At 42.5% G+C, this 115,343-nt stretch carries 109 protein-coding genes and 1 pseudogene (1 of these 110 running past the window's edge); 58 read left to right on the forward strand and 52 right to left on the reverse strand.

The features are described 5' to 3' along the window. Both V7L01_RS04120 and V7L01_RS04125 read right to left on the reverse strand, forming a co-directional pair. On the reverse strand, positions 1–503 hold a 503-nt coding region (locus tag V7L01_RS04120; protein WP_335032195.1), incomplete at its 3' end, for a hypothetical protein. A 151-nt stretch (positions 504–654) separates the two neighbouring features. Then, positions 655–924: a hypothetical protein gene (locus V7L01_RS04125; protein ID WP_335032198.1), complete on the reverse strand. Its 270-nt coding sequence runs from the start codon at positions 922–924 to the stop codon at positions 655–657. Between the two features lie 150 nt (positions 925–1,074). Between V7L01_RS04125 and V7L01_RS04130 the strand changes: the two genes are divergently transcribed. The 5 genes from V7L01_RS04130 (at position 1,075) to V7L01_RS04150 (ending at position 8,837) form a co-directional block, all read left to right on the forward strand. Beyond that, positions 1,075–1,758 (forward strand): response regulator transcription factor, encoded by a 684-nt coding sequence (locus V7L01_RS04130; RefSeq protein WP_335033144.1) that lies wholly within the window; start codon positions 1,075–1,077, stop codon positions 1,756–1,758. Continuing rightward, entirely contained in the window at positions 1,755–3,272 is a 1,518-nt protein-coding gene (locus V7L01_RS04135; protein WP_335032200.1) for an ATP-binding protein, read from the forward strand. Before V7L01_RS04130 ends, V7L01_RS04135 begins: the two co-directional genes overlap by 4 nt. A gap of 357 nt (positions 3,273–3,629) precedes the next feature. After that, positions 3,630–4,100: an N-glycosidase gene (locus V7L01_RS04140; protein WP_335032201.1), complete on the forward strand. Its 471-nt coding sequence runs from the start codon at positions 3,630–3,632 to the stop codon at positions 4,098–4,100. A gap of 559 nt (positions 4,101–4,659) precedes the next feature. Further along, positions 4,660–7,413, forward strand: coding sequence for a GAF domain-containing sensor histidine kinase (locus V7L01_RS04145; protein WP_335032203.1), 2,754 nt, complete (start codon positions 4,660–4,662; stop codon positions 7,411–7,413). Positions 7,414–8,066: 653 nt separating this feature from the next. Further along, on the forward strand, positions 8,067–8,837 hold the full coding sequence (locus V7L01_RS04150) for a hypothetical protein (protein ID WP_335032205.1): 771 nt from the start codon (positions 8,067–8,069) through the stop codon (positions 8,835–8,837). Positions 8,838–9,106: 269 nt separating this feature from the next. Here V7L01_RS04150 and V7L01_RS04155 read toward each other — a convergent pair whose 3' ends face one another. Next, positions 9,107–9,961, reverse strand: a complete 855-nt coding sequence (locus V7L01_RS04155) for a phosphate/phosphite/phosphonate ABC transporter substrate-binding protein (protein ID WP_335032207.1) — start codon at positions 9,959–9,961, stop codon at positions 9,107–9,109. A gap of 181 nt (positions 9,962–10,142) precedes the next feature. Here V7L01_RS04155 and V7L01_RS04160 point away from each other — a divergent pair, with 181 nt between their 5' ends. Then, the gene (locus V7L01_RS04160) at positions 10,143–11,057 is read left to right on the forward strand and encodes a Tll0287-like domain-containing protein (protein ID WP_335032209.1); all 915 of its coding nucleotides are present in this window, start codon (positions 10,143–10,145) and stop codon (positions 11,055–11,057) included. A gap of 12 nt (positions 11,058–11,069) precedes the next feature. Here V7L01_RS04160 and V7L01_RS04165 read toward each other — a convergent pair whose 3' ends face one another. Continuing rightward, on the reverse strand, positions 11,070–12,449 hold the full coding sequence (locus V7L01_RS04165; RefSeq protein WP_335032211.1) for a serine/threonine-protein kinase: 1,380 nt from the start codon (positions 12,447–12,449) through the stop codon (positions 11,070–11,072). A gap of 432 nt (positions 12,450–12,881) precedes the next feature. Here V7L01_RS04165 and V7L01_RS04170 point away from each other — a divergent pair, with 432 nt between their 5' ends. Both V7L01_RS04170 and mltA read left to right on the forward strand, forming a co-directional pair. Further along, positions 12,882–13,136 (forward strand): hypothetical protein, encoded by a 255-nt coding sequence (locus V7L01_RS04170; RefSeq protein WP_190728057.1) that lies wholly within the window; start codon positions 12,882–12,884, stop codon positions 13,134–13,136. Between the two features lie 3 nt (positions 13,137–13,139). Next, positions 13,140–14,399 (forward strand): murein transglycosylase A, encoded by a 1,260-nt coding sequence (mltA, locus tag V7L01_RS04175; protein ID WP_335033146.1) that lies wholly within the window; start codon positions 13,140–13,142, stop codon positions 14,397–14,399. Between the two features lie 108 nt (positions 14,400–14,507). On the opposite strand, the gene V7L01_RS04180 is transcribed toward mltA, so the two are convergent. The 3 genes from V7L01_RS04180 to V7L01_RS04190 all read right to left on the reverse strand — a co-directional run bounded on the left by V7L01_RS04180 (position 14,508) and on the right by V7L01_RS04190 (position 17,095). Next, on the reverse strand, positions 14,508–15,377 hold the full coding sequence (locus tag V7L01_RS04180) for a DUF5895 domain-containing protein (RefSeq protein WP_335032213.1): 870 nt from the start codon (positions 15,375–15,377) through the stop codon (positions 14,508–14,510). A gap of 442 nt (positions 15,378–15,819) precedes the next feature. Further along, positions 15,820–16,338 (reverse strand): 2'-5' RNA ligase family protein, encoded by a 519-nt coding sequence (locus tag V7L01_RS04185; RefSeq protein ID WP_335032215.1) that lies wholly within the window; start codon positions 16,336–16,338, stop codon positions 15,820–15,822. Positions 16,339–16,399: 61 nt separating this feature from the next. Beyond that, on the reverse strand, positions 16,400–17,095 hold the full coding sequence (locus V7L01_RS04190) for a haloacid dehalogenase type II (RefSeq protein ID WP_335032217.1): 696 nt from the start codon (positions 17,093–17,095) through the stop codon (positions 16,400–16,402). A gap of 376 nt (positions 17,096–17,471) precedes the next feature. Here V7L01_RS04190 and V7L01_RS04195 point away from each other — a divergent pair, with 376 nt between their 5' ends. From V7L01_RS04195 to V7L01_RS04205, 3 genes are read left to right on the forward strand one after another with little or no spacing between them, the layout of a single operon-like run. Next, complete coding sequence (locus V7L01_RS04195) at positions 17,472–19,229, forward strand: ScyA-related TPP-binding enzyme (protein WP_335032219.1); 1,758 nt, start codon at positions 17,472–17,474, stop codon at positions 19,227–19,229. 16 nt (positions 19,230–19,245) lie between these two features. Then, positions 19,246–20,382: a 3-oxoacyl-ACP synthase III family protein gene (locus tag V7L01_RS04200; protein ID WP_335032221.1), complete on the forward strand. Its 1,137-nt coding sequence runs from the start codon at positions 19,246–19,248 to the stop codon at positions 20,380–20,382. A 40-nt stretch (positions 20,383–20,422) separates the two neighbouring features. Then, a complete protein-coding gene (locus V7L01_RS04205; protein ID WP_335032223.1) occupies positions 20,423–21,391 on the forward strand; it encodes an SGNH/GDSL hydrolase family protein in 969 nt (322 codons plus the stop codon). A gap of 58 nt (positions 21,392–21,449) precedes the next feature. Here the strand turns inward: V7L01_RS04205 and V7L01_RS04210 are convergent, their stop codons facing one another. Together V7L01_RS04210 and V7L01_RS04215 are read right to left on the reverse strand one after the other, a co-directional pair. Continuing rightward, on the reverse strand, positions 21,450–24,992 hold the full coding sequence (locus V7L01_RS04210; protein WP_335032225.1) for an NB-ARC domain-containing protein: 3,543 nt from the start codon (positions 24,990–24,992) through the stop codon (positions 21,450–21,452). 33 nt (positions 24,993–25,025) lie between these two features. Then, positions 25,026–25,148, reverse strand: a complete 123-nt coding sequence (locus V7L01_RS04215) for a hypothetical protein (protein WP_335032227.1) — start codon at positions 25,146–25,148, stop codon at positions 25,026–25,028. Positions 25,149–25,433: 285 nt separating this feature from the next. Here V7L01_RS04215 and V7L01_RS04220 point away from each other — a divergent pair, with 285 nt between their 5' ends. Then, a complete protein-coding gene (locus tag V7L01_RS04220; RefSeq protein ID WP_335032229.1) occupies positions 25,434–25,613 on the forward strand; it encodes a CopG family transcriptional regulator in 180 nt (59 codons plus the stop codon). A gap of 495 nt (positions 25,614–26,108) precedes the next feature. On the opposite strand, the gene V7L01_RS04225 is transcribed toward V7L01_RS04220, so the two are convergent. Next, on the reverse strand, positions 26,109–26,255 hold the full coding sequence (locus tag V7L01_RS04225) for a CopG family transcriptional regulator (protein ID WP_322695793.1): 147 nt from the start codon (positions 26,253–26,255) through the stop codon (positions 26,109–26,111). Between the two features lie 1,020 nt (positions 26,256–27,275). On the opposite strand from V7L01_RS04225, the gene V7L01_RS04230 reads away from it, so the two are divergent. From V7L01_RS04230 to V7L01_RS04250, 5 genes are all read left to right on the forward strand, one after another. Continuing rightward, complete coding sequence (locus tag V7L01_RS04230; protein WP_335032231.1) at positions 27,276–27,776, forward strand: fatty acid hydroxylase; 501 nt, start codon at positions 27,276–27,278, stop codon at positions 27,774–27,776. A 402-nt stretch (positions 27,777–28,178) separates the two neighbouring features. Next, complete coding sequence (locus tag V7L01_RS04235) at positions 28,179–28,343, forward strand: hypothetical protein (protein ID WP_335032233.1); 165 nt, start codon at positions 28,179–28,181, stop codon at positions 28,341–28,343. Next, positions 28,330–30,291 (forward strand): ATP-binding protein, encoded by a 1,962-nt coding sequence (locus V7L01_RS04240; RefSeq protein ID WP_335032235.1) that lies wholly within the window; start codon positions 28,330–28,332, stop codon positions 30,289–30,291. Before V7L01_RS04235 ends, V7L01_RS04240 begins: the two co-directional genes overlap by 14 nt. 13 nt (positions 30,292–30,304) lie before the next feature. Continuing rightward, positions 30,305–34,435 carry a PAS domain S-box protein gene (locus V7L01_RS04245; RefSeq protein WP_335032237.1) on the forward strand — a complete coding sequence of 1,377 codons (4,131 nt, stop codon included), beginning with the start codon at positions 30,305–30,307 and terminating at the stop codon, positions 34,433–34,435. Positions 34,436–34,576: 141 nt separating this feature from the next. Then, on the forward strand, positions 34,577–34,966 hold the full coding sequence (locus V7L01_RS04250; RefSeq protein WP_335032239.1) for a response regulator transcription factor: 390 nt from the start codon (positions 34,577–34,579) through the stop codon (positions 34,964–34,966). On the opposite strand, the pseudogene V7L01_RS04255 reads toward V7L01_RS04250, so the two are convergent. Beyond that, a pseudogene (locus V7L01_RS04255) lies at positions 34,952–35,077 on the reverse strand (hypothetical protein); the annotation flags it as partial. The gene V7L01_RS04250 and the pseudogene V7L01_RS04255 sit on opposite strands and share 15 nt — an antisense overlap. An 81-nt stretch (positions 35,078–35,158) precedes the next feature. Next, a complete protein-coding gene (locus V7L01_RS04260; protein WP_335032241.1) occupies positions 35,159–35,764 on the reverse strand; it encodes a flavin reductase family protein in 606 nt (201 codons plus the stop codon). Between the two features lie 345 nt (positions 35,765–36,109). Here V7L01_RS04260 and V7L01_RS04265 point away from each other — a divergent pair, with 345 nt between their 5' ends. From V7L01_RS04265 to V7L01_RS04275, 3 genes are all read left to right on the forward strand, one after another. Then, on the forward strand, positions 36,110–37,165 hold the full coding sequence (locus V7L01_RS04265; protein WP_335032243.1) for an LLM class flavin-dependent oxidoreductase: 1,056 nt from the start codon (positions 36,110–36,112) through the stop codon (positions 37,163–37,165). 228 nt (positions 37,166–37,393) lie between these two features. After that, entirely contained in the window at positions 37,394–37,519 is a 126-nt protein-coding gene (locus tag V7L01_RS04270) for a hypothetical protein (protein ID WP_335032245.1), read from the forward strand. A gap of 91 nt (positions 37,520–37,610) precedes the next feature. After that, positions 37,611–38,705 (forward strand): phosphotransacetylase family protein, encoded by a 1,095-nt coding sequence (locus tag V7L01_RS04275; RefSeq protein WP_335032247.1) that lies wholly within the window; start codon positions 37,611–37,613, stop codon positions 38,703–38,705. Positions 38,706–38,746: 41 nt separating this feature from the next. Here V7L01_RS04275 and V7L01_RS04280 read toward each other — a convergent pair whose 3' ends face one another. Then, positions 38,747–39,265: a DUF4188 domain-containing protein gene (locus V7L01_RS04280; protein WP_335032248.1), complete on the reverse strand. Its 519-nt coding sequence runs from the start codon at positions 39,263–39,265 to the stop codon at positions 38,747–38,749. Between the two features lie 95 nt (positions 39,266–39,360). Here V7L01_RS04280 and V7L01_RS04285 point away from each other — a divergent pair, with 95 nt between their 5' ends. From V7L01_RS04285 to V7L01_RS04300, 4 genes are all read left to right on the forward strand, one after another. Continuing rightward, the gene (locus V7L01_RS04285) at positions 39,361–39,906 is read left to right on the forward strand and encodes a PadR family transcriptional regulator (RefSeq protein ID WP_335032250.1); all 546 of its coding nucleotides are present in this window, start codon (positions 39,361–39,363) and stop codon (positions 39,904–39,906) included. Between the two features lie 84 nt (positions 39,907–39,990). Continuing rightward, complete coding sequence (locus V7L01_RS04290; RefSeq protein ID WP_100902618.1) at positions 39,991–40,494, forward strand: DNA recombination-mediator protein A; 504 nt, start codon at positions 39,991–39,993, stop codon at positions 40,492–40,494. Positions 40,495–40,637: 143 nt separating this feature from the next. Next, a complete protein-coding gene (locus V7L01_RS04295; RefSeq protein WP_335032251.1) occupies positions 40,638–41,036 on the forward strand; it encodes an MAPEG family protein in 399 nt (132 codons plus the stop codon). Positions 41,037–41,118: 82 nt separating this feature from the next. After that, positions 41,119–41,610: a YajQ family cyclic di-GMP-binding protein gene (locus V7L01_RS04300; protein ID WP_012411046.1), complete on the forward strand. Its 492-nt coding sequence runs from the start codon at positions 41,119–41,121 to the stop codon at positions 41,608–41,610. Between the two features lie 249 nt (positions 41,611–41,859). Here V7L01_RS04300 and V7L01_RS04305 read toward each other — a convergent pair whose 3' ends face one another. Beyond that, positions 41,860–42,417: a glutathione S-transferase family protein gene (locus V7L01_RS04305; protein ID WP_335032253.1), complete on the reverse strand. Its 558-nt coding sequence runs from the start codon at positions 42,415–42,417 to the stop codon at positions 41,860–41,862. Between the two features lie 6 nt (positions 42,418–42,423). Next, complete coding sequence (locus tag V7L01_RS04310; protein WP_335032255.1) at positions 42,424–42,888, reverse strand: hypothetical protein; 465 nt, start codon at positions 42,886–42,888, stop codon at positions 42,424–42,426. Positions 42,889–43,319: 431 nt separating this feature from the next. Between V7L01_RS04310 and V7L01_RS04315 the strand changes: the two genes are divergently transcribed. Then, the gene (locus V7L01_RS04315; RefSeq protein WP_335032257.1) at positions 43,320–44,030 is read left to right on the forward strand and encodes a tetratricopeptide repeat protein; all 711 of its coding nucleotides are present in this window, start codon (positions 43,320–43,322) and stop codon (positions 44,028–44,030) included. A gap of 226 nt (positions 44,031–44,256) precedes the next feature. On the opposite strand, the gene V7L01_RS04320 is transcribed toward V7L01_RS04315, so the two are convergent. Both V7L01_RS04320 and psaM read right to left on the reverse strand, forming a co-directional pair. Then, on the reverse strand, positions 44,257–44,667 hold the full coding sequence (locus V7L01_RS04320) for a hypothetical protein (protein WP_335032259.1): 411 nt from the start codon (positions 44,665–44,667) through the stop codon (positions 44,257–44,259). A 252-nt stretch (positions 44,668–44,919) separates the two neighbouring features. Next, positions 44,920–45,009, reverse strand: a complete 90-nt coding sequence (gene psaM, locus V7L01_RS04325) for a photosystem I reaction center subunit XII (RefSeq protein WP_040630342.1) — start codon at positions 45,007–45,009, stop codon at positions 44,920–44,922. 199 nt (positions 45,010–45,208) lie between these two features. Here psaM and V7L01_RS04330 point away from each other — a divergent pair, with 199 nt between their 5' ends. Then, entirely contained in the window at positions 45,209–46,477 is a 1,269-nt protein-coding gene (locus V7L01_RS04330; protein ID WP_335032261.1) for an FGGY-family carbohydrate kinase, read from the forward strand. Between the two features lie 182 nt (positions 46,478–46,659). On the opposite strand, the gene V7L01_RS04335 is transcribed toward V7L01_RS04330, so the two are convergent. From V7L01_RS04335 to V7L01_RS04345, 3 genes are read right to left on the reverse strand one after another with little or no spacing between them, the layout of a single operon-like run. Continuing rightward, the gene (locus tag V7L01_RS04335) at positions 46,660–47,877 is read right to left on the reverse strand and encodes an McrC family protein (protein ID WP_335032263.1); all 1,218 of its coding nucleotides are present in this window, start codon (positions 47,875–47,877) and stop codon (positions 46,660–46,662) included. Between the two features lie 47 nt (positions 47,878–47,924). Beyond that, on the reverse strand, positions 47,925–48,839 hold the full coding sequence (locus V7L01_RS04340) for an McrB family protein (RefSeq protein ID WP_335032265.1): 915 nt from the start codon (positions 48,837–48,839) through the stop codon (positions 47,925–47,927). Beyond that, positions 48,818–49,312, reverse strand: coding sequence for a hypothetical protein (locus V7L01_RS04345; protein WP_335032267.1), 495 nt, complete (start codon positions 49,310–49,312; stop codon positions 48,818–48,820). The genes V7L01_RS04340 and V7L01_RS04345 overlap by 22 nt, the downstream gene beginning before the upstream one ends. A 123-nt stretch (positions 49,313–49,435) precedes the next feature. Between V7L01_RS04345 and V7L01_RS04350 the strand changes: the two genes are divergently transcribed. Beyond that, positions 49,436–49,603: a hypothetical protein gene (locus V7L01_RS04350; protein WP_335032269.1), complete on the forward strand. Its 168-nt coding sequence runs from the start codon at positions 49,436–49,438 to the stop codon at positions 49,601–49,603. Beyond that, positions 49,573–50,313 (forward strand): dienelactone hydrolase family protein, encoded by a 741-nt coding sequence (locus V7L01_RS04355; RefSeq protein WP_335032271.1) that lies wholly within the window; start codon positions 49,573–49,575, stop codon positions 50,311–50,313. The genes V7L01_RS04350 and V7L01_RS04355 overlap by 31 nt, the downstream gene beginning before the upstream one ends. A 26-nt stretch (positions 50,314–50,339) precedes the next feature. On the opposite strand, the gene V7L01_RS04360 is transcribed toward V7L01_RS04355, so the two are convergent. Genes V7L01_RS04360 through V7L01_RS04370 form a run of 3 tightly spaced genes read right to left on the reverse strand, consistent with a single transcriptional unit; the run spans position 50,340 to position 53,045 of the window. Continuing rightward, positions 50,340–51,296 (reverse strand): N-acetylglucosamine kinase, encoded by a 957-nt coding sequence (locus tag V7L01_RS04360; protein ID WP_335032273.1) that lies wholly within the window; start codon positions 51,294–51,296, stop codon positions 50,340–50,342. A 14-nt stretch (positions 51,297–51,310) separates the two neighbouring features. Continuing rightward, positions 51,311–52,576, reverse strand: coding sequence for an AmpG family muropeptide MFS transporter (locus tag V7L01_RS04365; RefSeq protein WP_335032275.1), 1,266 nt, complete (start codon positions 52,574–52,576; stop codon positions 51,311–51,313). A gap of 46 nt (positions 52,577–52,622) precedes the next feature. After that, entirely contained in the window at positions 52,623–53,045 is a 423-nt protein-coding gene (locus tag V7L01_RS04370) for a GxxExxY protein (RefSeq protein WP_335032276.1), read from the reverse strand. A 57-nt stretch (positions 53,046–53,102) separates the two neighbouring features. Between V7L01_RS04370 and V7L01_RS04375 the strand changes: the two genes are divergently transcribed. Both V7L01_RS04375 and V7L01_RS04380 read left to right on the forward strand, forming a co-directional pair. Further along, on the forward strand, positions 53,103–56,087 hold the full coding sequence (locus V7L01_RS04375; protein ID WP_335032277.1) for a valine--tRNA ligase: 2,985 nt from the start codon (positions 53,103–53,105) through the stop codon (positions 56,085–56,087). A gap of 159 nt (positions 56,088–56,246) precedes the next feature. Then, complete coding sequence (locus V7L01_RS04380; protein WP_322680011.1) at positions 56,247–56,681, forward strand: hypothetical protein; 435 nt, start codon at positions 56,247–56,249, stop codon at positions 56,679–56,681. A 94-nt stretch (positions 56,682–56,775) separates the two neighbouring features. Here V7L01_RS04380 and V7L01_RS04385 read toward each other — a convergent pair whose 3' ends face one another. Further along, entirely contained in the window at positions 56,776–61,503 is a 4,728-nt protein-coding gene (locus tag V7L01_RS04385) for a beta strand repeat-containing protein (protein WP_335032279.1), read from the reverse strand. Between the two features lie 63 nt (positions 61,504–61,566). Then, complete coding sequence (locus V7L01_RS04390) at positions 61,567–62,670, reverse strand: TIGR03032 family protein (protein ID WP_335032280.1); 1,104 nt, start codon at positions 62,668–62,670, stop codon at positions 61,567–61,569. An 848-nt stretch (positions 62,671–63,518) separates the two neighbouring features. Between V7L01_RS04390 and cysC the strand changes: the two genes are divergently transcribed. Further along, positions 63,519–64,073 carry an adenylyl-sulfate kinase gene (cysC, locus tag V7L01_RS04395; RefSeq protein ID WP_335032282.1) on the forward strand — a complete coding sequence of 185 codons (555 nt, stop codon included), beginning with the start codon at positions 63,519–63,521 and terminating at the stop codon, positions 64,071–64,073. 31 nt (positions 64,074–64,104) lie between these two features. Here cysC and V7L01_RS04400 read toward each other — a convergent pair whose 3' ends face one another. Beyond that, positions 64,105–66,078 carry an ABC1 kinase family protein gene (locus V7L01_RS04400; RefSeq protein WP_335032284.1) on the reverse strand — a complete coding sequence of 658 codons (1,974 nt, stop codon included), beginning with the start codon at positions 66,076–66,078 and terminating at the stop codon, positions 64,105–64,107. Positions 66,079–66,348: 270 nt separating this feature from the next. On the opposite strand from V7L01_RS04400, the gene recN reads away from it, so the two are divergent. Beyond that, on the forward strand, positions 66,349–68,097 hold the full coding sequence (recN, locus tag V7L01_RS04405) for a DNA repair protein RecN (protein ID WP_335032286.1): 1,749 nt from the start codon (positions 66,349–66,351) through the stop codon (positions 68,095–68,097). A gap of 103 nt (positions 68,098–68,200) precedes the next feature. Here the strand turns inward: recN and V7L01_RS04410 are convergent, their stop codons facing one another. The 5 genes from V7L01_RS04410 to efeU form a co-directional block, all read right to left on the reverse strand. After that, positions 68,201–68,818, reverse strand: coding sequence for a hypothetical protein (locus V7L01_RS04410; protein WP_335032288.1), 618 nt, complete (start codon positions 68,816–68,818; stop codon positions 68,201–68,203). Between the two features lie 294 nt (positions 68,819–69,112). Then, on the reverse strand, positions 69,113–70,363 hold the full coding sequence (locus V7L01_RS04415) for an adenylate/guanylate cyclase domain-containing protein (protein ID WP_335032290.1): 1,251 nt from the start codon (positions 70,361–70,363) through the stop codon (positions 69,113–69,115). A gap of 50 nt (positions 70,364–70,413) precedes the next feature. After that, complete coding sequence (gene efeB, locus V7L01_RS04420; RefSeq protein ID WP_335032292.1) at positions 70,414–71,670, reverse strand: iron uptake transporter deferrochelatase/peroxidase subunit; 1,257 nt, start codon at positions 71,668–71,670, stop codon at positions 70,414–70,416. 106 nt (positions 71,671–71,776) lie between these two features. Then, entirely contained in the window at positions 71,777–72,967 is a 1,191-nt protein-coding gene (gene efeO, locus V7L01_RS04425; RefSeq protein ID WP_335032294.1) for an iron uptake system protein EfeO, read from the reverse strand. 31 nt (positions 72,968–72,998) lie between these two features. Continuing rightward, complete coding sequence (gene efeU / locus V7L01_RS04430) at positions 72,999–73,829, reverse strand: iron uptake transporter permease EfeU (protein WP_335032296.1); 831 nt, start codon at positions 73,827–73,829, stop codon at positions 72,999–73,001. An 803-nt stretch (positions 73,830–74,632) separates the two neighbouring features. Here efeU and V7L01_RS04435 point away from each other — a divergent pair. Further along, on the forward strand, positions 74,633–74,983 hold the full coding sequence (locus tag V7L01_RS04435; protein WP_335032298.1) for a hypothetical protein: 351 nt from the start codon (positions 74,633–74,635) through the stop codon (positions 74,981–74,983). Positions 74,984–75,155: 172 nt separating this feature from the next. On the opposite strand, the gene V7L01_RS04440 is transcribed toward V7L01_RS04435, so the two are convergent. From V7L01_RS04440 to V7L01_RS04455, 4 genes are read right to left on the reverse strand one after another with little or no spacing between them, the layout of a single operon-like run. After that, positions 75,156–76,427: an MFS transporter gene (locus tag V7L01_RS04440; RefSeq protein ID WP_335032300.1), complete on the reverse strand. Its 1,272-nt coding sequence runs from the start codon at positions 76,425–76,427 to the stop codon at positions 75,156–75,158. Next, positions 76,393–76,866 carry a MarR family winged helix-turn-helix transcriptional regulator gene (locus V7L01_RS04445; RefSeq protein ID WP_012410989.1) on the reverse strand — a complete coding sequence of 158 codons (474 nt, stop codon included), beginning with the start codon at positions 76,864–76,866 and terminating at the stop codon, positions 76,393–76,395. The genes V7L01_RS04440 and V7L01_RS04445 overlap by 35 nt, the downstream gene beginning before the upstream one ends. Positions 76,867–76,885: 19 nt before the next feature. Continuing rightward, positions 76,886–77,740: an ABC transporter permease gene (locus V7L01_RS04450; protein WP_335032302.1), complete on the reverse strand. Its 855-nt coding sequence runs from the start codon at positions 77,738–77,740 to the stop codon at positions 76,886–76,888. After that, a complete protein-coding gene (locus V7L01_RS04455; RefSeq protein ID WP_335032304.1) occupies positions 77,697–78,548 on the reverse strand; it encodes an ABC transporter ATP-binding protein in 852 nt (283 codons plus the stop codon). The genes V7L01_RS04450 and V7L01_RS04455 overlap by 44 nt, the downstream gene beginning before the upstream one ends. Positions 78,549–78,756: 208 nt before the next feature. On the opposite strand from V7L01_RS04455, the gene V7L01_RS35315 reads away from it, so the two are divergent. Genes V7L01_RS35315 through V7L01_RS04460 form a run of 3 tightly spaced genes read left to right on the forward strand, consistent with a single transcriptional unit; the run spans position 78,757 to position 79,190 of the window. Further along, the gene (locus V7L01_RS35315; RefSeq protein WP_442936934.1) at positions 78,757–78,852 is read left to right on the forward strand and encodes a DUF6888 family protein; all 96 of its coding nucleotides are present in this window, start codon (positions 78,757–78,759) and stop codon (positions 78,850–78,852) included. A 16-nt stretch (positions 78,853–78,868) separates the two neighbouring features. Further along, the gene (locus V7L01_RS35320; protein ID WP_442936942.1) at positions 78,869–78,949 is read left to right on the forward strand and encodes a hypothetical protein; all 81 of its coding nucleotides are present in this window, start codon (positions 78,869–78,871) and stop codon (positions 78,947–78,949) included. After that, positions 78,936–79,190, forward strand: a complete 255-nt coding sequence (locus tag V7L01_RS04460) for a DUF6887 family protein (protein ID WP_335032306.1) — start codon at positions 78,936–78,938, stop codon at positions 79,188–79,190. Before V7L01_RS35320 ends, V7L01_RS04460 begins: the two co-directional genes overlap by 14 nt. 39 nt (positions 79,191–79,229) lie before the next feature. On the opposite strand, the gene V7L01_RS04465 is transcribed toward V7L01_RS04460, so the two are convergent. Genes V7L01_RS04465 through V7L01_RS04475 form a run of 3 tightly spaced genes read right to left on the reverse strand, consistent with a single transcriptional unit; the run spans position 79,230 to position 79,960 of the window. After that, complete coding sequence (locus V7L01_RS04465; RefSeq protein WP_335032308.1) at positions 79,230–79,517, reverse strand: DUF3368 domain-containing protein; 288 nt, start codon at positions 79,515–79,517, stop codon at positions 79,230–79,232. Positions 79,518–79,547: 30 nt separating this feature from the next. Beyond that, on the reverse strand, positions 79,548–79,718 hold the full coding sequence (locus V7L01_RS04470) for a hypothetical protein (protein WP_335032310.1): 171 nt from the start codon (positions 79,716–79,718) through the stop codon (positions 79,548–79,550). Further along, positions 79,715–79,960 carry a UPF0175 family protein gene (locus tag V7L01_RS04475; RefSeq protein ID WP_335032312.1) on the reverse strand — a complete coding sequence of 82 codons (246 nt, stop codon included), beginning with the start codon at positions 79,958–79,960 and terminating at the stop codon, positions 79,715–79,717. Before V7L01_RS04475 ends, V7L01_RS04470 begins: the two co-directional genes overlap by 4 nt. 442 nt (positions 79,961–80,402) lie before the next feature. Between V7L01_RS04475 and V7L01_RS04480 the strand changes: the two genes are divergently transcribed. The 3 genes from V7L01_RS04480 to V7L01_RS04490 all read left to right on the forward strand — a co-directional run bounded on the left by V7L01_RS04480 (position 80,403) and on the right by V7L01_RS04490 (position 81,845). Then, the gene (locus V7L01_RS04480; protein ID WP_335032314.1) at positions 80,403–81,044 is read left to right on the forward strand and encodes a hypothetical protein; all 642 of its coding nucleotides are present in this window, start codon (positions 80,403–80,405) and stop codon (positions 81,042–81,044) included. Further along, on the forward strand, positions 81,041–81,493 hold the full coding sequence (locus V7L01_RS04485) for a hypothetical protein (RefSeq protein WP_335032316.1): 453 nt from the start codon (positions 81,041–81,043) through the stop codon (positions 81,491–81,493). Before V7L01_RS04480 ends, V7L01_RS04485 begins: the two co-directional genes overlap by 4 nt. A 103-nt stretch (positions 81,494–81,596) precedes the next feature. Beyond that, a complete protein-coding gene (locus tag V7L01_RS04490; protein WP_335032318.1) occupies positions 81,597–81,845 on the forward strand; it encodes a DUF4926 domain-containing protein in 249 nt (82 codons plus the stop codon). A 79-nt stretch (positions 81,846–81,924) separates the two neighbouring features. Here V7L01_RS04490 and V7L01_RS04495 read toward each other — a convergent pair whose 3' ends face one another. Beyond that, positions 81,925–83,595 (reverse strand): ABC transporter ATP-binding protein, encoded by a 1,671-nt coding sequence (locus tag V7L01_RS04495; protein WP_335032320.1) that lies wholly within the window; start codon positions 83,593–83,595, stop codon positions 81,925–81,927. A 311-nt stretch (positions 83,596–83,906) separates the two neighbouring features. After that, complete coding sequence (locus V7L01_RS04500; RefSeq protein ID WP_335032322.1) at positions 83,907–84,194, reverse strand: hypothetical protein; 288 nt, start codon at positions 84,192–84,194, stop codon at positions 83,907–83,909. Between the two features lie 567 nt (positions 84,195–84,761). On the opposite strand from V7L01_RS04500, the gene V7L01_RS04505 reads away from it, so the two are divergent. Next, complete coding sequence (locus V7L01_RS04505) at positions 84,762–85,070, forward strand: hypothetical protein (protein ID WP_335032324.1); 309 nt, start codon at positions 84,762–84,764, stop codon at positions 85,068–85,070. A 315-nt stretch (positions 85,071–85,385) separates the two neighbouring features. On the opposite strand, the gene V7L01_RS04510 is transcribed toward V7L01_RS04505, so the two are convergent. Continuing rightward, positions 85,386–85,595 carry a hypothetical protein gene (locus tag V7L01_RS04510; RefSeq protein ID WP_335032326.1) on the reverse strand — a complete coding sequence of 70 codons (210 nt, stop codon included), beginning with the start codon at positions 85,593–85,595 and terminating at the stop codon, positions 85,386–85,388. A 442-nt stretch (positions 85,596–86,037) separates the two neighbouring features. Here V7L01_RS04510 and V7L01_RS04515 point away from each other — a divergent pair, with 442 nt between their 5' ends. Beyond that, the gene (locus V7L01_RS04515; protein WP_335032328.1) at positions 86,038–86,349 is read left to right on the forward strand and encodes a hypothetical protein; all 312 of its coding nucleotides are present in this window, start codon (positions 86,038–86,040) and stop codon (positions 86,347–86,349) included. Between the two features lie 330 nt (positions 86,350–86,679). Here the strand turns inward: V7L01_RS04515 and V7L01_RS04520 are convergent, their stop codons facing one another. Further along, positions 86,680–87,801, reverse strand: a complete 1,122-nt coding sequence (locus V7L01_RS04520) for a hypothetical protein (protein WP_335032330.1) — start codon at positions 87,799–87,801, stop codon at positions 86,680–86,682. Between the two features lie 550 nt (positions 87,802–88,351). On the opposite strand from V7L01_RS04520, the gene trxA reads away from it, so the two are divergent. Then, the gene (gene trxA / locus V7L01_RS04525) at positions 88,352–88,705 is read left to right on the forward strand and encodes a thioredoxin (protein ID WP_335032332.1); all 354 of its coding nucleotides are present in this window, start codon (positions 88,352–88,354) and stop codon (positions 88,703–88,705) included. Positions 88,706–88,848: 143 nt separating this feature from the next. On the opposite strand, the gene V7L01_RS04530 is transcribed toward trxA, so the two are convergent. The 4 genes from V7L01_RS04530 to V7L01_RS04545 all read right to left on the reverse strand — a co-directional run bounded on the left by V7L01_RS04530 (position 88,849) and on the right by V7L01_RS04545 (position 93,599). After that, entirely contained in the window at positions 88,849–89,382 is a 534-nt protein-coding gene (locus tag V7L01_RS04530; protein ID WP_335032334.1) for a dihydrofolate reductase family protein, read from the reverse strand. Between the two features lie 247 nt (positions 89,383–89,629). Next, on the reverse strand, positions 89,630–89,884 hold the full coding sequence (locus tag V7L01_RS04535; protein WP_335032336.1) for a TIGR03643 family protein: 255 nt from the start codon (positions 89,882–89,884) through the stop codon (positions 89,630–89,632). A gap of 35 nt (positions 89,885–89,919) precedes the next feature. Further along, positions 89,920–91,722, reverse strand: coding sequence for an ABC transporter ATP-binding protein (locus tag V7L01_RS04540; RefSeq protein ID WP_335032338.1), 1,803 nt, complete (start codon positions 91,720–91,722; stop codon positions 89,920–89,922). Between the two features lie 83 nt (positions 91,723–91,805). Beyond that, a complete protein-coding gene (locus V7L01_RS04545) occupies positions 91,806–93,599 on the reverse strand; it encodes an ABC transporter ATP-binding protein (protein WP_335032340.1) in 1,794 nt (597 codons plus the stop codon). A 395-nt stretch (positions 93,600–93,994) separates the two neighbouring features. Between V7L01_RS04545 and V7L01_RS04550 the strand changes: the two genes are divergently transcribed. After that, on the forward strand, positions 93,995–95,056 hold the full coding sequence (locus tag V7L01_RS04550; protein ID WP_335032342.1) for an L-histidine N(alpha)-methyltransferase: 1,062 nt from the start codon (positions 93,995–93,997) through the stop codon (positions 95,054–95,056). A gap of 319 nt (positions 95,057–95,375) precedes the next feature. Here the strand turns inward: V7L01_RS04550 and V7L01_RS04555 are convergent, their stop codons facing one another. Beyond that, positions 95,376–95,585 carry a type II toxin-antitoxin system HicB family antitoxin gene (locus tag V7L01_RS04555; RefSeq protein WP_442936935.1) on the reverse strand — a complete coding sequence of 70 codons (210 nt, stop codon included), beginning with the start codon at positions 95,583–95,585 and terminating at the stop codon, positions 95,376–95,378. After that, positions 95,572–95,838: a type II toxin-antitoxin system HicA family toxin gene (locus V7L01_RS04560; protein ID WP_335032344.1), complete on the reverse strand. Its 267-nt coding sequence runs from the start codon at positions 95,836–95,838 to the stop codon at positions 95,572–95,574. The genes V7L01_RS04555 and V7L01_RS04560 overlap by 14 nt, the downstream gene beginning before the upstream one ends. 143 nt (positions 95,839–95,981) lie before the next feature. Between V7L01_RS04560 and V7L01_RS04565 the strand changes: the two genes are divergently transcribed. The 6 genes from V7L01_RS04565 (at position 95,982) to V7L01_RS04590 (ending at position 103,310) form a co-directional block, all read left to right on the forward strand. Continuing rightward, positions 95,982–96,608 (forward strand): rhodanese-like domain-containing protein, encoded by a 627-nt coding sequence (locus V7L01_RS04565; RefSeq protein WP_335032346.1) that lies wholly within the window; start codon positions 95,982–95,984, stop codon positions 96,606–96,608. 189 nt (positions 96,609–96,797) lie between these two features. Then, complete coding sequence (locus V7L01_RS04570; protein WP_335032348.1) at positions 96,798–97,553, forward strand: TIGR04283 family arsenosugar biosynthesis glycosyltransferase; 756 nt, start codon at positions 96,798–96,800, stop codon at positions 97,551–97,553. 420 nt (positions 97,554–97,973) lie between these two features. Next, positions 97,974–99,362: a 3' terminal RNA ribose 2'-O-methyltransferase Hen1 gene (locus tag V7L01_RS04575; protein WP_335032350.1), complete on the forward strand. Its 1,389-nt coding sequence runs from the start codon at positions 97,974–97,976 to the stop codon at positions 99,360–99,362. Between the two features lie 11 nt (positions 99,363–99,373). Further along, positions 99,374–99,823, forward strand: a complete 450-nt coding sequence (locus tag V7L01_RS04580; protein ID WP_335032351.1) for an AAA family ATPase — start codon at positions 99,374–99,376, stop codon at positions 99,821–99,823. Next, a complete protein-coding gene (locus V7L01_RS04585; protein ID WP_335032353.1) occupies positions 99,813–100,580 on the forward strand; it encodes a tRNA(His) guanylyltransferase Thg1 family protein in 768 nt (255 codons plus the stop codon). The genes V7L01_RS04580 and V7L01_RS04585 overlap by 11 nt, the downstream gene beginning before the upstream one ends. A 99-nt stretch (positions 100,581–100,679) precedes the next feature. Next, on the forward strand, positions 100,680–103,310 hold the full coding sequence (locus V7L01_RS04590; protein ID WP_335032355.1) for a polynucleotide kinase-phosphatase: 2,631 nt from the start codon (positions 100,680–100,682) through the stop codon (positions 103,308–103,310). A gap of 80 nt (positions 103,311–103,390) precedes the next feature. Here the strand turns inward: V7L01_RS04590 and V7L01_RS04595 are convergent, their stop codons facing one another. Both V7L01_RS04595 and V7L01_RS04600 read right to left on the reverse strand, forming a co-directional pair. Then, positions 103,391–103,549, reverse strand: coding sequence for a hypothetical protein (locus tag V7L01_RS04595; RefSeq protein WP_335032357.1), 159 nt, complete (start codon positions 103,547–103,549; stop codon positions 103,391–103,393). Between the two features lie 42 nt (positions 103,550–103,591). Beyond that, positions 103,592–104,800 (reverse strand): NupC/NupG family nucleoside CNT transporter, encoded by a 1,209-nt coding sequence (locus V7L01_RS04600; protein WP_335032358.1) that lies wholly within the window; start codon positions 104,798–104,800, stop codon positions 103,592–103,594. 18 nt (positions 104,801–104,818) lie between these two features. On the opposite strand from V7L01_RS04600, the gene V7L01_RS04605 reads away from it, so the two are divergent. Next, a complete protein-coding gene (locus tag V7L01_RS04605) occupies positions 104,819–105,022 on the forward strand; it encodes a hypothetical protein (protein WP_335032359.1) in 204 nt (67 codons plus the stop codon). Positions 105,023–105,153: 131 nt separating this feature from the next. Here the strand turns inward: V7L01_RS04605 and V7L01_RS04610 are convergent, their stop codons facing one another. Then, on the reverse strand, positions 105,154–106,359 hold the full coding sequence (locus tag V7L01_RS04610) for a DUF4336 domain-containing protein (RefSeq protein WP_442936943.1): 1,206 nt from the start codon (positions 106,357–106,359) through the stop codon (positions 105,154–105,156). A gap of 266 nt (positions 106,360–106,625) precedes the next feature. Between V7L01_RS04610 and V7L01_RS04615 the strand changes: the two genes are divergently transcribed. The 5 genes from V7L01_RS04615 to V7L01_RS04635 all read left to right on the forward strand — a co-directional run bounded on the left by V7L01_RS04615 (position 106,626) and on the right by V7L01_RS04635 (position 110,851). Further along, positions 106,626–107,036: a hypothetical protein gene (locus tag V7L01_RS04615; protein WP_335032361.1), complete on the forward strand. Its 411-nt coding sequence runs from the start codon at positions 106,626–106,628 to the stop codon at positions 107,034–107,036. 619 nt (positions 107,037–107,655) lie between these two features. Further along, entirely contained in the window at positions 107,656–108,255 is a 600-nt protein-coding gene (locus V7L01_RS04620) for a hypothetical protein (RefSeq protein ID WP_335032363.1), read from the forward strand. 11 nt (positions 108,256–108,266) lie between these two features. Next, positions 108,267–109,646, forward strand: coding sequence for a glucose-6-phosphate dehydrogenase (zwf, locus tag V7L01_RS04625; protein WP_335032365.1), 1,380 nt, complete (start codon positions 108,267–108,269; stop codon positions 109,644–109,646). Between the two features lie 432 nt (positions 109,647–110,078). Then, positions 110,079–110,558, forward strand: a complete 480-nt coding sequence (locus V7L01_RS04630; protein ID WP_335032366.1) for a hypothetical protein — start codon at positions 110,079–110,081, stop codon at positions 110,556–110,558. A 134-nt stretch (positions 110,559–110,692) separates the two neighbouring features. Further along, positions 110,693–110,851: a hypothetical protein gene (locus V7L01_RS04635; RefSeq protein ID WP_335032367.1), complete on the forward strand. Its 159-nt coding sequence runs from the start codon at positions 110,693–110,695 to the stop codon at positions 110,849–110,851. A gap of 230 nt (positions 110,852–111,081) precedes the next feature. Here V7L01_RS04635 and V7L01_RS04640 read toward each other — a convergent pair whose 3' ends face one another. Then, on the reverse strand, positions 111,082–112,290 hold the full coding sequence (locus V7L01_RS04640) for an SDR family NAD(P)-dependent oxidoreductase (RefSeq protein ID WP_335032368.1): 1,209 nt from the start codon (positions 112,288–112,290) through the stop codon (positions 111,082–111,084). A 618-nt stretch (positions 112,291–112,908) separates the two neighbouring features. Here V7L01_RS04640 and V7L01_RS04645 point away from each other — a divergent pair. The 3 genes from V7L01_RS04645 to V7L01_RS04655 form a co-directional block, all read left to right on the forward strand. Further along, entirely contained in the window at positions 112,909–113,136 is a 228-nt protein-coding gene (locus V7L01_RS04645) for a hypothetical protein (RefSeq protein ID WP_335032370.1), read from the forward strand. 588 nt (positions 113,137–113,724) lie between these two features. Then, positions 113,725–114,321: a glycosyltransferase gene (locus V7L01_RS04650; protein WP_335032372.1), complete on the forward strand. Its 597-nt coding sequence runs from the start codon at positions 113,725–113,727 to the stop codon at positions 114,319–114,321. 727 nt (positions 114,322–115,048) lie between these two features. After that, positions 115,049–115,343, forward strand: the 5' portion of a protein-coding gene (locus V7L01_RS04655) for a DUF1392 domain-containing protein (protein WP_335032374.1). The gene runs 158 nt beyond the window's last position; only the first 295 of its 453 coding nucleotides appear in the window; it begins with the start codon at positions 115,049–115,051; the stop codon falls past the right edge of the window.

Raw genomic sequence — 115,343 nt, forward strand, 5'->3', positions numbered from 1 at the left:
TCGCCTGGATTGGGAGGATTGGCAGGAACTCCCAACGCATTCTTTAACTGTGCTTCTGTAACTCCTAATTTTGCCGCCGCCGCTTTAAAATCAGGGCGAGGTGGGCGCTGATTGCGATCGCCTGGATTGGGAGGATTGGCAGGAACTCCCAACGCATTCTTTAACTGTGCTTCTGTAACTCCTAATTTTGCCGCCGCCGCTTTAAAATCAGGTCTGGGTGGACGCTGATTGCGATCGCCTGGATTGGGAGGATTGGGAGGATTGGCAGGAACTCCCAACGCATTCTTTAACTGTGCTTCTGTAACTCCTAATTTTGACGCTGCGGCTGCAAAATCAGGACGAGGTGGACGGCGTTGCCCATCCGGTGGTTGGTTGGGTGGTAGTTCCGCCTGTGCAATTTGAGAAAATTTATTAGCCGCATTTGCCTGATTGAGCGAAATAAAACCAAATGTGCCAACCAGAACAGGAATCGCTGTTACAACTAGTAATCGACGAATATTCATGATCGTTCTCCAAAAGATAGATCGTTTACATTTCTAATTCAACCGAACCAAAATTACAGTTTGCCCTGCTTGGAAATTACAATTTTGTAATTTGAGGAAAGAATGTTGCGATCGCAAACTTACAACGAGGCAAAATGCCAGGGGGCTGTAATTAACGGTTATTGCGTTCTAGGCGATTTTGTTCTGCGCCCTGATTCTGATTTTGGGGATGTTGGGGAGGACGCTTTTGATTATTTTGACGGGGTTTGGAATGTCTAACCTGGGGTTTTCGCTCGGATATTTGTGGTCTTTGAGACTGTTGTGAAATCTGTGCGTTCCGATTAGATGGATTAGCCGCATTTGCCTGATTGGGTGTAACAAAACCGAATGTACCAATCAAAAAAGGAATTGCTGCTACGGCTAACACTCGACGAATATTCATGTAAATCAACCTTCAAAAGGTGGGGTGTTCATATTTCTGATTAAGCCACCTCAAAATTACAGTCCACCTATTGTCTAAATTACAGTTTTGTAATTTAAGCAAAAAGGTAATGAATCTAGAATGGAGCAATATATGAACTAATAAATGCTTGTGAACGTTTTGTTTGTCGAAGATGAAGCGAAAATTGCTAACTTTGTCCGGGCTGGACTGAAGGAGCAGGGATTTGTTGTAGACTACTGCGATAACGGTGATGAAGGATATCTGCGGGCATTAGAAAATGAATATGATGTTCTCGTACTCGACATTATGGTGCCGGGAAAGGATGGATTATCGATTCTGAAACTCTTGCGGCGGCAAGGTAGGAATGCTCCAGTCATTTTATTGACGGCTCGGAATGAACTAGACGATCGCTTAGAAGGGCTAAATTTGGGAGCCGATGATTATATAGCTAAACCGTTTTTTGTGGAAGAGTTAGCGGCTCGAATTCATGCCGTTGTTCGCCGGAGTGTGAGCGATCGCCAAAATCTGCTTTGTGTTGGCCCCATCAAACTCGATCGCATCACCAGAGAAGTCACTTGCGATCGCCAGGCGATAGAACTCACTAGTCGGGAGTTTAATCTTCTGGAGTATCTCATGCGCTCTCCTGGAAGAGTTTTCACCCGTACCCAAATTCTGGAACACGTTTGGGGCTACGACTTTAACCCCAACACCAACGTTGTAGATGTTTGTATCCAGCGAATTCGTAAAAAGATTGACCCGATTGATGAAACAGTCTGGATTGAAAGCATTCGAGGGGTTGGATATCGGTTTCGCAAACCAGAGTCTAGCTCATGAAACTCTCTTCGTTTCGTCTCCGAATTGCCCTGTTATCTGCGGCTCTAGCTGGAACCACATTAGTAGGGTTTGGTGCAGTCTCCTGGTTTCAGATTTACAATGCTAAGATTAGCCGTCTTGATGCAGAACTGTTAAATCACTTGATGCGGGCAACTCCGAACTTGCCACCACGGGGGGAACCTCCGGAATTTCTGAGCAAAAGAAGCGGACTCTCACCCGATCGCTCGCGATGGCAGTTTTACGAAGACTCATTATCCTATGCCTTCGGCACCAATACAAAAACCCCCATTGCCTTACTGGTGCTTGATGCAAACAACAATATACTTTATCAATCCAACACCCTACCTGCCGACGTTGAAGTGAATCGTCTGCTGGTTAGCCGTCTTCAGTTGTCACCTCTGCCACCGCCTCCGAAGAGAGAACCACCGCCACCCTCCAATACAAACCCATCCGTTCAGCCACCGCCCTTTCTTCGTCCCCGCCCAACTCAATTTGTGACTGAGCAGACAAAAATAGCAGCTTGGCGGATTGGGGCAGCTAAATTTCCCAATGTTCAGGTTGCCATTGCCGTTAATCTGCAAGCCGTCGATCGAGAGATGGCTAGCATTCGCAATATCTTCCTAGTTTCAATTCCAGGAGCGCTACTGCTGGTTGCGATCGGAGCCTGGTTAGTTTCTGGTAGTGCTTTGCGTCCCATTGGGCAATTAACGAGCGTCATTCAACAGGTGACTGTCAAAGGACTAGATCAACGGATTCCCATTGGGACAACTGATATTGAATTTGTCGAACTGATTCAGGTGTTTAACCAAATGCTGGAACGCTTGGAACGCAGTTTTACCCAGGCTTCCCGCTTTAGTGGTGACGCGGCTCATGAACTAAAAACTCCACTGACTATTTTACAAGGCGAACTGGAACGAACCCTGCAACAGGTCGATCCTGGAAGTGAAGTGCAACAGCGCTTAAGCAATCTGTTAGATGAGGTGCGCCGCCTGAGTGGAATTATGCGAAAACTCTTGCTGCTATCTCTAGCAGATGCAGGAAAAATGAGTTTGTATTTGGTTGAGGTGGATATGTCTGAGTTGCTGATGGAGATGTTAGAAGATGTGGAAATGCTAGCTCCCCATTTGACTGTGCAAACTGAGTTTATTGATGGGCTACGTTTACAAGGCGATCGCGATCTTCTAATTCAAGTTTTGCAAAACCTGTTCAGTAATGCCATCAAATACAATCTCGCTGAGGGTTGGATACAGGTTCGCACTCATCAAACTCAAACAACTCTCCACGTCACTATTGCCAATGCATCCAAAGATATTCCTCTAAGCGAACGCGATCGCATTTTTGACCGCTTTTATCGCGGCGATCCGGCTCGAACTCGCAAGATAGAAGGCATCGGGCTGGGACTGGGCCTAGCCCGTGAAATTGCCAGGGCCCATCATGGCGACCTTACCCTTGACTCAACATCTTTTGGTCAAATAGCATTTACTCTCACCTTACCAATGAAGTTACAGAATTGAAGAAGAGGCAAGGGAGCAGGGAGCAGGGGGGATGGAAAAGAATGGGGATTCGACCCAATCAATTCGAGAACCACTTAGTAGAAGTGGGGGACTCATATCATGTCCGGTTGATTAGTTATAATTTCCGCATCTGTGCAAAAACCTGAAAACCCTTTCTCCCCCTGCTCCCTGCCCCCTTCCCCCTGCTTCTTCGTTGAGCGATCGCTCGGTAGAAGTTTGAGAATCTTTATTAAGTCGTTGGGAAGAATCCTTAGTGATATGAACCGAGAGAAAATCTGTTTGATAAGCTCGATTTTGGGTTACGAGTGCGATCTTTCAGCTACCCTGAAATTGAATATATAAAAGAGCAATTTTCAAATGACCATTTACTTTTATAAGGTTTGGCAGCCTTATGGCTGTTTTTCTAACTTCTCTCCCCACGGAATCCACATTCAGGATACTTACTGGCCAACCGTTGAGCATTATTATCAAGCGCAAAAGTTTGTAAGCAGTACAGATGCGGCAATTATACCCCTCATCCATGCCGCCGCCACCCCAGAAGAAGCTGCCGCTTTAGGAAGATGCGGCACTCGCCAACTCCGTCGAGACTGGGATTTGGTTAAGACTGAAATTATGCGAGAAGCTGTACTCAAAAAGTTTCTCACCCATACTGATATTAGAGAAGTTCTGCTGAGGACAGGCGATGAAATTTTGGTTGAAAACTCCCCAACCGATTCTTTTTGGGGCTGTGGCGCTAATAAATGCGGTCAAAATCATCTCGGTAAAACTCTCATGAGTGTGCGTGAAGAAATCCGTAAATTACTATCTTTAACAGTAATTTACGAATAATTTAATCAAAATAGTTACATTCAACATAAAATCAGCAATTAAACGGGGAATAGTAAAATTCCCCAGTCAAAACTTTTTGAAAAAGTTGCCAATAATTTAGTTATTTCTTTGAAAAAATGTTAATTAATTGAATTAATGGGCAAAAATGGTAAAAAATATTTTTAAGTTAAGGCAATTATTAAGAGTTGGTTTTGTAAGTAAATTTACTCAAATATTTTACTGAGTGAGAATATAAAATTAAGAAGTGTCAACAATTACATTTATATTAACTTTAGGCTTGACAGGATGTTTGGCAAGTCTTTAATGATATGCCAAGCGGTTTGATATCTCTCTAAATCAGCTTTAGAAGGGCTACGGAGATTAAGCAAAATATTGGAATATTTGCCAAATATCCTCCGATCCATTTCCAAAAATATTTCGCAAAAAATGTATGCCCCTAGCAATGCATTTCTAGCAAAGATTTCTGGAAATAGGATAAAAATCAAAGCATTGTAAGTTGAGAACTCCGCTCGGTGACAATTATAAAAAAAATATACTTCAGTCATGGTGTATAGAGGAAATGACATTTACCGATAAACCAAACGAGTTGCAGCAAAGCTTAGACCAAGAAACTTTACTGCACCGGATGATAAAACAGATCAGGCGATCGCTCGACCTCCAAGAGATATTAACGACTACCGTTAACCAAGTGCGTTTATTTTTGGGTGCAGATCGGGTAAAGGTGTATCGCTTTGATGCTGATGGTAGTGGTGAAGTCATTGCTGAATCTATTCATCAGCAAACTCTGCCATCCTTGTTGGGGTTACGCTTCCCAGTTCATGATATTCCACAAGAAGCTAGAGAGATGTTTCTGTTAGCGCAGCAACGTTCGATTGTGGATGTGGCAAACGGCAAAATTGGGCTATCGCCTCTACAGTCAAAAGAAACTGGCAAACGTCTACAAACTAATATCTACTATCGGCAAGTAGACCCGTGCCATATTCAATATCTAAAGGCAATGGGCGTGCAGTCTTCCTTAGTACTGCCAATTTTACATTCCGACCTACAAGAACAATCGGCAAAGCCGAAATTATGGGGATTGTTGGTAGCTCACCACACGAAACCGCGAAAAATTTTGAAGCGGGAACTAAAACTATTGCAGCAAGTTGCTGACCAGGTAGCGATCGCGATCGCTCAAAGTAATCTCCTCACCACAGCCGGCATCAAGCAAGAGCGAGAAGCTACCATAAATCGAGTCACCACATTACTGCATAAACTACCGACAATCCAATTACAAGGAGCGGTAGAAGAAGTTATTAGTGCCTTGAATGGAGTAGGTGGCAGGCTTTACATTGAACAGAGTCGGGAACTATACACCTGGGGCGAACAACCAACACTTCCCTATGAGTTAGATAACAATATTATCGAACAGCATCCCATGTGGCAAAACTGGATGGCTGAGTGTAAACAAGGTAATATTTGGGCAACTGCTGACCTCTATAAAGAACCACATTTGCGAGTTTTGGCTTTAGCATTCCGTTCGACTCAAATTCGCGGACTGATGGTGATTCCCCTGCATTATCGCGAAAAATTTATTGGTGTATTAAGTATTTTTCGCTCTGAATTTGAAACGGAAATCTTGTGGGCAGGACGATGCGAACAAAATCGGCGACAACTGTTACCCCAACTTTCCTTTGAGGTTTGGCAAGAGCAAAAAAAGGGGCAAGCACCTGAGTGGAAGCCGGAAGATATATTATTGGCGCAAGCCTTATACGAGCATTTCTCAATGGCAATTCAGCAGCAGCAAATGTATAAACAGGTACAAACCCTGAATGCCAACCTAGAATTGCGGGTGCAAGAGCAAACTGCTGAACTCGAAAAATCATTACTGTTTACCAAAATACTCAAGCAAGTTACAGAACAGATTCGCCGCACGTTGGAATTGCAGACAACCCTGCAAACTATCGTTCGGGAAGTCCGTCCTCTGCTAAATTCAGACCGAGTGCTGATTTTCCAACTGAAGAGTAAATCGGTGATTGTGGAAGAGATTAATGGTAATTGGCAGTCAGTTTTGGGAGTGAATGCACCAGAGGAATGCTTTCCTGATGAGCATACCCGTCTATACTGTCAGGGCAGAGTCCGGGCAATTAACAACGTTTCAACAGCTTCTTTAAGTGATTGTCATCGAGAGTATTTGCAGAGTCTGCAAGTGCAAGCAAATTTAATAGTTCCGATTAATATAGGTATGGAGCTATGGGGGTTACTAATTGCCCATGAGTGTGAGGCTCCCAGAAATTGGCAGAATGCAGAAATTGATTTATTGCAACAGCTAGGAGATCAAGCTGCGATCGCCATTCAACAAGCACAACTCTACGAACAAACCTGTGATGCCGAAATTGAAGCCAGAAATCAAGCTGCACAGTTAGAGCATACCCTACATCAACTCCAAGAAACACAGACAAGATTGATTCACACCGAAAAAATGTCCGGGTTAGGACAGTTGGTGGCGGGTGTCGCCCACGAAATCAACAACCCCGTTAACTTTATCTACGGTAACCTGTGCCACGCCAGTGACTATACCGAACAATTGCTAGAAATTTTACGTCTCTACCAGCTACACTATCCCCACCCTCATAGTGAAATTAAGGCCGCGATCGAAGCGGTCGATTTTGAATTTTTGGTAGAAGACCTCCCAAAAATTATGACCTCAATGCAAGTAGGAACCGATCGCATCCGCTCAATAGTGCTGTCATTACGCAATTTTTCTCGCTTGGATGAGGCTGAAAACAAGCGCGTTGACCTGCATGAAGGCATTGACAACACCTTATTAATTTTGCAACATCGGCTCAAAGGAAATGCTGAATTTCCACGCATTGAGGTAATCAAAGACTATGGCAACATACCAGAGGTGGAATGCTATGCCGGCCAAATGAATCAGGTATTTATGAATATTTTCAGCAATGCCATAGATGCCCTGCTAATGCAGGCTGAGGGCTGGGAAATGGGAACTGGGGATAAGAGGGACAAGAAGAATAATGCAGGACTAATACCCACTATCCACATTTCCACTAAAGCCTCAGCAGACAACTCTTATCTGTTGATTCGTATTAGTGACAATGGGCCCGGAATGCCTGAAGAGGTGAAAAAGCGAATTTTTGACCCGTTTTACACTACCAAACCTGTTGGGAAAGGTACAGGGCTGGGACTGGCAATCAGCTATCAAATTATTGTCGAAAAACATAGTGGAATAATGGAGTGCATTTCAGAACCTGGCAAAGGTACAGAGTTCTGGATTGAGATTCCCATCAAGTCTCCAGAGAAAATAGTTAACTAAAGTTAAAGGAGTAGGGGGAGCAGGGGGAGAAAAACAAATGAACAATGCCCAAATCAACCACTGGAAGCAAGATTTTAGAATATTACAAAATGTTAGTTTCAAAACTTAAATCTAACTTAGCAATTACTCAATTCATCCAAAAGGTTGATGATAAAATTTTAACAATAGATTAAATAAAAAATTAGAAGCTATCGAGAGCGACCAGTATATTGATTTAGTTTAAAAATACTTCAAAAGTAAAGTTTAATTGCAAAAAAAAATCCTTTCATTCAGAAGTGATAATTTAATAACTGAAGCTACTAAATAGGCTTCCCTGGCAGATATAAGAGCTGCATTTGAGTTGGAATGTAGTAAGAGGTAAAAGACGCTGTTTAACTTACATCTGTCTCGTGAAAAGACAACAACACCCAACGTGAAAACTGCTATTTCCTCAAATATGGAAGATTAGGGGGCACTGTAACTGATTTTCATTACTTGTTTACAGAAGCAATGAAAGTTTGTACATCCCTGGCTAGGATAAACAAGGAGAGGAGATAGTTCAGCGAGTAGAAGTTTGGGTGTTGTTGTGTTTAGAGAGAAGTCTGAAATAAAAACTCTTCTGGGTGTAAGATTATACGAGGTTGAATAGCGAGAAACATTTGAAATAGCGTCTTATGTCAATTATTGCGCTCAGAGCGTGGTATCTACAGGATTACGAGCCGATTCCAGAACTGGAAAAACGTCCGCCAGACATTCGCTTAAGCAAAAAAAGCCTGCTGAGATCGGCATTGCGAGCAGACTTTTTGGAAGAAAGCGACGAAGTTAAGAAATCAACTTGGTTTGGACGCTATCTGGAAGGGGAAAATATTGAATTTTATATTGAAGGTAGTGGTGGCTATTGCGTCGCTAACATTGACTTAATTAGTCATGAAATTTATTTCACCAAGCAGGCGCTGTTGGCTCAGTTAGAACCAACGATTTTTTTATCCTACCAAACTGAGTATGCCGCAGCGACTAATGTTCTCAGAGAAGAACTGCGAAAAAGTTTGGACAGTTTAAACTTGCGATCGCGCCTTCCTCTAACATTAGTAGAAGCTTCTCGCCCCACTGGTGCTACTGTACGAATTAACCGCACGATCCTGCGAAAAATCCGTAGGAGTTTGTTATTTATCGCTGACACCACCCCCATTGCTAGTATTGATGGTAAAGAAACCTCCCAATTAATTCCCAGCCCAAATGTCTGTATTGAGATTGGCTATGCCATCCAAAGTAAGCGGTCTGAACAGATTATATTAGCGCAAATGCAACGCCCAGACTTTGAAGGGCAATTTGCTTTCGACTTACCGACACAGCAAATTTTGCAATTTCAAGATACCACAGAACTGAATAAAATCCTGACAGCAACTATTCAAAACCAGTTAGCACGATTCAAATTGTTTTTTTGAGCAAGATTATAGGGGAGAAAAACCTTCTTAAAGTCCTCCTTTTTAAGGAGGATTTAGGAGGATCTAAAGCTTTTGATACATCAGCCACTACTTTTCAAACATCCTCTTAAGGTTTTTGTTAAAACTAGGTAATACCAATTCAATTAATGATTGCAACACATCCTTGGGTAAAGACGCGATGAATCGCGTCTCTACAAAAAATGGTCTATTTGTTCCATTCTTTTTTCAAATTAGTATAAACTTCTGTCACAGTAAATTAGGGACTAGCCTTAAAATAAACGAACAGGCTTTTTTTGCAGTTGAGAAGTAATAGAACTCACTCGATCGACCACAGAAATCATGTATTTGTAATCTGGTACTTGTCCATTTGGTACATACCCGACTTCTTCAGCTAAACCTGAAGGCGAATCACTCATCACTTTACGGATAAACTCTTGACGGTTACGTTCTACATCAGGCCCAATCAAGACCACACCTAATGGTACATAGTGAGGGTCTTTAAATAGTATGCGGAATTCGGTTGGGGCCAACTGTGAACTGTAGAGAGCCAATTCAGCCTCCGAAACTGCACAGGCGATCGCTTTTCCTTGTGCGACCAATTCCAGCGCGGCTTTGGGCGTGGGTGCAAACAGTATGTCAGCTAGTGTTGTACCATAAAGATTGTAAAGTGGAAAATAATATCCTGTTGCTGAACCTAACTGTCCTAAAGCCAGCGTTTGACCTTGTAGCTGTTTCAAGTCGGTTCTCGGATTGTCTTTGCGAACAACGAAGATTGAACGCAAATTACTAATACCTATTAAAGGAAACAGGGGAACATATTGGTAGTGTGCGATCGCGATCGCTGCTAAACCTGGTGGAGCAAATACCAATGACCAAGCACGAGCCTTAAGGCGCTCAACCGCTTTATTTTCATTAAAAGCAGGCTCTAGCTGAATATATGCATTTGTCTTCTCGCCCAAGTAACTATTAAATTTAGCATATTGGTTAATTATCTGTTCGCCTCCACCATAGTTGATAACACCAATAGTTAATGTGCCCTCAAACCCCCGCGATCGTTGGCAGGCGGCAAATGTCAAACCTAGCAGATTAAACAGAAATAAACGACGGGTAAATCGCAAAGACATCACTAATTATGGTTAAGGAAGTAACTTGGCTTTCAGAATTAATTTAGATAAGTTTGAATGCTGCTTAAATAGGTTAAATTTCAGCCAAAAATTAATATTTATTTAAATATTGTTGAGATGGTTACTAACAAGTATAAATAAATATTAGACAAACTCAAATCTCACCTTCATTGCTTAGGTTATGTTAAACAACATTACGTTAAAAAACTTAAAAATAGGTGCTAAATTTAACTTACTTTTAATATTAGTTTTCATAGTCAGTATTGTGGGGAGTGGTGTTGCCTTATCCAGTGTACTTCAGGGAAGGGCGCAAAATGAAGTGACTTCCCAAGCGCAGATTCTCATCCAAATGGTGAACGCAGTTAGAAACTATACACAAAGTCGTATAGTTCCCCTATTGGAACCTCAAGTAGATACTAACCCAACGTTCCTGGCTGAAGTAGTACCAACTTTTTCTTCTAAAGAGGTTTTTGAAAATTTCCGCAAAAAGCCGGAATATAAAAACTTTTTTCATAAAGATGCAACACTTAATCCAACGAATTTAGCAGATAAAGCCGATAGTTTTGAAACTCAACTTGTAGAGCGTTTTCGCAACGAACCCAAAACTCTAGAAATTACCGGCTTTCGCACCTTGTCAGAAGGCGAAGTATTTTACATTGCACAACCACTCAAGATTACACAACAGCAATGTCTGCGATGTCATACTACACCAGATCAGGCCCCTAAGAGTCAGTTGGCAACTTATGGTTCGGAAAATGGTTTTGGCTGGCAACTCAATCAGATTGTTTCTGCCCAAATAGTCTCTGTTCCTTCTCAAGAGATTTTCGCCAATGCCCATCGGACTTGGATATTGATCATGGGGCTTTTAATTGCGATCTTTGCGATCGTAGTTTTCTTAATTAACTTCTTAATCAAAAAATATGTGATTCAGCGCATCAGAAGAATAGAAAAAATAGCCCAAAAAGTTAGCATTGGTGATATGAGCGCTGATTTTGAAGAAAGCTCTAATGATGAAATTGGCGGGCTAGCAGAAGCATTTAATCGAATGAAAGCTAGCTTAAAAATAGCTATGGATATGCTCAATAGCCAAGGCTAAACAATTCCAAATTCAAGAAAGTAGGCGCTGCTGAAATTGCAAAGCTTTTTGAGGTTCGGGAATTTGTGATGCTAACAGTTTTACAAATTCTGCACGAGAAACTTGCCCGGAAGACTTAACAGCTTTTTGGACTAAAAACGTAGCTATTGGGCCAATAAAAACAGCTAACTCCCGCTCACACTGATGTACAAAGCTCTCGCTGATTACTTCAGATTCTTGACTTGGTAAATGATTTGACTTAGTTTCAGATTTAACAGTAAATTCCTGTAGGAAAGTAGGTTTCTCAAATAGAAACATTGTTTTCTTCTTAAAATCAATTTGTTGATTTCCTCGAAGATGAACAGCCAATTGACTAATTAATTCTTCGCAGTTGGGCGCTGATGCTGCAACTTGTCGTAGTAATCTTGAGGCAACGGGGCCAACAAATTCTAAAAGAATTGTTTCCAGCCGACTGTAATTTTCTGGTGACAGGATAGAAGCAGGCGGATACCCAATTGAGTTTTGTTGAGAAAGTGAAGCTTGAGGCGGTTGTGTAGAAGATAGTGGTTGAAGTGATTGCGCTTCTACTTTAGTACCCAGATGCTTAAGCACCTGTAGAACTTCAGCCGCAGACTGATAGCGCTGTTTAAAGTGGTGTAGCACCATTTTAGATAGTACAGATGCCAACTTAGAACTAACGTTAGCTTGATGCTGCCAAGAAATTTCTCCTGTATCTGGATCTTCCTCAAAATTTATAGGATGTAACCCCGTCAGCGATTGAATAGCAATAATCCCCAAGGAATAAATATCGCTGTTGGGGCGGGGTTTACCTTGCCCCTGTTCTGTAGACATATATCCTGGGGTGCCAATGATAATAGTAGCCCCCGTGTGCCCTAGAACTGTAAGTAGTTGAGTTTGAACTTGTTTGACTGCGCCAAAGTCAATCAGCACTAACTTCCCGTCTTGTTGCCGCCTGATTATATTGTCCGGCTTGATATCTCGATGGATAACGTTGTGGCTGTGAATAAATTGCAGAATACCTAATACCTGTTGGAGCAGTTGAATTACTTTCTCTTCTGTCCAAGGTTGATTGGGGAATAGTTCCGCTTTCAGAGTATGTCCTTCAATGAATTCTTGCACCAAGAAGAACTCTTGGTTATCTTCAAAATAGGCTAAGAGCCGAGGAATCTGGTCATGGTTACCCAGTTGTTCTAGTGTTTCTGCCTCACTGGTAAATAACCGTCTGGCAGTTTCGAGAAATTCAGGGCTACGAATGACGGGCTTAAGGTGTTTGACAACGCATTTTGGGAAACCTGGGCGATGGGTATCTTGGGCTATGTAGGTTTGACCGAATCCACCTCCACCTAATACCTGGAGGACTTGGTAACGTCCGTCTAATAACTGTCCTAACATTGTGTCACAAGCCTTAAGTCCTCAAATTAATCTTGGCACAACTACTAGCTTTGGCAAGGTTTGTTGAGAAAGAAAGTAGGTAGATAGTGCTGAAATTTTAGGGTTTTTTGGGGATTATTGTAGTACAACTTCACGACTCTCTAAAGTAAACTTACATTTTTTAAGGAACTGCTTAAAAAATTAGCCGTCTAGAGTGAAGAGTCATTGGCATTGGAGAGCCACTATGTTGCCTCTTTTGCCCCAGTTGTACCCCTACGGGGAAGCAAGCTACGCGCAGCGACGATCGCAGGAGAAGCAAGTGGCATTTTATTGATGTTCACCCTTGCCCCCTACGCCTCTGCTCCCCTACTTGCGTGTCCCGTATGCTTACCCTTTTCATTCGGGGGTTACGTGGTTAACAATAGGTTGATGTTTTTCAAATAATCCAACCTTATGGCTAGAACTGCAAATGAATATGCCGTATACCTCCTACTGGAAAGCGGCCACCGGGAAGAAGTACGTTTTCCTACTATTCAAGAGTTTCAAAAATGGTATAGTGGCGAACTTGTGCCAAAGTCTGCTTCTAATGACTTTATTAGCGTGCCGATCAAAAATATTCAAGGAGAATATATGGTAGTACGCCCTTCTCGGATCGTGGCAATCCGGGTAGAACCAATTTTTAGTTCCAGTGTTGAAAGATTCAACTAAATGATGAGAAAAACCCTTGCTTTGCTTTCCTTGAGTCTGGGAATTGCCCTTGTAAACCCTCTCTGGTCGGCTGTTGCTCAGGTTCCTAATTTACTGCCGTTGCCAGTACCCACCGCTCCCGATCTCCCGCCTCTACCAATACCAACCATTCCTGAGGTAACGCCACCGCTAAAACCAATAACTATAGGAAGCAATTGTACGCTCCGGCAGAGTTGCTTGGGTTGGGATGACCAAATTTGGGGACAAAGGGGCAAAGCAGGCGATCGCAACGCGCTGTTGACTTCCATTGATAACAGTCTGCTTTACCTAACAAAGGGTGAGGCGATCGCAGCGTATCAAAATTATCCAGTTAAGGAAATCACCCTCGATCGCGTCCGCCGGAGTTTGCTACGTTTCCGCCAACTGGTTGTCAGTTCTAAATCAGCAGACCAATTACAAGCCGCTGTTAGCCGAGAGTTTGTCTTATACCAGTCTGTGGGCAACGATGGCAAGGGTACTGTTAAGTTCACTGCTTACTACGAACCTGTTTACACCGCTAGCCGTGTCAGGACTGCAATATACAAGTATCCTCTTTATCGGCTACCACCTAATTTCAGCCAATGGGCGAAACCCCACCCAAAACGAATTGATTTGGAAGGGAAGGATGGTTTAAAAGGGAATAAGAGCAAGTTGCGCGGTTTAGAACTGCTTTGGTTCCGCGATCGCTTTGACGCATACATGGTACATATCCAAGGTTCTGCCCAAATTAAATTAACTAATGGCAAAACAACATCAGTTGGCTATGCAGGTGGAACTGATTACCCTTGGACTAGTATCGGCAAAGAACTAGCGAAAGATGGCAAACTGCCACTGTCAGGATTGACTATGCCACGGATGATTAGTTACTTCCGAGGAAAGCCGCAGGAGTTGAACAATTATCTGCCGCGCTGGGAACGATTTATTTTCTTCCAAGAAACAGGTGGTGCAGGAGCTAGAGGCAGTATTCATGTGCCAGTGACAGCAGAGCGTTCCATTGCTACAGATAAGTCTCTCATGCCACCGGGAGCGCTAGCGCTGATTTACAATTCATTTCCCTATCCTGCTGGTGGTGGCAAACTAGAGAATCGTACAGTCAGCCGCTTTGTGCTTGACCAAGATACAGGAAGCGCCATCAAAGGCCCGGGGCGGGTGGATTATTTTATGGGGTCTGGGAAATTAGCAGGCGATCGCGCTGGCATCACAGGCGGTAATGGTTCACTATATTATTTGCTGCTCAAAGAATAGAGTATGGGGCATTGAAAAGAGGCAGAGGGGCAGGGAGCAGAGGGGAAAGAGGTAATTTTATTATTCTCCCCCTTGCCCCCTGCTCCCCTGCTTCTTCCCCACTCTTATCTAATACGGCGGATAAGCAAAATCATCTTCATCAGCATAAACATAAGAGTTTGAAACTCCTGCCATTGCCAATTTTGGCGTTTCTGATTTCACAGGTTCCTTGCCAAAATCTTTGTATTCTTCAAAAGTCTTACAAATCATTGCAGACTCAAGAGAATCGGAAGCAATTAAGTATTGCGTTAAAGTCCCTACCGTGGGATGTTTATAGTCCACAGTTGAAGCTACCAAAACTGTATTTGGTTCAATACCTCTTTCTTCACACTCAATTATCGGGCAGAAAATCCCGTGAGCGTGGAACAACGGCCCTTTTGGTGTCAAAGGTAGTTTGCGATAAACAGCATAAGCTTTTTCTAGTTCAGCAACGAATCCACTAACTACTTTACCTTGTTGATATTCGCAGTAGGTTTTGCTAAAACTTGCTCCGGCGGCACCATTAAGAGTTAGTTGTAGCGGTGATTCATGCAAAAACTTTTTATTCTCGCCCACGATAAAAATTAGATAGCGAGTAAAGGTTTTAAATTTAAGTTTGTCGGCTAAGAAAGCATCATAATTCTCTTTGAGCGTACCCAGTTTTATACCACTTTCCCGGTCTTTGACAGACAATGGCCCTCGACGCACTAAAACCAAGCGTGGAGTAGCGGTGATAAAGACTGTTTCTACTCCAGAGCTAAATTCATGCTCCACTTGCTGCCAATTCTCATCTGGCACAAAACCGACAGCATTGGCATTATCTAGCTTAATTGCCAAACCGTGGGATTGTATGCCATCTGTGCCATACCGAGGATTAATCATCTGACACCAGGGAAGGACTTGAGAAGGCGGTGCATTGAATTTATCGTCTTCAAAGTCAAAATTAGCAGATGCTTTCATCGTTTTAGGCTATCAAAGTGTTTTATTGAACAATTTTATCCGCAGGGAGCCGATCCTGGGGAGCCAGTTATGTGCTGTGGTTCGCAAATAGGAACTTAAACTGGCGTAGTAGTTTTTCCAGAGTAAGACAGAATCAATCTATCTTGCAATCCTTGTTTCGTTTTTTAACAACAGATTCTTACTTTGGCATCTCCCTATTTCTCTGCAATTTTCTGCTATTTTCGGGCGATAATCCCATAAAATCACTCAATTAAGACTTACGCAAAAATTACTAAAAAGCTTAATTTCTCGTAGGCACGTAGTAGTTTGTCCTAGTCTAGCGTCAAGTCGAGCCAGTGCCGTGCGTATTTTTTCCCATTGAAAAATCACTGCGCTAACTCCCCTTCAAAAAGGCTTGCTCTAAATTCTTTCCTGAAAAAGCAGGGTTAGGGAAGATCGAGTCTTAGCCTAAGCGGATTAATATATATTCTTGGCTCCAAACTATTTGTTTGTTCGCATCATTAATCTTCAACAAATTTAATTTGTCCACTATACAACGATAATCTAAATCTAACTGCTGCGCTTCTTCCAAGGCTTGTGAGTATTGAATTTTATTTTTACTAAACACTCCTAACGTTAGATGTGGAACAAAGGGTATATATTCTCTGCAATATTCAGCTAATATACCCGTATATAGTTGATTATGTAATTTTATCACATCTTCCTTTCCTTCCTGAACCATCAAAAACAGATATTCATCCCATGATTTTTGTAATCCCTTTAGATGGATAGGAAATGGTTTCCATGTACTCAGGATGTTTTTAATATGGAGAGTAAGACTATCTCGATCGATAGATTCCAGTAGGGGAAACACCAGAGTTATATGCGGTTCGATTAAATCAACTTGCGGATCGTATTTCTCCCTAAATTTATCGATCCCTTCTACCTTGATATTTAAGTAATATACGAGCGCGTAAGCCATGCTTATGAATAGTTTTTGGATGCTACTTTTTTCCTCCCGCGATTAAATTAGGATCGGCAAATTACTTTGAACTTAAAGCAGCGAGAGTCTTCAAATCAGGTACTTCTAAATCAGGTTGACTGACTGCTGGGAAGTTAGCGCTAACCCCTTCTTGTTCTGCTCCACGGTTTACCCAGACTGTTGATAGTCCCAGAGATTTGGCTGTAACGATATCGTGATATACACTAGCTGCAACGTGTAATATCTGCTCTAACGGTAAATCAATTCTTTGAATAGCCACTCTGAAGTTGTTTAAGGAGGGTTTATAGCTTTTTACCTGTTCTGCTGTGATTATTTGGTCAAATTCCACTTCCAAGTGCTTTGCCGAGAAAGCAAAAAGATCGTCATCTACATTTGAGATAATTACCAGCTTAAATTTTTGCTTGAGGGTTTTAAGTGACTCAACTGTATCGGCGAAAGGCAGCCAATGCTGAATCGAATCAGCAAGTGAATTTAGTTCATCAGCAGTTGGTTCAAAGCCAAATCGTCCACCAAATTTCTGGACTACTCTCTTCAAAACTTCTCGATATTTGATATAATCCCCACTTTCCAGTTCTGCTTCAAATTCAGCAAAAAGTTCCAGAATTTGCCCGTCATCCAAATTAGTGTTATGTGCCAGGAGAAGTGGCTTTAGGGCCCCTAAGATGCCGTTTTCCCAATCGATTAGGGTTCCGTAACAATCGAAAGTTAAAGCTTTGTACTGATTTAATTCAATCACTTCTTATACTCCAGAGCTTGATTGGTAGTGTTCAGTTTTCATAAACCAAAAGACGGGTGAACCCATCTGCGTTGGCGCAGCCCGCCGCAGGCATCGCCACTTTTACTGCTCTTAAACTCTTTTAACATCTCTTTTATAAAAGCAGAGTTTAAGTAGGTAGACAAGAAAAGACCAAACTGTGTGAAGATAAGCAAGTAGATTGGTACAAAAAACTAAACTATATTAATAAATATAAAGTAGGGTAAAACTCTCCTACTTATTGTCTTCAGCATAGCTGCTTGCGACCTTATTTAAACGACAAATATTGACGCCGCTCTACTTGGGTGTGGGATAATATTATCCCACAGAGGAAAATTTTCCTAAGATATTTATTTGTATGGATGCTAAATTTCAGGATATAAAAGCAAATACCAATAAAAAATTAAACTCAACTGAACAGCAATCTCATAGCAAGCCATCCAAACCTTTTTCGGTAGCGGAGGCAGTGGTAAAAATCCTGGAAAATATGGGAGTGCAGTATGCCTTTGGTGTTTCGGGAGGTGCGATCGCCCCAGTATGGGCTGCATTACATCAAAGTTCCATCCAGGTGCTGCACTTTCGCCACGAAGCCGGAGCAGCTTTTGCAGCTATTGAGGCGCACTTTGCTAGCGATCGCCCGGTTGTGGTATTCGCTACTACAGGGCCAGGAATCGCTAACGCTTTGACAGGGTTGTTAGCCGCCCGTTGGGAGGGGGCTAAGGTGATTCTGGTATCAGCTTCAACCTCGACACTACAGCGGGGACGTTGGGCTATCCAGGAAACTAGCACGTATACCATGCCCAGCACAGGTATTTTTACTTCCGGGCAAATATTCCATTACGCCACTACTCTCGAATGTAGCGATGAACTCACAGAGGTTTCTCGAAGGCTTGCCCTCGGACTGGCACAACCAGGAGGATTCGTCGCGCATCTAAGCATCCCTACAAATATCCAGACAAGTTCGCTAAAAACTCCATTGCCACGAGTAACTCTATCTCATAGTGTGGCAACAGCAAGTGAGGAGACAATCGCAGAATGTGTCCGGTTATTATCTGAAGGGCCCTTTGCCATATGGGTGGGCTTCGGAGCACGGGGTGCTGCAAAAGAGATTCGCCAGCTTGCCGAGAGGACAGGGGCTGCCGTAATCTGTTCGCCACGGGGTAAGGGCATTTTTCCTGAAGATCGTCCTCAGTTTGTAGGCGTTACCGGCTTCGGTGGACATGAATCGGTTTTAACGTACATGAGAGAGCAACGTCCAAGGCGTATACTGGTTCTGGGAACACGCCTTGGTGAGTTTACCTCCTTTTGGAATCCTGCGATGATTCCCTTGCAGGGCTTTTTACATGTTGACATCGACGCAAATGTGCCAGGAACTGCATATCCATCCACCGAGACTTTTGCCATCCAGTCCGACGTGAAAATATTCGTGAAGAACCTGCTGAAGAACTTCCCAGAGAGTAATGGTTGCTCAAGGAAAATAGCGCTGCCTCGATCTGAACGCGATATCATCAAGCCACGCACGACCGGTCTAGTCCGACCAGAAATATTAATGAATGTGATTCAACAAGTGATTGTTGATGGAAGCGATGCAGTAGTAATGGCAGAGTCAGGTAACTCATTTGCTTGGGTAATTCATCTGCTGCGGTTTAACATACCAAGTCGTTACCGCATCGGTAACGGATTTGGTTCTATGGGGCATTTTGTTACAGGCGTAGTGGGTGCTGCTTTGGCGCGGAATGGCAAGGCTGTTGCCATTGTTGGAGATGGTGCCATGCTGATGAACAGCGAAGTAAACACGGCAGTAAAATATCAAGTTCCTGCCGTTTGGATTGTACTCAATGATGGGCGCTACAATATATGCGAACAGGGAATGGCGTATCTAGGGTTCAATGACGCGGATGCAACGATTCCGCAGGCAGATTTTGTCAAGATTGCTCATGGGATGGGAGCAGAAGGTATTCGGGTTGAAAGGGAGTCTGAGGTTCAGGCAGCATTAGAAAAAGCGATCGCAGCAAACGGCCCATTTGTGGTTGATGTAATCATCGACCACACCCAGATCCCACCATCTGAGAGTCGCAATCAGAGTTTGATTTCACAAGGCTCTACAAATTATTAAAAGCTAATTATTATATATGGTTTCTTCTCCAGTAGGTATTCGCTCACTTGCTTTAAGTCTTCCGAGTATCAGACGCACAAATGACTATTACATAGAAAAATACCCCGATCTAGTCACTTTAGGTGAACAAAAAAGCTTTACAAAATTGTTTTCCCTCACTGAGTCTACTCCCAGTAACGACTTCGATCGGGAGATGTTGCCCTACCTGTCAGATCCCTTTCGCGGCACTGTTGAGCGATGGGTGCTTGGGCCTGGCGAGTCTTCCCTGACACTAGAGTATCAGGCTGCAATAGATGCCCTGAATGCGGCAAAGCTTTCTCTTGAAGACGTTGAACTCATGATTGTTGCCTCAGTTTGGCCGGAACAAATTGGATTTGGCAATGCCGCCTTCCTTGCCCGCCAACTAGGTTTTCAGGGTGCTGCCTGGAATATAGATGCAACCTGTGGAAGTACTCAGGTTGCTCTTCAAACTGCCTGTGCTTTGGTAAAAGCAGGAGAATATCGCAATGTGCTGGTAGTGATTTCCTGTACCTACTCTCGCTTTTTCGATGACGATGATACATTCCGGTTATTTACCAGCGACGGTGCTGGGGCTTTTGTCGTTGGTGCATTAGAGCCTAACCAGGGTATCCTTGGCACAAAGACAGTTCATACCGGTGCATTGTGTGAAGTTCTCTTTGCTGAACTCACAACAGACGAGCAAAAAAATCCGCGAGTCCGTATGCAAATGGGCAAGGGTGCGAAAGCTTTAGGTCAAACGGCTGCGGAGTTTCTTCGTAAATGTTGTGAGGGTGCTGTTGCTGCTGCTGGTGTAACCCTTGAACAAATAGACTTTTTTCTTTTTAATACACCTACAGCTTGGGTAGCAAGCTTCTGCACGCGCGTACTGGGTATTGACCCAAAGCGTACAATCAACATTTACCCTCAATATGCAAATATTGGGCCAGTACTGACTGTGGCAAATTTGTATCATGCTGCACAGTTGGGCAAGATTCATGAAAACGATCTGGTTCTCGTTTATGGTTCTGGGGCAGTGGGTGTTGCTTCTGCAAATGTAATGCGTTGGGGAAATGTAGCGCTTGGTTCTGACCCCTTCAACAAAAATGACTCGACAGTGCAAGGTGCTAAAAACAGGAGCTTCCTTTCTTGTTAAGATTCTCTATAAAGATAAAAAGCATCTTTAAAAGTGAATAATGCAAAAACAAATTTTAGCAACAGGAATTTTTTTATCTATCTTGTTTCCATTCAAAGTCTCGGCACAAAATTATAACGAGATTTATGTTTTCGGGGATAGCTTTTCTGACACAGGCAATGTCTTCAATGCCACAAACGGAGTTAGTCCGACAAACCCACCCTACTTTAATGGACGTTTTTCCAACGGTCCAGTCTGGGTGGAATATCTCGCATCCGATCTAGGATTAAGTTTCAATCCAAAAACTAACTTTGCCTTTGGTGGTGCAACTACGGGATTTCAAAACATTGGACTAGCTAGTTTGCCTGGATTACAACAACAGATCGATAGCTTTACGGCAGCAAATCAGTTTGCCAACCCCAATGCCCTTTACATCATCTGGGCCGGTACTAATGATTATATTAATTACTTTTTCGGTACGATTCCTAACCCTACCCAGGCAGTTACAAATATATCAGCGGCAGTAAAATCGCTAGCTACCGTGGGCGCTAGAGATATTATGGTGGTTAATTTACCAAACTTAGAAAATTTTCCAGTCACAGGTGGCAATAGTCAAATCTCCAGCTTACTGAGCAGTTTTACATCTGCACACAACTCCAGCTTGACCGCCAACCTTAACTTTTTAAACCAGCAATTAAGCCCTGATATAAACATTATTCCTTTTGATGTTAATTCCCTATTCAGTAGAGCCATTGCCCATCCAGGAGAATTCGGATTCACGAATGTGATTGACTCTTGTGTCGGAGATTTGTCGGTGATACCGATAAATATTTCCACGCAGCCAGTCACCTGTACTCCAGATCGGTTTTTATTCTGGGATCAAATTCATCCAACGACTACTACTCATAAGCTAATTGGAGAATTAGCATTTTCAGTACTAAATAAATCGTTTGTACCTGAACCTTCTCTACTATTTGGGTTATTGGCATTAGGCGCTTCAAGTACAGTTTCGTTACTAAAACAGAAATAGAAATTCAGAAAACACAAGATAATAACCTCGACATTTCAGACTGCTACTTCATTTTTATTCATAACTCAACTGCTCCTAAAATTCTCAGCGTTGATTTCTGAGCTTCAGTCAAACCGAATACGCCAGTGATATTCATACCCTCATAGGGACCTTCGCTTTTCAGAGTTTTCAAGCACTCAGCCGTTTTTATATCCCAAAGCTTAATTGTCTCATCTTCACTGCAACTAGCTAGTATCTGACCATTATAATTAGAAACAACCGACCAGACCCACCTAGTATGTCCCAACAAGGTTCTTAGGCATTTTCCTGTGCTGACATCCCACAGCTTTACTGTTTGATCGCCACTACTACTAGCAAGCATTCCCCCATCAGGACTAAAGGCAACTGAGTATATGCAATTGGTATGTCCCTGTAAAGTTCTAAGACACTCACCGTTGTTAACATCCCATAGCCTCACTGTTTGGTCACCACTACCACTAGCAACTATGCGACCATTTGGACTGAAAGCAACTGCCCAAACCCAGTCAGCATGACCCTCAAAAGTTTTGAGGCATTGACCAGTGCTGGTATCCCATAACTTCACTGTTTGGTCATGACAACCACTGGCTAAGATATCACTGTTAGGACTAAAAGAAATTGACCATATTCTACCACTATGACCTTGTAGAGTTTTGAGGCATTGGCCAGTGCTGGTATCCCATAACTTTACTGTTTGGTCATCACTGCCAGTGGCAAGAACATGACCATCGGAACTGAAGGTAACTGATGTGATTCTGTTACTATGCTCTTGCAAAATTTTGAAACATTTACCAGTATTCGCATCCCATAATCTAACTGTTTGATCCTCACTGCCACTACTAAGGATGTGACTATCAGGACTGAAAGCAACTGACGTAACCCGATTACTATGTCCTCGCAAAGTTTTGAGACACTGACCAGTAGTAGTATCCCATAGCTTTACTGTTCGGTCATTACTGCCACTAACAAGAGTGTTACCGTCCAGATTGAAAGCGACTGACCACACCCCATTGTTATAACCCTGCAAAGTTTTAATGCAACGACCACTGTGAATATCCCACAGCTTGACCGTGTGGTCATCGCTGCAACTAGCAAGAATGTTACCATCTGGACTAAAGCTTACTGACCATACCCGATTACTATGTCCCCGTAGAGTCTTAAGGCAACGATTAGTGCTACTATCCCACAGCTTTATCGTGCGATCGTCACTGCCACTAGCAAACATTTGACCATCTGAACTAAAGGCAACTGAGTTTATTAAGTTAGTATGCTCTTGCAATGTTTGAAGGCATTTGCCAGTGCTAACATCCCACACCTTTATCGTTTGGTCATGACAACCACTAATTATGATATGACTATTAGGGCTGAAAGCAATTGAATATACCCGACGGGTATGTTCTTGCAATGTTTGAAGGCATTTGCCAGTGCTAACATCCCACACCTTTATCGTTTGGTCATCGCTGCTAGAAGCAAGCAACTGACTATCTACGCTAAAGGCAACTGACTGGATTCCACCACTATGACCTTCCAGTGTCCGAAGGCAGCTTTGAGTGCTGACATCCCATAACTTCACTATTTGGTCTTCACTGCCACTTACTAATATTTGACTATCCCTACTAAAGGCGACCGATCTAACTCCAGCATTATGACCCTGCAAAGTTTTAAGACACTGACCAGTGCTGGTATCCCACAGCTTTACTGTTTGGTCATTGCTACCACTGGCAAGAACACGACCATCGTGACTAAAAGCAACTGACCAAACCCAACCAGTATGTCCTTCACAAGTGAGAAGTTGTTGACCATCTACAACATGGTACAAGCGAATTTCTCCATTGGTATCACCCGTAGCGAAAAGCTTTCCATTGGGGCTAAAAGTTACTGAAAAAACACCGCCGAAGGTTTCCACAAAAATAGACTTAGCTAAATTTGCGTGTCTAAAATTTACATTGTGCAAATTTACATTCCGCATGTCTGCTTGTGAAACAGTCAAATTAGAAAAATCATAGCTACTTAGATCGGTTTCCATTTGACAAAGTAGATTGAAAATATTGCCACCCGTATATCCTGGTTCGAGTGGTGATGTTTCTCTTAAAGTTCTTATAATTTGAGTTAAGTGATTTTCGATGTTTCTTTTGCTTCTTAAAACAGTGAGTAGCCCATCTATAAGCGGTTTGATGATGAGGCGAACTTGAGCTTCTTTAACATAGTCTTTGGTAGTCGCCTTCATTAGAGCATGACGCCTGAATAAATCAATATTCTGAGTCACAATCTCTTCACAAGCATGTTCTATCAAGCTACTAGTTACATACTCCATAACCACAGGCTGGAGGGTAAAAAACGATCCACTTTTGTTAATGAGCGTAGGCGTAGCCTTCTCGATTAGCGATCGCCTTCCTAAAGATTCTACAGCCTCTAGTAACTTTGCTTGTGGTATTGGTGATATAATGTCATCTCGCAATTCTGAGAGTGTAATCGGCTCACGATTAATCGCTAGCCAGTACATGATGTTCTTTTCTAAATCTGACAAGCGCTCAAACTGCTGCTCTAAAATATCGCGAATGTCGCCAAAAACAGAGGTATCTTGTTGCAAAAACTCAGTCACATTACCATCAAAGATATCTTGAACGGTTGTGGCAACTATCTTTAAGGCTAATGGATTGCCTGCATAACGTTCAATCATCACTTTCCATTCATCCTGTGCTGCTGATAGCCCTTTGAGTTTCAAGATTTCTTGCCCTTCCACCATCTTCAAACCACTCAGTAGTAATGAGCGAACAGGTAGTGCTTGTCCTTCCAGCAATGCCACTTCCTTCGGTTTTTCACGACTAGTCAGCACTAAGCAGCTTTCGTGAGTTGCTTCTCCCACGCGTTTTAAAAGCTCACCATATTCCTCATATCCTTCTCGATAAAGTCCGGCGCGGCTACCACTGCGGAGAATTGACTCTGCATTATCAAGGATCAGCAAACAGCGATGATTTTGTAAATAATAGAGTAGCCGCGATACCCTCTCGCTAAAGCTTTCTGGTAAGTTACCTTCTGTTTCTTGTTCGTCAGATAGAAATTGGATTAGATTACCTAGAATAACTTTAACAGGCGGAGCTTCTCGTAGCGATCGCCAGATCGCATACTCAAAGTTCTCCTGAATCTGTTGAGCAAGCTTTACAGAGAGCGTCGTTTTACCAATACCTCCTATTCCCAATAGTGCCACCAATTGGCAGTGCTCATTGAGAATCCATTGCTCTAGGGTAGTAAGTTCTTCTGTACGTCCATAAAAAACTGAGTTAAAGATAGCTTCTCCCCAATCTAGACGAGTATTTGAACTTAAATAGTCACTTTTATCTATTTTTAACTTAAAAGCTGAAAAAAGCTTCTCAATAGTCTGTTTGTCAACTCCCCCTTCCCGATTCAATACTTTAGAGATGGTAGCGGAATATAACCCAGAGCGTGCACTCATTTCTTCGAGAGTGTACCTGTTTCCAAAATTTTCCTTTGCTTCTGACTGATGCTTTGCGTCCTTAATTTTTTGTAACCCCTTGGTTGTAAGTGCAACACCACGCTTGCGTCTCCAATTATGTAAAGTCATGTATTAACTCACTGTTCGTGTAATCACCTTTGACTAAAAGGAATTATCTGCTAGGTTGCTATAGTTATGAGGCGATCGCCATAACAAACGACTAATCTCCTGGTGCAGAGGATTTAAAACAGGTATATTACCAAAATATTCACTGATAAAAACCACCTTTGGCAATCCACTCGTCTCGGTAAGTCAACATCGCTTGCTCAACAGACAATTTGGTCTGTGGGACATTGCTGACATCATCTCTTCAGTTGAAAACTTCTTGCACTTGGGTAATGGCAGATTCATTACGTGTGGTGCTAGTTGTTTAATACCTTGACTTTTCAGTAATATGTTTGGGGCGTAAAGCTTAAGTTCAATCTCAAAATCTCGATTTTCACTGGTAAAAACAGTTTTGAATTGGCAATCTTGATAAAGAAAGTTTGTATATATCTAGCCTATCAATCAATGAATAAAACTGCTGCACTTAAATTTCCCCGTTTGGCAACCTCCAGTAAAAAAAGGGCGCTTAAGCGAATTACTTTAAACTTGACATCAGATGAAGCCCAGAACCTTGAAAAGTATTGCGAACAGACAGGAAAACCTGCAATGGATGTGATTCGGGAACTTATTCAAGCCTTACCTTGACTTTTCACGCCAAGTCTGAAAAGCCCTAGTCGAGAAGACTCATCGCTGAAGTGGAAGGTGTTGTAGATTTGAACAAAAGTTTTCAACTTTACTCTGAACTAGAGTAATTCAAGAGTGGTAATCATAGATTAGACTCTATAGATTAGACCCTCACGACTTGATATTTGCTATTTCAATACTGTTGTTTGTTGCGAAAATAATAAAAAACAAACGTTAGAGATTATTCTCTGACAAAGGTGACGACAGAATAAAAATCGATAGTCGCCGAACCAGAGAAACAGTCTCTCACTCCTTTTTGTGCAACTCAATACTAGTTATCACGTTACTTTCTTTTAGGCGTGCTGCGGGCGTAGCACGCCTTCACTCAATTTTTACCTCCCTTTCAATCCTCACAAAAAAAATTACTACTCGTTAATTTTACGCCTCCAATTCAACCAAATTCTAATGCTTATATCTTGAGAATGAACCAAGGTGAAATGGTTCGCAAATCTACTTTTATTTCGTCAGTGGCAAAGCTCGAATGAGTTCTCGAATCACATCCGTTGCTGGTCTTCCTGTCTGTTCGCAATACTTTTCTAGGTTCTTGGCTTCATTTAAAGCCAGGTTTATAGTAATTCGCTTGACCGCCCATTTTTTGTTCATGCTGAAACAGATAAATCGTGTAATTATAGCTTCAAACCCTGATTTTACCTTCCAACTGGAAAGGAACCTAAATTTGGGATGTGCTAAAAATATCTTTTCAATAAGACAGAATAAGTCAGCAAACCCGACGCCACTCGCTTTAAGCCTCTTAACCCGTAATGCGATAGCTCCCCTTTAAAAGTGGGGCTTAACTCCCTCTTTTTTCTTTTTAAGGAGGATTAGGGAGAATCAACCCTTAACCCAAGTGTATTTGCTCTAAAATCAGCTTTTCACTCTTTTGAGCTTAATTAGGTAGGCAGAAGCTTCACACCTACTTGAAGGGAGGTATAGGAGTTTCACTAGTATTAAATACTAAGTTGAAATTTATAGGTTAAGACGGGGATACGAGAAATATTCATTCTCCGTATCACTATGTGTTCCTCTGATTGCGTCGCTCCTACCCATGATTTGTTGATTTAAAGCCGACTATTATGGCATTTAGCTAACTCTATATTCTCCAAATATTGCCGTATATCGATTTAATTATAAATCTGCTTTATTCATTTTTATAACTCAGATTATATTGGTAAAATACCTATTTGTATCGTTCTGATTAAATTCAATAATTTAAGCTGAATCGCAATTAATTTAAAATTAACAATGTTTTAGAAAGTCTTAACCTAAATTTGTACTAACTTTAACTCAACCTTTGCTTACGCTGTATGTCTTAGTAAGAAGATTGTGTAGTAACAATGGCAAAATACGGTATTTACATCGATTTTTAGATGTATTACTACCTTTAACCTAGAGCTAGAAGTGAAATTGGAGGTTTTTACAAGTTGCTGTTGACTGCATTAAGGATTGGAGATTCATGAAACTGCAACTGACCCAATTACATATACTCTGAGCCAAATTAACTGGAGCGTAGACCCATGAGACACACAGATACTGCTTGCATAATGCAAAACAGGTGTCTACGCCGACAGCATGACATTTGCATATTTTCTGTGGAGTTTTCTTAACTATTCTTGAGGAGTACAAATGCTTGAGGCTATCGCTGTTGCTTGGTTATTACTGTTTTTTGGCGATTTTCTATCTACTTTCTTTTACCACGTACCCGAGCACGTTTTTGGTAGCCTTCATTTAAAAACGCACCACTCCTGGAAGAAGGACTTCCGCCACTACGCTATTTTGACTTTTAATCCCCAGGTTCTTTTAGATGGTATCTTGGGAGCTTTGCCTTATATACTCATAGCAGTAGTCTTGTGGTCTTTTTCTCCCATTGGCGTCATCTCTGGATTACTGCTTGGTCAGTTTCATGTATGGTGGAGACACATAAGTGTACTGGGTTGGGAAACTTCAAAGCTTGTAAATATTTTATGCCAAATTCTATTTATTACTACTCCTGAGAGACACTGGTTACATCATCACAAAACTAATTTGGGTTTCGGTGATATTTTTACCTTCTTTGAACAACCTGCACAAATGTGGTTACGCTGGCTACGGTTACTCAGACTTCGTTTTCGCTTCTCTCGGATCTAACTGAAGCGATCGCTTACCTAAATACTTTTTAAATGTACGAAAAAGAGGTGCGATCGCACCTCTTTTTCGTACACTATCCTATTGTTTTGCCAGAGAAAGGATTATTCTAGTCTCAGAAATGCGCTCATCTACATACTCAAAAAAGCTGATTCCCAATTTACGAATAGTAGCAACAAGAGACGTGAATTGACCATAGATTTAAATCTATGCTTTTTTGTAATTATGAAAGCTTAACTTATAGATTTTCTATAACTTATCAAACAGCAAGCGAGTTATACGGACGTAAAAACGCCTCTGGAAGGAGTTGAAAGGTATTTATTACCGCTCAACTTAGCTGTTATATCGCTAATCTTTTTGGGAAAACTAGTCTTAATTAGTAAATTATTATATTACTAGATTTTTATGACAACTCCTCTCTTTTCCGGAGATGCTAGGCGTAGCTTGCTTATGCAAAGGGGTACGGATCGCCAAGCCAACGCAACCGTTCAGATTCTCGGCTATCTCATTGGCTTGAGGGCGGTCAATTTGCAACCTGCTCTAGATGAGGTGTTTGATGTCTACAGTTAGCCTCAGAAAGATTCTCAACAAAAAAGAGTTGCCATCTCTCCTTCATAACTTAGTCTACCAGTTCAACATTGCGATTGATGTTGAACTGGTAGACGGCACAAAACTGATTAGCATTGGGGAGCAAACCGCCAAAAACCGATATCCAATTGAGGTGTCAGGAGAAATTATCGGTTGGGTTATTGGGGAAGAACAGGCAAGTATACTTGCGACTTTGCTCTCGTTTCTAGCAAAACAGGAAGCTGAAAAGAAAGAACTCGCTAAAGAATTGCTAGAGCGATACCAGGAAATTGATTTGTTTGAGGATATCTCGACTCAACTGACAACAAGTTTAAATACGCGACAGATTGCCCAACTCGTGCTTCAGGAATTGAGTCAATTAATTGAATCGTCTGCGGGGATGATTCTGCTCCTGAGTCCAGATGCAACTGCATTTGAAGTCATTGCCGAATTTGGAGTGTTTTTTGAAGACACTCAGCCGGAACCGGGGAAGGGAATTATTGGCAACATTGTGCAATCCAATCGGGCAGAACTGGTCAATGACGTGCAAGCCGATCCTCGATTAGAGGGGCAAAAAAACGTTAACGCCCTGATTTGTGTACCGTTACGAGCCAAGGAGCGAGTACTGGGAGCGATCGCTATTGGCACGCCCAAAACTGACTCATACAAGGCCGAACACCTGAAACTTGTGAGTATCTTTGCCTCTCAAACAGCGATCGCCATTGACAAAGCTGTGCTTTACGAGCAAAGCACTCAAGCAGCCGTTCAGGCAAAAGCCCAGACACAGAAGCTTCAGCAAGCTCTCCATGAGTTGCAATTGGCCCAAACTAAGTTAATCCAAAGCGAAAAAATGTCCAGTCTAGGGCAACTCATTGCCGGAGTTGCCCACGAAATCAACAACCCGGTTAACTTTATTTGCGGCAATTTAAGGTATGTTGCCGAATACGCCCAAGACTTGTCGCACCTGTTAGAAAAGTATCAGAAATTTCTACCTGTTGCTCCTCCAGAACTGGAATCAGAGTTAGACAATATAGACCTGGAATTTATCATGCAGGATCTCCCCAAACTGCTAGATTCGATGAAACTGGGCACAGGTCGCATCGTAGAAATTGTCCAATCCCTGAAAAACTTCTCCCGCCATGACGAAGCTGAAATGAAAGCCGTCAACATCCACGATGGCATCGATGGAACGCTGATGATTCTTCACCATCGGCTGAAAGCGGCTATTCGCCGACCGAAAATTGAAATTGTTAAAGACTATGCCAAACTTCCCCTAATCGAATGCTATCCCGGACAGTTGAATCAGGTATTTATGAACGTCCTGGCAAATGCCATTGATGCTCTAGAGGAGGAAATGGACAATGAAGAAATATCCCCCCCTACTGGCCAAATCACGATTCGTACTGAATTCCTCGACCACCAGTGGGTTGTGATTCGCATTGCCGACAACGGCCCAGGCATGAAAGAGGAGGTAATCCGCCGCATTTACGATCCCTTCTTCACCACGAAAGATGTTGGTAAGGGAACCGGGTTAGGCATGGCAATCAGCTACCAAATTGTTGTAGACAAACATCGGGGAATGCTCAAGTGTCGTTCTCAACCCGGTGAAGGGACAGAATTCTGGATTCAGATTCCAGTAAATTGTGCATTCGCAGACGCTGCTGAAGAACAAAATAGCACCTCTGCGTTGCCAACTCCCACAACCGAATCATCCCCCACTCTTGATGCCGACGGCTTCATTCCATCAACAGTTCCAATGCTCAAACCAACGGATCTGCTAATCCGCCATACTCAACTGATCCAGCGACTTTCACAGCACAGTCCAGATGTGGAAGGTGCATCACCCGATCAAATTTACCAGATGTTCCAACGTAACCCAATTTCGTTAAAGCTTTACGCCACTTTGTTGTCTTGGTTCTGTTGTTCTAACCCTATCCAAATACGCCGCTAAAGAAACCTCAACCATGTTTAACCAACTTGATGAATACAACAGTTACCTATTTGAACAATGTCCTGTTGGGCTAGCACTATGCCGAACAGATGGGACACTAATTAACATCAACCCCGCCTTTGCTGCCATTTTGGGGCGTACTGTTCCAGAAACCCTGAATCTCACCTACTGGGAGATTACCCCAGAAAAATATGCTGCTACGGAGCAATCTAGCCTAGAAGACTTGGAACGAACTGGTCGCTATGGCCCTTATGAGAAGGAGTACATCCACAAAAACGGGCATCTGGTTCCGGTCAGGTTATCTGGAGTAATGATTGAGAAGGATGGGGAACGGCTGATCTGGTCTAGTGTGGAGGACATCAGCGACCTTCGAGGTGCCCAGCAGGAACGCCAACATACTGAACAAATCCTGAAACAAAGTGAAGCCCGATATCGCTCTCTGGTAACTGCTACTGCACAAATTGTCTGGGTAAGCACACCAGATGGAATTTGCTTTGAACTGGCAAGCTGGATAGCCTATACAGGTCAAAGTCTAGCTGAAGCGGAAAATGGGGGCTGGATTGATGCCGTTCATCCTGAAGATCGCGCCTACACTGGAGAAGTCTGGAGTGCTGCCGTGGCAAACCAGAGTATGTATCAAATTGAATACCGAATTCGGGGCAAGGATGGGAACTATCGCTACTTTTGGGTCTGGGGTGCCCCCGTCCGAGAAAAAGATGGCAGCGTCTTAGAGTGGATTGGCATCTGCACCGATATTCACGATCGCAAGCTGGCAGAAGCCGAAAAGCAGTATCTCGAACAACGATATCGCTCTTTAGTAACTGCCAGTTCACAAATGGTCTGGACGGCATCGCCTGAAGGAATGGTGAACTCTGAAATAGTCGGTTGGGAAGCATATACAGGTCAAAGTGCAGCCGAAATGATCGGCTGGGGCTGGTTAGATGTCATGCATCCCGATGACCGTGCCAAGAGTGCTGAAGTTTGGAGTGCTGCTGTGGCGAACCAGAGTCTTTATCAACTTGAATATCGGATTCGTGCCAAAGACGGCACTTATCGCTACTTTTTTGGCAATGCAGCTCCTGTTTTGGAAGCAGATGGCAGCATCCGCGAGTGGATTGGCACCTGCACTGATATTCACGATCGCTGGCTAGCAGAAAAAACTTTGCAACAGAGCGAAGAACGGTTTCGCTCTTTGGTGACTGCCAGCTCGCAAATTGTCTGGGTGACTACCCCTGAAGGAGAGGCGGTGAGCAGTGAAATGTCTACCTGGTTAGCGTACACAGGTCAGAGTGCAGATGAAATCCAGGGTTTGGGCTGGCTCGATCCGATTTACCCCGATGACCGTACCCGCACAGCCCTTGCCTGGAGTAATTCTGTGGCGAATCAGAGTCTCTTTCAAACTGAATATCGGTTACGTGGTAAAGACGGCAGCTACCGCCACTTTTCTATCTGTGGTACCCCTATCCTAGAAGCAGATGGCAGCGTCCGAGAATGGATTGGCACCGGCACCAATATCCACGATCGCAAGCTAGCAGAAGCCGAAAATCAGCGTCTTCAAGAACGATATCGCTCCTTAGTAACTGCTACTTCACAGATTATCTGGGGGGCTACCCCGGAAGGACTGGGAATCAGCAGGGAAATGCTCACCTGGATGGCCTATACGGGGCAAAGCGAGGCTGAAGTTGAGGGTTGGGGCTGGCTCGATCCGATTCACCCCGATGACCGTGCCGGCTCCACAGAAGCTTGGAATGCTGCTGTGGCAAACCGAGGTATCTATCAAACCGAATATCGGCTGCTTGGCAAGAATGGCACATACCGCTACTTCTCTGTCTGTGGTGCCCCCGTACTGGAAGAAGACGGCAGCATTCGGGAATGGATTGGCGCTTGCACCGATATTCACGATCGCAAGCTGGCAGAAGCCGAAAATCAGCGTTTATTGGATATGTTGAATCATTCCAGCGATGCGATTATTGTCCGCGACATGAGCGACAAAATCTCTCACTGGAATCAGGGTGCCGAAAGGCTCTACGGTTGGACGCGTGAGGAAGTGAAAGACCAATACATTCACGCATTTCTAAAATCAACCTTTCCAAAACCTTTAGAAGAAATTCTATCAGAGTTTCTCCGGCAGGGCACTTGGGAAGGAGAACTGGAACACATCACGCGCGATGGCAGATGCATCACCGTTCAGAGCCGCTGGACTTTGCAACGAGATTTATCCGGTCAACCCTGCGCCATGCTAGAAATCAATACCGATATTACTGCCCGCAAACAAGCAGAAATCGCTCTGCGGCAACTGAATCAAGAACTGGAAGCCAGAGTTGTAGAGCGGACGGCTGCCTTGCAAAATACCCTAGCAGAAGCGCAGGGGTTAAATGCGATTTTAGATAACTTAGCAGATGGTTTGTTGGTGGCAGACACCACAGGACAAATCACCCACTTCAATCCTGCTTTTTTAAGTATGTACGGATTGACAGCTACCGCCCTCAACGGTCACTACCGAGAATTGCCGATATCTGGTTTAGCAGACCTGGTTACACGAACTCAGTCCCATCCCGGTGAGGTGTTCTCTGCCGAAGTTGCACTGACTAAGGAACGCATTGGTCAGGCAGTGGCAACCGCCATTTTCAAAAAGACGACAGATTTAGAACCCTCTGCCTGCTTCGGTTCGGCGCTGCTGATTCGGGATGTGACGGCAGAAAAGGAAATCGACCAAATGAAAACCGACTTCATCTCAACAGTTTCCCACGAGTTGCGGACACCACTGACTTCTGTCCTTGGTTTTGCGTCGATCATTCAAGAAAAGCTGGAAACCGATGTGTTTCCAATGCTTTCTACCGAAGACCGCAAGCTTCAGAAAACGATTAAGCGGGTGGCTGATAATCTCAACATTATTGTATCGGAAGCAGAACGGCTCACGTCTTTGATTAACGATGTCTTGGACATCGCCAAGATGGAAGCAGGTAAGGTGGAATGGCAGATGCAACCCCTCGATCCCAGCGAATTACTCGATTGGGCAACCAATTCTACCGCCGGGTTATTTGAAACCAATGGCTTGCAGTTGGTGAGCGAGATTGAACCAGGACTGCCTCAGATAGTAGGCGATCGCAACCGTCTGCTGCAAGTTTTAATCAACCTAATTTCCAATGCCGTTAAGTTTACCGAATCTGGTTGTGTCACCTGCCGGGTTAAACAAGGAAACGACGGTGTTTGCATTAGCGTCATCGACACAGGCATTGGGATTGCACCTGAAGATCAGCCGAAAGTATTCGAGAAATTCCGCCAAGTTGGCGACACTCTCACCGACAAACCCAAAGGCACAGGGTTAGGGCTGCCCATCTGTAAACAAATCGTCGATCATCACGGCGGTAGAATCTGGGTTGAGAGTCAACCAGGTAACGGCAGCATATTCTCGTTCATCATTCCCACCTACGCCAGCGATCGACAAACCACTGCTAATCTGAATTTGGATACGCTAGTCAAACAACTCAAAGAACACGTCATCACCAAAAACGCTGTGCTGAACCAAAATTGTAAAACCATTTTGGTTGTAGATGATGACGTTAACATTCGAGAACTGCTCCGTCAACAACTAGAAAACGAAGGCTACAATGTTCGAGAAGCTAAAGACGGCATGGATGCAATTCATCAAATCAAAACAGCCCGTCCCGATTTGATTCTCTTGGACGTGATGATGCCCCAAATCAACGGGTTCGATGTGGCAGCCGTTCTCAAAAACGATCCTCAGACCGCAGACATTCCGATCATCATTCTGTCGATTATTGAAAACAAAGAACGGGGCTACCACATTGGCATCGATCGCTATCTCACCAAGCCGATTGACACAGAAAAACTCCTCAACGAAATTGGCTCACTGCTTTACCAAGGCACTTCTAATAAAAAGGTATTGGTTGTAGATAAAAATGCATCAGCCTTAAAAACCCTATCAGATGTACTGCAAACTCAGGGATACAGTGTAATTGAAGCCTCCGATCCGCAAGAATGCATTTATAAAGCCCTATCAACCAAACCTGACATGATCATCATCGATTCTATCTTCTCTAAAGAAGCCGATTTGGTGAAAACCCTCCGGTTTGAGAAAGAGTTGGAAAATGTATTTTTTATTATGCTATCAGAACAGTAATCGCTGAGGCTGGGAATTGGGAAAGAAGCAAGGGAGCAGGGAGCAAGGGAGAAAAGTTTTCTCCTCTGCTAAGATTACCCCGCCCCTCTGCCTCTTTTCAATTCCCAATTCCCAATTCCCAATCCCCAATCCCCAATCGCTATGACCCAGAAAATTCTAATTGTTGACGATGAACCCAATATCTTGATTTTGATGGAACAAGCCCTAGAAGCATTAGAAGACGAGGGTGTTGAACTTCTAACTGCTAGAAATGGCGAAGAAGCTCTCGAAACGATTAAAACTGAAAAACCAAATTTGGTTTTTCTTGATGTAATGATGCCGAAAATGAACGGTCTGCAAGTCTGCCATATTGTAAAACACGACCTGCAAATGACTGACATCTACATCATAATTTTGACAGCTAAGGGACAGGAATTTGACAAACAAAAAGGAATTGAGGTTGGTGCAGATTTATATCTAACTAAACCATTTCGCCCCAAAGAAGTACTTGAAAAATCAATGCAGGTGTTGGGGTTTTCAGAAAATTCCTGAATATTTTTCACCTGCGATCGCTTCTAGTTTCCCGTAGGCGATCGCATCTGATTCACTCAGGTCAATACCACTGAGATTAACACCAGTCAAATCGCGATCGCTCAAATTAGCCCCACTAAAATCTCTCTAGCAGGATGCCTTTCCAGCAATTCTTCAAATATCTATAATTTACCTCTTGCATCAAATAATACTTTAAGTGGGGCGAGTAATTTCATACAAATCCTGCGTGCGGGTATACCAGTTACCCGACAGGCGACCGATCGCGTGCAATTTTGCGACATCAATTGTATTTTGGGGTGTCAGCAAATCATCCCGAATATGCCACAGCACCGCCTCAGCAATAATTAATCCCGATTGGCTACCTTCATTTCCTACGTAAACTACTTGCTTCAGCACACACTCAATATTAATCGGTGATTCAGCAACTCGTGGCGGACGCACCAGCTTTGAGGGAGCAGGAGTTAGTCCCGCTACTTGAAATTCGTCCACATCTGGCGGAAAGTCGCCACTGGTGGCGTTCATCTGTTCCCCCAATTCTTCAACAACGATGTTAACCACCAGTTCACCCGACTGCTCTACATTGAATAAAGTATCTTTTTTAACACCACGCCGCAGACCTGTAGAGATGGCTAAAGTTGGTGGGTTAGCTGTCACGCCCATAAAAAAACTGAAAGGTGCGACATTGGGCGTACCATCGCTAGCGATCGTAGACACCCAAGCGATCGGCCGGGGAACCACTGAACCAACAAGTAATTGATAGGTATTTCGTGGGTCGTTCTGGGAGGGATCGATAATCATTGAGATTTTCCTCACTAAACACTACAGTTTTTCAAAACTCGATCTTGCAGAAGAGAAGCTTTCCGCCTGAGTTATGCGTAATTTTTATTACTACTCTTGCTTTTTCTAGCTATCTGTGAGATGTTCGTACTCAATTACAATACTACGGTTTACTGACCAAGATGCCGTAGTATGTATGGGTTGATTAATTAACCTAAATGCTTACACATTGAGTCTCAGTCAAAGGGATTTCCAACAAAATAATTCGTAATTCGTAATTCAGTTTTGTAACGGGGATTTAAACCCTCAGAAGTAGTTAATGCTCAGATCGGGAACTTGTAACTAACTTTTTACTAGGAGGTAATTATGACAGAACCACGTTATGGGATTTGGGCACCCGTTGGTGGCAATTTTGGCCCTCTCAACACACCGGAAGAACCTGTGGATGCGAGTTATGAGCGCACGCGATCGCTTATTTTAAAAGCAGAGCGTTTGGGATACGCCACCACTTTGGTAGCGCAGCACATCGCCAACCCCCGCAGTCTGGAACTGGAGCAACTAGAAACCTGGACGGCATGTGCGGCTTTAGCTGAAGCCACAGAACGGATTGAAATCATCGCCGCGATTAAACCCCTACTGTTCCATCCAGCAGTTTTGGCGAAGATGGCGCTGGGCATTGATGCCATTAGTAGCGGGCGTTTTGCCATTAATCTGATCAGTGCCTGGTTTAAACCAGAGATGGAGCGGACTAATATTCCCTTCCCGCCCCACGATGAGCGCTACCGCTATTCGAGTGAATGGTTGCGGGTTGTCAAGTCCCTCTGGAGTGGTGAGAGGGTTAACTTTCAGGGCGAATACTTCAAAATAGAGGATTTGAGTTTCCGGCCCACTCCTATTGCCCAACCGCATCCTCCCATCTACCTTGGAGGGGCATCCGATCCGGCGCAAATATTAGTTGCTGAACAGGCAGATATCTACTTCATTAACGGTCAACCGATTGAGGATGTCCGTAAGGTGATTAAACAAGTTTTAAGTAGACCGCGAACCCTACCCAAACCAGTGCGCTTTGGTTTATCAGCCTTTGTGATTGCTCGCCCCACCGATGCCGAAGCCCAAGCAGAACTTGAGCGGCTTATGGCACTTCAAAAGCAAGAAGAACACTTGAAATTAAGTGTTGCCAAAGGAGTCGATCCAGAAGCCGTGATGTTCCAGCTCTTCGCCAAAAATCCTGGTGTTGGTGGCAATGGTGGCACAGCCGCAGGGCTGGTTGGTAGTTACGACACAGTAGCTACAAGAGTTGCAGCTTTTGTTGATGCAGGAATCGAGACTTTCATGCTGCAATTTAATCCCTTTGACCAAGAAATGACGCGCTTTGCCCAAGAAATTATGCCGCGAGTCCGCTCTTTACAACTTGTGGCTTGAAGCTAGACTGGGGCGATCGCAGCTTTTTTTATCAGCCATTTAGTTTATTTAGATTCAGGATTTTTGATTGACGCTAGGTCTTTCCCTTGCTCCTTGTGTTCTATGCCTATCTTGAAAAGTGACGCTCCTGCGGACGCTCGCAGACTCGCTACCGCTACGCTAACAGATGCCTGCGGCGGGAACCGCATGACGCCAGTTGTTTCAATTCGGGAAACCTGCTGTTAGCGCGTGGCTCGACTTTTCGCTGCGGCTGCACCAAAGGATAGCGAGTCAGACACTCCTACGCCGCGATCGAGCCTCGGCTCAGACAATTCTTTGTTTGTTCAATCAGAAGGTATTTTTGGGAAACCTTAATTTGTGAGAGCGAGAGGCTTTTGCCAGAAGGAACTAGAATTAGTAAACACCTAGCTGGGTTCTTCTGACTTTTGAAATTAGGAGTGCATGTGTGCCAAAATCCCCTAAATATTTGCTGATTGGATCGACCGAGACTTACAGCGGTAAATCTGCAACTGTTCTGGGTTTGTCTCATCAGCTACAGCAAAAAGGTCTGGATATTAGCTACGGTAAACCACTCGGTACGTGTTTCAATTCGTCTAGTGGAACCGTAATTGAGGAAGATGTCCAGTTCATCGCTCTTAGCCTCAATTTGCCGGAAAACCGCGTTGCACCTACAATGCTGGCTTTGGATGAACCAAATGTGCAAAAGCGCTTGCGAGGGGAAGACAAAACCGATTATCAGCAGTCCCTAATACAGCAATATTTACATAAATCTCAAGGAGATTTGGTGTTACTGGAAGGGCCTGGTGATTTGTCTGAAGGCAATTTGTTTGACTTGTCTTTACTGCAAATGGCTGAAGTATTGGATGCTGGTGTGCTGTTAGTAAGCCGCTATAAATCGTTGCTTTCGGTTGAGGCGCTATTGGCTGCAAAACAGCGTCTGGGCGATCGCTTGTTTGGAGTTGCGATCAATGATATTCCTGTCACCCAACTAGAAGCAGTTGAAACTCTCGTGCTACCATTTTTGGAACAGCAGGGGATTCCGGTGCTAGCAATGCTGCCGAATAGCGATTTGCTCCGCAGTGTCAGTGTTGGCGAACTAGTCAAGCAGTTAAAGGCTGATGTTCTCTGTCGCAACGATCGCATGGATTTGTTGGTAGAAAGTCTGGCAATTGGAGCGATGAATGTCAATTCAGCTGTGAAATATTTCCGCAAACGCCGGAATATGGCTGTGGTAACAGGAGGCGATCGCGTGGAAATTCAGCAAGCTGCTTTGGAAACTTCTACCCAATGTTTAATTCTCACCGGGCAACTACCACCGCCACCGTTCATTCTCAGTCGCGCTGAAGAACTAGAAATCCCCATTTTATCTGTTGACTTAGACACCCTCACCACGGTAGAAATTGTTGACCGCACTTTTGGGCAAGTCCGTCTCCACGAGCCGATTAAAGTTCAGTGCATTCGCCAGTTAATGTCTGAGCATTTTGACATTGACCGCTTGTTATCCAAACTAGGTTTAACTCCCGCAGCGGCATTGTCTTAGATTCATCAACCTCGACAATTAAGAGCATCTATGCTCAGTTATCAGTTAGGAGGCTGTATTGCTGGTGAGGGTACAGCTGGTTCGCCGTCACCTCCCAGGCGACGGCGAGCTGTTTCCTTCCGCCCCATAGCTGGGACATGCTTAGTTGCAGCAGCTAACCCAAAGACAGGCATATTTCCGTAAACCGCCTCATATCTTCCCGGTTCAATTAAATAGGTTTCGTGCCAAATGCCGACACTGCCATCAGCACCTATGGCTTGATTAAACCTCTGCCAAGCTTTTAGATGTGCATCGGTTGGATTTCTGGCGAAACGCTCCAAATCCTCGAACGATCGCCAATATTGAATCAGTCCCACTCCTCGCCAGTAAACAAAACTTTCTCCCCCTAAAAACCCTGTTTCGGGATTCTGATTAAGGCTTCGTAGCATGGGCGACATTGCCCTGGCTGTGGGAATCCATTTGGAAAAAGCGAACAATTTATTAATTCGCATCCCAATCAAAAACACAACAAAAGGTTCATCAATCTCGGCTGTAAATCGTCCCGGTATTACTTGAGCCATCTCTCACTCCTTGTTGCTTAAGTTAATATGCAACTAATTGCATATGCTTATCTTTATGCAATTAGTTGCATATGTCAAGTAGTGAATTAAAAATTATGGCATTAGCGCACGCAATATTAGCGGCTCTGGTTGAAGCACCCTGTAGTGGTTATGATTTAGCAAAACGATTCGATGGCTCTGTAGGCTTTTTCTGGTCAGCGAGTCACCAGCAGATTTATCGGGAGTTGTCGAAGCTAGAAGATCGTGGATGGATTAGTTCCGAGTCGATTCTTCAAGCAGGACGGCCAGATAAAAGGCTTTACAGCGTTACAGACTTGGGAGAACAGCACCTCAAAGAGTGGATTGCTCAACCTTGTGAACCCACACCGATTAAAGATGATTTACTTGTAAAAATTTTTGCTGGTCATATTGTTCCTAACCAAATTATCTTGGCAGAGCTAGAAAATCACCAAAAAGCCCATCTAAAAAAATTGTCTACGTACAAAGATTTAGAACAGTGTTACTTTCAGAATCCGCAAGAACTGCCAGAATCAGGCAAATTTCAGTATTTGACTCTCCTAAATGGCATTAGTTACGAAACACATTGGCTAGCCTGGTGTAAGCAAGTAATGGAGTTACTGAACCAAACAATCGAAAATTAGTAGCAATGTTTAACTCAAGTTTTCCTCGTATCTACACGCTGTTTGGTAGAATATCTGGGTCGTTTAATCTGATTTTCTCCATCTTTGAGCCAATCAACAGACCTTATTAACCTAGATACATTAGCGCAAGAACTAGCGACAATCCAGCAAACGGGTTCTAAAAGAATCGCCTTGCTGGGTTCTCGTCATGTCCCGATTACGCATCAGAATCTTATTGAAATGATGACATACGCCCTAGTTTTATCGGGTAATCGAATCATTACTTCTGGTGCTACAGGTACAAATTCAGCGGCCATCAAGGGAGCAACCCGGGCTGATGCAAATTTGTTGACGGTGATTCTACCCCAAAGCCTGGAACGCCAGCCTTTGGAATCGCGCCAGCAACTAGAACAGGTAATGCATCTAGTCGAAAATCCCAGTAATGATACTCTGTCCCTTGCTGAAGCTAGTTACCTGTGCAACAAGGAGATTGTCTCCCGTTGCCAGCAACTAATCTGCTTTGCATTTCACGACAGCCGCACCCTGTTGCAAACTTGTCAGGATGCAGAAGAACAAAGAAAAGTAGTGACCCTGTTCTACTTTGATTAGTCATTTGTCATTTGTCTTTTGTCATTTGTATTTGACTAATGACTGATGACTGATGACCCTTACGGGTTCGCCAGTCACTCATGGGGGAAGCCCCCAAGACCGTGCTGGCTCACTGATGACTAATAACCAATGACTAATAAGTAATGATAATTTTTTTGTACTCGATCGCTGCTGCTGCCGTTCTAATTTACGTGCCATTTTTGCTAGTAGCTTATGCCCGTGCGCGTATTGGGTATGAAATGTTTTCTACTCCTCGCACTATGTTTGAGAAATTGCCACCTTATGCTCAACGAGCTACTTGGGCACATCAGAACACCTTTGAAGCGTTTATGGTGTTTGCGGCAGCAGCATTGATGGCTTATGTAACTGGTGTAAATTCTTTTACAGCACAAGTAGCTGCGATCGCCTTTGTGGTGGCCCGTTTGCTATACTCAATTTTTTATATTTTGAATATACCCCTTTTGCGATCGCTCATGTTTGCCATTGGCATCTTTAGCTCTGGCACTCTCTTTTTCTTGAGCATTATCCAAACTAGTAGTTAATTGGGGAGTGGGGAATGGGGAATGGGGAAAATTTTTCCCAATCCAAAATCCAAAATCCAAAATCTAAAATCTAAAATGTTTTATGGCTTCTACTTTTTCCTTTGACATTGTGAGCGACTTTGACCGACAAGAGTTGGTTAACGCTGTCGATCAAGTTATCCGAGATATCAAAGGTCGTTACGACCTCAAAGACACTGAAACTACTGTGGAGTTAGTCGAAGAAAGCATTAACGTTAGCACTGACAGCGAGTTTACCTTAGATTCTGTACACACGATTCTGCGAGAAAAAGCCGCCAAGCGTAATCTCTCTCAGAAAATCTTTGATTTTGGCAAAGTTGAATCAGCCAGTGGTAATCGCGTGCGTCAAGAAATCAAACTCAAAAAAGGCATTAGTCAGGAAATTGCCAAACAAATTTCCAAATTGATTCGGGACGAATTCAAAAAGGTACAAGCTTCAATTCAAGGGGATGCTGTGCGGGTTTCTGCCAAATCTAAAGATGACCTACAAGTTGTCATGCAGCGGCTAAAACAAGAAGACTACCCAGTTGCTTTGCAATTTACAAATTATCGTTAAAAGATTTGCATGGTGGGCACTACCTATCCAAACTACATTTTGTGAAGATTTTTGTTTGGATCTAATACACGGCAGCTAAAATGGCGGTTAGAAACCGCGTCTACACAGGCAAAACCCGCCTGCGCGGGTTAAAAACCTTAATTTTCTCTTATCTTAGCCCACGGAGGTGGGCTTTGTTTGTGTAGCCGCGAATTCCATTCGCCGAGGCTTAAGTTGACACCCATGCACATCTGTGTGTCGCTACTACAATTAAGCCCGTCCGCCAATACTTCTTTGAAATCCCGGACGCTCAGATAACTGCTTCATATAGTTCAACACTGCTGGATAGGGGCTGAGGTCTAGCTTCAGTATCATGGGAATATAATTCAGAATAGACCCCACTGCCACATCAGCAACAGTGAATTCATTACCAAGTAAAAAAGGTTGCCTACTGAAAATTTCATTTAACGGAGTCAACAAGCGGGGCATTTCTCGTTCCCGATTCTCCTCTCCAAAAATCCCTGGGCCAAGGGTAGCATTGGCAAACAACACCCATTGGGAAAATACAGCACGTTCTTGGAGTGAAAGTGGAGTTTTACTGTATTTCTCGGCAAGATACAGCAAAATTGCCCCAGATTCCCAAAGCTGAAAATCCCTATCAACAATTGCAGGAACTTTACCCACTGGGTTAATTGCCAAATATTCAGGTTTGAGGTGTTCGCCCGCCTGCATATCAAGCCTGACAAATTCGTAGGGAATTTCTAGTTCCTCTAAATACCAGTGAACAATTGAGGCTCGACTACGAGCACCGCCGTAAAGTTTTAGCATAATTACTTAAAGAACTTTGTGAGTGTGAGAATGTTGTTTAACGTTGTCTTCTTTAGTGACAACTCTAGCGGCATTTAACACCCGTTTGCGCTCAATAGAATACTTAAATTCAGTGTAGTTTGTACCTAAGGGAATTAAAGATTTTGCAGATTCACGACGCTTGTAGGTACGAGCTGCTGCAAATGCCCGTGGCACAAATTCTTCTCCAAACTGAGCCGTCTCTGGGAAGCCATCTGGCAACGGTTGTGAATCGCCATCCAACACAGATCCCAAAGTTGTCGCATGAGCCAGCTTATAGGAGGTAGGGATGCCCTTTAAGAGCGCTTCCAAAGCCGCAGAGGGAATTGGTTCTATAACTTCGATTTGAAAAACTTCTCCATCTTCTTTGACGAAGCAGGTTGCCAAGCCGATAACAATGTAATCATCGCTTGCTAAATCTGGGGCATTGGGATAGGAAATTGCGGTTGTCATCGGAAAATTATCTCAAAACTTAAAAACTAAATCTAGATACTGGGGCATTGGGTATTGAAAAGAGGCAGAGGAGAGGAATTTTCCCCCTGCTCCCTGCTCCCGCTCCCTGCCCCTCTGCCATCTTTTTCATCTCTAAAGAACGGCTTGTTGGCATTCTACCAATTTGTCGCTGTTACTACTTGACTAGTCTTTGATATTGACATCTGCTATTTCTGGAATTCACCTTGGGGATCGAGTATCCATGATTAGGTTTGAGGAGCAATTGTTTATTTAGGGCGTAGATTTCTACAGGTGTGAGTAGTTGAAATTCAGTCTTGAGATGGCTTTTAAGTAACTATAAATACCTTAAAAATATAGAAATAGTGGTAAAACCACCAGCGGCGATAAACTAGAATTTGATTTCAAAAAGCAGGTATTCAAGGCAGGGAAAGATGAATATTCAATCATTTTTAGCTGACGGTGACCAGCAAAGCAAGCAATATAATAACGTGATAAATAATACAAATAAAGTCAAAGAGGAGAGGACAAGCGAATCTACTTTTGGGGATAGATACTTACGCTCTTGTGCTTTGAGGTTGGCTCAACAAGGAGATTATACACAGGCGATCGCACTTTTAAACCAACTAATTTCCCATCATCCCCATAATGCCGTTGATTACAACAACCGGGGGCTGATTTTTTTCCAAGGTGGTGAAAGGCAAAAAGCGCTTGAAGACTATAACACCGCCCTCAAACTTAATCCCTATTTAGCTAGTGCTTATAATAATCGGGCAAATTACTACGCAGCTTGTGGAGAATCAGCAGCAGCACTTGCCGATTACGATCGAGCGATTGATTTAAATCCTAGCCATGTCCGGGCGTGGATTAACCGAGGCATTACCTGGCGTGATTTGGGGCAATATGAGGAGGCAATTGAGAATTTTGAGGTAGCACTGCTTTTTGGTCAACTAGAAGGTCATATCTGGGCTGAACGCGGCAGAACTTACCATCTTTGGGGCGACTGGAATTGTGCCTTAGCAGATTATCGTCGCGCCCTCACTCAACTGCCCTCTCTCGACAACAGTAAGGATATTACTGGTTATCGCTTGCGTTTACAACTCGAAATTTGGCTAAACGAGCTGCTATCTGAATCAGCGTCCTAGTTGGTAGATTAGTTCTTCTGGGGGATTCAAAATTCAAAATAAATTATTAAATTTTGAATGGGAGCTTAGTGACGCTGTATCGCTAATGACTAATAGATGATAGCTACATAGCTATTCAAAAATTAGCTATTAACCATTATTTATTAGCAATAATATAAATTAACACCCGGTTTATACGTAGCCTGAATCACAAAAAACTTAAATAATCTCAAATTCGCCATTTGTCTTAGGGTGATGACTCTGTTTGTTCATCTTCTCGGCGATCCTGATTCATCAAGATGACCCGGCGCTGGCTGGGATCAAATCGGTATCCTTGTTCTTGCATAATAGTTTTAGTTTGCTGAGGATCGAAGTTACGGCTAAATTCCGTCTGCAAACCATTGACATGTCCTTCCATCAGCTTGACTTCAGTACTAATTTCTCGCAACTTTTCTTGCTGTGACCAATGATAAGGCAAAAGTTGTGCTAAGGCAGATGCTGCAACGGCTGTAATCACAAGATTAACCGTTATTTTGGCTGTGCTTTCCAGCGCCATCACTTGGTAAGAACGTTGACGAAGATGCCGCTTTGGTCGAGGAATGACCCGGCGTTTTTGTATAGGTTGTAACGGTGGTCTGGAGGGTTGAATCGCGTTCATGATGCTAAAAGATAACCTCGCTTAATGAAGGGAAGCACTGTAAAAGCGCTCTGGCGCTAATTACTGCTTGATTTAGCTGTCATATTACTTCATTTTTTTGAAATAGCTACAAGTGTTGTACCAGTTAAAAAATAACCTGGCTTACGCAAGTGCCAGTTTCCTAGCTACTTATGGCATAAAGCCACAAGTATCTGGAAATTGCACCCCGTACTGCCAGGATTATTAGCTTTTTAACTGTGTCACATCGGAGCGTTATTTGTAAAGTTCTGTGGCTAATCGCCAAGCTAGAACTCCTGGGATCAAGGCTACAACTAGAGCGATGTAGACTTGAGTATCTGAGATGGAAGATATCTGAGCGATGTACAGAGTATCTAAGATAGGCATGGCTGAAAACCTCCTAACCTGAATAGATTTTGAACAGTTCGTTTACTACTTTTCCTTGTTTTGCCAAGATTGTGGAATATCTTGTTACAAGATGCAACAAAAGCAGTTATTAAACAGTAGTCCTTAGTGATTCTTTATTAAAAAAATTCATAAAACTATGGATTTGTATTTGGGTATCGACTTTGGCACCTCTGGCGCACGCGGTATGGTGGTTGATGAGGAAGTCAGCATCCAGGTACAGGTGCGATATCCCTTCCAGGACTCTCCAGCCGCCGTTACGCCCAAAATTTGGCAGGAGGCTTTGTTTATGCTGGTGGAACAAATACCTCAGCAATTGCGGCGAGAAATTAAAGCGATCGCAATTAATGGTACTTCTTCCACCGTCTTACTGGTCGATGCTGTTGGCAATCCAACAGATGCACCGTTGCTGTATAACGATGCGCGGGGATCATTGGTGCTAGAGCATTTGAGGAGTATTGCACCCCCCAATCATACAGTGTTGAGTGCCACCTCCAGCCTGGCCAAACTTTTGTGGATGAGGCAACAACCCTCTTTTAGTGAAGCTAGATATTTTTTGCATCAAGCAGATTGGCTGGCGTTTCTCCTACATGGACAGTTGGGTATTAGCGATTACCATAATGCTTTAAAGCTGGGTTATGACGTGGAAGAGTTGAAATACCCAGAATGGCTAGAAAATTTGCAAATACCGATTCACCTACCCAAAGTTTTACCTCCTGGTACTCCCATTGCCCAATTGCGCCCTGAAATTGCGGATAAGTTTGGTTTCCGCCGTGATTGTCTGGTGTGTGCAGGTACAACTGATAGTATTGCTGCTTTTCTCGCCAGTGGGGCAAAATTACCTGGTGAAGCCGTGACTTCCCTTGGTTCAACGTTGGTACTAAAGTTGTTAAGTTGTACCCGTGTAGAAGATGCCAGATATGGGATTTACAGCCATCGCTTGGGGGATTTGTGGCTGACTGGGGGTGCTTCTAATACCGGAGGTGCAGTACTAAAGCAATTTTTCACGAATGCTGAGTTAGAAAGCCTTAGCCGGGAGATTGATGCTTCAATTGCCAGCGAGTTAGATTATTATCCGTTATTGAAGGTAGGCGATCGCTTTCCGATTAACGATCCCAATTTACCCCCACGATTGTCACCACGCCCAGATAATCCAGTGGAATTTTTACATGGGTTATTAGAAAGCATTGCCCGCATAGAAGCGCGAGGGTATGAATTATTGCAACAAATGGGAGCAGACAAATTGAGTTGTGTTTATACTGCTGGCGGTGGCGCGGCGAATCATACTTGGACTGCGATTAGGGCGCGTCATTTGCAGGTTCCTGTAGTCGCGTCAGTGTACACAGAAGCAGCTTACGGAACGGCGCTGTTGGCTATGGGAGGCGGAAGAAAGGGTGAACAAGAGTAATTGTGTAACAATCTTTTCGTAGGTATTTCGTAAATCAGTATCTATCCCAGTGACAATCTACATATCTCGGCCGATACTGTGATTATTAGATACCGGACTATAGATTCCAGGTTCACGATCTGGGCAGCTATTCGGGGATGGGTGCTTCGCCACAAGCGAATGTCATCTGTCCCCTTTATTAATTATTGGTGTGAGTTCTGAGGGATTAAGAGAAAAAGGTTTTTTAAGAAGGTTTGACCTGCGCGATCGAGATTATCATCTAGGGAAAAGGTGAGGCTGCGGACTCGGATTTCGTCACTTTTAACATATAGTGGCTGTGTCAAGTCTTTGGGGTATATCAAAAAGGCTTGCTTGCATTTTGTTGTGTTGGCGTAGCTGATCATTTGATGAATATCTGTATATCCTGCCTGTTCAGGGGCTTTATACTTTGTATCCAAAACTGCTATTGTTTTGCCAGTAGCAGCATCACACAGTAATATATCTATACTAAAGTGCCGATTCTGACTAATTTCTATTGGATGTTGCTGTTTGAAAAAATAGCCTTGTGGCGTGTTTTTCTTAAGCCATTCCGCAACAAAAAGTTCATATAAATATGCCATATCGACGAGAAAGGGTAGGGTTTTGTAATTTCCCTTTTCATGACTGGGACTACTATTTTCTAAAAAGAATCGAGATAAATTATGTAATACTTCATAGTCTGGATTGAGGCGATTGTACTGTCTGGCAATACAATCTTCTGTGTTACAAGCTTGCAGCGTTACTAATCCTTGTAGAGCGTGATAAGCTTTTCGTACTGTTGGTGATACTCTTTCTGAACATAAACTGCTACGACCAATGATATAAAGTGTCCATGCCAGTATTTGATTTTCTTTAATATCAGCCGTATGTTCTTCGTAATCGCATTTAAGTTTAACATTCCACGGCTTTTGAATTATCTGTTGCACATCTAGCCTTCCCCGCACATAAGAAAGCTGCTGTGTTTTAGGCAAGTAAGTACGATACAATCCTTTGCGGCATCGCTCTAAAACTTTATAGGATAATATCTGAGCCAGATTATTATAAAAGTCCTCTAGAGATTCACAATCCATCAGCCCTTCGAGAAAGCGAAAACCTTTCAAATTGTAGGCATATTCCAGCATTCCGAAGAGGTTTTGGATAGGCACTTTCGGATTTATTTTTAGATGCAATTCAGGTGTGACAGGAATGTAACCTACCCATCCTTTAGCTTTCAGTTTCCAATGTTCTTTCGTTTTATAGTTAGGAAATTCTATATCTACTTGTGTTTTGTATTTCTCATATAACTCGACTCCTGCTGAATCGGGTATTTCATTGCGCTGAAATGATTGATTTTCGTATTCTGTAAGTTGAATAATTATTGGTTGTGCTGGGTTTATATCCATAGTTGATTTTTTATTTCATCCCAGCGAAACTGGTCTACTTTTTTTAGCTAGTTAAAAAAGTACTCTTCTAAATATGGCTCAATTTCCATGCGCCATATATCTTCTATATCTTCCCGTAGGTTGTCTGTTAAAAAGAATGAAATACCAATTTCGTAGTTTTTATCTGCGATCGCCTGATTTAATTGCTGTAAAATATTAATTAATCCCTCTACTGCAAAACCTGTTTTTAGGTGATAACGTCGCAGCACATCATAGTTTGGGCGAAGTTCAATAAATGCAAAGCGGCGGCGTAGTGCATGATCTATATTGGCAATAGACCTATCTGCTGTATTCATTGTGCCAATAATGCGGACATTTTTCGGGATGCGAAAGTTCTTACTGCCAGCTAATGGAATTTCTTTATCTCGGTACTCAAGTAAGTACATTAGTTCGCCAAAAACTTGAGCTAAATTTGCACGGTTTATTTCATCAATAATTAAAACACAAGTATCTTCACGAGACTCAGCTTTTTTACAAAATTCTAAAAACCTTCCTGGAACAAGTGGATATGCTAATATTCCATTTTGGCTTTGAGGACGAATGCCTTGAATGAAATCTTCATAAGAGTATGACGGATGAAATTGCACCAGTTCTGAGAAACCGTCACCACTAGCGATTAAGTGTTGAGCAAGCTTTTCAGCAAGATAAGTTTTTCCTGTTCCAGGTGAACCATATAAAACTGCTTGACCTTTACGATTAATTGTGCGTATCCAGCGCTCTAAGTCTGCTTCTATCAAACCCATATCTTGAGCAAAGTTATTGAAGCTATAATTAGGATTATTGGAATTTATATACTTGCTAATAGAGGGTATTAGTTCATTAGATACTGCTAGCCATAATAAGGGGAGATAATTTTGAAACCATTGATTAAATTCATCAATTAAATGTTTCCAAGAAGTTTTTAGAATGTTATCTTTTCCCAAAAATAGCTATTATCATCTATATCGCAAAAATCACGAAATATATGTATATCTTTGGCAACAATTTTGGACATTATTAGAGGGTTAATCTCTCCAATCTTTTTGGCTAAAATTTCACCTGTCTCGTATATAAATCCTATTTTTATACCTCGCTCTGTCATTTCTATATATAAAATTGAAAATATATCTAAATACCTGTATAAGCGAAACTTCTGAGAAAAAACAAACTGTCCAGCTTCTACTTTTGTTAGTGTACGTGAATTATAAAAAGCAATTTCTTTTGGTATTTGCTGATATATTAAATTACAAAAATCATTAAATGGCTTTTCTACTTTTTCCCTGAAATCTTTGTGTTCTTGAGAGTTATAAATATTATTAGAGCTATTAATATGTTTAATATATTTTTCTTCGTAGTTTTTCATTATTTCAAAAGAATTGAAATCAGAGAATTTATTTGAGTTTTGGCTACTATCCATTATTTTTAATTTAAAAGACAAGATTTTATCTTAATTCGCTACTATATCACCTAATGCTGCTGCCAAATTTACAGCAGCTATATAGCCTACCGTCGCTAAGGTAACGGGTGTATTAAGGCAAATATGACAAACTTCACTGGGCATATTAAGCGATCGCAATCATGGCAGAAAAACGCCAAATTGTGGGTTGAAAGTAACCGGATGCTGCGGCGCTATAGTGTAGAAGCTAATGACAGCAAGCGTAACACGGAGACAAAAAAGTGCAAATCACTAAGCGCAATGTTGAATTAAGAGTAGATGGCAGCTTAATGCGTGTTTATGTAGCGGCTCCCAAAGCAGCAGGAAAATACCCTGGTATTGTCTTCTACAGTGATATTTATCAGTTAGGTGATGCAATGATTCGTCTAGCTAACTACTTAGCAGGATACGGCTATGTAGTAGCAGCCCCAGAAATTTTTCACCGAATAGAGCCAGTTGGTTTAGTAATTGAGCCAGACGATCTGGGACGGATGCGGGGTAATGACGATGCGCGTCGAACCTCCGTAGCTGATTATGATGCCGATTGCCTTGCTGTGATTGAATTTCTGAAAACAGAGAGTGCGGTTTCTCCAGATAAAATAGGCACTCTCGGCTTTTGTATTGGTGGACATTTAGCTTTCCGCGCAGCATTTCAAAGCGAAATTCGGGCTTGTGTCTGCTGTTACCCTACTGGTATTCCCAGTGGTAAACTGGGTAAAGAGGTAGCCGATACAATCCAGAGGGTAAGTGAAATCAAAGGCGAGATGCTAATGGTGTTCGGTACTCTTGACCCTCATATACCAGATAGCGATCGCCAAATCATAATCAAAGCAATTGAGAATGCTAAAATCCCTCACCAAGTTTTCTTGTATGAAGCAGAACATACATTCATGCGCGACGATGGTTATCGTTATGATTCTAGTGCTACCACCGCAGCTTGGTCTGAAATAGTAACTTTTTTGGGGCGCATATTTGCAGATTGAAAACTTATATTATTGCTTTCTTCGCGTCAATTTTGAGTTGTCTGTAACGCTAACAAACCAGCACCATAAGCAGGCTCATACCTCGGAAAAATCACCTTTACATTAGGAAACTTCTTAATAAGAGACGCTGCAAATCTTTCATGGATCTTGCATCTACCGCGCCACACACTTCCTGTTGTGACGACTTCTAAAGCTGAGTCAACACTAAAAATTGCATCAATTATTGTAGATGTAGCTTTTACTAACTCTTTTACAGCATCATCAATTATGATATTCGCTACTATATCACCTGACGCTGCTGCAAAATCTACAACTGGTGCTAAAGCAGCTATCTGTTTAACTCCCCATTCTCGCCGATATACTACTTCTATTAAATCTTCTATATTTTTCAAATCAAGATGCTGTTTTAAACCCTCTAGCAAACTCGTTGATATTTCCCGTCCATCATAAGATTTTAATGCTGCGTTCATGCCTGCGATCGCAATTTTATAGGCGCTACCTTCATCTCCTAAAATATACCCCCAGCCGCCGACTCGCTTAGTATGTCCTTCATGATTTCGACCGAAAACTATCGAACCAGTACCTGCTGCAACCACAATTCCTACAGGCTGACCAATTCCACCGACTAAAGCAATTAAAGCATCGTTACAAATCACAATATTCTCTGGCTGTAATGCCCAAGTAATAGGCAATTTGTTATTCTGTAACTTTTTAACTAAACCTTTTACTACTTCGATATCTGTTGCACGACCTACACCTGCTAAACCCAAACATATCGCATCAATATTCACAGAATTTGTAATTATTGCTGCCTCAACTGCATTGTGAATTGCTGATTGAATAGATTGTAGAGTGGCTTCGATACCTATACTCTGATGATTAGATGGGCCTGCTTCAGCACGACCTAGCACTAGATGCAAATCATCCATTAAGACACAAACAGTCTTGCTACCGCCGCCATCTATTCCTAATACATAACTCATGAACTGTAATAAGGTTAATTATTTTGACGCTTCGCTTCTTCTTTTAAAGGAATAAAAAATAGAGCAATCATTCCAGGAATGGTCAGTAAACAGACCAAGACAAAAAATAATGGATAGCCAACTGCTTTTTGCAAATAACCGCTTACTAATCCGGGTAACATCATTCCTAAAGCCATAATGCCAGTAGATATGGCAAAATGAGAAGTTTTATATTCGCCTTGGCAGATATACATTAAATAAACACTAAAAGCTGTAAATCCAAAACCATAGCCAAATTGCTCCAAGGAAACCAAGGGATACACTAATGTGAGTGAAGGCTTCGTGTAAGCCATATACACATAAAATACATCAGGTAAATTCAATGCTAAAGCCATAGGAAATAGACATTTTTTTAATCCATATCTAGAAATTAGTAAGCCTCCTAAAATTCCTCCACAAATTAGGGATATTACCCCAAATGTACCGTAGACTAATCCGACATCTGACGTTGATAGCCCTAAACCGCCTACTTCTGGTTTGTCCAATAAAAATAAAGAAGCTATCTTGACAAGCATTGCTTCGCCAAGTCTATAGAGTAAGATAAATGCTAAAATACTTATAATTTTATTTTGAGAAAAATATGAGCTAATGATAGACCAAAAGGGGATTGTTTCTGTAGCCTGTAGCTGTTGTTTGTTATCTGATTCAGGTAAGGGTAAAAATAGGCGATGAGAAATAAACAAGATTGCTAAAATTAAAGCTGAGAAGCCAATAGCTATAGTCCAGCTTAAAGGAATATTATTGAGTGATACTTCAAGCTGACCTGCTAAGACTACTAATATCCCTGAACCGAAGATAACAGCCATTCTATAAAACAGTGAGCGAATGCCGACAAAGAAGGCTTGTTGTTCTGGAGATAAAGCCAACAGATAAAAGCCATCTGTGGCAATGTCATAAGTTGCAGAAATAAATGCTCCTATTGTTAATGTTGCGAGGGAGATAAAAAAGAAATTTGGCAGTTGTAAGGAGATGGCTATCAAACCCAAGCAGCAGAACATGGCAAATTGGGTGTAAATTATCCATTTGCGTTTGGTAGAGTAAGTATCGACAATTGGGGCCCAAAACATTTTGATGACCCAAGGTAGATAGAGGAAACTTGTCCACAGGGTGATTTGAGTATTATCTATTCCGAGTTTTTTGTAAAAGATTACGGAAACTGTGTTGATGATGATGTAAGGTATGCCGGAGGTGAAATATAGGGTGGGGATGAATGTCCAAGGGGAGGTTGTTTGGTGTTTCATGGATTTGGGGGACGAACCGCAGAGGCGCAGAGGGCGCAGAGAGAGATTAAGAGAGAATGATACGTTTGATGCCGTCTTTGAGGAGGGGGACGTTAAAGTTGATGAGAAGGGCTAAGGGGTAATTAGTCATTTTAAGGTATGAAAGGACTTGAGCTTCGTGGATTGGGGCTAAATTTTGAACAGCTTTCAATTCCACAATTAGACAATTGGAAACTAGAAAATCTAATCTGCCCTTACCAACTTCATGTCCTTTGTAATTTACTGTTACCGACTTCTCAACCACATGAGGTATCCCGCACCTGAAAAATTCTATAATTAGCGCCTCCTTATACACCTCCTCCAAAAACCCTGGCCCCAACACCCTATGCACCTCAATCGCCGCCCCAATCACCTCACCCGTAAGCCGATTCATTTCCTCTCCAACCTCTCTTCCCTCTGTGTTCTCTGCGCCTCTGCGGTTCGTTTCCATCAATCCCTCTCCAACCCTGTGGCAAAATTTATTAGAGTCCTTCCTTAGTTTTCCCGCATGACCGCAACCATTCCCAATCTCCCCAGTCTCTACGACCCCTTTTCCACCGAAGCCAAATGGCAAAAATTCTGGGAAGACAACCAAGTTTACAAAGCTGACCCCAACAAAGGCGGCGAACCCTACTGCATCGTCATCCCCCCCCCAAATGTCACCGGCAGCTTACACATGGGTCACGCCTTTGAAAGTGCCTTAATTGATACCCTCGTGCGCTACCACCGGATGCAGGGACGCAATACCCTATGGCTACCCGGAACTGACCACGCCAGCATTGCTGTACATAGTATGCTGGAAAAGCAACTTAAGAAAGAGGGTAAGACTCGCTACGAATTGGGGCGCGAGAAGTTCCTAGAACGCGCTTGGCAATGGAAGGCGGAGTCTGAGGGAACGATTCTGAATCAGCTACGACGCTTGGGTGTCTCGGTGGACTGGTCACGGGAAAGGTTTACTCTGGATGAGGGTTTATCCAAAGCTGTTGTCGAGGCATTTACCCGCCTTTACGAGGAAGGCTTAATTTATCGTGGAGAATATTTAGTTAACTGGTGTCCAGCTTCCCAATCGGCTGTGTCTGATGTAGAAGTGGAAAATCAAGAGGTTAATGGAAATCTCTGGCACTTCCGCTATCCCCTTACCGATGGTTCCGGTTTTGTGGAAGTGGCGACAACCCGACCAGAAACGATGCTGGGCGATACGGCTGTAGCGGTTAATCCCAATGACGATCGCTACAAACATCTCATCGGCAAAACTCTAACTCTGCCCATTCTACAACGAGAAATTCCCATTATTGGCGATGAATATGTTGATCCCACTTTCGGCACGGGTTGCGTGAAAATAACTCCCGCCCATGACCCGAACGATTTTGACATGGGTAAGCGTCACAATCTGCCGTTAATCAACATTATGAATAAAGACGGCACTCTCAACGCCAATGCTGGGGAGTTTCAAGGACAAGACCGCTTTGTTGCTAGAAAAAATGTGGTTTCTCGCCTAGAAGCAGATGGCTTTTTGGTGAAGATTGAAGATTATAAACATACCGTTCCTTACAGCGATCGCGGTAAAGTACCTATTGAACCTCTCCTCTCGACTCAGTGGTTCGTCAAAATTCGCCCCCTAGCTGACAACACTCTCGAATTCCTCGACCAGCAAACTTCTCCAGAGTTTGTCCCCCAACGCTGGACTAAGGTCTATCGTGATTGGCTAGTAAAACTCAAAGATTGGTGTATCTCTCGCCAATTATGGTGGGGACACCAAATTCCGGCTTGGTACGCTATCAGTGAAACTAATGGACAAATTACTGATAACACGCCGTTTGTAGTGGCAAAGTCGGAAACTGAAGCTTGGGAGAAAGCTAAATCACAATTTGGTGAAAATGTCAAGTTAGAACAAGACCCAGATGTGCTAGATACTTGGTTCTCTTCTGGACTCTGGCCGTTTTCGACTTTGGGCTGGCCGGAACAAACTCAAGATTTAGCGACTTACTACCCGACTACTACTTTGGTGACAGGCTTTGACATCATCTTTTTCTGGGTAGCCAGAATGACTATGATGGCTGGGCATTTTACGCAGCAAATGCCTTTCCAAACGGTTTACATCCACGGCTTAGTGCTGGATGAAAAAGGTCAGAAGATGTCAAAGACCAAAGGTAATGGCATTGACCCATTGTTATTAATTGACAAATATGGTACGGATGCTCTGCGGTATACCTTAATTAGAGAAGTGGCTGGCGCTGGTCAAGATATCCGCTTAGAATACGATCGCAAAAAGGATGAATCAGCATCGGTGGAGGCATCGCGCAACTTTGCAAATAAGTTGTGGAACGCTGCCCGATTTGTGATGATGAATTTGGATGGACAGACACCGCAACAATTGGGGAACCCAGTAGCCACCGAATTGAGCGATCGCTGGATTATCTCGCGGTATCATCAAGTTATCAAACAAACCACGAATTACATCGATAATTACGGTTTAGGGGAAGCAGCAAAAGGACTCTACGAATTCATCTGGGGTGATTTCTGCGACCAGTATATTGAACTAGCGAAATCCAGATTGCAAGCAGATGCCGATCCAGCATCGCGGCGGGTAGCACAGCAAACTCTCGGCTACATATTGGAAGGAATTTTAAAACTGCTTCATCCGTTGATGCCTCATATTACCGAAGAAATTTGGCAAACTCTCACCCAACAACCAGCAGATTCCCCGCAAACTTTACCATTGCAAGTATATCCTCAGATAGATGCAAACTTAATTGATTTAGCTTTAGAAGAACAGTTTGAATTGCTGATTGGTACTATCCGCACAATTCGGAATTTGCGTGCTGAAGCAGATATTAAACCAGGGGTAAAAGTAACAGCGAATTTGCAAACTGAAAGTGAGAAAGAGCGGGAAATCCTTACTGCGGGACAGTCTTATATTAAAGATTTGGCAAAAGTTGAGACTTTAACCATTACTGACAAGCAAGAAAACCAAACTATTGCTGCTAAAAAACCTCAGAGGGGTTTGAAGACAATTGGCTTAATTCTTGTGGCCATTGTCTTTGGTAGAGTGGGTTTAGCTGCGGGAAATGCCATTGATGATATTCCCATCATCGGAACTTTCTTTGAACTAGTTGGTTTTGGTTACACAGCGTGGTTTATTAGCCAAAATTTACTCACTGCTCAAGCAAGACAAAGTTTATGGAGCCGATTTTTCCCCCAGAGTGAGTTAGAACAACCACAAGAACCAGAAAATGCGATCGCAGGTGTGATTGGTACAATACAAGTGCTAATTCCTCTAAGCGGTGTGGTAGATATTGAAGCTGTGCGTGCCAAGCTAGAAAAAAGCTTGAGTAAAGCTGAAGCTGAAGTTCAATCCCTGAGTACCAGATTAAACAATCCTAGTTTCGTAGATAGAGCTAGGGCTGACGTGGTACAGGGAGCGCGTGATGCCTTAGCAGAAGCACAGAAGCAAGCTGAAATTTTGCGCGAGCGTCTGAAGGGGTTGTCCTAGTCATCGCCTGCGTGGCTTAGGATAACTGTAATGGGTAATCGGATTATTAATTCCCAATTACCCATTACCAATTAACAAGATCCAAATCTTAATTCTGGGACTTATTATTTTATTAAATTTTTTTAATTTTTAATTTTTAATTGGAGCGAAGCGACCCTCATGCTATATCTAGCCCAGGTGCGTAAAAACGATTTTTTAGACCAGCACCAGTTACGCTTGTTGGCGCGTCAAGAAGCTGATAACTTGTGGGCGATAATTCCAGAAGAGGCTTTCATTCTGTTAGGAAAGGGAAAGATTATGAGTGAAAACTTGCTTGTTTTAGTAGAACTTTCCCCTACAGGCGACATTGAAAGACTAGAAGACGCTACCAACTGGGTACTCCATCTGGTACAAAACTACCTCACCATCGGCATTACCCCGGAATTTTTGCAGCACGAAGCCGAGCGAGCAGAACATTGGCGACAATCCCTGACATTGCAAAATCAAGACTTAGCGCGGCGTTCCTTAGAATTGGAAGCTCGTCGCGAACAAATTCAAGCCTTAGAAGAAAGCCTCAAACGCGAGAAAAACGGCTATCCCCAAGAGGAAAGTTAAAATTAATTGTATTCCCTATAACCCACAAGCACGTAGGGACACGAAATTTCGCGTCCCTACGTAAGTTTATGCTAAGTTAATTGTCTTAGCATAATTAGGCAATCACAGTAATATTTGCACTACCAAGCAGTACCTGATTGGAGAACTGGGCTATCTGAACTTGTGCTGTACCGCCCAATCCATCTTTATCAAAGAATAGGTTGCCCGTAGTTTGATTGTAGATAAAGCGATCGCTTCCAGCTGTAGCGATCGTACCAAGTCGGAATAAGCCCGAATCGAGTGTCATATCCTGAGATTGGCTTAGTCCGAATTCCGCCTTAGAAATGAAGATAGTATCATCTCCAACAGTAAAATCAGTAATAGTATCATAGCCTCCAGTGCGGGTATCAGTCAGATATAAGCTATCTTGTCCAGCTCCACCAGTCAGCGTATCTTTACCGATTCCACCAAAGAGGCTATCGTTTCCTACACCGCCTAATAAGCTGTCATTACCTAAACCACCAAAGAGGTTATCATTACCATCTCCTCCTGATAACGTATTAGCACCAGTATTTCCAATCAGGATGTTATTAAGGCTATTACCAGTAGCAGTAATTGCCCCAGTTCCAATCAGGGTCAAGTTCTCTAGGTTATCTCCCAAGACCCAATTTACCGAAGAGTTAACTAAATCTGTGCCTGCATTTAAGCCTTCAACAATAATATCGCTAACATTGTCTACGGTATAAGTGTCATTGCCGACTCCACCATTGAGACTATCAATTCCTGTACCTCCATCCAAGGTGTCATCGCCTGTACCACTCAACAAGGTGTCATTGCCTGAGCTACCAAAAAGGCTATCGTTACCATCTCCTCCGGTCAAGGTGTTCGCAGCAGCATTTCCGACCAGGATGTTATCAAGGCTGTTACCAGTACCAATTGTCGCGGTTCCAGTCAGGGTCAAGTTCTCAAAGTTCTCTCCTAATACCCAATTCACAGCAGACTTGACTAAATCTGTGCCTGAATTTAAGCCTTCGGCAATAATAATATCGCCGAGATTATCTACAGTGTAAATGTCATTGCCGACTCCACCATTGAGAGTATCAATTCCTACACCCCCATCCAAAGTATCATCGCCTGCACCGCCTAACAAGCTGTCATTACCTGAACTACCAAAGAGGCTATCGTTACCATCTCCCCCGCTCAACTTATTAGCACCAGTATTTCCAATCAGGATGTTATTAAGGCTGTTACCAGTACCATTGATTGCCGCGCTTCCAGTCAGGGTCAAGTTATCCAAGTTATCTGCCAACACCCAACTCACCGAAGACTTAACTAAATCTATGCCTGCATTTAAGCCTTCAGTAATAAAATCGTTCAGGTTATCTACAGTATAAATGTCATTGCCGGCTCCACCATCAAAACTGTCAGTTCCTAAACCTCCATCCAAGGTGTCATTACCTGCACCGCCCAATAAGGTGTCATTGCCTGAGCTACCAAAGAGACTATCGTTACCATCTCCTCCGGTCAACTTATTAGCACCAGTATTTCCAATCAGGATGTTATTAAGGCTGTTACCAGTACCATCGATTGCGTCGGTTCCAGTCAGGGTTAAGTTCTCCACGTTATCTGCTAACACAAAACTCACGGAAGACTTAACTAAATCTGTGCCTGCATTTAAGCCTTCAACAATAATATCGCTAACATTGTCTACGGTATAAGTGTCATTGCCGACTCCACCATTGAGACTATCAGATCCTGTACCTCCATCCAAGATGTCGTTGCCTGCACCGCCCAATAATGTGTCATTGCCTGCACCACCCAACAAGGTGTCATTGCCAACTTCCCCGCTCAAGATGTTAGCACCAGTATTTCCCGTCAGAATGTTATTAAGGCTGTTACCAGTACCATTTATTGCGTCGGTTCCAGTCAGAGTCAAGTTTTCCAGGTTAGCTCCCAACACCCAACTCACTGAAGACTTAACTAAATCTGTGCCTGCATTTAAGCCTTCAGTAATAGTGTCGCCGATGCTGTCCACAATATAAGTGTCATTGCCTTTACCACCAATGAGACTGTCATCTCCTGTACCACCATCTAAAGAATCATTACCATCACCGCCATCGAGTGTGTCACTATCACCTAATCCTTGGAGCGTGTCATTGCCCAGCAATCCTGAGATGCTATCGCTGTTCACCGTACCAGTCAGGTTATCTGCACCTGAAGTGCCATTAATCGGAGGGGTGATTTCATTAATGGTCAAGTTGACAGTAGCAGTGCTACTGCCTCCGTGCCCATCACTTATGGTGTAAGTGAAGCCGTCGGAGCCATAATAGTTTTGGCCAGGCGTATAAGTGTAAGTACCATTGTTGTTGTTAACTAAGGTTCCTTGGCTAGGTGGAGTGAAGCCAGTAATGCTCAATACGTCACTAATATCAACATCTGTATCATTGCTTAACAGACTAGTAGCGCTAATGATAACGGGTGCGTTTTTGTTTGTGGTGATTTTGTCGTTAACAGCAACGGGAGCATCATTCACCGCCGTAATATTAATATTGCGGGTAACTGTGGCACTATTAGCAGTCCCATCATTGACGACAAAGCTGACGGTACGAGCTGTAGTACTGGGGTTATCGCTGCTGTTGGTATAAGTAATAGATTGCAGTGCAGTTTGATAATTAGCAACGGTGGCACTGCCAGTTAAGGTTAAAACACCAGTGCTGCTGTTGTAGCTGCCAGTAATTCCATTTTGGTTGGTGAAAGCGAGGGTATCTTGAGCAGAGACAAAACCACTGGTAATTCTGACGGTGGCACTAGCCAGGTTAGCGGAGTCTGCATCGCTAACGGTGATACCTGAGTCGATTGCTGTAATGGCGTTCTCAGTGTATGCTAAGGCCGAGTTTGTGGCAGTAGCGACGGGTGCATTATTAACTGCCGTAATATTAATATCGCGGGTAATGGCGGTACTATTAGCAGTCCCATCATTGACGATAAAGCTGACAGTACGAGTTGTGGTACTGGGGTTATCACTGCTGTTGGTATAAGTAATGGAACGCAGTGCGTTTTGATAATTAGCAACGCTGGAACTACCTGTTAAGGTTAAGACACCTGTATTGCTGTTGTAGCTGCCCGTAATCCCATTTTGGTTGGTGAAGGCAAGAACGTCTTGAGTAGAGATGAAGCCACTGCTAATGCTGACGCTGGCACTAACTAGGTTAGCGGAGTCTACATCGCTGACGGTGATGCCTGAGTCAATAGCTGTAGTGGCTTTCTCGGTGTATGTCAGGGCAGCGTTAGTACCAGTAGCAACGGCCGCATCATTCACCGCCGTAATATTAATATTGCGGGTAAGGGCGGTACTACTAGCAGTCCCATCATTAACTATAAAGCTGATGGTACGAGGTGTAGTATTGGGGTCATCACTGCTGTTGGTATAAGTAATGGAACGCAGTGCAGTTTGATAGTTAGCAACGCTGGAACTGCCAGTTAAGGTTAAGACACCTGTGTTGCTGTTGTAGCTGCCCGTAATCCCATTTTGGTCGGTGAAGGCGAGAATATCTTGAGCAGAAACTAAACCATTGGTAATGGTGACGGTTGCACTAGCCAGGTTGGGAGAGTCTGTATCACTGACGGTAATGTTTGAGTCAATAGCTGTAATGGCGTTTTCGATGTAGCCCAAGGCAGAGGCAGAAGTAGAGGTGATTGTCGGGGGAATAGAGCCGTTGTAGACTTGGGCATATATCCCATTGTTCGACCCGTCTTGACCAAGGCTTTGCCAGGAAATGACATACTCCCCATTGCTGCCGAGCGCTACTGTGGAGGAATTTTGAAAGCTATCGGTATAGGTATTGACTCTGAATTCGTTTCCTTGAGCTACCCCGGCACTGTTGTAGCGTTGGGCATATATTCCATCGCTAGAGCCGTCTTGACCATCGCTAGTCCAGGAAATGACAAAATCTCCATTATTGGAATTTATCGCTACTGTGGGGTTAGCTTGACTGCTGGTGGTGTAAGTATTGACTTTGAATTCGTTTCCTTGAGCTACCCCGGCACTGCTGTATCGTTGGGCATATATCCCATAGCTAGCCCCGTCTTGACCAAGGCTTTGCCAGGAAATGACAAAGTTTCCAGTAGCATCCATTGCTACTGTGGAGTTCGCTTGATTCTTGGCGGTATAAGTATTGACTCTGAATTCATTTCCTTGAGCTACCCCGGCACTGCTGTATCGTTGGGCATATATCCCATAGTAAGAATCATCCTGATAATAGCTTTGCCAGGAAATGACAAAGTCCCCAGCGGCATCCATCGCTACTGTGGGGTTAATTTGATTGTCGCCGGTGTAGGTATTGACCCTAAATTCGTTTCCTTGAGCGACCCCGGCACTGTTGTAGCGTTGGGCATATATCCCAGTGCCAGACCCGTCTTGGCTTTGCCAGGAAATGACAAAGTCCCCAGTGGCATCTATCGCTACTGTAGGGTTAACTTGCTCGTTGCTGGTAGAGGTATTGACTTTAAATTCGCCTCCTTGAGCGACCCCGGCACTGTTGTAGCGTTGGGCATATATCCCATTGCCAGAACCGTCTGAGCTTTGCCAGGAAACGACAAAGTCCCCAGCATTATCCATCGCTACTGTAGGGTTGATTTGATCGCCACTGGTGGTGGTATTGACTTTGAATTCGTTTCCTTGAGCTACCCCGGCACTGTTGTAGCGTTGGGCATATATCCCATTGCCAGACCCGTCTTGACCATAGCTTTGCCAGGAAATAACAAAGTCCCCAGTGGCATCTATCGCTACTGTAGGGTTAACTTGCTCGTTGCTGGTGTAAGTATTGACTTTGAATTCACTCATGAAAAACCTCTGAAAAAACTAAAGATTTGATTTCAACAATTACGCTCTGATTAAGCAGATTCCTTAGTCATTAGGAATCACTGCACTCGGTCGCAGCCAGTAGTTCAACTCTGGTGCAGTAAATGCTTGGCGGATTTCTTTTCGTTCCTGATTTAAAACCATTGGACGCTGCACGCCAGCAAGGAACTGCACATCATAAAGCTCTTGACAGCCTGTGGTGAACTTCAGCATCCCCACCTGTTGACCATTTCGTAAATCTACGACTGCCACGCCACATAGCAACTGCTCAAACCTTTGGGCAATGGGTAACCCCCCAAAAATATGCCGTTCCCGAATCTGGCAAAGTCCTACAAGGGCGTAATATCCCACGCAGCATAACCCCCGCAAAAATCCAGGGAGTACACAGACTACCTGTTTGTCTCCTGATTCCGGATGAATGCGCCATATTTCCCCTTCCCCAGAGTTGAGTAGCCACAAAAACCCGTCATGCCAGATTGGGGAATGGGGCATTGATAATCCATCTACAATAATTTCATTGCTCTCTACTTCCACAACTACCCCACCGTTGGCCTTACCCGGCCGCCACCCCCCAACGGTATCTGTCGCACCGAGGGCAGTCACATATTTAGGTTTGCCATCCACCATCGCTAACCCATTCAGGTGGCAGCGGTCTTCTGGCACTACTTCGGAAATAAATTTGGGATGCCAGCGCGGTACAAAGCTAAAGTCTGGACTCAAGGCAGAAAGGCAGGAAAAGCGGGTGTTGACAATCCACAGCCCTTCTCTGCCAAATTCCAGGTCGTGAATGTTGAGGTCGCCTGTGAAATATGCCATCCGTGGTAGATAGAGGGCATCGTAGCGTCCGGGCTGGTCTTCTAAGAACTCATAAGCTAATGCTCTTGCATTAGCTAATAAACAGACTTCGTGATGGCTAGCCAGTGCCAGACGTGAACCATGAACTGCTAACCCCATCGGTTTGGAAAATTGGCGTAACAGCATGGTAATCTGTTCCCCATTCCAGCCCACTAGTGCCAGTTTTCCGGCTTGGTAGGTGGTGATGGCAACTGAGCCTCCAGCTTGACTCAGCCAGGAGATAAATTCCGGATCGGCATCACACTGAATTAAGTTATTCTCTTCTGGGGCAGTAGTGCTAGAGGTGGCTAACATAAATTAAGTTGAATTATCAGATTTTGTTGAAAAAGCTTGGGCTTAGTTGAGTACAAAAATACTCAGTGGCTCTAGCCCTTAAAATTGAGCGATAAATCGCTCACTACAAACCCTGCAAAGTTAATGAAACAGACCACTAGTACAGCGGGTGCTTAAATCCAGCTACCACCTCAATTAATAAGACTTAGGGCTTAAGTCCCTGTTAAAGGTAGGCAAATTTCCGCCAAAGTGTACTAGTGGTTGATGTCACTCACTACGAACCTCTCAGAATTAATGAGACAGAGCACTAGGCGTAGCATCATTGTCAATAAACAAATGTGTAGCAAGAACAGCAACCGAAGGAATAGCCCCCCAGATAATAGGTCGCACTGCCGGCTGGACTGTCTCTAACTTTGTAGACATTTTGAACTTAGTTTTTTTTTATAATGTGTTAGTGCTAAGTCTTATTTGGGATATTACTGTTATAATAATGACTATTTATTTAAATAAAAACTGTATATATACTGAATATAAAACTTGGTCAAAACCCCAATAATTTGCAACCTGGGTCAGCAGGTTTGGTTCCTATAGCCACGAAGCTGATGGTTAAGCTTGAGAAAGTGCGTTACCAAACAGCCTGTCGTAGACATCGCCAGCCTCTGTATTAAATTTTGAGCCGAAATACGTGTAACTGCGATTCCTTAGCTCGAAATGAGTAGCGGTAAAACTAGCAAGACTTATACGAGCTACCAAGTAACGTCTGAAATTCCTGCTAAGAAAGGATTATAAAAATAAAATTGTTATTTGACCTAAAATTACCCAAAAAAGCTTTTTTGAGTGTGTCATTTGAAGTGTATGACGGAGGTAAGATGAAACAACAAGAGTATGGCGTGACAGTATGGTTCACTGGTTTAAGTGGTGCAGGTAAAACTACTATCTGTCAATTCGTGGAGAAGGAACTGCGGATACAGGGATATAGAGTTGAAGTTCTAGATGGTGATGCAGTACGTCAGAACTTATGCAAAGGGTTGGGTTTCACTAAAGAGGATCGAGAAGAGAATATTCGGCGCATTGGCTTTGTAGCTCACCTTCTTGCCAGAAATAATGTAATTGTATTGGTTTCGGCCATTTCACCTTACCGCGAAATTCGGGAAGAGGTGCGCCAAAGTATTCCATCTTTCATTGAAGTTTACGTGAATGCATCATTAGAAGTTTGTGAACAGCGAGACGTAAAAGGATTATATAAAAAAGCAAGATCCGGGGAGATTAAGCACTTCACTGGTATTGACGATCCTTATGAAATACCACTCCGTCCGGAAGTCGAATGCAAAACTAACCAAGAAAGCGTTATTCAAAGTGCAACTAAGGTCTTAGAAAAGCTGGAAAAGCTGGGTTATATAGCTGCTAAAAGGAATAATTTATGAGTTAAAGAAAGTTTTTAACTCATAACTTTTACTAGGATGCCAATAATTGCCGAATTAATCTAGCTACAGCCTTTTGCGTGAAGCGGTTGGCAATTTGTTGACCCAAACGCTGTACATCGGAGTTTACCAATAACTGGGCAATTTGGGACGCAAGTTGCATTGGATCAAAGCCTCGTGTTTCTCGGAGAATACCTAATATCCGTTTGATATGCTCCAAGGTTTGTTGTTGCTCAACTGTCGCTGCCGGAGTTTCATTAACTGCTGTCAACCCAACGCGTTCCCGCAGCAAATAGGTGAAGTTATGCAAAACATTTTTACCTAAAGCATCGAGTCCGTTAACAGATTCATCTACTAGCTTGTCACGAATAAAAGTACCGCGTTCAGATGACAAAAATTCTATCCCCTGATTCAGCACTAATTTAAAGTCGTAATCTTGACTATTACGCGCATTTTTTAACAAGTTTTCTAAGCGGTTCCAGCGAAATCTGCCATCTTTAAATAGCAAATCTTGTAATGATGCTCTTAATTGCGGTGCTGGATCGGTTAACAAGCGTTTGGAAACGTAGGGATAAGCTTCGCTAAGAACTTTAAAGTTGGGATCTATATATATTGCAATACCTTCCAGCGTCACCAGAGAGCGAATAATTAAGGCGTAGTAAGGCGGTACGCGGAAAGGATACTCATACATCAAAGCCGATAGTTCATCGGTAATGCTTTTAATATTAAGATCGGCAACACTAGCTCCTTCGGCATCAGCAAAGACTCTCGCAAAAGCTGGGATAATTGGTGTTAAATCGGTTTCTGGTGATAAGAAATCTAACTTAACGTAATCTTTTGCTAATCCTTCAAAGTCGCGGTTGACGACGTGGACGATCGCTTCAATTAAACCGTAGCGCTGTGGTGGCTTAATCTCGCTCATCATCCCAAAGTCGAGATAAGCTAATTTACCATCGGTTGTTGCTAACAAATTACCAGGGTGGGGATCTGCATGGAAAAATCCATGTTCTAGCAGCTGACGCAGCGAACACTGCACACCCACTTCAATTAGATAACGAGCATCTATGCCTTGGGCGCTAATTTCTTCTGTCTGGGTTAATTTAGTACCGTTAATCCACTCCATCGTCAAGACGCGGCGATTGGTGTATTCCCAGTAAATTTTCGGTACATATACGTCTTTTATATGACCGTACAACTCGAAAAATCGCTCCGCATTTTCACCCTCGTGGATGTAATCCATCTCTTCAAAAATGCGATCGCCTAATTCATCGAGAATCCCAACTAAGTCACTTCTTACCCGTTTGACCTTTCTCTGCACCCAAGCGGCGAGGTTACGCAAGATATACAAGTCAATGGTAATCCCCTCTCTTAAGTCGGGACGTTGAACTTTAACAGCAACTTCTTCACCAGTTTTTAGCTTACCTTTATAGACTTGCCCCAATGAAGCCGCAGCAATTGGCTGGGCCGAGAGTTCGGCGTAAACCTCTTCTGGAGGTGCGCCTAATTCTTCTTTGATAAACTGGTAAGCAAGTTCGTTGGGAAAAGGTGGTAATTGGTCTTGTAGTTTAGTTAATTCTTCTAGGTATACCGGAGGAACCAGATCCGGCCTGGTGGACAAAGCTTGTCCAATTTTGATGTAAGCAGGCCCTAATTGGGTCAGCAATACTCGTAGCTGAGTGGCTCGGCGGCGGTCATTTTTGACGACAATTCCCCGTTTACTATCCGACCACAGCCCAAAAGCAAAGGATAGAGTCGGCCCCAACACGGCGAAAATCCGCCGTAAAACTTGCAGGCGTCTCTTTTGGTAATGCGCCGCTATGCCCACAGGATCGTAAAGTATCTCAGGTTGGGCTGTTGTTCTCAACTGTTGGGCTGCTAAGAGTCTTGGCGAGCGCACAACTAAGTTTGGTGTACCATTTTCTGGTACTACATCAATAACGTCCAGTTCGCCGTTGCGACTGTCCTCCTGAATCGGTCGGGAACTAGGGGGAAGTGTCTTAACAATCATGAAGAAGGCCACCAGTCAGAACGATCGTATTAAGGATTGTAACAAAATGTTTAAGAATTGGACATGGGCCATTAGGCATTGGGCATTAGGATTAAATAAGATTAAAATAATTCTTTTTCAGTACCCAATCGCCAGTACCCAGTGGTTTGCTACACTTAAGTGGGCATACTAGTTCAATAATAGTAGGTATTGCTAGTTGCTAAAAGATGAAACTTATTATCCTGTAAGTTGGAAGTATTTGGCATCTGCCCTCATGGAGAATTTGGCTTGATGTTGCTTTGCCTGCGAATTGAAAACTTTGCCCTAATTGACCAACTGGAATTGGAATTTGGCGCGGGACTAAATGTGTTGACAGGTGAAACCGGCGCTGGAAAGTCGATTATCTTGGATGCCATTGATGCCGCTTTGGGCGGTAAAGTCTCTAGTCGAGTCATTCGCACGGGGACAAGTCGGGCGATGGTAGAAGCTACTTTTACCTCAAATGCCCCCCTAGCCGCTTGGTTAACCGAACAAGAAATAGATTTGCTTGATGAAAACTCCGTAGTCATTAGCCGAGAAATCACAGCTACTGCTAGTAATATCCGCAGTCGATCGCGGGTGAATGGCGTGTTGGTAAATCGGCAGATTATGGGAGGAATGCGCGATCGCTTGGTGGAAATCACAGCCCAAGGTCAAACTGTACAAGTAGGACAATCTGCCCAAGTCCGCGACTGGTTAGATTTATATGGTGGTGACTCCTTGATGCAGCAGCGTCATAAAGTCGCCACGAGTTTCAGTGCCTACCAACAGGCGCATTTAGCACTAGAAAAACGCCGGACATCAGAACGGGAACGGTTGCAACAACTCGACTTGCTCGCTTATCAAGTGCAAGAATTGGGAGCAGCCAATCTCAGCGAACCGAATGAATTGGAACAGTTGGGACAAGAACGGGAACGCCTGAATCATGTCGTCGATTTGCAACAAATGAGTTACAAAGTTTATCAAGCTTTGTATCAAAATGATAATGAAACTCCCGCCGCAGGTGATTTATTGGGAGACAGTGAGGCGATATTAAATGACATGGTGGAATATGATACCCAGCTGCAACACCTGTTGGAATTGGTGCGGGACGCGCAAGCTGCGGTAATGGAAGTGGGAAGACAGATTAATGCTTATGGGGATGGCTTGGAAGCCGATCCGCAGCGATTGGAAGAGGTGGAAGAACGGATTCAGGAATTAAAGCAAATTTGCCGGAAGTATGGGCCGACGCTTACAGAAGCGATCGCTTATTACCAACGTATCCAAGGGGAATTAGCCCAACTTAACGACAGCGAACAATCTATTGAAAAGTTAGAACAGCAAGAAAAGGTATGTTTTGAAAAACTCACCCAAGCAAGTAATCAGTTAACTCAACTACGGGGTAAGGCGGCTGCTAATTTAGAATCACGTTTAATAGCTGAACTCAAGCCCCTAGCGATGGAAAAGGTGAAATTTCTGGTTGAAATATTACCAGCTTTCCCAACTGCTATGGGAGCAGATAAAATTACCTTTACATTTAGTTCCAACCCTGGAGAACCACTGCAACCTTTAACGGAAGTTGCCTCTGGCGGGGAAATGAGCCGCTTTTTACTGGCACTGAAAGCTTGTTTTTCTCAGGTTGATGCGGCTGGGACAATGGTATTTGATGAAATTGATGTCGGGGTTTCGGGAAGAGTCGCCCAAGCGATCGCTGAAAAATTACACCAGCTAAGTCAACGGAACCAAGTATTATGTGTTACCCACCAGCCTTTAGTAGCGGCAATGGCCGATCGCCATTTCCGCGTAGATAAGCAAACTATCAATCAAGGCAAAGGTAAAAAAGCCAACAATGACAACGCCGAACAGCGTACCGTTGTCAGAGTTACTACCTTGGATAATTTAAACACTCGCCGCGAGGAACTAGCACAGTTAGCTGGTGGTAAATCTGCAACTGACGCGATCGCTTTTGCAGAATCTCTATTATTACAAGCTGCCAACCACAGACGAGGGGAACATATTTGACCAAATAATTACGAATTACGTTAGCGCAGCGGTAGCGAGTCCGCGATAGCGAAGCGTTAGCGACGCAGGAGCGTCGCGTCATTACGAATTACGAATTATAAATTTAGGCTGCCAATTCTGAAAGGCGTAAACCAGCGATATTCTCGCAAGAAAAAGTTTCTCTACCAATACGTTGGCGGCAGATTAACTCTATAATTTGCCCTGCCCAGTTGCGGAAAAACCATTGGCATAAGGAGTCATCTTCTTGAGGAGTCATAGACAGAGGAATAAACCCTTTCTGCTGCCATACCTCTGCTGCTGTATAGATATCATCAACAAGAATGGCAACGTGATGGACAGTATTAAAACCTTGCACCTGGAATAAGCTAGCAATCTGTTCGTCTGGTGCGTTAGGCGCAAGCAGTACCAAAATCATGCCTGACGGCATTAAGGCTGAGAGAAAGTACATACTAGCATCTTCTGGCAATAGGTTTTGCTCAGGACAAAAATCATCAGGCCATTTTCCTGGGCCTTCGGTGATTATGGCATCATAGTCGATCAGAGTTTTAGCATAGTCTGTGAGAGTTTCTGAATCAGGAAACAGCAGTACATAGTGATCTACGATAACTCGTTCACCAAATAGATGTATGCAAAAAGATGAGTTTAAAATTTCTGGAGTCTTGTACCCATCTTTATACAAGAGCAATCCATCATTTTCCACAAAAGGCGACTCTTTATTCATCGAAGTCTCCTAAGTTAAAACCTTTTGCAGCGTCTGCCGGAAGGTTATTGCTCATAATGCTCACCTATAAAAACGATTTAATATTCAACATTGTGGCTCAGAAACAGGGCTTATATCTACCATCATAACTAAGATTTTTTTGAGCCAATCTCAAGTACCTGCGATCGCATCGCAGTAACTATTAGGCGCGAAGAGTGCAGTTAGCTGGTGGTAAATCTGCAAGTGATGCGATCGCTTTTGCCGAATCTCTGTTATTACAAGCTGCTAACCACTGTCGCAGTGAGCAGAGTTGAATTAACCTTCGTATATAGTAAATTCGACACCAGAAACTGTATATTTAATTTCTGTAAATTGGCTCACATCCAAAAAGTCTTTCAACGTGCTACTCAGATAAAACTTGCCAAACTGACCCTTATCTTGAGCCATTTTGGAAGCAACGTTGACTGGGTTACCAGCAATGTCTCTACCACCGAGTGCTAAATCGAAAATTAAAACTGGGCCTGCATCAATGCCAATACGAGTACCAATACCTCTGGCTGCAAATTCTTGGCGTAATGCTTGGACAAAGTTGAGCGCCACGGTAGCATCATCAAAAGTATAAATTCCTATACTACCTACTACCTTGATTTCTGTACCTTGATTTTGCTCTAAAAGACGCAATCCTACATCTTTAATTACAGCAGAAAACGACAGATTAGTAAATAAAGCAGTTTCATGAGCTTCCGCCTCTTGACTTTCTCGCTCAATTAGGACAACAATTTTATTCTGCAAATACTTATCTGCTAACTGTTTACCAAAGTTAGTATCAGTCAGTCGGCTTTCATAAGCTACTAAGTCAGCATAAAAAGTTTCAGAATAGGGAATAGGATATTGGGTATTCAAAGGCGGCACATCTGGTAAACTCGGCCCATCTACCACGCGGAAAATATTGCCTATCTCTGTTGCTAATTCGCTTTTTTGAGTAATAGTAAAATTGTGGTTAGGTGGCAATAGGTCATAAAAAGCTTGGCTAATAACTATCTCACCACCTTCGGTTTCATTTTCAGCAACCTCTTCGATCGCATCTGCTTCTAATCCATACAATCCACCGTTAATGTAGTAAAACTCGCCATAGTGTGCGCCCAATCCAATTTTAATTTGGCAACGTTTACTAATTTCCTGTTGAACCGTTAGCAGTGCAGACAAAAGAGTTTCTGGACTAACAGATGTCGGATAAAACATTTGAGTATTGTCAGCAGCCCAAATACCAACTCCTTTGCCACCAATGGTACTACCAAAGCTGTAGACAATTTCTTTGGGCTGGTTAATGATTGCCAAAATTTCCAGCAAGCCCTTTTGCTTAGTCAACTTGGTCAGTCCAGCAGAGTCAGAAGATACGCTATAACCTGTGACTTTATACGGTTCCAGTAACTTCAAGGCTGCTTCTAGGGTTTGTTCACTCTCTAACCACTCTTTAATTAGTTTTAGTGGTAGTGTCCCAATGATGTCTTGAGTGATATCAAATAAGGCTGGGGAGTATAGATTGGTGCTAAATTTGTTGGTCATCTTGTGTGAATTAGACTTGAAGAAGTCTGAATAATTTACTGTTTATCATTCTACACTTCTAGTAATGACTGACCAAGATAACCTCCAACAGCTTTAACCCCAGGTAAGGCGAAGAAATATCCACCACCAATAGGGCGAATATACTCCTCCAAAGGTTCTCCTTTCAAGCGATTTTGCACTGTCACAAACCCCTTCTCTAAATCAGCTTGAAAACAAACAAACAACAAACCCATGTCTAACTGTCCAGCTTTGTCAAACCCGCGTGAATAGTTGAAACCACGCCGCAGAATCAAACTCGACTCTGATGTGCGAGGATTAGCAAGGCGGATATGAGCATCTAGGGGAATTTGTTGACCTTTAGGATCTTGAGCATAATTGGGAATGTCTTTCTCGTGGTTCATCCCTAAAGGTGCGCCAGAGTCCTTATTGCGTCCAATAATTGTCTCTTGCTCCTGTAATGGTGTACGATCCCAACGTTCGACAAGGTTGCGGATCACCCGCACTACTTGATAGCTTCCCCCGACTGTCCAAGCTGGTTCGTCGGTGTTTGGCTGTACCCAGACAATCCGGTTCATCAACTTTTCATCGCTAGCATCTAGATTTGCTGTGCCATCTTTAAAACCAAGCAGGTTACGCACCGTAGATTTGCCTTGTTTTTTGTGGGTATTCGGCGGTAGAAAACCTTCTATTTGCCAACGCAAAGTTATCAAGTCAGGCAAGTTCTTAACGATGTCGCGTAAAGCGTGGAGATTAGATTCCTCAGTATTCGCACAGAATTGCAACAGTATATCCCCATGACATAAATCTAGGTCAAGCCGATCGTTGGGAAAACCTGGCATAGTGTCTAAGCGTTTGGGTTTTAATTTGCCAAGTCCAAAACGGTTATCGAACAACGAGTTACCCACAGCTAGAGTGATTGTCAGGTTATTGGGAACCACTACAGGCCCAAGAATCCCCGAATCACTGGGTGGAAATTTGGGGTCGCGCGACTTGGGTGTTCCCCCTGCCATGAGAAACTGAATGCGATCGCTTAAAGTTTTGAACAACCGCACTAAATCTGCTTTATTTTGAGCAGTTGTATCAAATGCGACCATCAAGCCAGAAGCAGGAGTAGGGGTAAGAATACCTGGTTGGTGAAGTCCAAAGAACGGTACGACCTCTTCAGATGGGTCTTCAGTAGTTTCTAAAAGAGTGCGGTAACCCAAACTGGTCAAAGCTGCTACTCCACCTGCTGCTGCCATACCGATGAGTAAATCACGACGGCGGATGCGGGGAGTAATGCGTAAACTTGGTTGCTCTGTAGACATAGTTTACAAATTAGACTTCTGGTGAAATTAAATATGCGTTATCCACAACCCTTGTTTTGACGTAGCAGTGCTACGTCAAAACAATTCTTTTTCACTCAAATCTCTATTAATTAACGCCCAGAGTGCCGCGTAACTGAGACAAATCTTCCGAAAGAGCAGCGATCGCTGTTTTCATATCTTTCTTGTCTGTTTCACTCACCTTGTCGTAGGTTGCAAAACCACCATCAGGGGTTTTGTATTTAGCAAGTTTTTGGTTAACTTTGGTGAAATTTGTATCCACACGCGCCAGTAAATCTGGGTTGGCTTTTTGGATGATGGGGCGCAATAACTCCACAATCTTTTGGGAACCATCTACATTAGCGCTAAAGTCCCAGAGGTCAGTATGGCTGTAACGATCTTCTTCACCAGAAACTTTGGTAGCAGCCACTTCTTCAATCAAGCCAGCAGCACCGCCTACCATATTTTTCGGTTCAATGGTCAAGGTAGCAATGCGCTTTTGTAGCTCTAGTCCATCTTTCTGTAGCTTTTCGGCAAAGGGTTTCATGCCTTTTGTAGTTTTGTCTTGGAATAAAGCTTTCTCTATGCGATGGTATCCGGTGAATTCTGGATCGGCCTCTTTTTTGGCAAAGTCATCAGCACGGGAATCCATCGTTTTATCGAGATCGGAGAACAGTTCAGCTATCGGTTCTGCACGTTCCCAATGAACATGGGTAGAGGCATAGAGTTTCTGAGCCTTAGCAAGATCGCCAGCAATTACGGCATCGGTGAAGGTCTTGTTGTCTGCCACCAGTTGGTCAGTTTCTTTAGTGACGTAGACTTTGTATTCTGCGATCGCACCTACTAATTTACCCTGATCTACAGTCCCTTTGGCTTGCGAATCTCCAACTCCAGCCTTCACACTCAGCTTCCCTTTGGGATTGCTGCGTAAACCACAAGCCATCTCATATTCACCCGGTTCTAAATTAGTTTTGAGTTTTTGAACGAAGCCAGGAGCAATATTTTCTCGTTCCTCAATAACTTTCACCCCAGACAAAATCTCCCATTCCAAAGGTTGGCTGCTTTTGTTAGTAAGCACAAAGCTGTTTTGCCCAGATGCTACTGTTAGCTGATTGGGTTCGCAACCTTTATCTGTCACAGTCAAAGCAGTTTCCGCAGGATTGTTTGCAGAGGTATCGCTCGCTACTTTAGCGACCGGAGAATTACTCCCGGAAGTATCGCTTGATTTGTTGGATTCACAGGCTGTTACTGTCAAGGCAATTAGACAGATAATTGTTGAGTGCTTTAAAAAATTTTTCATTTTTGTATTTTCCTAAAAATTATTCAAGTAGCTAAGAATGCCTTGCTGTATTCCTCTGTCTGGCGTTATCCCCCAAGAACAGCAACATGGTAGGAATTAGATAGCCAAAATAGGCGATCGCCTCGCTAACGCTGGGGGCATCGTTATATCCAAAAAATCCCACCAAAAGCGAACCTATAAATCCGTTATTGGGAAGTACCCCGCTAGCATCGAATACCACTGTTTGCAGTAAATTCCACACTCCGGCTTCATGGAAAGCTCTCACACCACTTGCCAAGAGTCCAGCAGCAACCAGGATAATAAACGCTCCCGTCCATTTAAAAAATCGCCTCAGATTGATGCGGATACCACCTTGATAAATGCCTATACCGACGGCTACTGCGGCTGCATATCCAAACAACGCCCCCACGGGAGCTTGAATTCCCAAATTTTGTTGGAACGTAGCTAGTAGAAATACTACTGTTTCCAAACCTTCCCGCAGCACAGCAAAAAATGCCATCCCCACCAGAGCTAGTCCCCATTTATCCCCCGACTGAATGGCAGTTTCAATTTGGGACTGTAACTCGCCTTTAATAGAACGAGCAGCACGGCGCATCCAGAAAACCATCCAGGTGAGAACCCCAACTGCAACGATGGAAATTACAGCTGCAAATAATTCCTGTTCTTGTTGGGGAAAATCCTGACTGGTTATTTGCAAAATAATTGCAGCAACTAGACAAAAAAAAGTCGCTAGTGCGATGCCAATCCAGACTGACTTCATCAAATGGGTACGCCCAGTTTGCTTGAGATAACTGGCAATGATACCCACGACAAGTGCAGCCTCAACGCCCTCTCGGAACATGATCAAGAAGGGAAAAAGCATGAATAACCTTATTAATTATAATTACTATCAATTCATCATGAGAATAATAGCTTACTTGAGAAGATTTGTATATAAATCTGAGTTAAAAAGCTCTAAAATCCTGGAAGCATCAATTTTGCGTTTAAATGACAGTCTGTCAAATATTGCCGACTGTAATTCATTACTCAATTAAATCAATAAAGAACTCCTGCAACACATTACTAGGAGTGTTTCCAGTCTATTTTGTCGCCCGTCAGAATCTTCTATATCCCAATCGACAGCGTAATATGTGTGCGATACCTGGATGTAACTCTTGAAGTTAACTCATTCCACAGCTACGAAAACATCGCTTGTATGACGACATCTCCCGCGATCGCTCATTTTCTTGAGACTTTGGAGGCGAGCGGCTATTCCAGACACCCTTCTTGTTGGAATGGGATTCCCGCCGATTTTCGTTGAAATTTTTAAAATAGCATTTCTGTCTTTTTACTGATGATGTCCATTTGTCAAGGCCGATTTCTACTAATTTTAATGAGCTTACCCAGCAAATTTCAGTAGTAAAAGTATCTAAAGATTTGACACAAGCATCTAAAGATTTTTCATTGTAAAAAAAAGTTAATTTTTATATCTTTGTATGCAGAGCTAGTGATAATTACAACTTTTTTTGTCACTAAATTTCAGTGAAATACTCTTTTATTCAGTTAGAAAACTTCAAGATTAGTAATTAAAAAAACAAGAAAAAAGTCAAAAAGGAAGCTTAATTGTGCTTTATTGACATTTCTTGATTACGCAAAATTTATGTCCTAATAGGAGGATTAACTCTAATGGCATTGGATGCAAATTCTTTTTCTGGCAAAGCTCCTGATAGTCTTCAGCCTGGTAATCTTACCGATCCGTTCGCACCTGGCGGCGCGTTTGGTATCCCAACGGCTGACACCTTCGACTTTGCTAAGTATGGAATTCCAAAAGAAGGCAGCTTCGACTTTGCTAAGTATGGAATTCCACAAGAAGGCAGCTTTAGTTTGGGTAGCTCTGTAATTCCAAAAGAAGGCAGTTTCGACTTTGCTAAGTATGGAATTCCCCAAGAAGGCGGCTTCGACCTTGCTAAGTATGGAATTCCACAAGAAGGCAATATACCAAATTTTGGTACTGGTAGCGGCGGTTTACCTGCTTAGTTTCAATTCCATAGCTTTAAGGGCGAATTGAAGTTAGGAATTATCCCAAAAATCTGGGTTTTTCTATCTTTTAATAACGCTATGTACAACTTTCGCTAAACAGAAATCCCACCTGATGCAAAGACTAACATATTCTGATTGTTATCTCTTGCTGGGGTGGGACAAATATTATCTATTGATTATATTCTTGCAAAGCCCCTAACTTACGAATTCCTGGCCAAATCATTGCTGTAGCAATCACCACCACAATTGTGCCAATCCCACCACCCACAACTGAAATCACTGGGCCAAATAAAGCCGCAGTCAAACCTGACTCAAACCCCCCTAATTCATTCGAGGCACTAATAAACACGCTATTAATAGCAGCAACTCGACCACGCAAATGATCTGGTGTTCTGATTTGAACTAATGTATGGCGAATCACAACGCTAATACTATCTAGTGCGCCACCAAGGATCAGCATCAACATAGATAGCCAAAAGGAACGAGAAAGTCCAAAGATAATTGTTACAATCCCAAAGCCAACTACTGACCACAATAAGGCTGGGCCTGCTTTGCGTAACGGTGGTAAATACGCCAGGGTAATCGCCATAGTCAAAGCACCGATGGAGTGACCTGCTTGTAGATATCCCAATTCCACTGGCCCCACATGTAAAATATCTTTGGCAAAGATCGGGAGGAGCGCGATCGCACCACCCAACAATACAGCAAACATATCTAATGTAATCGCTGCTAAAATCAACTGATTCTGCCAAACAAATTTAGCACCAGCTGCAAGTGCTTTAAATGAAATTGGTTCGGTTGAGCGAATACTTTTTTGCTCTTTGATCGCTAGCGTTAAAATAAAACACAGTAAAGCTGCGATCGCTGCTAATACATAAACTCCTGTAGCACTTCCCAACAGCGCAATCCCAAATCCTCCGAAGGCTGGGCCAATAACTGCGGCTAACTGAAAGCTACTACTATTCCAAGTAGCTGCATTGGTAAAAGCGCTGACAGGTATTAATTGCCACATCAGAGCATCACTGGCAGGTTTGAGAAATGCCCTCGCTACACCTGTTAATACTAAGCAGGCGTAAATTAGAAAAACTGCACCCTGAGTATAGGAAAGTACCGCTAAAGCTAGGGAGCAGAGGGCTAGCAATATTACCGAGAGTAACATGGTGAGTTTGCGATCGCGGCGATCGGCAACATCTCCGGCAATTAAGGTGAGAACAATCATCGGTAGGACTTGCGCCAGTCCCACACCACCTAAAGCGATCGCTGAGTTAGTCCGTTCATAGAGTTCCCAGCCGATGGCTACAGTTTGCATTTGCGACCCCACGAACAGCACCAGCCGTCCAATGGTAAATAGCCGATAGTCTCGAAACTTAAAGGCTGCAAAGGGATCGTGTTGTGCAACCTCAAAGTTATGGGGCTTTGAGTTCTGTTTTCTCGAAGACATTTTTTAGTAGAGTTAAGCCTTCTTCAATGTTGGAAATTTGGTCTTCTGAAAGACCTTTCAGCAGATCGGTAATATGAGCGCGAGTTTGATCTTGGGATTGCTTAAGATGATGTTTTCCATCTTCAGTTAAATTGAGCAGCACCCGCCGCCGCTCTTGAGGATGAGCAATCCGTTTCACAAAGTCGCGTTGTACCAAGCGTTCTATAGTTGCTGATGCCGTGGCAGAGGTGACACCTAAATGCTCTGCTAAGTCAGATAATGAAGCACCAGGATTACGGTTGATAAATGCTAGCGATCGCAATTGAGGTATAGATAAAAAAGCGGCACTATGGGCACGCATATCCGCTCGGATAAACCGCATCACTAATGGAACTGTCTCCATTACTCTAGCGGCACATTCTTCGGAAGTTGCACCTTGATTAGGTTTATCCAAGGTCATGGGCTTGTTGTTCTCCTAGTTACATGGCCACCCGTGGATAAAGTTTTCCACCAATGATGGCCAAAATTATTAATGTGAATAAGAGAATTGTACAATCCAGACCAAAGCCATAGATGCTAGTGCCATTCAACAGCATGGTGCTACGTAACCCGTCAACCAGATAAGTCAACGGATTTAAATGGGAAATGAACTTTAACCAACTGGGCATCAAAGAAATTGGATAGATGGCATTGCTCGCAAAAAATAACGGCATGGTTAACAATTGTCCAATACCCGTCATCCTTTCTCGGCTTTTCACCAAACAGCCAATAATTAATGAAAAAATACAAAATGTTCCCGCCCCCATTATGACTAGCAGCAGTACTTGCAGAATAGCTAGGGGATGAAGATTTAGTTTGACACCTAATAAAAATGACAATCCGTAAATGAATATTACCTGAGATAAGCAGCGTACCCCACATGCTAAACCTTTGCCCAACACCATCGCTACACGGGGTGTAGGACTAGCTAAAAATTTATGTACAATCCCTAAATCTCGCTCCCAGATTAGCGTCATTCCACCACTGAAAATTGCCACAAACAAAATACTCTGAGCCAGAATGCCAGCAGAAATAAAGTCTAAATAGGGTAAGTTTCCTGTTGGAATCGCGCGAGTTCGGGAGAAAACTTGTCCAAAAATCAACAGCCATAAAGCTGGTTGTACAGCCCGAACGACTAAATCAGTGGGATCGTGGCGGAGTTTACGTATTTCTAATTCTGCGATCGCCAGGGTTTTTGTAATTAGCTCTTTAATTGCAGAGATCAAATTTACTCGGACAGTGGGTGGTGCTTTAACCCAACCGTTGAGCAGTACGTCTGGTTCTCGCTGTGTCACGGTAGTTGACTCCTGATGTTAACTGGTCGCCTGTATAGTGAATAAAGACATCATCCAAAGTTGCATTTGGGTTATCTAAAGAAGCTTTTAAGTCGTTTGGTGTACCTGTAGTAACGACTTCACCTTGCTGCATAATTGCCACCCGGTTACATAAGCTATCTGCTTCTTCTAAAAAGTGGGTTGTTAAAAATATAGTTGTGCCGTAATCAGCACAGAGTTGTAATACAAGCTGCCATACTTGAGTTCGAGCGATGGGATCTAATCCAACAGTCGGCTCATCAAGAAACAAAATTTGGGGTTGATGTAGAACTGATATGCCAATTTCCAGCTTGCGAATCATCCCACCAGAGTAGTTTCTTACCAAGCGTTTTGCCGCATCTTGCAAACCCATGTATTCTAAAATTTCATAGATGCGGCGATCGCGTCCTTTGGCAGGTATTCCATACAGCTTGGCAAAAATTAAGAGATTTTCGTAACCCGTGAGGCTACCATCAGCAGAGAGCGCCTGGGGTACATAGCCGATAGCCCGTCTCACAGGATTAGATTGACGAGCCACGTCATAGCCAGCTAAGGTTGCTTTCCCTGCACTGATAGGCAGCAAGGTTGTCAACATTTTAATAACTGTACTTTTTCCTGCTCCATTGGGCCCAAGCAGGCCAAACACTTCGCCCTGTTCTACAGATATGCTCAGGTTATTAACAGCCGTTAACTTGCCAAAACGGCGTGTGAGTCCCTGAGTTTGCAAAATCAAAGGTTTAGGTTCGCTAGGAGGTTCTAACCGATTTATTTTTCCCGTCAGTATTGTCACAAGTTTGATGCACCTACATTACTTAGTGAATCTAACTATTAGCTTCTCAATATAATTACCAGAAGTCAATAGACTTCTGGCATAAATTTGAATCAGAGTAAAAAGAAACTCAGTAGAGTGGCGGTGAGGTTCTTGATGAGCGAAGTATCCCTGACAAATTAAACGCAAAGACTTGCTAAGATAGCCAATAGGTGAGGAAATGTTCAGAATGCCTACTCCTGCCCAGCTAGAGAGTCTATACCGCATCGCCTATCAACTGACTTATGTTATGCTTCAGCCGATACATCTAGTTTGTGTGTGTTGATAATCGCACTCGCAATGTGTATTTATTAGCTGGTTATAGCGAAGAACTGGAGTTTCAAATTCTACCCAACGGGGAGTTTGCTGATGAGCCGCGTTAACTATGATGCAATGTCTAATGCCGAGTTGAGAGAGTATTTTCTCAAACATCGTAAAGATGAAGCTGCATTTCAGGCGTACTTAAACAGAATTAACCAACGTCCACTCAGAATTATTGCATCTCTTAACGACCCTGATTTTGATGAAAAGGTTCAGATCGCTATTCGTCAAAAGTTAGAAGCTGCAAGAAATGGTAGCAACCAGCCGTTTAACACAGCATTGGAGCCGAAAAACCAAGATTGATCTGTGAAATTGATTTGTATTATTGTAGAGTATCAAAAACTAATTTTCATTAACAAGCTGCAAAACCCTCTTGTATAAAGGTTCCGCTACCCAGAATCCTGCTTGGTTAATCAGAGCATCTAACAAAGGTTTCACAGCAGAAATCAGCCTTTGACTTTTAGCTTCAACCAAGATCCCTAAAATCCCTGTGTAACCAAGATTTAGCCTAGCTGCAACCAAGCGGCCACGACGTTCATCAATTAAAACTCGATCTGCTTTCATTTCCAGCGCTAGAGCAATGGCTTCAGCTTCACCAATATCCAGTTCATTGCTGAGTGCTTCAACCAATGTTCGATCTTGAACTGGACGAGTTTGAATTCAGATAAAAGTTTGGACTTCAATTGCACCTGCAACTGGAAAGTTGGGATCGGTTAGTTCTCGGTAGACAGCTTCAGGAATTAGGACTGTTCCATAAAGCTGTTGTAGTAAATGAAGATGGTTAATGGCGGCGAGGTTATTAATGGGTGAAGTATCACTGACAATAATCACAGTCTACCGATCGCCCGCAAGTTTTCTATATCTTGTTCAAAATCCTCGACCCCATAATGCACTGAAATTTGACGACTTGCGAGTAGATGCTGAAATGCTATACGATTCATACCTGCAAACCGACTGGCTTGAGCTAGGGTTAACTTTTCTTTTTGAAAAAGCATCACCGCAATTTCCTGCTTCATTTCGCCTTCAGTCATCCGAGTTGCGGTTAATATTTCATTAGGAATGACGACGTTCATAATTACAATCCTTTCTATCACTACTATTCTAAGCAGCTTGGGCATCGCCAAGTGATAATCAGGTAAATTTCCAGTCAGTATTTAAATCATTAGCAGGGTAAGTACCTTGGCGGCTACTTGTCCTAGACCGTCAAAACCCAGAACTCCGACGCGGATAGGTTGGTTTATTGGTTGTGTATTCGGGAGCATCCAGTTTTGGCAGATAGTCTTTTTTAGACAACCCATATAGTGGGGTTTATGGCACTAAATAATTATGTTTCTTCCAAAAGTGGATGCACCCGTGTATTCATAGTGATTTTACTGTGGCTGATAGCTGTAAAGGTTAACTATGCTTTATTTTTCTAGGTGATGAGGATGAAGGATAGTTTTTTTACTGGGAAATTCCAAGAAGCGCGATATGTAATAACTTAAACCTTTAATATAGCAGTATTAATAATTAAGTATGACAATTTACACACCTGGAGGAATGCCAATCAGCTTCCCGATGAGCTATGCTTTTAGCTTACTCGCAAGACTTTATCCGAAGTATCGTCCACATAAGGTTTTAAAGATAGCTGAAGGTATGGATAAAGCGCCTGAAGCTATTGCATATCTTTTGGGATTTATATTATTTGCAGTGCAAATTTCACCCATTATAATTTTTATAAATGTTCTCATTTTCCCAGCAATTATGCGTGGAATGCATATTAGGAGTAAATATATTGATTATGTCGTGAATTTAGGTATGATATTCAACTCTATTGGGACATTTGGAATAATTTCGATAGGACTTACTGTGTTTGGATGGTACTCAGTAGGATGGCAAGGCTTAGTAGCATTTTTGTGTGCAAGGTTCTTTGGAGGATTTATCAATAGTATTCTTGAGGCACAAGAAAAGAATCGAATCAGAGTCTTAGCAAAAGTCAACTATAACGAGTTTGATAGATGTTTTATAGACGCATATCGATTTTGTGCAAATAAGATTGGTGTAACTATCGATTTATCAGTTTCTGAGCAGGAGTTAGCGAGTAATAGTTGGCAGATTATCCACAGCGATTATTCTCATCAAAACCCTATTTTGTTTAAAATGAAAGATTTTGCATGAATGATTTTATTTTAGTGATGGAGATATTTATGACTATTCTTTCAGGGGTATTTGTATTCATTTTATCACAATTAATACTCAAGTTTATTATCGAGCCTATTCAAGAATTTAGAAAAACTGTAGCCGATATCGCTTTTGCTTTAATCGAATATGCAAATATTTATTCAAATCCAGGATATGCTGGCAATGAGCTTGAAAATAAAGCCTCACAAGACTTAAGGAAACTCTCATCACGTCTGAATGCTCAAATTTATTTGATACCAGGTTATAGAACTATTTCAAACCTATTTAAATTACCTTCAAAAACTAATCTGATAGAAGCTCCCAGTGAACTAATTGGTCTTTCAAATGGTGTTTTCAAGTCGCCAATTGATTTGGTAAATACTAATTTAGAGAGAGCTAAAAAAATTCGTATTATACTTGGAATTTATGACCCAAAAAGTGATTAAGTAAAAAGTGTAACGATTCGCCGCGCTTGGATTATCGAAAATGCTTCTAATACCCCAAGATTAACAACCTGCTATCCTCTGTAATATCTGGAAGTGAGACAAGATGAATAAAAGTAGAATTGAGTTGCTGGATGTAGTAGCACTGACAGATGATCTGCCTGAATACAACCTGTACCGTGGTCAAGTTGGCACAGTAGTAGAATTATTAGCTGGTGGTGCTGCTTTTGAAGTAGAATTTAGCGATCGCTCTGGTCGCACTTATGAATCTGTTGGTTTACGCCCAGAGCAAATTATGGTGTTACATTTTGAGCCAGCATCCCCTGATTCAGTACGATCAATGGTGACAGCATAAGTGGTTTTGCCCAGAGCGATCGCAGCTAGAAAGCTCTTTGCACAAAAGCCTCTTTTACAATATCAGCATATAAAGGATGTCACGCGCGTGCTAGTAACGGAGCAGCAGCTAGTAATGTTTTGGTATAAGGGTGCTGAGGATTAGCAAAAATACTTTTTGTCAGACCGAGTTCGACAATTTTACCGCCATTCATCACAGCAATACGATCGCACAAAAATCGAGCTAACCAAAGGTCATGAGTGATGAATAGATAAGTTAAATCAAACTCTTCCTTTAATTGCAACATCAAATCCAGCACTTGCGATTGGACGCTGGCATCTAACATACTCACTGGTTCATCGCAGATCAAAAGTTTCGGGTGAGTAATCAAAGCACGAGCGATCGCAACTCGTTGTTGTTGTCCACCAGACAAATCTGATGGATAACGCTCATAATACACTTCTGGCGGTGTTAATCCAACTTTCTCTAACATCCACAAAACCTGTTCTTTTGCCTTAACGGGATCGGCAAGATTGTGGATAAATAAAGGGTCAGCGATACTTTGCCCCACTGTCATCGCTGGATTGAGACAAGCATGAGGGTCTTGAAAAACCATTTGTATTTGTCGCCGTGAGGAGCGAATTTCTTGACGCGACAGTTTAGTTAAATCCTGTCCTAAAAACTCAACTTTGCCACTAGTGGGACGAATTAATTGTAAGATTGTTCGTGATAGCGTACTTTTACCACAACCTGATTCTCCGACTAAACCAAGAATTTCTCCTGAATAAAGATCCAGGTTGATACCATCTACTGCTTTAATTGTCTGCGTTTGTGTCTTAAACAGCCGTTCGATAAAGTTAGGCTCTATGGTGTAGTGTTGCTTGAGTTCTGTGACACTCAAAATTGGGGATTTCTGATTAATAATCGGTAATTGCTTTTCTCCATCATTGGCAATTATTAATTCTCCACTATCAGTTACCGCTTGAATGTGTAAAGCTGCTTTTAAGAGCGATCGCGTGTATTCATGTTGAGGGTGTCTAAATACAGTTTCTGTAGAACCCATTTCCACCATCTTGCCGTTGTACATAACGCCAATGCGATCGCAATACTCAGCCACCATTGCTAAATCGTGAGAAATCAGCAGCAGTCCCATGTTTTCTTCACCGCACAGGCGAGTTAATTCTTTTAATATCTGCGCCGAAACGGTGACATCTAAACTAGTGGTGGGTTCATCGGCAACAATTAACTTGGGGTTGAGGAGTAAAGCTAAAGCGATCGCCACCCGTTGGCGCATTCCACCACTAAACTCATGGGGATACTGATTCCAGCGACTAGCTGGAATATTCACCTTTGCCAAGGTAGCAAGTGCTTTTTCTTTGGCTTGCCGCGTCGATAATTCTGGTGAGTGCGCCTGAAGGGTTTCGATACAATGCTTACCAATCGTCATCAGCGGATCGAGGCGTGTCATGGGATCTTGAAAAACTAGTGCGATCGCCTCTCCTCGAAACTTCCGCAACTGGTTAGGCATCAAGTCAAACACCGACTGTCCTTGAAATATCACCCGTCCCTCAACACGACTAGAGGCTGGTAGTAAACGCATTACTGCCCGTCCTATAGTTGACTTCCCGCAACCCGATTCTCCCACCAATCCCATTCTTTCACCAGGTTGCAAGGTGAAAGATACATCATCAACCGCCCAGCTTGCTTCTTCTCCACTCCGCCCAGGATAGGCAACTCGCAGATTTTCGATACAGAATAAGGCTTCACTCATAATTAGTTATCAGCCCTGAGCTACCAGTTTTTATAATTTCAAATTTAAGATAGTCTATCAGATTAGTATTAAACCTTGGTTGTGCGAACATCTTTATTGTACTTAGCGTAGGCGTAGCCTCTCTTGAGGACAGTTCTATCTACAACAGAGACGTTGAGGTTGGATTAACCTAATGCATCTATTGCTAACCAGCCCAAAGCCAGGTACACCTGTGCTAATTCTTTATGATACTGATTTATACTGCTTGCCTCAAGTTTTATCAATTAATCTAGAAGACAAGGAAGTATTTTTACTATTGAGCTAATTAATGTTCATAATTCTTGATGGCGATCGCTTGTGCCTTGCTCAGTTTCTAGTAGTCGTGAAATAAGCACATCTGGTTTTCTACTAATAACAGATTTAACTTTATCAATAGCAATTACTTCACTGATTTTTACAGCCATTTCCCAGAGAGTATCCTCTTCTGTATCTTTATTGTAAGTTCTATGTTTAAACCATAACAAATCATCGCAAACTCCAATAATTGTGGCGAAATACCACTTTTCTCGTATCAGTATCCAGATTTCTTGTTCTAAGTAGGTCTGTAGAAGAGATTTCACAATGACTAAGATAATAAAAAGATTGTGCTACATAGTAAGTAAGTATTAACAAATGAGACAACAGTTAAAATACTGATATATTTTAGTGCAAAAGATATTTAGCTAGGTTAACAACTAGTAAGCATAAAGTATCTATAGACTGTGGTTAAGACAATAGCTAAGTTGATAATTTTCTTAATTCGGTAAATACTGCCTGTATAAAATACAATTTTATGATTTAGTATTTGCGGCTACAGACGGAAGTTTCTACTACAGCCTTATCACTGAGTAGTTTCGATACTATTCCCCAAGTAGTAACTTAGGTGACGCATTCCCAAGGGTGAAATAGCGTACCCGCCCAACCTAGCAGCACTGTTTCCTTATGAGAACCTTGGATAAGATAAGTTATACCAATTTAATGTGAAGTTGCACATATATTGATCCCCCTAAATCCCCCTTAAAAAGGGGGACTTTGAATTATTCACCCATTTGTAGGAGGTAATTAAGAATCTAATAAGTGTAATTTACTTATAATCAGACCAATACAAAATGGTTTGAAGCAGCATTCACGCAACAGATGTATCAATCATGTTGAACCTGATATTTACCGGATGTATAAAAATCAAACCCTTGGTAGTTTCAACAGCTTTTTTGCTGGCTCTACAGACTTCTGCCAATGCTCAACAAGCCTTCCCTAATTTGACTCCAGCACAAGCTCAACATTTATCCCGTGACTTGGTTCCATATAATTCTCAAGACTTTTTTAGGCAAGGAAAAAATTCGATTGAGAGAGAAATTCAAATTCTTAGGCAAAGAGAAGTGCGCCCAATTAAGCCTGTTCTTAAGATTGATTTAGTACCGCAGATAAAAAGACCAACAAGCCAGCAAAAATCCTAACATCTTAATCTAAGGTAAGAATTATCATCTTTGTATGACACCTTAGATTGCTACTTCTTCTACTGTTAATTCTTGAGCTATAGTACTTGTACCAATTCTGTATTAAGATGCGCTAAAGCATATTGCAACTGAAGTATAAGAAAGAAAAACGCAGACGCAAAGGGCGCAAAGAAAGAAAAAGCCAATAAAATTTGGCGTAGCCTCACAAAGAAATGGTATTAGACCACACGCACAGGCATCACAAAGACTATGCTCTGCTTCTTTAGAAGAAAGCTTTTGTGTTTTTAATAGCCTTTGCAACACAATTTAACAATCTTATTCGTCTAGCAAACTCATCAACGCCTGAATTTCAACGTCTTGCGGCTCTGACAATTGACACTGTAAGTTTAATAATTCATTCTGTAATGCTTCTGCTACATAGAGCATATTAGACTCTTGTGCAATTTTTAGCTGATTTTCTTTAATTTTGATTTGTTTAAGCAAGTTCTTTTCAAGATGAATTGAATTGTAATGTTGAGCAATCATAGCTTTACATTTCTTCTCAATCTATAGAGGACAATTAATTTTATCACCTATGTATTATTCCACACTTCTCTCATTTTTTAAATAACTGGTGATTTAATTTTCGTTAGTCGTAGTGTCTATGGGTATGGCGTTTTTTCTCGCCTGAGTCGTTTGGTTTCTCTTTTTTGGAGTCTTTAATGCTATTTTGCTCAATCCTCGTAAGCAGGGTATTTTTAACGACAAATACTCAAACAAGGAAACTGGATAGTTTTTTTCACAAATTTATTCTCAATAGTTTGGGAATATGGCTTAATATAATACACGATGTCCAGATTTTTCTAGACTTTTACAAAAATGGAAATCATGATAGTAAGATTGGGTTAGTTAGGGAGAATTTTAGATAACATACATTAGCTTGTTACTTCACCTTTTGTAGATATGCTAAACATTTTTTGTGAACAGTATGAACTTAAAGCCTATAAAGAGAAACATTTTTGCCGTTGTAAAGATTATATCTACAATGCTTATAACAAGCGCAATTGGATTGGAATCGTGGAATATTTATGCAGTAATAACTAATAGTAATTTACCAAGCAGCCTTAATCCAATTTTTTGGATTGAGCGTTTTGCTCTGATGAGTCATTTTATCGAAAGTATTATAGCAGCTTTTTATGCATCTTCTAGAAAAAAGATGCCAATAAAATATGCTACTTATACTTTTTTTGTAGGCACAATTGGATTGTTAGAATTATTCGATCGAGAGAATGACTATTGACGATTTTAGGCTTTGAAGGTGTAAGATTTTTAGATTATGTAGGTTGGTAGGGTGGAATAATACTTACTTAAGCAAAAGCTATTGCCCATATCTCCGGCTTATTAAAGAAGTCGGGGATCTACATCCGCACTTCTACCCTCTGAACGGTCATGAGAAACAAGACTATCTGCTATTATTTTAATATCATATTGCATACTGCTAAGTCTGCTAAAACTACTATTTACTTCTTGAATATCTGTAAATAATTTTATAAGATAAAAACATAAACCTACAAAAATTAATAGTAAGCAGAGGTCATTAATAATCAAGTAATTTATTGGAAGCCTCCGATTAAAATCCAAGTTCAGCAAACACCTCTGGAGAGAACATATCCCACAATACCTGGAAATATGGCATTAAAGTTTCAGCTTCTTGAGGAGTCAAGCTAATGTCTATTTCTTGTCTTAGCAAATGTAGCATTTGGCGGACTAGTTCCCACTGCACATTTAATCTAGGATAGAGCATTACACATAAAGGAAACAACTCATCTAGGATGGCTCCACAGCTTGTTTCTAAAGCACATACCCACAGGTATATTTGAAACATTTCTACATCCCGAATACTAGAAGTCTTAACTATTGGATTACTTAATCCACCAGACATTGATTTATAATTTGGATAAAGTTCAATTACTCTTTGGCAAATTCTTTGAGCAATTTGTGTACTAATTGGTAGTAACTTTTGCACTGCGGATAATGCTACAGAATCAAAATCATGATTAGCTGCTGCTTCATAAGCACGTTGCAGTGGCATATATAAATGATCGTCAATAACTTTAAAGTATGTACTAATAAGTGATTGCTCTATTGGCTCAAGTGATTCTATGAGCATTTGGCTTGTGTAATGAAACTGCATACTTACAAAGCCAATAACTCTAGGATCATGACTTGTGTATTTCTTTCTGAGCTTTCCTATATCCGCACCAATTACTGTAGCTAGTTTGCTAGGAGTCACTTGTTCTGTATAAACATCTAATGACTGTTGATAAAGCGGATTCTCTGAGTCAACCAGGTTCCTTACCAAAGAAAGAGGTTGCGATGTTGTTTGTTGAGTATAGACATCCAAAGCTTTTTGGTAAATGTTAAAAGAATCTCCTGCGATTTCCCACGGATTAATTAGATTTAAGTCTATGCTATGTTGTTTAATTTCTTTTGATAATAATCCCTCAGTTTTATTCCAGGCTCTAGCACTAACACTTCGCAAAGAGTTTAATACTTTTTGAGCAGTTGCGTTTCGTCCTTCTAGTGATACTATCTCTGATAAATTAGGTATTTCTATTTTTTCTGTTTTATCAGTATCAACCTTGAGATTACCTATATATTTTTTTGCCCATTGTTGTGCTAAAGATTCAACGACTGTCTTATTTTCTTCATTAGAAATTGATTTTAAATGATTTACTGGAGACTCTTTCATAATAGCCATTAACTTAATGTACCCTGAAAAAGATGCTAATGTTATATATTTTAACAGTCATTAATTTAAGTAAAATAGTTTTTATACAAAAATTAAATATTTTTATGTATGACTCTTTTAGTATTAATGTATATATTTGACATATCAAATAAAGAATTAAATAAATATTTTTTATTAACAAGTATTATTACTGAAATAAATAGGAAAAATATAAATATATAGATACGAAAGCACCAAACTATGTAAAGATAAATAAATACAGAAAATGATAAATATAGAACTGTTTGATTTGGAGAATGACTATTGACGCTTCCACGCCTTGAAGGTGTGAGATTTTTTTGGATTAGATCGGTTGGTAGGGTGCGATCGCAATATCATAATGCGCCCTACGTATAAAACTTGTATATTATTAAATATAGGCTACTCAGCAAAAGCCAGTTGCGGGGGTTTCCTAATGTAGGTGACTAGTGAATCTGACAGGCAGAAGGGAGTATAGTTTGTATAGTTAGCTTTTTGCTGAAATTTTAGTTTGACACAAAGGAATTAAAAAATGTCTACTGATACTGACATAGTTACTTACGTTCAAGAAAGTGAATTTGATGCTGTTTTAACTGAAAGTGAAGAGAAAGTTGTTGTTGTTGATTTTACTGCTACTTGGTGTGGCCCCTGTCGCCTGGTTAGTCCGTTAATGGATCAACTTGCCCAGGAATACAAAGGTCGTGCCAAAGTGGTTAAGGTAGACGTTGACAGCAACAAGCCGATTTTCAAAAAATTCGGTCTTCGCAGTATCCCAGCGGTTTTAATTTTCAAAGATGGTACTTTAGCAGAAACCATTGTGGGAGTTTCTCCTTACGAAGACTTCAGCAACGCTGTTCAGAAGCTTCTTGAAGTTGTTTCAACCTAATTCGGAATTCATCGTTAAAAAGGCTTTATACCCGATGTCTAATAACGTCAGTAACGTTTCAGGTGGAGTTTAAATTCCCCGAAGTTCCGAGCCTCAAAAGCCGATCCTCGGACTTCTCACCACTTGAAGCATAATGATGAATTTTAAACCTTTACTTTTCGCCTATAATGTGCCTGAAGTAATCCAGTGGGATATTGTTGTGAGCTAATCAGCTCTAATTTTTCTTCAGGGGTAGGCGGTGGGAAAAGCTGTATACCACCACCTAAGATAGTTGGAATAATTGAAATAATATATTCGTCAATCAAGCTGTGCTGAAGAAACGAATTGATTAATGCTCCGCCACCAACTAGCCAGATATTTTCAAAACCTTGAGCCTCTATATTTGCTAACGCCTGTTTTACTGTGTCACAAACAAACACAATGTCCTCACGGTCAGATTGCAGATTGCGATGGGTGAAAACGAAGGATTTTTTTTCTGGATAAGGCCATTCATCAAAACCAAGCCCTACTTCATACGTCTTGCTGCCCAAGACAATAGCATCAATCGAGTCGTAGAAAGCAGCATAACCGTAGTCTTCTCCTTCTGTATCAAGGATTGATAGCCAATCAATTCCGCCATCGCTGCGAGCAATGTAGCCATCCAAACTAGCTGCTATGTAGAGTGTAACTTTCGTCATTGCGCTTCTGAATTTGGTAGTTTTCACTCAATTAGTACAAGCGATGCCTACGGCAACGCGAAGCGCGAACGCAGGCTTATTTCTTTTAAAGTATTTTAGCCATATTTGATTTAACACATCTAGGACTTACGCACAGGTAACGGAAAATCGAACCACAGAGAACGCAGAGGGCACGGAGGAATAAGAGTTTCAAAGGGTTTTTGCGTAAGTCCTAACATCATAAAAGAGCGATCGCTAACCCAATTACTTACGTTTTCTGATTGTGCGATTTAAACCGACCTGCAATAAATTCTCGCTTAGATAAATGCTTTGTAGCGCGTTTGGTGACTCGCTCTCGCCACATCTGGAAACTTGATTCCTTCATTTCGCGCCTCATTAGGGCAATTACCTGTTTCTCCAGCAGCCCAAACTGAGCCTCGATAGCATCAAAAGATGTTCTATCTTCCCATGCCATTTCAATAATGCGATCGATGGTTTGCGAATCAAGGTTAGGTAGCTTCATTCTTTTGCAATTGATAAATTCAAGCTATATCTATTTTACTTTTCGTTTTGAAGAACCATTGGGTCTGATGCACCCAGTTGCAGGGCATAAAGGTTCGCATAGACACCTTGGCGATCGATCAGTTCGGCGTGAGTACCTTGCTCTACAATTTGCCCCTGCTGAATTACTAATACCCGATCTGCCTGAGTAACTGTACTGAGACGGTGGGCAATTACGAAACTGGTACGACCTTGCAGCAAACGGGCGATCGCACTTTGTACTAGCGCTTCTGTACGCGTGTCAATGCTGCTGGTTGCTTCATCAAGAATCAGAATTCGCGGGTTAATCAACACCGCACGGGCAATACTGATCAGTTGTCGCTGTCCTTGGCTCAAGGGTGCTCCCCGTTCGCCCAATTGAGTTGTATAACCTTGTGGCAGTGAGGTAATGAACTCATGCACATTTGCCATCTGTGCAGCCGCTTCGATATCAGCTTGGGTAACATGGGGAGCACCAAAGGCAATGTTTTCGGCGACGGTGCCACTGAACAAAATATTGTCTTGCAAGACGATGCCAATTTGACGCCGCAGACTTGCTTGAGTAACGCTACGCACATCAATATCATCAATTTTCACTGCCCCACCAGATACATCGTAGAAGCGCAAAATCAAGTTAATAATAGTACTTTTTCCCGAACCTGTCGGCCCTACTAACGCAATCATCTGACCTGGATAGGCGTGCAAATTCACCCCTTTGAGAACCAGTTGGTCTGGGTTATAGCCAAACTTGACATTATCAAATGTCACTTCCCCCTGAATGGGCGGCATTTCTGTCGCATCGGGTGCGTCTTTGAGTTGTGACGGTTCATCTAGTAATAGAAAGATTCGCTCTAATCCGGCGAATGCAGATTGAGCTTGGGTGTAAAACTGGCTGAGAATCTGGATAGGGCGGAAGAATTGCTGGACGTAAAGTAAAAAGGATGTGACTACACCCACTGTTACCGCTTTCGTAACTGCGAGATAGCCACCATAGGCGAGTACGCCTGCTGTTGCTAGCGTGTTGAGAAAATCGATGGAGGGCAAAAAGGCCGAAGTAATTGCCACAGCCTCAACGTTGGCATCTCTATTGGCGGCGTTAAGAATGTCGAATTCTTTGATATTCATCTGTACGCGATTAAATGCCTGTGCTTCGCGCACGCTGCCAATATCTTCTTCTAATTTGGCGGAAAGCTCCCCAATGGTTTGCCGGGTGACGCGAAATCTGGCTCTTGCCCAACGTGCAAACAAGCTTGTAGTAAAAATCATCAGTGGCACAACCAGATTGCTCAACAAACCGAGTTGTAGGTTGATTGAGAGCATCGCAATCACAATGCCGACCAAACTGAAAGTGTTACCCAGCATTTGGGCGATCGTCAGTCCAAATGCCTGATTCACGGTATTGACATCATTTAGCAAGCGGCTCATTAAATCGCCTGCTTCGCTGCGGTCAAAAAAGCTGAGTGGCAGACTTTGGATTTTAATGAAAATGTCTTGCCTCAGTTGAGCCAGCAATCGCTGCATAATCCAGCCGACTCGAATAATTTGACCCCGGATTGCTAAAACACCAAGTCCATAGTTCAGCCCTAATAGCCCTAATAACAGCAGCAATCCTTGCAAATTCCCTTGTGCAATCAGATGATCGATTGACCAGCCAAGGAAAAACGGCCCAATTGCCTGAGTTATCGCACCAATCAAGACTAATGTCAGGGCGATAGGAATTTCTTTGCGATAAAGTAGCACGTATTGTAAAAAGCGCCGCAGGGTGGAAAGTTGCTGACTGGCGTTTTGCTCAGATGCAACAACGGGAACTGTGCCTCTCATAAAAATTTTAGATTTTAGATTTGGGATTTTGGATTAAAAGTCTTTATTTACAAGGCTGCGAGCAAAATTTCCAGCTAGAGCAATTATGCTAATTGGGGGTGATTTTTCTCCTTCGGCTTTACCTGAGATTCCAAAATCACACCGTAGAGAGGGCTAGTTTGCATCAATTCCTCGTGAGTGCCTTGTGCCACCAATCGTCCTTTATCCATGAGAAAAATCCGATCGGCATTCTTGACGGTACTGATGCGTTGAGCTACTACAAAGGTTGTACAAGCTTTTTGCCGCATTAAGCCATCTAGTTCGGCTTGAATCTGGGCAGCAGTTTTGGCATCCACAGCCGAGGTACTATCATCCAAAATCAGAATGCTGTAATCGGTTAGTAAGGTACGAGCGATCGCAATTCGTTGTTTTTGTCCGCCAGATAACCCTACACCCCGTTCGCCCACAATCGTCTCGTAGCCATCAGGCAGACTGGTGATGAAATCGTGCATTTGTGCGGTTTTTGCAACCTCAATCACCTGCTCTATAGTTGCATTGGGTTTGGCGTAGGCAATATTTTCGCGGATTGTGCCAGAGAAGAGGGTGGTTTCCTGAAATACAATGCCAATACGCGATCTGAGGCTTTTTAGGGTGAAACTTGTTACATCCCGGCCGTCAATGCGAACCGCTCCCTTTGTGACATCGTAAAAGCGGGGAATCAGGTTCATAATTGTGCTTTTTCCGGAACCAGTCATCCCTAAAACGGCGATTAGTTCGTTGGGTTTGGTTTCAAAGGAAACTTCTTTGAGAGTTTCGGTTGTCGCTCCGGGATAGCGAAAGGAAACATTTTCAAAAGTGATTCTACCACCGCAGGTATCAAATGGGACAGCACCGGGGCGATCGCGAATTTCTACTTCCGCATCGACAACTTCGTAGACTCGTTCGGCGGAAGCAGCTGATTGAGCGATCGCGGGTGCAGCAAATCCAATCAACAAAATAGGTTGGAGAATCAACGCTAGGTAGGAGTTAAACGCCACCAGTTCGCCAATAGAGAACCGGTTCCCAATCACCTGCCCTCCCCCGTAGGCGAAAACTGCCAGTGTTACCAAATTACTCAGCAAAAAGATCAACGGGAAGGTATCACGAATGGCGCTAATGGTCTTCATGTTTGCCTTGACTAGACCATCATTTAGAGTCGTGTAACGCGACCTTTCGGTGGACTCCCGTACAAAAGCTTTCACCACCCGTATTCCTAGTAAGTTCTCTTGCAATACAGCATTCAGGTCGCTCAGTTGCTCTTGTACTTGCCGAAAAAGTTTGTTATTGCGGGTGACGAATCGCGTCATCAACCATGCGTTTAGGGGTACTACTGTCAGCGTAATCAGCGCTAATTGCCAGTTCATTATCAGCAAAAGCACTGAAATACTCACCAATGTCACAAGCGAACCAACAACTTGAATTAAGCTAGTGCCAACAAAGGTACGGATCTGCTCAATGTCGCTGGTGACACGGGTTAATAGTTGGGAAGTCTGCGCTTGGTCGTGATAGCTGAAACTGAGATTTTGGATTTTGCTGAAAATTTTGTTTCGCAGGTCATAGGCTACACCCTGAGACACCGCTTCTGCCAAATAGCTTTGTCCAAAGTTAAATACACCACGAGCGATCGCCGCGACTACCATCCAGGCGGCGCTATATAGCACAATTTGGAGATTTTTTGGCGCGATTCCCTCATCAATTCCCCACCGAAATAGTTGTGGAGTGAGTGCGTTGGCGATCGTCAACAATAACAGGCTGGCCAAGGCTCCCAGCGAAGTCCATCGGTAAGTGCTCAAACTCCCAAGCACGCGCTGGATTGACCGGATCGACGAAGTTTCCTGGAGTTCTGGTTGCTGAACCAATGGTATTTACCCCTGTATCTTTGGAAAATTATCTCGTACTTTGATTGTAAAAAACCAATTGGTCAATTGAAAGTGAGAAATATGGGATACAGGCAGAAGGCTTAGTTGGAATCCCCATAAATAAATTTAGGAGATTTAATAAGGATGCTGTAAATATGCGGCTACTCAATTACTACATACATCTTTTTTTTGTTTTTCATAAATAAATTTAGGGGCTTTTAACCCACTCCGCAGAGGGAAAAAAATATTTTCTTCCTCCTGCCGCCTTTCTTCAGTAACTCTCCTATTTGTGATGGAAATTCCGAGTTTTGGGACAGTGGCATGGGAGAATACCTCTTTGGCAAGCATTGCGGCTAATCTATTTCCAGACCGAAGAAAACCAACGAACAAGAATAATGGCTCAAAATTTTCATAGCAATTCCCAACTTCCCTCGGATATCTCAACTACTATCAGTCGCACAGCAAAGCCAAGTTCTGAATTCTATTCCCTTTTTTCTGAAGAAGAAGTTTTAGGAATAATTGATGCATTAGAAGTTAGACGAGAAATACCTCTAAAGTATTCTTATAAAGGTAGAGGTGCAAAAAGTTGGAATGATTTTTATCTAAAATATGTTATTCCTAGATGGTATGGAAGAGCAAATGTAGAAATTGACCTTTTAAAGAATAATTTTAAATATCTGAATAGCAATATCCAACCTGGTAATAAAGTCAACATTGTAGACGTTGGTGCAGGAAATTCATATCCTGTTAAAAAATTTATCTACAAACTGAATAAATTAGGGAAGGTGAATAAATATATTGCCTTAGATATTAGTGAAGAATTACTTGATGTATCCAGAAAAAATTTTAAAAAATGGTTTCCCCTAGTCGAATTTCTCAGTTCTACAATCGACATAGAAAATAGTTGTGTACCCAAAATCTTTTTTCAAAATCAAACTAGTCTTGAAATTGACGGCACAGCCAAAATATTTTTACACTTAGGAGTTACCATTGGAAATCACCAAAATAGAGATGAAGTACTCAAAAACTTTAGAGATAGTATGGGAAAAAATGATTTTCTAGTGTTCACTAACGAAACTGGTTCTAACTCTCAATGGGATGGAATAGTTAGGGGTGGCTGTAAGTATCATGTAGAAGAAATATATGCATGGGTTAAAAATAAGATTGGGATTAAATCTGAAGATTGTGAACTAGTGAGAAAGTATGATTTAAAAACAGATAGTATAGTTGCTAATCTGAAACTTATTAATGATTACACTATAGATTTTAGTCGGATGGGAATAGATAAAAATCTTGAAATCTTTGAAGGTGAAGAGATTACAATTTGGCGACATCACAAGTATGAAATGCCTAAACTTATGCAAGAAATAGAACGTTCTGGACTACAACTTGTTCACTATAGTACTGACAAATACAAATCGCATATTATGGCAATTTGTAAAGTTGCCAGTAACTAACCTTTTTAATTAGGCTTCCTCTGTTATCTCTAAAACAGCAAACCTAATAGTAGTCGGTAAAATTTTCTAGAACACTAATTCAATAATCCTGAAAGAATCTCTCCCCCATCCCCTCTACCTTGGCGTCAGCATTAGGCAAGCAAAGAGGAGAATTTGGCTCCCCCTTTCCTTAGCAGAAAAGAGGCTGGGGGGTTAGGTTCTTGATGACTGAATCGATGTCTTAGTAGCTTTAGCGAAAATTTTCCCAATCCGTATCTTAAATGGTGTCAAATATTTCTGATGATGGTAAAAAATCAGTTTGACTTAGCTTGTGTATCAATTAAATGTACATCAAACGCGGTCTAGGTTCAGGAACTGGACGCCCTAAATCCTTAGCTATTTCTATCCATTGCTGCATAACTAATTCTACATTATGCAGCGCTTCTTGATAAGTATCGCCGTCAGCAGCACAGCCTGATAATTCTGGCACTTCAGCAATAAAGGCTTCATCTAATTCGCTCCAGTAGAGAATAATTTCATAGCGAAACATTATTTTTACTTCCTAGCTTATACTTGAGAATCACTGCACGAACTTGTTTAATTTGATAGCGTTTGGCTTTTCCTCTCTTCTGTTGCAGGTTCAATATTTCCTCAACATCGGCTTTGATAAAAATACGATGATCGCCACGAATCCGTTCATCAAAGCCTAGTGTATATAAAAGTTGCCACAGTTGAGCGAAAGGGATGTCTGTATCAGAAGTCCCAGAGAGAATTTTGTCTAAGAGTTTGTCTTGCTGACTCACGTTTTTCTGGCTGTCTTAATGTTTCTATAGTCTCATATTTATTTAAAATCAGGGCATACAAGAGCAAAAAGAGAGATTTGCTCCTGAGTCAGAGCATCCCAGGATGACAATGCCTAGTCTAGTTATCAGGGCAAATTGTAAGCTTGGATACACTTCTACTGTCTTACTTGCCGACTGACCTATGTCCCTTAAGCTTCGTTTTACCTTACAAGGTGTTGCAATTTTATACACAAGTTTATCTCGAAAGTTTCATATCATTAATTAGAACACCTTGTAGTGTTAGAGTTAAGGTAAATTTTGAAAAATTGCGATCGCTGGTGTTAGGTTTACTCAAACTTTTTATCAGACTGAGTTTTCCAACTGTTAGTCAAATCACAACAGAAAAATTTGCAGACTGGCTAGCCAATCCTGCAAAGCCACAGCCGTTTGTGCTTGATGCACGAAGCCAAGCAGAATATGCGGTCAGTCACATCAATACATCTGTGCGTATCGATCCTGTGGCATCCGACCTAACAATACTCTCGAAAGTTTCCAAAGACACACCAATCATTGTATATTGCTCAGTTGGTTACCGTAGCGCTAAAGTTGCCCAACAACTTCATCGGGAGGGATTTACCCAAATTTTTAATTTGAGCGGCGGTCTTTTTCAGTGGGCAAATGAAGAAAGACCCATCTTTAAAGATGATGGACAGTTAACACAACTTGTGCATCCCTATGATGCAATCTGGGGAAAGCTCCTCAAAAATAGTTACCATGCAGAGGATTATTGAATTTAAATTGCCCCAAATCTCAACTGAGTTTTTTTAGCTTTATATTCAAACAAACTATGCAGTTGTACAGTATCTATCTTTAGTATCGTCTGAACTATTAACTAAAGCATAATTATTACACGTTTTCTATTCGGGTTAAAGTCGATAGATGTTAAGTATAAATAATAAAAATAAACCTCTTGAAAATGTATGTCTCAAGTTTCGATTGTTATTCCTACTTTCAATGAAGCACCTAATTTAGAGCGCACTTTGCGACAACTGAATTTATTGAAACCACCTGTAAAAGAAGTAATTATAGTAGATGGCGGTAGCGAAGATGAGACAGTGGCGATCGCTAAACAAGTTTCGGAATCATTAAATCAACAATTAAATGTGCAAATTCTATTTTGCGAACGGCGTGGACGTGCAATTCAGATGAATTACGGAGCATCAGTTGCAACCGGAGATATACTTTGTTTTCTCCATGCAGACACTTCGATTCCTGATGATACTGCTGCTGTTATTCAAAACACCTTGGCAGAGCCTACTGTTGCTTGTGGAGGATTCATTTCTTTAATGGCAGGCTCTCAAACCACTCGCTGGGGTATATCCTTGCATAACTACCTGAAAACTTACTATGCTCCGCTAGTATTTAAACCTCACTTATTTTTTAAAGGATTGCGTCTGTTGTTTGGCGATCAAGTTATGTTCTGTCGTCAACGTGACTTTTGGGATTGCGGCGGATTCAATGAGGCGTTGCCAATCATGGAGGATGGAGATTTATGCCTCAGATTGGTGCAGAAAGGACGAATTGTTCTGGTTAACCGCATCGTTCAAAGTTCCGATCGCCGGGTGGCACGCTGGGGTAGTTGGAAAGCTACAGCAATTTACCTCTACATCGGTATTTTATGGGGGATTGGCGTTGATGCCAACTATCTCAAGCAGTTTTATCAAGATATTCGTTGATTTAAGAGGATGTTTTAAAAGTCGCTCCGTCCTCTAACCAATCAAAAAATCATAGTATCCCTTGACAACTCTATATTACATATACTACAAAGAAGGTATTAATCCAAAAGCTTTCTTAAAAGGCAAAATCAAAAGTTTCGATCGCAAAATAAAACTGCTCTGTCAATTTGTGCGAAATTCTAGTTAATTATTTCCTTACCCTAAACCGAATGGCACTAAGTTAAGCTGAAGGGTATGCAGCGTAAGAATTGCAGAGGAGCAGGGGGGCAGGGGCGCAGAGGGGAATTTCTAAATATCCGAACGCAATGTTTAAAACTTCTTCTTTCTCCTCTGCTCCTTTGCTCAAGAGCACCCCTGCTGCCTCAACGATTTTTCCTTTTCTTAGTGCCATTCACCCTAAACCTTTGTACAAGTGAATAAATGCTGCTTACAATCACAACGACACATTCCCCAGCAACGCAGTTAGGCTACCTGTTGCATAAACACCCAGACCGTTGTCAGTCCTTTGCCCTAAGTTTTGGAAAGGCGCACATCTTCTACCCAGAAGCTAGTGTAGAGCGATGTACGGCGGCGTTGTTGTTGGATGTCGATCCTGTGAAATTGGTGCGGGGAGGCGGTGCAAGACTAAAACAATATATAAGCGATCGCCCTTATGTTGCTTCTTCTTTTTTGAGTGTAGCGATCGCTCAGGTGTTTAGCACGGCTTTAGGAGGACGCTGCAAAGACTTACCAGAATTAGCGCAAACCCCTATTCCTTTGGTAGCAAAACTGTCGGTTTTACCTTGTCGCGGTGGTGAAGAATTTCTGCGGCAATTGTTTGAGCCGTTGGGTTATAGTGTCAGTGCCGAAGGTCATATTTTAGATGAGAAATTCCCTGATTGGGGACAAAGCCAATACTTTACCGTCGAACTACAGCACACCCTACCTTTGAGTGATTTGTTAAGTCATCTCTACGTCCTCATCCCGGTGTTGGATGACGATAAGCATTACTGGGTAGGCGATGAAGAAATCGAAAAGTTACTACGTCATGGTGAAGGCTGGTTAACTACCCATCCAGCGCGAGAGCAAATTACCAGGCGTTACCTGAAACGACAGCAACGCTTAACTCGTCTAGCTTTAGCTCAACTAGTAGAGTCGGATAATCTCGATGTCGATAGCGTTGAAGAAAGTCATGCTAAAGAAGAGGCGGCGGTAGAAAAGCCGATTAGTCTGAATCAGCAGCGCCTGGATGCTGTGATTGCTGCTCTAAAACAAAGCAATGCAAAGCGGGTGATTGATTTAGGCTGTGGTCAAGGCAATCTGCTGAAAATACTTCTCAAAGACGGCTTTTTTGAACAGATTACAGGTGTAGATGTTTCCTACAGGGCGCTAGAAGTTGCCCAAGAACGATTAGACCGTCTGCGCCTGACGCGCAACCAGTGGGAACGCGTACAACTGATCCAAGGCGCACTGACTTACCAGGATAAACGCTTTAGTGGCTATGATGCTGCGACGGTGATTGAGGTGATTGAGCATCTTGATTTGCCCCGACTGGGAGCATTTGAGCGGGTTTTGTTCGAGTTTGCCCAACCCAAAACGGTGCTGGTGACAACACCCAATATTGAATACAATATCAAATTTGAGAACCTCCCGGCGGGAAAACTGCGACATCAAGACCACCGCTTTGAATGGACGCAAGAGCAGTTTCAAAACTGGGCAAACCAAGTAGCAGCACGCTTTGGCTACACTGTGAAATTTCAACCTATAGGGACGGAAGATCCAGAAGTCGGTTCGCCCACACAAATGGCGGTGTTTAGCCATAACTCTTAATTTCATCAATCATGGAAGCAATTATTTTTGTAGGAATCCAGGGAGCAGGTAAGTCTACCTTTTATCGCGATCGCTTCTTTAATACTCACATCCGCATTAACCTTGATATGCTCAAAACTCGTCATCGAGAGCAAATGTTTCTTCAAGCTTGTTTAGAAACTAAACAGCGTTTTGTTGTGGACAATACTAACCCAACGGTGGAAGAAAGAAAACGCTATATTACTCCAGCTAAAGCGAAAGGTTTCCGGGTTGTGGGTTACTACTTTCAGTCTCACCTAGAAGACTGCAAGCAACGGAATAGCCAAAGACCTCCTAAAGAAATCGTGCCTTTGGTTGGACTGTTAGCAACATATAAAAAGCTGGAGCTACCGAGTTGGAACGAAGGGTTTGATACACTTTACTCGGTTAAAAAGGACTTAAATAATTCATTCGCTGTTGAGGAATGGAACCGTGAAATTTGATGAACTTGATAGTAAAATGCGAGTGTTTGAGACAGCACACGATTATTGTGTGCTCCCTGGACTTTACATAGTTGCAAGATTAGATGGACGCAGCTTTACTCGCCTGACAAAAGAAGTGCATCAATTTGAGGCTCCCTACGATATTCGCTTCCGAGATTTGATGCTGGCAACTGTCGAACATTTGTTCAATTGCGGGTTAGATATCACTTACGGTTATACCCAAAGTGATGAAATATCTCTACTGTTTGCTCAAAAAGAAAACACTTTCAACCGCAAATTAAGAAAACTAAATTCGATTTTAGCAGGTGAAGCCAGCGCCAGCTTTTCTTTACTATTAGGTGCTATTGGCTGCTTTGACTGTCGCATTTCGCAGCTTCCTAATATAGAAGAAGTAGTAAATTATTTTCGTTGGCGCAGTGAGGATGCCCATAGAAATGCTCTTAATGCTCATTGTTACTGGTGTTTGCGCGGAGATGGCAAAAGTGTAATTGAAGTAACCAGCATGATGAAAGGGTTATCTGTTGCCGATAAAAACGAATTATTATTCCAGCATGGGATTAATTTTAATCATCTGCCCAATTGGCAAAAACGAGGTGTGGGGCTGTATTGGGAAGAATATGAAAAGCAGGGATTCAACCCAATCAGCGGTGAAACTATCCCAGCACTACGGCGACGCATCAGGCAAGATTTGGACTTGCCGATGAAGGATGAGTACAGCAAGTTTATTGCCAAACTTTTGAATAATCCAGGCGATTAGAAATCGCGGCGACACAAACAAAGTCCGCCTGCGCTGACTAACGTCAAAATAGGGTTTCAAATTTAATCTGACGAGAGTAATAAAAGAGCTTTAATTACTATGAAAATCACTATTCCCGAACTATCTCTAATTGTCCTCATCGGTGCTTCTGGTTCCGGTAAATCTACTTTTGCGCGTAAGCACTTTCAACCCTTTGAGGTTTTGTCTTCCGATTTTTGTCGGGGGTTGGTGTCAAATGAGGAAAATAGCCAATCTGCTACTAAAGATGCCTTTGAAGTGCTGCACTTCGTTGCCCAGAAGCGGTTGGCGGCAGGTAAACTTACAGTCATTGATGCTACTAACGTGCAGATGGAAGACCGCAAACCCTTACTGCAAATGGCACGGCAGTATCACTGTTTTGCGATCGCGATCGTCCTCGACCTCCCAGAAGAATTATGCCACGAACGTAACCAACTCCGTAGCGATCGCCAATTTGGCCCCCATGTAGTGCGTCGTCATACCCAAATGTTGCGGCGTTCCCTGCGGGGTTTAGAAAAGGAAGGCTTTCGCTATGTCTACACTCTCAAATCTTTAGAAGAAATCACATCCGTCGAAATTGATCGCCAGCCTTTATGGAACAACCTCAAACACGAACATGGCCCCTTTGACATCATTGGCGATATTCACGGCTGTTGTGATGAACTTGAAGCATTACTTCAACAGCTAGGCTACCAAATCTCCTCATCTCCCCCTACCTCCCCTGCTCCCCCTGCTCCCCCTGCCTCCCCTGCCTCCCCTGCCCCCTCTGCTCCCCCTTGGGACTACCCAACCTACCAGCATCCCCAAGGCCGCAGGGCTGTCTTTCTTGGCGATTTAGTAGACAGAGGGCCGCGTATCCTGGATACAGTTAAACTAGTACGAAACATGGTTGCCGCAGGTACGGCTTTTTGCGTTCCTGGTAATCATGAAAACAAACTATTGCGGAAACTACGCGGTAAAAATGTCCGGGTTAATCATGGTTTAGAGCAAACCTTGGCTGAGATTGAGGCTTTACCGGATGAGGTGCGCGAACCTTTCAGCAAAGAACTGCAAATGTTTCTCGATTCCTTAATCAGTCACTACCTTTTAGATGATGGGCGGTTAGTGGTGGCTCACGCTGGGATGAAACAAGAAATGCAAGGACGGGGGTCTGGTGCTGTGCGCGAGTTTGCTCTTTATGGCGAAAGCACTGGCGAGATTGATGAATTTGGCTTACCCGTCCGCTACAACTGGGCAGGAGAATATCGGGGTGAACCGATGGTAGTCTACGGACATACCCCTGTACCCGAAGCAGAATGGCTGAATAACACTATTGATATAGATACAGGCTGCGTTTTTGGCGGTAAACTCACCGCTCTGCGCTATCCAGAAAAGGAACTGGTGAGTGTTCCTGCTACCCGCGTCTACTGTGAACCTGTAAAACCTTTGATACAGAACACCGCAACACGCACATCCCAACAGGAATTGGATGATGTCCTGTATATTGAGGACGTTTTGGGTAAGCGGATCGTTAACACTCGACTTCAGTCCAAGATTACCATTCGGGAAGAAAATGCGATCGCCGCTTTAGAAGTGATGAGCCGTTTTGCCTGCAATCCCAAATGGCTGATTTATTTACCCCCCACTATGTCCCCCGTCGAAACATCCCTATTACCGGGATTTTTGGAACATCCAGCCGAAGCCTTTACCTACTACCAAAATGCTGGAATTACACAATTAGTATGTGAAGAAAAACACATGGGTTCGCGGGCGGTTGTGATTATTTGCCGAGATTTAGAGGCTGCCGAGAAACGATTTGGTGTCGTAAATGAAGGCATCGGCGTCTGCTATACGCGCACAGGACGCAGGTTTTTCGATGATTCAGCATTAGAGACAGAACTTTTAGCGCGGGTGAATCTTGCCCTTTCCCAGAGCGGCTTTTGGTCAGAATTTCAAACCGACTGGGTGTGTCTAGACTGTGAATTGATGCCGTGGTCAGCTAAAGCTCAGGGACTGCTACGAGAACAATATGCCCCTGTGGGAGTGGCATCACGCTTTGCTCTCAATGATGCTGTTAGCTGTTTACAACAAGCAAGCGATCGCGGCGTAGATATCAGCACCCAACTCACTCATTACCAACAACGTGCAGAGATGGCACATCAGTATGTCAGTGCCTACCGCCAATACTGCTGGTCTGTCACTGATATTTCTGGATTAAGGTTAGCTCCTTTCCACATCCTAGCCACAGAAGGAGCCGCCCATATCGATAAAGACCATCGCTGGCATTTGGAGCAAATCGCCAAAATCTGCCAAAAAGACCCTGCCTTGCTCCTAGCTACTGCCTATAAAGCGATCGATTTGACTGACCCCAGCAGTCAAGCAGAGGGGGTTTATTGGTGGGAAAAACTTACCAAAGTCGGAGGTGAAGGTATGGTTGTCAAACCTATGGACTTTATCGTTCGAGGTAGCCGTGGCATTGTCCAGCCCGCAGTGAAATGTCGCGGACAAGAATATCTGCGGATTATTTATGGCCCTGAATATTCATCCCCAGAGAATTTGCAACGTCTGCGCCAACGTGGCTTATCTCACAAGCGTTCTTTAGCTATGCGCGAGTTTGCTTTGGGTGTTGAAGCATTGGAGCGATTTGTTGCCCTAACCCCTCTGCGCCGCGTGCATGAATGTGTTTTCGGTATTCTGGCATTGGAAAGCGAACCCGTCGATCCACGACTTTAAAATAGTATTTTTTGAGATAAATGCATTTTTATCAGGTGAAGCTGGTAACATACTTGTGATTTGAATCATAAAATAAACTTTTAGCTCACGATACTTAATTTATCTAACCGCCATCGCGCTTCGCGTCTCGCAGAGAAGACGCCATCGCGTAGCGTCTCGTTAGAGAAGAGCGCCGAGAATTCGTAGACTGTGCGTAAGTCCTGAAAATCTATAATTTGAGATGAAATCTGGCTAATCATCGCACACTTCCGCTCCTGAATGTTGATTTGGAGAATTCTTTTTCAAATCAACATTCCAGCAATACAAGCGGTGATAAAACCCGCTAACAATCCGCCAATCATTGACCTGACACCCATGCGAGCTAAGTCATGCTGGCGATTAGGTGCTATCCCGCTAATCCCGCCAATAGTAATGCCAATTGAACCTATATTTGCAAAATTACATAATGCGTAAGTCGCAATAATTACTGCGCGTTGAGAAATTTTCCCACTTTCAATTAGTGCCTTCAAATCCAAAAAAGCAATAAACTCATTCAGAATTGTCTTTGTACCCAATAAAGCCCCAACTTGCCGACAATCAGCCCAAGGTACGCCCATCAGCCACGCCACGGGAGCCATGAGAAAAGACAAAATCCACTGCAATGAGAGTTGCTGTAAGCCCACAAACGCCCCCAACCATCCCAGCAGTGTATTCAGGGCAGCTAATAATCCCAAAAAGGCGATAATTACCACCCCAACATTAACTGCTAGCTTCACACCATCAATTGCTCCGGTAGTAGCAGCATCAATTACATTTACATAATTGGTTTCTACATCTGCTTTTGCCTTACCAACCGTCTCTGATACTTCTGTTTCTGGGTAAAGTAATTTTGATACCACCAGCGACGTGGGAGCAGTCATAAAGAAAGCAGCAATCAGGTGTTCTGCTGGTATGCCAAAGGAAAGATACGCTCCTAGTACTCCACCCGCTATTGTGGCAAAACCACCCGTCATCAAGGCATGGAGTTCCGATTGCGTCATATTCGCTATATAAGGTTTAACCATCAGTGCCGACTCTGTTGGCCCCAAAAAGATGTTACCTGCACAAGATAAGGATTCAGAACCCGATGTTTTCATCGTCTTCATCATTACCCACGCCATCACATTTACGACTCGCTGTAAAATGCCGTAGTGATACAAGACGCTGATAAAGGCAGAGAAAAAGATTATTGTTGGCAGCACTTGGAACGCAAAGAAATGATCCTTAAAATTTTCTCCAAAGACAAATTTGGCACCGACATCAGAAAATGCTAAAAATTGGCTGACAATATTTCCCAGAGATTTAAACACATTCAAACCCCAAGGAGTTTTAAGAATCACTAGCGCAAATGCAAACTCCAATCCTAAACCCCAGGCCACTATGCGCCAACGCACTGCACGACGATTAACCGAGAAGGCGTAGGATATACCGATAAAAACTAAAATTCCCAACGCAGAAATGGCACGTTCCATAATGACTCCCGGAAATGTATGGCAAAGGCACTTAGCCACAAAGCATACATAAAAATCCGCCTTTTTTATTGCTTTTTAGGCAATTACGAGAGTCTTGATGGTGTAAATAAGAATTTAGCGATCGCACATCCAATTATTGTAGAAAAATATGGCGACATTCTGGAAGTTAATTCTGTACAGGAAGAGGGTACAGAATTTGTGATTCAAATTCCGGGATCTTGAATTTCATCGACTACTTTAATTGCACTATGGCCTTGAATGATAACAATTAGCTCAGGACTAGTTTCATTCAGGAATAAGGCTGTATCTGTAGCCAAACCAATTGGCGTTGCTCCCAAGCTATTCGAGGTTGATTACACCTTCTCTTTCGCTGGTGTTGCGATACCACGCTTAACTAGACTAGCTTCAAGTTCCTTAATGAATCTTAAGTCCTCCTCCAATAGAGGCTGGTTTTCACTTCCAGAAAAGTCCTTATTTACAGAGGGATTTTTCTCAAGGAAAGCAAATGCTTGCCGAAATTGACGCGGATTTGCCAAAATTTGCGAGTCAAAGTGACAGGGAATAATCTGCTGAAAATCCCAACTTGCAACTCTATCAGCCCAGTTGAGGACTTGTCTTGGTGCTTGGGGTAAAATGAGGATTTGCAGAATCGGTGCGACAAATGGTCGCCCCTGACCTCGTAGAGCATCGAATGCCTGCTTCCAGGTTTCTTGCCAGCGAAAAGGAAATAAACCAAAGTACGTTTTTAGCGATCGCTGTGGTGCTTTCAGAGCATCACGAAACATCTGTCCCATTGCTGTAATTTCCAGCGCACTTGGACGGAAGTAAAGCGCAAACAATGAAATGCGTTGCCATCCCTTGCGGCGGTTGTCTTCATTGTCCTCAATCGTCTCTAAGGCATTGTCCCTTGCATGAAACAGTAAGGGATAAGGATCTAATTGGACGATTTCTGGCGGGTCAACTGGAACAGAAAGTATAGAATCAGTTACAAGCAGAGTGCGCGATCGCTTGTGAAACAGCGCAACTTCTGCAAAAGATCCTCGTCCCAAATTGATGTCCAATATTGCATAGTCAAACTCCACAGCGAAGGGAGCGAGGCTTGAGTCCTCCGGGAGTTCTTGAGTTCGTTTTTGGGGAAAGCCTAGCCAACTAAGCGGCAGATTAAACGGGAAACTCCACTGGTGCGGGGCAATAAAGACTTGTGCTTGAGGAAAGCGACGAGCAAAAGGGCCAACGAAGATTTTATGCTCCAGACCAGAACTGGTTGGCAGTATGATGTATTTAACTTCACCGTGCTTTGCTACCAACTCATTAACCAAGCGGATACACTCAGTTGTTGGAGCAACGGGTGCATAAACCAGAAGTCCACCAGCAGCGAGCTTGACGATAGTCATGCGAATCGGCACGATGGTGTAGAGAATGCCCTGAAGCTGATCGAATGTCCAGATAGTGTCAAAAACTATTTCCTTGCGAAGTGTCCGTCGCCTGCCGTAGGGGTAGAGTGGGACAGCAGCCCAGAATGGCCATGACCAATCTTTTGGGTTGTTCAAAGGAGACATCCCTTGTTCTTGTAGTTCTACCCTTAATTTAGCTCCTTGTGATTTCATCTTCTTTCTATTCACTTAATTTCTAATACTAGCTGATGCTGCGATTTGCAAAGAATGTAGTATTTTGTTGTTTAATGAAATCCATCTACAGGCTAATATCTAAGACAAGCGATCGCCACTTTCGTTATGGAGAACAGATTTTGAATTCTCTTTTTTAGCAGTCGGCATCTAAATTCAAATTAGGTGTACTGGTAATCAAGCGAAAGGAGAAATATTCAATGGCTCAGACTCAAAAACAAGGAAAACCAACAGATAGTCAGCCAGATGAGTGGCAGCAAGACTTGAACAAGCAGCCTATAGCTGGTCAAAATTATGGTTTGTCAGGAACGCATCCAGAGAAAGCAGGTTTAAATGCCTATGAGATTAAAGAACTGCATGACAAACTGGCAGAGTATACACATGAAGAACTAAAACAAATTACATTGCTACCAGTTGGAAGTCGCTTGGAGCAAGGTGCAAAGTACATTGATCTGAATGACCCACAACGTAACGAGTTTACAGCAATGGGTGGTATGGAAGCTAGTGATGATAACTGGTATGTGCCGAAGACTGAGGTCAGTTATCAGCTTTGGAATCGATTAATCGGAGTACAAAATCCTGAGCGTTTAGGAGAAGCTAGCGAATCCTAAGATTTTATGAGGTAGGGTAAGAAGCGCAAAACTATGATTTTAAGACCAAAAGTTGAGAATATTTGATTTATAGTCTTCTCTACGAGACGCAAGCCCGAACAATCAATTTTGGGTACAGAGCAAACATTGAATTGTTTTAATCATGAAATCGATCGTGCCTGAATTTTGAATTGTTTGGCCGCAGCTTTCACAACCCAACATATCCGATCCATTCCAGCCGCTGGAGTGCAGATGTGATTATTTAAAATCCCAAATTGGTATGATTTTTTTTCGGAAGTGCTTGAGTATAATTCTGATTATTGTCGCGCTTTCTGATACCAATTGAAAAAGAATCCAGAAGCCAGAATTCAGAAGTCACAACAAGAAAGTGGGGGATTCAAACCTACCACTTTCTTGTTGAGCACTAAATTTTTAATTTAGTCCTATCTTAAACCCCTGTAATTCATCCACCAGCGGGACTCCAATAGAAGCAAGAGAATTTTAACGGCTGACTTCTAAATTCTATTTTGATAAATGTTAATTGTAGCGATCGCGCCGATTACCAGTAGAATTACACTTGTTTGAACTTAGTCTTCCCGTAAGTGCCTCAACAGAGGAGTAGCAGCCACTCTTGCTGCTATTGAAGAAGAGCCAAGGGAGCAGGGAGCAGAGGGGATTCAACCCCACCTGGACGAAAACCACTTATAAGAATGGGGAGACTCAGACCCATTTCCGCTTTGCTTCACAGCAGGAGGAAGAGGTCATTTCCCCCCGCTCTCTGCCCCCTTCCCCCTGCCTCTTCGTCGAACACAAAAACCTGAAAACCAAGAGGCGAAAAACCTATGGAACTTGGAATGATTGGACTCGGACGGATGGGCGCGAGATTGATGCCGAAACCACACCATTACGAAATCCAGAGTATTATCAGTATGACTTTAATCTGGGAGATATTGCCGAAGTCTGGCGGCGGGGTAGTGTAATAGCTTCTTGGCTATTAGATTTGACAGCGATCGCCTTATTGTCAAGCCCCAATTTAGAAGAGTTTGGTGGTCGTGTATCAGATTCTGGCAAAGGGCGCTGGACTGCGATCGCAGCAATTGACGAATCTGTACCGGCTCCGGTCTTAAGTGCAGCCCTCTTTGCTCGCTTTAGCTCGCGTGGCGAAGCAGACTTTGCCGACAAACTTTTGTCAGCCATGCGCTATCAGTTTGGCGGGCATCATGAAAAAGCCAATTCCTAAAGAGGTTAATTATGGGAATTCCTGAGTCAGACGCACTAGTATTTTTTGGGGCAACAGGGGACTTGGCCTACAAGAAAATCTTCCCCAGCCTTCAGGCAATGGTACGGCGGGGCAATCTCAATGTCCCAGTGATTGGCGTTGCCGGACGGTCTTGGACGACGGATCAACTTAGGGAAAGGGCACGTGATAGCCTAGAACATCATGGTGGTATAGATCCAGCCGCATTTGAGAAACTTTCTGGACTACTCCAATACGTTGCTGGTGACTACAGCAAACCAGAAACTTACGAAAAATTACGTCAAGTCCTTGGTGATGCCACTCATCCCCTGTACTATCTGGCAATTCCACCGAGCCTGTTTGCACAAGTAGTGTCAGGATTGGGCAAATCAGGCTGTGCTAAAAATGCGCGGGTGGTAATTGAAAAACCATTTGGACGGGATTTGAAATCAGCACGCGAGTTAAATCAAATTCTGGCATCAGTTTTTCCCGAATCATCCATCTATCGCATCGACCATTACTTGGGCAAAGAACCACTGCTGAATTTACTCTATTTTCGGTTTGCCAACTCTTTTCTCGAACCCATCTGGAATCGCAACTATGTTGAAAGCATCCAGATTGTCATGGCAGAGGACTTTGGCATTCAAGGAAGGGGGCACTTCTATGAGGAGACTGGTGCAATTCGGGATGTGGTGGAAAACCATATGCTGCAAATATTAGCTTCAGTGTGCATGGATGCTCCCGCCAGTACGGCTGGCGATTCCATCCGGGATGAAAAAGAGCGTATTCTCAAAGCTATACCTTCACTGCAACCCGATGATATTATTCGCGGTCAATTTTCTGATTACCGCAACGAAGAAGGGGTTTCTCCTGACTCCCAAGTAGAAACATTTGTTGCCGTGCGGTTATTTATTAATACGTGGCGGTGGTCAGGAGTTCCCATCTACATCCGGGCTGGAAAGAAATTGCCTGTTAAAACTACTGAGGTGATGGTCAAGCTCAAGTGTCCACCTCTAGATGTGTTCCAGGAGGGAGGAAAAGAAAACACAAATTATGTTCGTTTTTTACTAGATCCAGAGGTAATTGTGGGAATGGGCGCTCGCACTAAAATCCCTGGAGAAGATATGATCGGCTCTGCGGTTGAACTTCTGGCCTTTTACGGAGGTGGTGACGAGATGGAACCCTATGAACGTCTATTGGGTGATGCCATGCAGGGCGATCCTACCTTGTTTGTACGGGAAGATACCGTAGAAGAGGAATGGCGGATTGTCCAACCAATTCTCGATAACGTCACACCGGTTTACGAATATGAACCAAATACATGGGGGCCACCTGAGTCAGATAAACTGCTCTTGCCAAACGATAGGTGGTATAATTCCTTGAGTAAAGAGTAGCATATATTACTTATTGCCTCAGTACGTTAGCGTACAGAGAAACTCTTTGACCGCATCAATCGCGTATTCCAGCAGTCATCATTGAGTATTTCTACCTTTTTAGGTTCCCCGTCCATACCCCTGCTATTATCTCCATTTAGATGATTGCTGGGCATGGACACGGATTAATCCCACACATAGTCTGCATCCTAACCGCATTTTTCTCCCGTTGTATGTTTCTTGAGAGATGACAAATCCCTCTCAAGTCATAGATGCATTATGTGCTGTGATAGAGGATTTTTTGATTTTATTTCAGTATTCTGCTAAATAAACAAATAAAATATTAGGGAAATCATAATTTTTCTGCTTTTTACCTAATCCCCAGCCCCTTTTACTTAGAGATAAACAACTCTTAGATCGTCTTGTTAGCAGATAAATAATCTTAGAAAAACAATGGCAAACATGGATAACACGAATAAAGCTGATATTACTAAAAATAATTTGGCTCGGCAGGCGATAGATACTGAAACTGATGATATGCGTTCATCATCTAACGAACTAGTACAGATAAATAAATCAATTAATATAGATGGTCAGCGGCCAGTCGATCCAAGTAACATTCAAATTAAAAAAACAATTGATATAGATGGTCAGCGCCCAATTGTGAAGGATGAAAACGATTATGATAAAACAATTAATATAGATGGTCAACGCCCGATTGGTAAGAGCGCTTTTAAAGAACATGACATGTTAAATGTAGACGGTAAACGTCCAATTGACCCTAGTGATTTTGAGGTTGAGGACATTCTTGACATAGATGGTCAACGTCCGATCGCTAAGAGTAATTTTCAAGTTCAGGATACTTTAGAAATAGATGGTAGCCGCCCAATAGTTTCAGATAATACTGTTGATTCGCAAATACCAACAGATTAAAGAACTTGCGCGTACACGATTGGCTAAATCTGTACTTGTGGATTTATTAAAGTCATTTTTGGTAGCACCTATAAACCTTGTGAGGGGACATCAGGGGTTAAGGTGCAGACTTTGGGAGCCTCATAGTTCTATTTTTGAGCAACAGTCTTGAGTCGAGCGATCGCTTTCCTTGGCACGTTCGCGCTAGCATCTCCTTTGGAGATGGCGATGTCTGCGACAAGCCGCTAAGAGCGTCTATGCACTCAACCGCACAATACCCCTCTTCTGTCACTCTCCGGGAGGGCGATCGCTAGAAGCCTCATGAGGCAATCAATACAAGCTATACTATTAGAAAAAAATCGGTCTTGTATTTGTTATTAGAAAATAATCGCGCTTAGGCGTAGCCCGTCGTAGACATCGCCTGCTATACAAAAGCTCTAGAATTCAGAAATGGCAAAAGTTTCCGGAGAGTGACAGAAGAGGGATAACGTCTGCCAGACGGAATGCTCTACAGTTAAGTTTACTTGTGAAGAAAATTACAACATTATTCCCTATTCCCTATAGTCGCTGATTGAACTCCTCTTAGACCAAAATGAAACAAAGCATTCTGCACAATTAGTTCTGGCAATATATCCTTGAACATCTGCACCATTTGTTGAATCTGCTCGAAATTATCGGGGTTATCGAGAATATCTTGTACTTCTCGCTCACCAACCCATACAGCAGGGGACAGACGGCTAGCAGCTTCTTCTGCTTTCTGCACGACATCTTGCACGAGAAGTTGATACTCCGGTCGCTCTCGCCAAACCTTGATGTCTGACCAAGCTGCCTGAAAGAAAGTCGGCCATCGTGCTAATGCTTGGTAATCGGAGTTGACAATCGGTACACCCAGAGTTTCTTTAATATCTTGATAAACTCGTCGCATTTCTGGCGAAATTTCTTGAGCTGACTGCTCATCTATCAGTTGGATTTGGTGATGACGATAAGCATTTGGCCCATGTCGGGAATCAATACTGCCATCCTGACCTACTACTTCACCTGCAAGCGTCTTGCTCAGTGCCATTTGCTGGATGAGTAGTTGCGGATTCCCAATAATAAAAGCGTTAAGTTCTTGTTGGATGTGATGTTGCTGTGCTTGTTCTACTTCAATCTGATAACCTGGTTGATACCAATCATTGATATCACGATAAACATGCTCGCTAATTGCGATCGCATCCTCTAAAAATGCTTCGGTTTGCATCGCAGGTTTGAGACGTTGCCAAAACAACTGCATAACTGAAGGATACATCGCATAGGCACGCCAGTTAACAGGTGTCCAAGGGATTCCCAATGTGTCTTGGATATCGTTGAAACTTACATCCATTGGGCCAACAAAATCGGTACCAGCATTGTTGATTAAGATGTCGATCGCGCCGAAGCGATCGCTCACCTGTTGTATCATCTGCTCAACCTGAGTTTTGTCAGTCACATCACAAGGTATAGCCAGAACCTCTCCACCTCGTTGTTCTAGTTCAATACGCGATCGCTCCAATTCTTGTGGATCGCGGGCACAAATCGCCAAACGCGCTCCTGCTTGAATCAACTGGCGTGCCATAACTAGCCCTAACCCCCGCGAGCCACCTGTAATCAGTACAGTTTTACCGTTCAAGTTATAGATACGTTCGCGCCACCACCGATCCAATAACAGTGAAGTCAACAATGCGCCAATGATGAATAGTGTAAAAATTGGTAGATTTTGATAGTTTATATTCATAAATTTGATGGATAGAGTTGAAACTGCTACAGCAGCCAGGTGAGAAGACCTTATCTGAAAATTTGATTATTCTTGTTCGATGGCGCAAGCGCCTACCGTAGGCGATCGCTCTCTTGAGGTGACAGCATTTGATCGAATAATCGATTTATTTGCCGCTGCATAATTTCTACTTCTCTAAAGGGTTCCCAACGAATTAAAGCCATTTTGTTTTCCTCAATTTACTTAATTCGATTCAATCTTAAAATCCTGGTTTATGCCTACTAAAGAAGAAATAGTCTGTATGCTATTATTTCTATCCAATGGTTTGAATTTGTGTGAACAATTAGTGCATTCTTAGATACAAAGGATCGTTCTGAGCCAGGATTAAGGGTGTTGTCCACTTTTGGTGATGGGGTGAACTGCCTGAATCATCAGGCGTTTGCACAAGCTTGAGAGGTAATAATAACTTTAGCTTATTAGCCAGACTTTGAAATTGCGATCGCTGCAATTTTATAGGAATATGTGTATTCAGTTATGGAAAGGAATAACTATCCACTAGGGCAGAAGTAATTGAAAGTTTTATTGAGTACAACTTAAATAATACTTTGTGCTACTAACTCAGTTACCGCACGATTTTCCATGTTAATTAGTCTCAATGCTCGTATTCCCTTTCCTCGTCCTTTGGTATATGCCACCTATCGAGATAAACTAACAGAATTTGTCGCTTACATGCCAAAAGTTAGACAAATTAAGTTCAAGTCAAGTCAAGAGCAAGACGGACTTATATACTTAGAACATGAATGGTATGGCGGTGCCAATATTCCACCATTTGCCCGTGCTTTCCTCAGCGAAAATTTATTAAATTAGACAGAATATTCTATTTGGAATAATTCTGAATACATAACTACTTGGCAGATTAAAACTCATGTCTTTACTGAAGCAGTTTACTGTACAGGTAAAAATCACTTCATAGAAGATGATGGAGCAACACTAATTGAAAGTCGGGGAGAACTAATTATTGACCCAAAGCAGATAAAGAGTACACCGCAGCAGTTAACAACAAAAATAGCTAGTATCGTTGAAAATTCATTAGGTAAACAGATTACACCTAATTTCCAACAAATGAGTGAAGGAGTTTGTCAATACTTGCAGAAAGCACAATAAACGGTCAGCTAACTGTTTGATAGATCGTATATCTAATTTGCATGAATTTAAAACCTATCATTTTTAATTAATTGGGATTGGTGTTTTTTCTAGCAAATTTATCTACTTACAACATAAAATTATATTGTATTAAATTAATCCTCGTCCTTATAATATTAATCTTTTTTAGCTAGAAAGGTTCATGTATTGCAGTTTCTCCACTACCTTCCATTCGGGAGCATCTCACTTTCGTAAAAATATATCTAGCCCTGGCGAATAGAATTCACGGCTATACAGACAAAACCCACCTCCGTGGGTTCATTACGAAATCCTTCACCACAATTAGTTCAGTTTCCATATGAAAAGTTAACCGGACAACCAATGATTTATGCCTCTTTGGGAAGCGTGCAGAATACGAAACAATCAGTATTTCATTGCATTGCTGCTGCTTGTGAAGGACTAGATGTACAACTAGTAATTTCGCATGGAGGTGGGATGAGTGCAGAAGCAGTGCGTTCCCTGAAGGGGTTGTCGAAGACATCGCTTCCTGGTTCCCCGTTAGTAGTCGAGTATGCTCCGCAACCAGACATCCTGGCGAAAGCTAGTCTCACAGTTACTCATGGAGGCATGAATACAACATTGGATTCTTTAAGCTATGGCGTACCTTTGGTAGCGATTCCCATAACTTTTGAACAGCCCGGAACTGGTGCTCGAATTCGCTCGGCAGGAGTAGGAGAAGTACTTTCTCTAGCGAAACTCACTGTGTCTAGCTTAAGATTAGCAATTGAGCGGGTATTGACGGAAAAATCATACACTAACAATGCACGGAAGATTCAGCAGTCAATTCAACTTTCAGGTGGCGTCACAAGGGCAGCCAATATTATTGAGCAAGTAATTCCAGCTAATTAATTGCACATAATTTAACAAACTGTACTTATTATATTAAACTTAATACTATTAATTATTTTAACTTTTTATGTACGAAACCGAACAGACAAAATAATATTTGTATGTGTTTTTTATTAAAATAAATGCGTTACTGTCTTATTTAGATATTAATAAAATATAGTACTCAGGACTTAACAGATAAAGTAATTTTATATTTATTTCGGTAGATGAGGAAGCCAGAGATAAAACAGTATTTTATTATTAATACAGCAAAGTATTGATTAGACTGATTCGAGATGGAAATGCACTAAACCGTGTTGCAAGCTTTTGCCTAAAATTAAGTTTGGTGCTGCCTTACAAAGAAAGGTATTAGCGATTGGCTAGTTAGAATTAATAATTTAAAATGAGAGTATCTATGGTAAATGAAAAAGCTCCCGCCAAAAACAACGGTGTCAGCAATATTATTTTCTCGAAGCAGGATTAAACAAAGCGATCGCACCGAGATAAAACCCAATAATCAAGTAGCTCGCTGCTGAATTTGAGTTGCTCTAATAAAAAAATTCAATCAACAGAAACCTTTAAAACACACCTGATATAGTTTGCTTATGCTAAACAAAAATTAAGAACCTACGGAATAAGACTTACAAATCAATTATTTTCCCTATATTCTACACCCTAAGCCTGGCAAGGATTTTACTTTTTATTCTTGACATTTTGTCCAGTCTAAAACTTAGTCCCCTAAAGCATTATGATGATTAACCAGATTACACTTTTGGAATCTTGCTGGCATATTTCTCCTCCGTGGGGTCAAGCCATGCCTCCATTAGCAGTTCAGATACTAAAAGAAGTTTTCCTGTCAAGCTCTGATTTGCCAGGCTACTGTTGTGGTATTCACTGGGAAGGACAGGAGTGGATTTATGCAATTGTTTGCCTTGGTGAAATACTTTACTTGCCTTCTAAAGAATTTCGTCCAACAAATATATTCAAAAATGCTGCTGTTCCTACTTCACTTTTTCAATTAGGCGACATGGTTGAAGTTGATT

The organism is Nostoc sp., from assembly GCF_036917095.1.
In the GTDB taxonomy this organism is placed as follows: Bacteria; Cyanobacteriota; Cyanobacteriia; order Cyanobacteriales; family Nostocaceae; genus Nostoc.

Excerpts from the sequence above, each read along its gene's own strand:
- V7L01_RS04410 (WP_335032288.1), bottom strand. The coding sequence starts at position 68,818 with ATGAATAAAGAGTCGCCTTTTGTGGAAAATGATGGATTGCTCTTGTAT.
- efeO (WP_335032294.1), bottom strand. The coding sequence starts at position 72,967 with ATGAAAAATTTTTTAAAGCACTCAACAATTATCTGTCTAATTGCCTTG.
- V7L01_RS04520 (WP_335032330.1), bottom strand. The coding sequence starts at position 87,801 with ATGAAAGAGTCTCCAGTAAATCATTTAAAATCAATTTCTAATGAAGAA.
- zwf (WP_335032365.1), top strand. The coding sequence starts at position 108,267 with ATGGGAATTCCTGAGTCAGACGCACTAGTATTTTTTGGGGCAACAGGG.
- V7L01_RS04285 (WP_335032250.1), top strand. The coding sequence starts at position 39,361 with ATGGCATTAGCGCACGCAATATTAGCGGCTCTGGTTGAAGCACCCTGT.
- V7L01_RS04445 (WP_012410989.1), bottom strand. The coding sequence starts at position 76,866 with ATGACCTTGGATAAACCTAATCAAGGTGCAACTTCCGAAGAATGTGCC.
- V7L01_RS04480 (WP_335032314.1), top strand. The coding sequence starts at position 80,403 with ATGACAATTTACACACCTGGAGGAATGCCAATCAGCTTCCCGATGAGC.
- V7L01_RS04345 (WP_335032267.1), bottom strand. The coding sequence starts at position 49,312 with ATGGATAGTAGCCAAAACTCAAATAAATTCTCTGATTTCAATTCTTTT.
- V7L01_RS04490 (WP_335032318.1), top strand. The coding sequence starts at position 81,597 with ATGAATAAAAGTAGAATTGAGTTGCTGGATGTAGTAGCACTGACAGAT.
- V7L01_RS04580 (WP_335032351.1), top strand. The coding sequence starts at position 99,374 with ATGGAAGCAATTATTTTTGTAGGAATCCAGGGAGCAGGTAAGTCTACC.
- trxA (WP_335032332.1), top strand. The coding sequence starts at position 88,352 with ATGTCTACTGATACTGACATAGTTACTTACGTTCAAGAAAGTGAATTT.
- V7L01_RS04225 (WP_322695793.1), bottom strand. The coding sequence starts at position 26,255 with ATGAACAAAAAATGGGCGGTCAAGCGAATTACTATAAACCTGGCTTTA.
- V7L01_RS04210 (WP_335032225.1), bottom strand. The coding sequence starts at position 24,992 with ATGACTTTACATAATTGGAGACGCAAGCGTGGTGTTGCACTTACAACC.
- V7L01_RS04535 (WP_335032336.1), bottom strand. The coding sequence starts at position 89,884 with ATGAAGCTACCTAACCTTGATTCGCAAACCATCGATCGCATTATTGAA.
- V7L01_RS04475 (WP_335032312.1), bottom strand. The coding sequence starts at position 79,960 with ATGAACGTCGTCATTCCTAATGAAATATTAACCGCAACTCGGATGACT.
- V7L01_RS04330 (WP_335032261.1), top strand. The coding sequence starts at position 45,209 with ATGGATTTGTATTTGGGTATCGACTTTGGCACCTCTGGCGCACGCGGT.
- V7L01_RS04170 (WP_190728057.1), top strand. The coding sequence starts at position 12,882 with ATGGCTAGAACTGCAAATGAATATGCCGTATACCTCCTACTGGAAAGC.
- V7L01_RS04300 (WP_012411046.1), top strand. The coding sequence starts at position 41,119 with ATGGCTTCTACTTTTTCCTTTGACATTGTGAGCGACTTTGACCGACAA.
- V7L01_RS04640 (WP_335032368.1), bottom strand. The coding sequence starts at position 112,290 with ATGAATATAAACTATCAAAATCTACCAATTTTTACACTATTCATCATT.
- V7L01_RS04375 (WP_335032277.1), top strand. The coding sequence starts at position 53,103 with ATGACCGCAACCATTCCCAATCTCCCCAGTCTCTACGACCCCTTTTCC.
- V7L01_RS04295 (WP_335032251.1), top strand. The coding sequence starts at position 40,638 with ATGATAATTTTTTTGTACTCGATCGCTGCTGCTGCCGTTCTAATTTAC.
- V7L01_RS04555 (WP_442936935.1), bottom strand. The coding sequence starts at position 95,585 with ATGTTTCGCTATGAAATTATTCTCTACTGGAGCGAATTAGATGAAGCC.
- V7L01_RS04185 (WP_335032215.1), bottom strand. The coding sequence starts at position 16,338 with ATGGCTTACGCGCTCGTATATTACTTAAATATCAAGGTAGAAGGGATC.
- V7L01_RS04315 (WP_335032257.1), top strand. The coding sequence starts at position 43,320 with ATGAATATTCAATCATTTTTAGCTGACGGTGACCAGCAAAGCAAGCAA.
- V7L01_RS04540 (WP_335032338.1), bottom strand. The coding sequence starts at position 91,722 with ATGAGAGGCACAGTTCCCGTTGTTGCATCTGAGCAAAACGCCAGTCAG.
- V7L01_RS04260 (WP_335032241.1), bottom strand. The coding sequence starts at position 35,764 with ATGATTATCGATCCCTCCCAGAACGACCCACGAAATACCTATCAATTA.
- V7L01_RS04610 (WP_442936943.1), bottom strand. The coding sequence starts at position 106,359 with ATGTCTCCTTTGAACAACCCAAAAGATTGGTCATGGCCATTCTGGGCT.
- V7L01_RS04335 (WP_335032263.1), bottom strand. The coding sequence starts at position 47,877 with ATGGATATAAACCCAGCACAACCAATAATTATTCAACTTACAGAATAC.
- V7L01_RS04265 (WP_335032243.1), top strand. The coding sequence starts at position 36,110 with ATGACAGAACCACGTTATGGGATTTGGGCACCCGTTGGTGGCAATTTT.
- V7L01_RS04515 (WP_335032328.1), top strand. The coding sequence starts at position 86,038 with ATGAACTTAAAGCCTATAAAGAGAAACATTTTTGCCGTTGTAAAGATT.
- V7L01_RS04160 (WP_335032209.1), top strand. The coding sequence starts at position 10,143 with ATGTTAAACAACATTACGTTAAAAAACTTAAAAATAGGTGCTAAATTT.
- V7L01_RS04165 (WP_335032211.1), bottom strand. The coding sequence starts at position 12,449 with ATGTTAGGACAGTTATTAGACGGACGTTACCAAGTCCTCCAGGTATTA.
- V7L01_RS04310 (WP_335032255.1), bottom strand. The coding sequence starts at position 42,888 with ATGACAACCGCAATTTCCTATCCCAATGCCCCAGATTTAGCAAGCGAT.
- V7L01_RS04645 (WP_335032370.1), top strand. The coding sequence starts at position 112,909 with ATGTTAATTAGTCTCAATGCTCGTATTCCCTTTCCTCGTCCTTTGGTA.
- V7L01_RS04180 (WP_335032213.1), bottom strand. The coding sequence starts at position 15,377 with ATGAAAGCATCTGCTAATTTTGACTTTGAAGACGATAAATTCAATGCA.
- V7L01_RS04370 (WP_335032276.1), bottom strand. The coding sequence starts at position 53,045 with ATGGAAACGAACCGCAGAGGCGCAGAGAACACAGAGGGAAGAGAGGTT.
- V7L01_RS04235 (WP_335032233.1), top strand. The coding sequence starts at position 28,179 with ATGACAACTCCTCTCTTTTCCGGAGATGCTAGGCGTAGCTTGCTTATG.
- V7L01_RS04135 (WP_335032200.1), top strand. The coding sequence starts at position 1,755 with ATGAAACTCTCTTCGTTTCGTCTCCGAATTGCCCTGTTATCTGCGGCT.
- V7L01_RS04510 (WP_335032326.1), bottom strand. The coding sequence starts at position 85,595 with ATGATTGCTCAACATTACAATTCAATTCATCTTGAAAAGAACTTGCTT.
- V7L01_RS04435 (WP_335032298.1), top strand. The coding sequence starts at position 74,633 with ATGGCATTGGATGCAAATTCTTTTTCTGGCAAAGCTCCTGATAGTCTT.
- V7L01_RS04605 (WP_335032359.1), top strand. The coding sequence starts at position 104,819 with ATGGCAAAGGCACTTAGCCACAAAGCATACATAAAAATCCGCCTTTTT.
- V7L01_RS04600 (WP_335032358.1), bottom strand. The coding sequence starts at position 104,800 with ATGGAACGTGCCATTTCTGCGTTGGGAATTTTAGTTTTTATCGGTATA.
- efeB (WP_335032292.1), bottom strand. The coding sequence starts at position 71,670 with ATGTCTACAGAGCAACCAAGTTTACGCATTACTCCCCGCATCCGCCGT.
- V7L01_RS04195 (WP_335032219.1), top strand. The coding sequence starts at position 17,472 with ATGGATGCTAAATTTCAGGATATAAAAGCAAATACCAATAAAAAATTA.
- V7L01_RS04240 (WP_335032235.1), top strand. The coding sequence starts at position 28,330 with ATGTCTACAGTTAGCCTCAGAAAGATTCTCAACAAAAAAGAGTTGCCA.
- V7L01_RS04155 (WP_335032207.1), bottom strand. The coding sequence starts at position 9,961 with ATGTCTTTGCGATTTACCCGTCGTTTATTTCTGTTTAATCTGCTAGGT.
- recN (WP_335032286.1), top strand. The coding sequence starts at position 66,349 with ATGTTGCTTTGCCTGCGAATTGAAAACTTTGCCCTAATTGACCAACTG.
- V7L01_RS04495 (WP_335032320.1), bottom strand. The coding sequence starts at position 83,595 with ATGAGTGAAGCCTTATTCTGTATCGAAAATCTGCGAGTTGCCTATCCT.
- V7L01_RS04505 (WP_335032324.1), top strand. The coding sequence starts at position 84,762 with ATGTTGAACCTGATATTTACCGGATGTATAAAAATCAAACCCTTGGTA.
- V7L01_RS04595 (WP_335032357.1), bottom strand. The coding sequence starts at position 103,549 with ATGATTAGCCAGATTTCATCTCAAATTATAGATTTTCAGGACTTACGC.
- V7L01_RS04350 (WP_335032269.1), top strand. The coding sequence starts at position 49,436 with ATGACAAACTTCACTGGGCATATTAAGCGATCGCAATCATGGCAGAAA.
- V7L01_RS04140 (WP_335032201.1), top strand. The coding sequence starts at position 3,630 with ATGACCATTTACTTTTATAAGGTTTGGCAGCCTTATGGCTGTTTTTCT.
- V7L01_RS04150 (WP_335032205.1), top strand. The coding sequence starts at position 8,067 with ATGTCAATTATTGCGCTCAGAGCGTGGTATCTACAGGATTACGAGCCG.
- V7L01_RS04440 (WP_335032300.1), bottom strand. The coding sequence starts at position 76,427 with ATGTCTTCGAGAAAACAGAACTCAAAGCCCCATAACTTTGAGGTTGCA.
- V7L01_RS04365 (WP_335032275.1), bottom strand. The coding sequence starts at position 52,576 with ATGAAACACCAAACAACCTCCCCTTGGACATTCATCCCCACCCTATAT.
- V7L01_RS04400 (WP_335032284.1), bottom strand. The coding sequence starts at position 66,078 with ATGATTGTTAAGACACTTCCCCCTAGTTCCCGACCGATTCAGGAGGAC.
- V7L01_RS04320 (WP_335032259.1), bottom strand. The coding sequence starts at position 44,667 with ATGAACGCGATTCAACCCTCCAGACCACCGTTACAACCTATACAAAAA.
- V7L01_RS04250 (WP_335032239.1), top strand. The coding sequence starts at position 34,577 with ATGACCCAGAAAATTCTAATTGTTGACGATGAACCCAATATCTTGATT.
- V7L01_RS04485 (WP_335032316.1), top strand. The coding sequence starts at position 81,041 with ATGAATGATTTTATTTTAGTGATGGAGATATTTATGACTATTCTTTCA.
- V7L01_RS04245 (WP_335032237.1), top strand. The coding sequence starts at position 30,305 with ATGTTTAACCAACTTGATGAATACAACAGTTACCTATTTGAACAATGT.
- V7L01_RS04220 (WP_335032229.1), top strand. The coding sequence starts at position 25,434 with ATGAATAAAACTGCTGCACTTAAATTTCCCCGTTTGGCAACCTCCAGT.
- V7L01_RS04615 (WP_335032361.1), top strand. The coding sequence starts at position 106,626 with ATGGCTCAGACTCAAAAACAAGGAAAACCAACAGATAGTCAGCCAGAT.
- V7L01_RS04460 (WP_335032306.1), top strand. The coding sequence starts at position 78,936 with ATGAGCCGCGTTAACTATGATGCAATGTCTAATGCCGAGTTGAGAGAG.
- V7L01_RS04360 (WP_335032273.1), bottom strand. The coding sequence starts at position 51,296 with ATGAGTTATGTATTAGGAATAGATGGCGGCGGTAGCAAGACTGTTTGT.
- V7L01_RS04385 (WP_335032279.1), bottom strand. The coding sequence starts at position 61,503 with ATGAGTGAATTCAAAGTCAATACTTACACCAGCAACGAGCAAGTTAAC.
- efeU (WP_335032296.1), bottom strand. The coding sequence starts at position 73,829 with ATGCTTTTTCCCTTCTTGATCATGTTCCGAGAGGGCGTTGAGGCTGCA.
- V7L01_RS04200 (WP_335032221.1), top strand. The coding sequence starts at position 19,246 with ATGGTTTCTTCTCCAGTAGGTATTCGCTCACTTGCTTTAAGTCTTCCG.
- V7L01_RS04530 (WP_335032334.1), bottom strand. The coding sequence starts at position 89,382 with ATGACGAAAGTTACACTCTACATAGCAGCTAGTTTGGATGGCTACATT.
- cysC (WP_335032282.1), top strand. The coding sequence starts at position 63,519 with ATGAAACAACAAGAGTATGGCGTGACAGTATGGTTCACTGGTTTAAGT.
- V7L01_RS04575 (WP_335032350.1), top strand. The coding sequence starts at position 97,974 with ATGCTGCTTACAATCACAACGACACATTCCCCAGCAACGCAGTTAGGC.
- V7L01_RS04280 (WP_335032248.1), bottom strand. The coding sequence starts at position 39,265 with ATGGCTCAAGTAATACCGGGACGATTTACAGCCGAGATTGATGAACCT.
- V7L01_RS04230 (WP_335032231.1), top strand. The coding sequence starts at position 27,276 with ATGCTTGAGGCTATCGCTGTTGCTTGGTTATTACTGTTTTTTGGCGAT.
- V7L01_RS04390 (WP_335032280.1), bottom strand. The coding sequence starts at position 62,670 with ATGTTAGCCACCTCTAGCACTACTGCCCCAGAAGAGAATAACTTAATT.
- V7L01_RS04380 (WP_322680011.1), top strand. The coding sequence starts at position 56,247 with ATGCTATATCTAGCCCAGGTGCGTAAAAACGATTTTTTAGACCAGCAC.
- V7L01_RS04305 (WP_335032253.1), bottom strand. The coding sequence starts at position 42,417 with ATGCTAAAACTTTACGGCGGTGCTCGTAGTCGAGCCTCAATTGTTCAC.
- V7L01_RS04590 (WP_335032355.1), top strand. The coding sequence starts at position 100,680 with ATGAAAATCACTATTCCCGAACTATCTCTAATTGTCCTCATCGGTGCT.
- V7L01_RS04145 (WP_335032203.1), top strand. The coding sequence starts at position 4,660 with ATGACATTTACCGATAAACCAAACGAGTTGCAGCAAAGCTTAGACCAA.
- V7L01_RS04570 (WP_335032348.1), top strand. The coding sequence starts at position 96,798 with ATGTCTCAAGTTTCGATTGTTATTCCTACTTTCAATGAAGCACCTAAT.
- V7L01_RS04415 (WP_335032290.1), bottom strand. The coding sequence starts at position 70,363 with ATGACCAACAAATTTAGCACCAATCTATACTCCCCAGCCTTATTTGAT.
- V7L01_RS04125 (WP_335032198.1), bottom strand. The coding sequence starts at position 924 with ATGAATATTCGTCGAGTGTTAGCCGTAGCAGCAATTCCTTTTTTGATT.
- V7L01_RS04205 (WP_335032223.1), top strand. The coding sequence starts at position 20,423 with ATGCAAAAACAAATTTTAGCAACAGGAATTTTTTTATCTATCTTGTTT.
- mltA (WP_335033146.1), top strand. The coding sequence starts at position 13,140 with ATGAGAAAAACCCTTGCTTTGCTTTCCTTGAGTCTGGGAATTGCCCTT.
- V7L01_RS35315 (WP_442936934.1), top strand. The coding sequence starts at position 78,757 with ATGCCTACTCCTGCCCAGCTAGAGAGTCTATACCGCATCGCCTATCAA.
- V7L01_RS04630 (WP_335032366.1), top strand. The coding sequence starts at position 110,079 with ATGGCAAACATGGATAACACGAATAAAGCTGATATTACTAAAAATAAT.
- V7L01_RS04550 (WP_335032342.1), top strand. The coding sequence starts at position 93,995 with ATGGCTCAAAATTTTCATAGCAATTCCCAACTTCCCTCGGATATCTCA.